Source organism: Eikenella sp. NML120348 (assembly GCF_001648435.1).
In the GTDB taxonomy this organism is placed as follows: Bacteria; Pseudomonadota; Gammaproteobacteria; order Burkholderiales; family Neisseriaceae; genus Eikenella; species Eikenella exigua.
Genome location: NZ_LXSP01000002.1, coordinates 220,872 through 336,214, shown reverse-complemented (window position 1 = coordinate 336,214; position 115,343 = coordinate 220,872). Strand labels below are relative to the sequence as shown.

Here is a 115,343-nt window from a genome sequence, read left to right as displayed (position 1 = left end):
AGGCTACCTGAAAATGGGTTCACACTTTTCAGGTAACCTTATATTCTGAACTTCCGCCTAAAATTCCTGCGTACGCACTTAATGCAAAATATCAGCATAGCTGGCTTCGTTGATGAGAAAGACGGTGTGACAAGTACGTGCATTCGATTTCGTGCATAGTAACATCGTTATCAACAAAGAAGTTGATTTTTCAGATAGCCTGAAACAAAGCTAAAGCTTAGTTACCTAACCTCTCCCACTCCTTCAACAACCTTTTCACCGACACTGGATACGGTGTCTTCAATTCCTGCGCGAACAGCGACACTCTCAATTCTTCAATCATCCATTTAAACATGGCGAGGTCGTCTGAAACGGGTTGTCCTTGTTTTACCAAACCGTCGGTTTTTTCCTGCCACATTTGTTCCAATTCCTGTATGTCGGCTTCGCGGGCTGCGTCGCGGGCGGGGTTGCCGCTGTATTTTTCGAGGCGCAGGGTCATGGCTTTGAGGTAGATAGGGAGGCGCGGCCATTGTGCCCACGGGGTGCGGGTGGCGAAGCCGGCGGCGAGCAGGGTTTGCAGACGTTGGCGCAGAAGGTGGGTGAGCGGGCGTTTGCCGAGTTTGCCGTTTAGTTCGGCGTAGGCGGCGGCGGTTTCCTGCAAGTAGCGGCTGAGGGCTTCTTTGACGGCGGGCAGGCGGCTGCGGGCGCGTTTGATTTGTTCTTTGAAGGCTTTTTCGTTGCGCGGCAGCTCGTCTTCGCCGATAAAGGCGCGGTCGCAGACGGCTTGGGTGAGGTCGTCGCGCAGGGTGTCGGCGTTGATGTGTTTGAGCAGCATGGCGGCTTGGGTGAAGCCTTGGATGCCTTTGTTCAGGTCTTTAACTTGTTCTTTTAGTTGTAGTTTCATGAGTTCGATCACGCCTGATCTGTGGGCTTGTGCGGCGGCGGCAGATGTGTCGAACAGACGCAGGGCGATGCGGCCGTCTTTTTCTTTTTGCAGGCCGAGGTAGCCGGTGAGCTGTTGTTTGCCGCGGGCGAATTTGATGGATTCGGGCAGGGTGCCGATGTCCCATGCGGTAACGTTGTCGCGCTCGAATTCTTGGGTATTGTCGCGGAAGGTGGTGGCGGCGGCTTTGCCAAGTTGTTGTTGGATTTGGATTAAATCGCGCCCCATGGCTAATTCTTGCCCGCCGTCGTCGATGATGCGGAGATTGAAATAGCAGTGTTCGGGCAGTCTGAATGCGGCCCATTCTTCTTGGTTGATTTGCTCCAGTATGCGGATGTCGCCTGCGGTTTTGGCGATGGCTTGGGCGAGTTGGGGCAGGATGGGGGCGTTGCGGTCGGGGTTTTGGCTTAGAAATTGGGTGATGAATTCGGGCACGGGCACGCAGATGCGGCGGATTTGTTTGGGCAGTGCTTTGATTTTCAACTGGATTTTTTCGCGTATCATGCCGGGTACGAGCCATTCGAGGGCGGCGGGGCTGATGCGGTTGAGTACGGTGAGCGGCAGGGTGAGGGTAACGCCGTCGAGCGGGTGGTGCGGCTCGAAGCGGTAGCTGAGTTTGAATTTGCCGTCTGCGGTTTGCCAGTGTTTGGGGAATTGTTCTTCGGTGATGTGCGCGGCGGCGTGCTGCATGAGGTCGTCGCGGCTGAGGAACAGCAGGCGCGGGTTGTCGCGCTCGGCAGTTTTGAGCCAGGCTTGGAAGGTGCGGGTGTCGGCGAGGGGGAGGGGTTTCAGACGGCCTTTTGGGGGTGCAGGCTGCTTTTTGGGTTTGGGGTCGTCTGAAACGTTTTGTAGGGTGTGTGAACTCGGTTCACGCACGCGGTTGTCCGTATCTTTGGAATCCGCGTGCGTGGCTTGCGCCACACACCCTACGTTGTGCAGGCTGCCTGAAACCGTTGAAACTCCGGCACTCTGTTCCCTCTCATGTGGGAGAGGGTTAGGGAGAGGGCTTGCTGCGGTTGCGGAAAACTCGGTTTGAGCGGCAACTGTTTTTCCCTCTCTCCGATCTTCCCTCGCGTAGGAGGGGGCGGTTTGCTGGGGATTTGTAGGATGCAGGCCGTCTGAAACCGCGTCCGCCGTATAAAAATCGGGCAGCCGTTCGTGATAAAACGCGAACAGGGCTTCATCATCGACCAGTACATCCTGCCGACGCGATTTGTGTTCCAACTCACTAATTTCTTTAATCAGCTTTTTGTTGTGGACAAAAAAGTCCGCTTTCAAATCGCATTCCTGCGCCACCAGCGCGCTGCGGATAAAGATTTCGCGCGCTTCTTTGGGGGCAATTTTACCGTAGGACACGGGGCGGCGCGGCAAGACGGTCAGGCCGTAGAGCGTAACCCGTTCGCTGGCGATGACTTCGCCGCGTTTTTGTTCCCAGTGCGGATCGAAATAGTGGTAGCGGACGAGGTGCGGCGCTTCCTGCTCGATCCATTCGGGCTGGATGGCAGCCACGTCGCGGGCATAAAGTTTCGTCGTTTCAACGAGTTCTGCCGCCATCACCCATTTGGGTTTGGCTTTGAACAGGGCGGAGGCGGGGAAAAGGTGGAAGCGGCTGCCGCGCGCGCCGGTGTAGTCGTTGCCGTCGGGCGATTTCATGCCGACGTTGGCGATGAGGCCGGTGAGCAGGGCGCGGTGGATTTGTTCGTAGCCCGCTTCTTTGGCGGCACGGATTTGGGCGCGGTGTTGTTTCTTATCCAGTTGTTTTTGTTTGAGTTTGGCGGATAGGTCTTGGTCGCCCGCATTTTCAGACGACGTCAGTTGCCTGACTTCGGGAGGTCGTCTGAAAGCGGCTTCCTTGGTGGTCAAACCCATTTCAATCGCGGTTTGGGCAAGCTGGTGATGCAGCTCGCGCCATTCGCGCATCCGCAGGTGCGACAGGAAATATTGGCGGCACCACTGCACCAACTGCTTGTTGGACAAGCCTTTATCACGCTCGCGCTGGAAGCTGTCCCAAATGTTCAGATAGGCAAGGAAATCGGACTGCTTGTCGGTAAAACGCTCGTGTGCCTTGGCGGCGGCATCGCGCGCCTCCAGCGGCCGCTCGCGCGGGTCTTGAATCGACAGCGCGGACGCAATCACCAGTATTTCCGCCATGCAGTCGTGCTTCTTCGCCGCCAACAAAATGCGCGCGATTTTCGGGTCGATGGGCAGACGCGCCATTTGTTCGCCGAGTTTGGTCAGTCCGTTGTGTTCATTAACCGCCCCCAATTCCAACAACACCTGAAAACCATCATTGATATACCGCTGGTCCGGTGCTTCGAGGAATGGGAATGCCGATACGTCGCCGAGTTTCAATGCTGCCATGCGCAGGATGACGGCAGCCAGGTTGCTGCGGACGATTTCGGGGTCGGTGAATTCGGTGCGGCTGTTGAAATCTTCTTCTGAAAACAGTCGGATACACACGCCTGCGGAGACGCGTCCGCAACGGCCGGAGCGTTGGCGGGCGGCGGCTTGGGAGATTTTTTCGACATGAAGCTGCTCCACTTTTGCCCGTGCGGAATAGCGTTTGACGCGCGCGAGGCCGGTGTCGATGACGTATTTGATTCCCGGCACGGTGAGCGAGGTTTCGGCGACGTTGGTTGCCAGTACGATGCGGCGTTTCGCGCCGGTGGGGTGGAAGATTTTGTGCTGTTCGGCGTGCGACAGGCGTGCGAACAGGGGCAGGATTTCGTCGTTGCGGCGCAGCGTGGATTTGCGCAGGGCTTCGGCGGCTTCGCGGATTTCGCGTTCGCCCGGCAGGAACACCAAAATATCGCCTTCGCCATATCGCGCCAATTCGTCCGTCGCATCGACAATTGCGTCGGTTAACTCTACTTCCGCGTCATCTTCGTCTTTGCTGGTCAGCGGGCGGTAGAGGATTTCGACGGGATAGGTACGCCCGCTCACTTCCAAAACAGGCGCACCGTTGAAGTGTTGGGAGAAGCGTTCTGCGTCTATCGTTGCCGAGGTGATGATGACTTTTAAATCAGGGCGGCGCGGCAGGAGCTGTTTCAGGTAGCCCAAGAGGAAGTCGATGTTCAGGCTGCGTTCGTGCGCTTCGTCGATGATAATCGTGTCGTAGGTAGTGAGATAACGGTCGGTCTGGGTTTCCGCCAGCAGGATGCCGTCGGTCATCAGCTTGACGCAGGCATCCCGCGAGGTGTGGTCGGTGAAGCGCACTTTATAGCCCACCACGCTGCCGATTTCCGATTTCAGCTCTTCGGCAATCCGCTCTGCTACGGAGCGCGCGGCCAAACGGCGCGGCTGGGTATGCCCGATTAGCCCTGCCACCCCGCGCCCGAGTTCCAGACAAATCTTGGGCAACTGCGTGGTTTTGCCCGAACCGGTTTCGCCGCAAATAATCGTTACCTGATTTTCGGCAATGGCTTTTTTGATTTCCTCGAGCTTTTCGTGAACGGGCAGGGTGTTGTCGAATTCGGGTTTGGGCAGTTTGGACAGGCGTTGCAGATAGAGGCCGTGCGATTTTTGGTATTTTTCTTCAATTTTGGACAAGCCGCCGTATTTGTTGGGATTTTTGAAGGCGGATTGCAGAAAGTGACGGTCTTTGGAGAGGATCTGGGAGAAATCTTGCTGCGGCATTTGGCTGGAGAAAGTTGAAAGAAAACAAAAGAAGTAATTATAGCAAAAAGCGCTTGGCTATTTGGCGGAAGGCTATGGCAAGAAAGGCTACCTGAAATTTTCAGGTAGCCTCTAATCTATTTATTCTAATAGATATTTTCTCAACTAAAGGCGTGATTTACCCCTGAGGCGGCAGCGGGGCACCGGCAGGATGTTTATAGCGGTTGTAGGCGAAGAGATATTGCTCAGGGAAGCGGCGCACCCAGTTTTCCACATTACGGTTGATGATTTCGGCGTCGTGAACTTTGTCGCCGTTGAAGCTGCCGGCCACAGGCTCGATGTGCAGGGCGAAGCCGCGGTTTTCAGGTAGCCTGATACCGGCGAAAAACAGGGGGCGCACGTTTTTTACTTGCGCGAGACGTCCGGCCAGGGTCATGGTGTAGGCGGGGCGGCCGAAGAAAGGCGCCCATACGCCGTCGCCGTGTTCGTCGGGCACGTGGTCGGGCAAAACGATGGTGGCTTCGCCCTGGCGCAGGGCTTGGATGATTTGCTTCACGCCGTGCAGGTTGGTGGGGGCGGTGCGGCCTTTGTCGCGCACGCGGCCGGCCTGCATGATGTCGTCTAAAATTTTGATTTTCGGCGGCTTATACATGGCGGTGAGCGGGAAGGGCAGGCGGTGGCTGATGTAGCGGCCGGCGAGGTCGTAGTTGCCGATGTGGGGGGTGATGAGCAGCAGGCCTTCGCCGGCATCGAGGGCGGCCTGGATGTGTTCCCAGCCGTGGGTTTCCACGAATAGTGCGGCTACCTGCTCGGGGCTACGGAAAAAGGCCAGCGGCAGCTCGAGCGCGCCTTTGACGGTTTCGCGGAACACGATGCGGACGTGCGCGACATCGTTGGGCAGGCCAGCGGTATGCAGGTGGTTGCGGATACGTTCGCGGTCGGCGCGGGCGAAACAATAAAGCAGGCCGCCGGCGCAGTTGGCAATGAAGTGCAGCACGGAAAGCGGCAGTGCGGCCAGGGTGCGGAAGAGGAGGAAGACGAGGGTGCGCATGCAGATGGCTTGAAGATGGGTTAAGTAGTATTGTAATGGAAAAGGAGACGGACAAGCTAATAGCGGGGAGGCTACCTGAAAAATAAAACAGTTTTTCATTGCGTGGAAACTCATGCTTTTAGGTAGTCTTTTTACTCCACTTGCCTGTCGTGCGATGCAGGTTTAAACTCAAGCCGTTTTTCGCGCCGATGCGTTTGCCAAACGGTATCGGCTCTTGCTCCGGCTACATTTTCAGGTAGCCCCATCATTCCCAAAGGAGACCCCATGAATCCGCTTCATTCTTTGCAGCCGCAGGCTGTTTGGCAGTGGTTTGCCGATATTTGCACCATTCCGCACCCCACTTATCAGGAAGCCGCGCTGGCCGAAATGATTGTTGCCCGTGCCAAGGAAAAAGGCTTGGCGGTGCGGCAAGACGAAAAGGGCAATATTTATATCCGCAAACCAGCACACGGCGCGGGCATGGCCGGTAAGCCTGGCGTAATTTTGCAGGGACATATCGATATGGTGGCACAAAAAACCCCCGATTCGCCGCATAATTTCGCCACCGACCCCATCCGGCCGCAAATTATCGACGGCTGGGTGCACGCCACGCAAACCACGCTGGGTGCGGATAACGGCCTCGGTTCGGCCATGGGCTTGGCCGTGGCTTTTGCCGACGATATCGAGCACCCGCCCTTGGAAGTGTTGCTCACGGTGGAAGAAGAAATCGGCATGGACGGTGCACGCCAAATGCGCGGCGACTTGCTGCAAGGCCGCTATTTGATCAACTTAGACACTGAAGAAACCGGTTGTGTGTATGTGGGCTGTGCCGGCGGGCGCGATGCCGATTTAAGCCTGCCTTTCGCCACCGATGCCGCCGAAGGGCAGCATGTGCGCATTACCGTGTCCGGCTTGCCGGGCGGGCATTCCGGCATCGATATTCACCGCGGCCACGGCAACGCCATCAAGGTATTGGCCGATCTTTTAGCGCGCCTGCCGGAAGAAAGCGGCTGGCGGCTGGCCGCCTTCCACAGCGGTGCGTTGCGTAACGTGATTCCTTCCGAGGCAGAAGCCGAAATCGTGCTGCCTCAGGCATTTGCTGGCGCACTGGCCGAACTGGCCGACACCGTGCGTGCCGAAACACAAAACGAATTGGGCAAATTTGCCGACAAACTGGCGATTCAGATAACCCCGCTCGGCCAGAGCGCGCAGGCCGCCAGTCCTGCCGACAGCCGCCGCATCGTTGATTTGCTCGCTGCCGTTCCCAGCGGCGTGCTCAAATGGAGCGAAGAGTTCGACGGCGTGGTGGACACTTCCAACTGCTTAAGCGTGGTGCACACGAAAGACGGTAAATTTACTGCTTCCATGCTGCTGCGTTCACTGCGCGAACGGCCGAAAGACGACTTCTGCCGTCTGCTCGGCTCAATCGCACGCCTCTCCGGTGCCACACTGCACACCGAGCAGGATTACACCGGCTGGGAGCCGCATATGTCGTCTGTATTGCTGCAGAAAACCATCGAATCCTTCGCCGCCATACGCGGGCAGCAGCCGCAAATCGAAGTGGTACATGCCGGCCTGGAATGTGGCCTGATGCAGAAACACCTGCCACACGCTGAAATGATTTCTTTTGGCCCCACCATCAAAGGCGCTCACTCGCCCAAAGAACGGGTGCAGATTGATACCGTGGAAGAGTGCTGGCGCATTTTGCTGGATTTGCTCAAACGGATTGCTTAACGAATTAAGCTAAGCATTGAAAATCCCTGCCGACCAGTGATTCTGGTCGGCATTTTTCATGCGAAATTATATTTTCCAGGGGAAATGCATGCCAAAAACGGGTTGGAAAGGGTTTTTAAACAGCGATAATTTAATATTATCTATAAAAATCAGTTGTATATGTGCTATTGGCTGAGTTATATTCCGACTCGGGCTGCCACAATGCTGCGGCGGCCGATTAAGTTAGAGCGGATTAAGTTCAGACTTCATCCGTGATAGGAAGTACAAAGGAATACCCGTGAGCACCAACCAAGAAACCCCGCATAGCCTGCAACGCAACCTGAAAAACCGCCACCTGCAACTCATCGCCATCGGCGGCGCCATCGGCACCGGCCTGTTTATGGGCTCGGGTAAAACCATCCATTTGGCCGGCCCTTCCGTTATCCTCACTTACATCATCATCGGCACTTTCCTGTTTTTCATCATGCGCGCCATGGGCGAGCTGCTGCTTTCCAACCTCGAATACAAATCCTTCACTGACTTCACCCACGACTTGCTCGGCCCGGCCGCCGGTTTTTTTGTGGGCTGGACCTATTGGTTCTGCTGGGTGGTGATCGGCATGGCCGATATCATCGCCATCACCGGCTACACCCAATTCTGGTGGCCGGATGTGCCGCTGTGGCTGCCCGGGCTTTTGTGTATCATCCTCATGGCTGGCATGAATTTGCTCACCGTAAAACTCTTTGGCGAAATGGAATTTTGGTTTGCCTTGGTAAAAATCGTGGCCATTGTTACCCTGATTGCCGTGGGCTGCTTTTTGGTAGCCAGCGGCTTTGTTGATCCCACTTCCGGCGAAAAAGCTTCGCTCAGCCACTTCTGGAATCATGGCGGTCTCTTCCCCAACGGCATCGGCGGCTTCTTCTCCGCCTTCCAGATTGCCGTGTTCGCCTTTGTGGGCATTGAGTTGGTGGGCACGGCTGCCGCCGAAACCAAAGACCCGGAAATCAACCTGCCCAAAGCCATCAACCGCATCCCCGTGCGCGTGATTATTTTCTACGTGCTGGCCTTGAGCGTGATTATGGTGGTAACGCCCTGGGACGAAATCGACCCCGCTAAGAGCCCGTTCGTGAATATGTTCACCCTTATCGGCATTCCGATTGCCGCCGGGCTGGTCAACCTCGTGGTGCTCACGTCCGCCCTTTCTTCCGCTAACGGCGGCATGTTCTCCACCGGCCGCATGCTCTACGGCCTCTCTGAAGCCGGCGTGGCTCCACGTATGTTCAGCCGCCTCAACCGCAACGGCGTGCCTGCCACCGGCCTGCTTTATTCCTGTCTCTACCTGATTGTGGCCGTATTTCTGCTGTATCAGGAGGGTGACATCATGGCTATGTTCACCGTGGTAACCACCCTCTCCAGCATCGGCTTCATTTTCGTGTGGGCGATTATCCTGCTAGCCTACCTCAAATATCGTAAAACCCGCCCGCATCTGCACGAAAAATCCATCTACAAACTGCCCGGCGGCACCGCCATAGTGTGGGTGTGCCTCGCCTTCCTCGCCTTCGTGCTGGTGCTGTTCTCGCGCGATGCCGACACCCGGCTGGGGCTGATGTGCATGCCCATCTGGTTTGCCGCCTGCACCGTGTTGTATTGGGTACTGTATGCGCGCAAACACAGCCGTGCCCCAACCCCACAGCAGTCGCAGCAATAGCAGTGGAGGAAATCAAGGCTACCTGAAAAGTGATTCATACCTTTCAGGTAGCCTTCCATATTTCAGGTAGCCTCATGTGCCTGCGCCTTATAGCTGGCCGATTTCATTTGAGGCTACCTGAAACCCTATAAACAAGACGCTCATCCCCGACAATCCACTCCCGCCCCGCTTCGTCTATAATCCCACCCCATTCCCATTCCGCAAAGGCTACCTGAAATGACCTTCCCCAAGCCCCTCATCCTCATCATTGCCGCGCTGCTGCTTGCCGCCTGCGGTGCCACTTTCGCGCCGCAGGATTTGCCGCATTTGGCGGCGGGCGAGAGCCGCCGTTTCAAGCTGGAGCGGCTGGATGAAACCGGCGCGGCGGAGCAGGTGTCGCTGTTGGTGGTGCAGGGCGAGGCGGGCGGGCAGTCGCGCTGGATTCAAACCGACGCGTTCGGTGCACCGCTAGCGCGGTTGCTGGCCACGCAGAGCGGCTGGCGGCGCGACGGTTTTGTGCCGCCGAACCATGCCGCGCAGGCGGTGTTCACGGCGATGTTCCCGCTATTGGAAAACGGTTTTTCAGACGGCCGGCCGCGCGAGTTGGAGGGCGGCGGGGCGAAATGGCGGCTGACACCTTTGGGAGAGAGCGATGAATAAGGCACGGGCATACCTCGGCCGGCCGGGTTTGGTGTCGGCTTTGGGCAGCGGTTTGGCGGAGCATTTGGATGGTTTGCTGAGGCCGTCTGAAAACAGCCCGCTCACGTTTTCCACTGAATGGGTGAAGGGCAAAAACCGTGCTTTCGGCGCAGTAAACCGCCCGTTGCGCCCGTTCCCCGACCATCTGCCCGCCGAACACCGCAGCCGCAACAATCAATTGCTGTGGGACGCTTTGGCTCAAATCGAGCCGCAGATTCAGGCAGCCCTAAGCCGCTACGGCGCGGACAGAATCGGCGTGGTCATCGGCACATCGGTGGGCGGTGCGGATGAAAATATCCCGCTGTTCCAACACGTTGCCAACGGCGGCGGCTGGGCGGACATTCCGTTCAAACAGCAGGCGCAACTGCTTTCCTCGCCCGCCGATTTTGCCGCGGCGGCGTACGGCCTGCGGGGCGCGTGTTACGGCGTGTCCACCGCCTGCACGTCCGGCGCGCGGGCGCTCATCAGCGCGGCGCGGTTGTTGCGATTGGGCGTGTGCGATGCCGTGTTGTGCGGCGGCGTGGACACGCTCTCGCCGCTCACCATCAACGGTTTCGCCTCGCTGGAAGTGCTGTCCGACGGCATTGCCAACCCGTTTTCGCGCAACCGCAACGGTATCAATATCGGCGAAGCCGCCGCCGTGTTCGTGATGACCCGCGAAGACGACGGCGACGTCCTGCCGCTCTTGGGCTACGGCGCCAGCAGCGACGCGCACCATATGTCTTCCCCCCGCCCCGACGGCCTCGGCGCGGCGCAGGCTTTTCAGGTAGCCTTAAACCACGCGGGTTTACCGCCCGAAAGCATCGGCTGGATTAATCTGCACGGCACCGGCACGCTGCTCAACGACGGCATGGAAAGCCGCGCCGTAGCCGAAGTGTTCGGCAGCCAAACCGCCGCCACTTCCACCAAACCACTCACCGGCCACACCCTCGGCGCGGCCGGCGCGCTCGAAGCCGCCTTCGTATGGGGCATCGCCAGCCGCCGCGACAACCCGGAAGGCAGCCTGCCGCCCCAACTGTGGGACGGCCAGGCCGACCCCGAACTGCCCTCAATCGCGCTCACCGTTTCAGGCAGCCGGTGGCCGCAAGGGCGGCGCATCGGCGCGAGTTCATCGTTTGCCTTCGGCGGCAACAACAGCGTCCTCATCATCGGAGAAGATCATGCCCCAATGTCCGATTAAACAACCCGCCGCCCTCCTGCCGCACAGCGGCCGCATGGTGCTGCTGGACGAAGTTCTATCCTACGACAACAACAACCTGCACGCCGTCTGCACCATCCGGCCCGACTGCATCCTGCTCCCCGACGGCGCAAACGCCCTGCCCGGCTGGCTCGGCCTCGAAATCATGGCGCAAGGCGTGGGCGCATGGGCAGGCGCGCACGCGCTGGACGCCGGCCGCCCCGTGCAGCTCGGCTTCCTGCTCGGCACCCGCAAACTCCACTTCGCCCGCCCCGAACCCCCCGTCGGCACTGTGCTCGACGTGCAAATCACCCTGTCCTGGCAAGACAACGCCACCAACATGGGCGTGTTCGACTGCGCCCTCTCCTGCCGCACCCCGCCCCCCGGCTGCGACGACCTCACCCCCGGCACGCTGCTCCTCTCCGGCGCGCTCAACGTATTCAGCCCCACCAACCGCGAAGCTTTGGACGCGATTTTGGGCAGATAAGTTTCAGGTAGCCTTGAGGCCGTCTGAAAGGCTACCTGAAAACATGGTTTGCTACGAAGCTGCAACATGAATAAAGCAAAGCGGGCTTGAAGCCCGCTGCTGGCACTGCCGAATCCCGTTTTCAGACGGCCTCAAAACTCTCCCAGGCTACCTGAACCCATACTTGCCAACATGCCTACTCCACCCCCGAATCGGAGCGCGCCCATGGAAACGTATTTCCACAATAAAAACATCAACCTCATCGAAGTTTAGCCCGCATTTATCCGCACCGCCATGCGGCAGGCCAAGCGTTACCGTTGCGGCATTCGGATCTTGAGCCGACCGACGGTTGCCATCAACCCGACACCCGCACCGAAACACGCCGTGGTGGATTTTGCCAATTTGGCCGCCTATCCCGAACTGCCGTATCTCCAAATCGAACACGATCTTGAGTCGCCCGAATTCATCAATACAGATGCCCTATACCGCTTCGAGCAATTGGAAACCCTGGTAATCGGACAGCCAATCGACATCGACCTCTCCCAACTGCCCGCGCTCAAAGATTTAAGGATGGACTACAACAAAAAAATCCGAAATATCGGGCAATGCACCCGCTTGGAGCGTTTATACCTATGGTCTTACAAAGGCAAAGACTTAACTGAATTCCAAAACCTGACACGGCTGAAAGATTTATTGCTGGTTCGCCCCTCCGTGTGCACATTAAACGGCATCGAAAACCTAACCGCCTTGGAAACAATCGACATCAGCTATGCCCGTAGCCTGAACGATGTATCTGCCCTGCATCGGCTGCAAGAAAAATACCAAGTCAAAAATATCGCGCTGCCCGAGAAATTCCATGACGAGGAGTTTTGGCAGCAATAGAAAGTAAAAAACGGCGGTATAGTGGATGTGGATGCCTGGGTTTTAGACGGCCTCAAGCCCGAAAAAGGCCGTCTGAAAGAAAATTCCAACAAAATTAAAATGAAATTTCAGCACAGCCCAATAAGGGCAAAATCTTTATCTATATGGGAACTCAAAAGTCCACACTAGAGACAGTTTGCTTGAATTTCATTGGGATTTTTGGTATACACGAAACGCAGTCCTATCATATTTTTACTGCAGTATCCAACCTTAAGTGAGGTATCCAAAATGCGTGTTTCTCAAAGTGCCCTTGTCGTTTTATCTGCTTTGGCCCTGCTGACTGCCTGCCAGAAAGAACCTGAGCCAACTCCGCCTCCTCAAGCGCAGGAGCAAGCCCCCAACCCTAATCCCGCTCCGCCTGCTCCTACTCCCACACCAGCATCTAACCCCAGCCTGATTCGCGAACCGGCCGCCCCGCAGCAACAGCAGGATCCTGCTGCACAGGCCATCCAGTCCAAACCGTTTGGTGAAGGCACGCTAGCTTTAACCAAAGTTAAAGTGGTCGGCCAGATTCTGAACGTGGAATTTATGTATATCCCGCCTAAAAATGAAAATGGCAGCTATAAATTTACTAATGAGCACTCCGGCAAAATCACCGATTTTGCCTACGTTGATGAATCTACTAGCAAACGCATCAGCCTGCTGCAAGATGAAAGCGGCAAATACATGACTGACCCTGCCACCGGCGTGAGCAATACAATAGGACTCACGGGCAATTCACCCAAAATCGTCGCGCTCAAATTCCCCGCCCCGCCCGAAACATCGCCCACCATCACCATCGATTTCCCGGGGGCCGGTTCGTTTGATTCGGTGCCGGTGAGCCGCTAATTTCCCACTTGGCAAAGTGCAGGCTGCTTTGCGCAGCCTGTACGCTGCCCCAATTAGAGGTGACTTTATGAAAAATTTGCGTTTACTTGCTTGTATTACAGCACTTGCCACCCTGTGTGCTTGTGGACAAGACCCCAAACCTGCTGAGCCACAAGCGCAGGCTTCTGCCGCCAGCACAACTGTCATGCCCCAAACCGCATCTGATGCATCCAATGCCTCGGCACCTGCTGCCGAGCAGGCATCCGCTGTTGCATCAGCATCGTCTACCCTTTCCGCACAGGGCAACAGCCTTTCTTCCCAAGGCAGCAACCTGTCAGCACAAGGCAGCGGTTTGAGCGCTACCGAAACAGGGTTTAATATTGAAATCAATTTGTCATCAGATGTGCTGTTTGATTTCGACAAAGCCGAACTCAAACCTGAAGCCGATGCCGATCTGCAAAAAGCTGCCGACATCATTCGTCAAAAAGGCCAAGGGGTGATTCTGATTACCGGCCATACCGACAGCAAAGGCTCCGATGCTTACAACCAACGCTTGTCTTTAGCTCGTGCACAGGCAGTAAAAAACTGGTTTGAAGCAAAAGGCTTGCAACAGAATTATCAGCTTGAAGGCCTCGGCGCCACACACCCCATTGCGCCCAACACCCATCCAGACGGCAGCGACAACCCGGAAGGCCGTGCCCAAAACCGTCGTGTGGAGATTATTGTGAATAAAACCACGCAATTAGGGAATTAAGTTCCCCCCTGCTTTAAGCAATAAGAGGCCGTCTGAAAACAGCAAAATCTGTTTCAGACGGCCTTTTTGCAGCCTGCATTATTAAGGCTTATATCGGGTGTGGTAGCCTGGGTTTTCTTCGGGGCGCAATTGGTTGGGGAATTGACGGTCTGTGGTGATGTCCACAGCAGTTTGCTGAATTAGCTTATAAACTTCGTAGGGATTTTCCACATAACGCAAGGCATTTCTGGCACCAAAGCGGATGGTGCCCCGTTTGAACATGGCTTCCAACACGCCTACATACACCCGCAAATTCTGCACTTCAGGCAGCTCGGCACTGGCAATATCCAGCCCGATCAGCCCGGAAGTGAAATACAGGCGTTTATCGGTGAGCGCATAATCGATGCGGTACCAATTGAAAAAACGGTAAACCGGCGAAAAAATTGCGTACCACACCGGAGCCAGATGAAAAAGTATAAAAAAATTCACATGCGGGAACAAACCGTGCGATGCGGCATTAAATTTGCCTATAAAAAACAAGTCGAACAAGCCCCAGCACAGGGCGAACGGATAAATCAGCGGATTGCCCAATACGTATAAAAAAACGGTGCGGCTTGCCCTGCCATAAGATGTTTTCGTTCGGGTCGGTGAAGCGTTGAAGCATATTCCCTCCTGACGGGTAATGAAGCATGGGTATTGTATCATTCAATCAATACATTCAATTTCATACTATCTCACATTGCCTCACCAAAACTTCCGCCCGCATACAGAGGCCACCCCTCATTTAATCTCATTAACATCCACTCTTTCAGACGGCCCCAAGCCGCCACAGGCTACCTGAAAACAAAATTTCAATGCCATCCAAATATGAAACGGCAACGAAATGCCAAAACAGCCGCATAGCCATTCCGACAAATCCGGTTCGCAGGTACAATCCATGTGCTGCGCATCCAATCCAAATACATCCCAAACTTCAGCTTTGTGGAAACTTGCCACGCTTTGCTTTCAGGTAGCCTCCTCTCAGCATAGGCCGCCTCCAACCCATATCAAAGGAACCCCATCATGACCCAAACCATCCTCATCACCGGCTCCACCCGCGGCATCGGCCGTGCGGCTGCTTTGGCCTTGGCGCAAGACGGCTTCGGCATTGTGGTGCACGGCCGCAGCCGCATGGCGGATGCCGAGGCGGTGGCGGAACAAATCCGTTCGTTAGGGCGGCAGGCACGGGTGCTGCAGTTTGACGTGGCCGACCGTGCCGAATGCCGCCGCGTGCTGGAAGCGGATATTGAAGAGCATGGCGCGTATTACGGCGTGGTGCTGAATGCAGGGCTGACGCGCGACAATGCCTTCCCCGCGCTGGAAGACGAAGATTGGGACCGCGTATTGCGCACCAATCTGGACGGCTTCTACAACGTGCTGCACCCGCTCATCATGCCGATGATCCGCCGCCGCGCGCCGGGGCGGATTGTGTGCATGGCCTCCGTGTCCGGCCTGATCGGCAACCGCGGGCAGGTGAACTACAGCGCGTCGAAGGCGGGGCTGATTGGCGCGGCCAAGGCTTTGGCGGTGGAGTTGGCCAAACGCAAGATTACGGTCAACTGCGTCGCCCCCGGCCTGATTGATACGGAAATTCTGGACGAAAACGTGCCGGTGGAGGAAATTTTGAAAGCCATTCCGGCGCAGCGCATGGGGCTGCCTGAAGAAGTGGCGCATGCCGTGCGCTTCTTGATGAGCGAACACGCCGCCTACATCACGCGGCAGGTGATTGCGGTAAACGGAGGATTGTGTTGATGGAAACCAAACGGGTGGTGATTACCGGCGTGGGCGCGGTGTGCGCCTTCGGCCGCGAGTGGCACGAAATCGAAGCCGCTTTCCGCGCAGGCAAAAACGCCGTGCGCCGCATGGAGGCGTGGGATGCCTTCCCCGAAATGGCCACCCGCCTCGGTGCACCGCTGCCCGCCTACGCACCGCCTGCACATTGGACGCGCAAACAGTTGCGCAGCATGGGCCCGCTGGCGCAATACTGCACCGACGCCGCCGAACAAGCGCTGAAGCAGGCAGGCTTGCTCGATGATCCCATTATCCGCAACGGCAGCATGGGCGTAGCCGCCGGTTCTTCCAGCGGCAGCACCGCCGACGTGCTCGACATCGGCCTGCTGCTCGCCCACCAGCCCAACAATTTCAACGCCAACACCTATGTGCGCATGATGCCGCACACCACCGCCGCCAACGTGGCCATCTTCTTCGGCCTCACCGGCCGCCTGATTCCCACCTCCAGCGCCTGCACCTCCGGCAGCCAAGGCATAGGCTACGCCTACGAAGCCATCAAATACGGCAAAATCCCCATGATGCTGGTCGGCGGCGCCGACCAGCTCTGCCCCTCCGAAGCCTACGTGTTCGACAGCCTCTACGCCGCCAGCCGCCGCAACCACGAGCCCGAACTTACCCCACGCCCATATGACACCGCGCGCGACGGCCTCGTGCTCGGCGAAGGCGGCTGCATGATGGTGCTGGAAGAATTAGAACACGCCCAAGCACGCGGCGCGCACATCATCGCCGAAATCGTCGGCTACGGCGCCAACTGCGACGGCAGCCACATCACCCGCCCCGAGATGCGCACCATGCAACGCTGCATGGAGCTAGCCCTCGAAGACGCCGCACTGCCGCCCTCTGCCGTCGGCTATGTCAGCGGCCACGGCACGGCCACCGAACAGGGCGACATTGCCGAAACCCAAGCCACTGCCGCCGTGTTCGGCCACGTTCCCATCAGCTCGCAAAAAAGCTACCTCGGCCACACCCTCGGCGCTTGCGGCTCGCTCGAATCCTGGTTTGCCATCGAAATGATGCGCAGCGGCTGGTTCGCCCCCACGCTGAACTTGGACAACATCGACCCCCGCTGCGGCGAAGCCGACTACCTTACCGGCTCCGGCCGCCGCATCGACACCGAATACGTGATGAACAACAACTTCGCCTTCGGCGGCGTGAATACGTCGCTGATCTTTAAGCGGTGGTAGCACGGTATTTGAGTCAAGAGGCTACCTGAAACGATTGTGCCTGAGCAGCTGTTTTCAGGTAGCTTTCCTCGCACAAGCCCTAATTTCCGTAAAACCCTGCCAACAAAGTCCCACCGGGGTAAGGATAGGTTAATCAGATGGCACAAACAGCGACAGTTTCCTAGAATAGCCGCATTTCCCAACAGCTGTCGGAAAGGGCAAGCAGAGCAAAATGAAAAAACCATTGAAATGGACGTTGTGGGCAGTGGCTGCGCTGACCATGGGTGCGGCTGGTTATGCCTTTTTGAATCCAAGCAAGCCGCCAACCACCTATCTCACCGAAGAAGTGAAACGTGCCGACGTGCGCCAAACCGTATCCGCCACCGGCGAAATCTCTGCTGCACAGCTGGTAGACGTGGGCGCCCAGGCTTCCGGCCAAATCAAGCACTTGTATGTGAAGCTCGGACAGCATGTGGAAAAAGGCGACCTCATCGCCGAAATCGACTCCACCACCCAGCTCAACACACTGAACACAAACAAGGCCAAGCTGGAAACCTATCAGGCACAGCTCGTATCTGCACGGGTGGCACTGCAAAACGCCGAGCGCAAATACCGCCGCGAGCAGGCCTTGTGGGCGGAAAATGCCACTTCCAAAGAAGAGCTGGAAAGCGCGCAGGGCTCGTATGCCGCCGCCAAGGCGCAGGTGGGCGAGCTGCAATCTTCTATCCGCCAAACCCGCATTGCCATCAACACGGCCGAAGCTGATTTGGGCTACACCCGCATCACCGCGCCGATTTCCGGCACGATGGTTTCAGTGAAAGTGGAAGAAGGGCAAACCGTGAATGCGGCGCAGAGCACACCCGCCATCGGCCAAGTGGCCGATTTGAGCCGCATGCTGAATAAAATGCAGATTGCCGAGGGCGACGTAACCCGCGTGAAAGCCGGCCAAACCCTGCTGTTCACCACCCTGGCCGACCCCAATAGCGAACGGGAATCCAAGTTGGAGAGCATTGATCCGGGCTTGACTACCATGTCGCAAGGCAGCTACACCACTAGCACCGACACTACCAACACCGCCATCTACTACTACGCCCGCGCCCTCGTACCGAACGAAGACGGCAAGCTTGCCATCGGCATGACCACGCAAAACAACATCGTGATCGGTGAAGCCAAAAACGTGCTCACTGTTCCTGCCACCGCCGTGAAGCAGCGCGGCAGCGAGCGCTATGTGCGCGTGTTGAAAGCGGAAAATCAGGTGGAAGAACGCACCATTACCGTGGGCATCAGCGATGGCACACTCACCGAAGTGAAATCGGGCGTGACAGAGGGTGAGAAAGTGATCGTGTCGGAGAGCGATGGCACGGTGAAAGAGTGGCAGGGTGGTCCGCCGATGTAATAAGAGGTGTCAGACAGCAGATGTGCCTGCAGACTACCCGACACTTTCACCGTACTCCTGTCTTAAGTTAAGGCTACCTGAAACCCTCAACCCAAGCCGTATAGACAATTTAGCTTCGCAGCAACTCCGCGGCGCTCTGTTTCAGCTTCGTTGAAGTTATGCTTTCAGGTGGCTCCTGCCACAACAAAATCCGTACGCATATGAACCTAATCGAATGCCGTAATATCAATCGCTATTTTGGTGAAGGCGCCAACCGCGTTCATGTTTTAAAAGACATCAACCTCACCATCCAAAAAGGCGATTTCATCGCCATCATTGGCCAATCTGGCTCCGGTAAATCCACGCTGATGAACATCCTTGGCTGCCTCGACAGCGCCTCTTCCGGTTCGTATCAAATCAATGGTGTGGAAACCGCACAGATGAGCGGTGACGAGCTGGCCGCACTGCGCCGGCGCAAATTCGGCTTCATCTTCCAGCGCTACAACCTCTTGGGCGCATTGAGCGCGCGCGAAAACGTGGCCCTGCCCTCCGTGTATGCCGGCATGGATCAGAAAAAGCGATACGAGCGCGCCACCCGGCTTCTGGCCGATTTGGGTCTGGAAGGCAAAGAAGCCAACCGCCCCAACCAGCTCTCCGGCGGCCAACAGCAGCGTGTTTCCATTGCCCGCGCGCTGATGAACGGCGGTGAAATCATCCTGGCCGACGAGCCCACTGGTGCGCTCGATTCGCACAGCGGCGAAATGGTGATGGAAATCATCTGCGGGCTGCACGCCAAAGGCCACACCATTATTTTAGTTACGCACGACCCGAAAATCGCCGCCTTCGCCAACCGCGTGATTGAAATCAAAGACGGCGAAATCATCGCCGACACCAGCAAAAACGCCGAAATCCCACCCAGCAGCGTGGAAAGCCGCACCGAAAAGCAATCTTGGCTGTTTTATAAAGACCAGTTTGTGGAAGCCTTCAAAATGTCGGTGCAGGCCATCATGGCGCACAAAATGCGCTCCCTGCTCACCATGCTCGGCATCATTATCGGCATTGCTTCAGTGGTATCCGTGGTGGCGCTGGGGCGCGGCACGCAGGAGAAAATCCTTTCCGACATCAGCGCTATCGGTACCAACACCATCGGCGTGTATCCCGGCAAAGGCTTCGGCGACCGCCACCGAGGCCGCATCCGCACGCTTACCATTGCCGATGCCGAAGCCATCGGCAAGCAAAGCTATGTCGATAGCGTTACTCCGACGACCACTTCCAGCGCCACCACCACCTACCACAACACCAACGTTACCGCCCAGCTCTACGGCGCGGGCGAGCAGTATTTCAACGTACGCGGCATCAAGCTCGATCAAGGCCGGCTGTTTAACCAAGACGACGTGGACACCGCCGCGCAAGTCGTCGTTATCGACCCGAACACCCGCAAACAATTGTTCCCGGAAGGCACCAACCCTATCGGCCAAACCATTTTGTTCGGCAAACGCCCGTTGCGTGTGATCGGCATCAGTGCCGAAGACCAAAGCGGCTTCGGCAGCAACGACAGCCTGCAAATGTGGGCGCCCTACACCACGGTGATGAACCGCATTTCCGGCGAACGCTATATCAGCTCGGTAACCGTAAAAATCCGCGACGATGTGAGCACCTCCGTGGCCGAACAGGGCATCAAAGAGCTGCTGCTGGCGCGGCACGGCAAAGAAGATTTCTTCACCAGCAACAGCGATAGCATCAAGCAGACCATCGAAAAAACCACCGGTGCGATGACTCTGCTGATCTCCTGTATCGCCCTGATTTCATTGGTGGTTGGCGGCATCGGCGTGATGAACATCATGCTGGTGTCGGTAACCGAGCGCACCAAGGAAATCGGCGTACGCATGGCTATCGGCGCGCGGCAGGGCAATATTTTGCAGCAGTTTCTGATTGAAGCCGTGCTCATCTGCCTCATCGGCGGCGCGGCCGGCATTCTGCTTTCCTATTTAATCGGCTTGGGCTTCAACGCTCTGGCCAGCGAGTTTGCCATGTCATTCTCCACCTGGTCGATTGTGAGCGCGGTGTGCTGCTCCACCTTCATCGGCGTGCTGTTCGGCTTCATGCCCGCCAAAAACGCTTCCAAGCTCAACCCGATTACTGCCCTGTCGCGCGATTAGAGACCCCCTGGGAGCGTGAGAAGCCACGAAGCTAAAACGCTGCCTGATATTTTCAGGTAGCCTACAACCGGCAACCAAGGCTACCTGAAACCCACCCGACACCCAACCAAGAAACGAGGGTTTATGAACCACACAACCCACCTGCCCATCCGTGCGGCCGCGCTGGCTCTGCTTTTGCTCGCCGGCTGCGCCATCGACCAAACCCCCAACACCCAAATCGGCCTCGCCCAAGCTCAGCGCGATGGCAGCGTACAAACCGCCGCCAGCGAAAGCGGCCACTGCCCCGATCCCGCCGGCTGCGCCTACCAAACTGAAGGCGATTGGTGGCAAACTTTCGGCGACAGCGGGCTCAATGCCTTGGTGGAACAGGCCTTGGCCAACAATGTGGATTTGAAACAGGCCGCCGTTAGTGTGAACAAAGCTCTGTATCAGGCCAACATTCTCGGCGCCAATCTCGTGCCCGAATTCAACGCTTCGCTCGGTGCCAACGCCAACCGCAACCTCGACACCCGCCAAAACAGCCACAGCTACAGCAGCCAGCTCGGCTTAAGCTACGAGCTCGATTTATGGCGCAAACTCAACGCCACCGCCTCTGCCCAAGCGTGGGAGCAGCGCGCCACCGAGCAAGATTTGGCCGCCACCCGCCTCACCGTAATCAACAATGTGGCCGACGCCTATTTTCAGGTAGCCTATCTCAACGAAGCCATCAAGCTCACCGAAAAAACCATCGAGCAATACAAACAAATCCTGCAAATCGCCCGCAGCAAATACCGCCACGGCCGCGTGGCCTCGATAGAAGTGACCCAGGCCGAGCAATCCCTGCTTGCCGCCGAAAACAGCCTGCTGTCGCTGCAACAGAGCCGCAGCAACACCGAAGCCACCCTGCGCAACCTACTCAACCTGCGCCCCGACCAGGCAATGGCCGTGCAGCCCGAATCCTTCCGACTACCCGAAGGCGGCAAGCTCGATTTGAATGTACCCATCTCCACCCTCGCCGCCCGTCCCGACCTCATCGCCGCCGACTACCGCCTACAGTCCGCCCTCAAAAGCCAGCAGGCGCAATACCGCAGCTGGTATCCCAGCATCACGCTGAATGCCGCGCTAAGCACCTCGTCTGAACACAGCAAGAACCTGTTCAACGTGCCGATATTGGGCGGCAGCGTCAGCCTCAATCTGCCCTTCCTCAACTGGCGCACCATGCACTGGAAAGACCGCAGCGCCGAAGCCAACTTTGAAAACACCAAACTCGCCTTCGAAAAAGCCCTCACCACCGCGCTCAACGAAGTCGATACCAACTACCGTCAATACCGCGCCAGCCGCCAAACCCTGGAAAACCAGCGCCGCCGCCACCGGCTCGATGCCGAAAACAGCCGCTACTACCGTGTGCGCTACCAACACGGCCGCAACGAGCTCAAAGACTGGCTTTCCGCGCTGAACACCGAATATTCCGGTGCACAAAGCCTGCTTGAGGCCCGCTATCAAGCCCTGCGTTACGAAAGCATGGTGTATAAAGCCATGGCCGGGCGCTACCGGAAAGCCCCTGCCCAAACGGCACAGCCCGCACAGTAGGCGGAGTATCAGGATATCGGCTGAACCACAAAAACCGGACAGGCACACAGCTGTCCGGTTTTGCTGTTTTCAGGCAGCCTATTAGGCTTCGGGCAATCGTCAAAGTGGTAGTGGCCAAAGGCTACCTGAAAGCGTCAGCGTGGCCAAACTCCACAAAGCAATCTTTATAATCTTTCTCCCGACCGATTTTTTGTAAAATCTAATAGGTTACTTTAAATCTATATAGCTGTTTATTGATTTAAGTCAAATCATCCTTGTTTAAGTGCATTTTTGTACTGAATTTAGGCTTTTCTGTCTAAACCATGGCAAAAATAGCAGCTGGCTCTTGAAAATTTAACGTAATTATTTCCACAAATATGTTAAGCTTATACTGTTTGGTAGTTTAAGACGTTTGTGCCTTATTAATGGTACAACGTCCGATTACCGGATAGGGGGCTGCCGAAGTTGGGCAGTACGGCCTGGCCGGACAGCCGTTTTATTTTTGTTGAATCGGAGTGTTGTTATCATGAACAAACTCAAAAGCTTCCTGATATGGGGTGCTGTGGTGCTGGCTGGCTTGGCCTCCTTTACCACTTTGGCTATCCATCGCGGTGAACAGGTAAGTGCAGTCTGGATGGTAATTGCTGCCGTCTCCGTATATGCTATTGCCTACCGCTTTTATAGCCTCTATATTGCCAAAAACGTAATGCAGCTCGATCCCAACCGGCTCACGCCGGCCGAGCGCCACAACGATGGCTTGGACTATGTGCCGACGCACAAAGGTGTGCTGTTCGGCCATCATTTTGCCGCCATTGCCGGCGCCGGCCCCTTGGTAGGCCCAGTACTAGCCGCGCAGATGGGTTATCTACCTGGTACGCTGTGGATTATCTTCGGCGTAGTGTTTGCCGGTGCGGTTCAGGACGCGATGGTATTGTTCGTGTCCATGCGCCGCGACGGTAAATCCTTGGGTGATATAGTTAAACAAGAGCTGGGCACCGTGGCTGGCGTGATTGCCTCCATCGGTATTCTGATGATCATGGTGATCATTATGGCCGTGCTGGCGCTGATTGTGGTGAAAGCCTTGATCCACAGCCCGTGGGGTACCTTCACCATCGCCACCACCATCCCGATTGCCCTGTTTATGGGTATCTACACCCGCTACATCCGTCCAGGCAAAATCGGCGAGATTTCCATCGTCGGCTTTATCTTGCTGGTGTTGGCGATTGTGTATGGTAAAAATGTGGCCGAAAGCTCCTTCGGGCATATCTTCGACTTGGAAGGCTTGTCTATCGCTTGGGCGGTAATGATCTATGGTTTTATCGCTTCCGTACTGCCGGTATGGTTGCTGCTCACTCCGCGCGACTACCTTTCCACCTTCCTGAAAATCGGTACCATCATTGCATTGGCCTTGGGCATCATTATTGTTAGCCCGCCGCTGCAAATGCACGCCGTTACCCGCTTTATCGACGGCTCCGGCCCGGTGTTCTCAGGTAGCCTTTTCCCCTTCCTATTCATTACCATCGCCTGCGGTGCGGTATCCGGTTTCCACGCCCTGATTTCTTCCGGCACCACCCCGAAAATGGTGGAAAACGAAGAACACGTGCGTATGATCGGCTACGGCGGCATGATTATGGAAAGCTTTGTGGCTATTATGGCGCTGGCTGCTGCTGCTTCGCTTGATCCTGGTGTGTATTTCGCCATGAACAGCCCGGCTGCCCTCATCGGCACCGATGCTGCCAATGCCGCACACGTGATCACCACCCAGCTGGGCTTCCCGGTAACTGAGGCCACTCTGCTGCATACTGCCAAAGAAGTGGGCGAACTCACCATCCTGTCCCGTGCAGGCGGTGCGCCGACTCTGGCCGTGGGCATGGCGCACATCATGAGCCAGTTGATTCCCGGCGAAGGCATGATGGCGTTCTGGTATCACTTCGCGCTGCTGTTTGAAGCTCTGTTCATTCTAACTGCAGTGGACGCCGGCACCCGTGTGGCCCGCTTCATGATTCAAGACTTGGGCAGTATCTTCTACAAACCGTTCGGCAACACCGACAGCCTGCCTGCCAACCTGATTGCCACCTTCATAGCCGTGGCTCTGTGGGGCTACTTCCTCTACACCGGGGTAACCGACCCGCTGGGGGGTATTAACTCCCTATGGCCACTGTTCGGTATCGCCAACCAGATGCTAGCAGGCGTGGCCTTGATCCTGTGTACTGTGGTTCTAATTAAGATGAAACGCGACCGCTACATTTGGGTTACTTTGGTACCGTCTATCGGCGTATTAGTGGTGACTTGCTATGCCGGTTGGCAGAAAGTGTTCGATTCCAGCCCACGCATCAGCTTTATGGCTCACGCTGCCAAATATAAAGCAGCCTTGGCCAACGGCGAAATCCTGGCTCCGGCCAAAACCGCCGAAGAAATGAGCCGCATCGCGTTCAACGACTATGTGAACTCCGGCCTGACCGTGCTGTTCTTGGCTGTGGTGGTATTTGTGGCTGTTTACGGCTTCCAGGTAGCCATGAAAGCCCGCAAAGTCGGCTGGGCCACCGCCCATGAAATCCCGCCGGTATTCCGTAACGAAACCGCCGACGCAAACACCGAGTCCGTGAATGAAGCATAAACTGAAACAGCACCTACATCAGGCTTGGAAAACAGCCAAGTTGACCGCCAACCTGATGGTGGGCGTACCGGATTACGCCAACTATGTGGTACGCCAAAGGCGCTATAACCCCAACGCACCGGTGATGACCGAACAGCAGTTTGCAGATTATTGCCGCAAACGCCGCTGTGGCGCTAACGGCGGCCGCTGCTGCTGACTCTAGCTTTAGCGAAACCAAACCGCTTGAAAGGGCATGTCCTTTCAGGCGGTTTTTCTGCATGCTGCAATTGGCGTTCTACGGGTTATGGTAATGTGTTGTTATTATTGTTCAAAATATTTTCAAGCCTCTTCGCATTTTGAAAGGGCTGCCTGAAAACACTTTTTGCCTTACTATTGTCCTAGCCTGCAGAGCACATATAGCTGGAGCAACTTGTCACCCATGCAAAAACCACATCAGCCTTGGGCATACCGAATGGATTCAAAAAGGCTACCTGAAAACCTCATTATCTACCCTTAAAACCGCACCTCAGGCGGCACTTGGTGTTTGGCGCGGTCGGGAAACTCCAAAAGCTGTGCCGGCTGCCGGTGCCCGAAATAGGCGGCGATAATGCTGTGCGGAAACAGCTGGCGCAGCGTGTTGTAGCCCATGGCCGCGTCGTTGTAGGCCTGGCGGGCGAAGGCGATACGGTTTTCCGTGCTGGTAATTTCCTCGGCCAGCTGGCGCATATTGGCAGCAGCCTGCAAATCTGGATAGGCCTCAAGCTGCACCATCAAGCTGCGCACAGCTTGGGTGAGCAGGGTTTCGGCAGCAGAAAGCTGCGCCACCGCTTCCGCATTTTCCGGCCGCGCACCACCCAGCACGCCAGCGGCCTGATTGCGCGCCTGCGTAACCTGTGTAAAGGTGTCATTTTCGTGTTTCAGGTAGCCTTTGGCGGCAGCCACCAAATTGGGAATCAGGTCATGCCGACGTTGCAGCTGAACGCCGATTTGGGAGAAGGCGTTGCGGTATTGGTTTTGCGAAATCACTAAACGGTTGTACACCATCACGCCCACCACACTCAACGCGGCCGATAAAAGAAGGACAATCCACAACATGAGGCTCTCCTAAGTGTTAAAATTAACATTTCAATATTATCACAAAATTTCGTACGAACAACGGTTTGAATGGTTTTCAGGTAGCCTGAACCACAAAATCGCCCTACGCAACCACAGGATAACCGACCTTGACTGAAAAACTAAATAATGCAGACTTTAATTACGCTTGCTTGGACAAAATAGAAACGCTATTAAAGAAGCCTTGGAATTGGCTGTCAGCCTAATCAAATTCCTGAATAGATCCCATGATGATGACTATAATCGCTATCGGCGAGGCTCATCCGCATTTAAACGAGCCAGAGCAGACGTTCGAAATGCTCAATAAGGCTCATCAGCCAAGCAAGGCTCACGCATTCAAAGGGCATGATGATGCTTGGGAATTTCATAAACCGTACAACACATAGACCGAATTTCGAGCCTGGAACCCCTGTCAGGCTGCCGGAAAGCTTGATTTTTAGACGGCTTTTGCCTGCCCAACACCACCCGCCGCAAAAATGTACCACGACAAAGAAATCCACAGTCACCACCACAACCCTACCGCACAAACGCTGCAACTGTTTTTAAAACAACGGAGAAACACTGTTATTCCAAAACGTTGCTTATTTTTAGTTTGAAAACATCCGCCTACAAAATGGATTTTGGATTTGGAAAGTATTACCGTACACCAAATTACGGCAAACAATATTGCCAACTTTCCCACATTGGCGTTTTACCAAACTGCCGACACCCCATACATGTATCTTTCATGGGCTCATCCGCAGGGGCTGTAGGTTATATTATCTGTCGCGGCAAGCCATAAGCTATGAGCAAGGTGGACACTTGCTACCCGCACGTTTTGTATTTGGGGCTACCTGAAACCGCATAAGCATAAATGCCCACCCTACAACAATCGGCAATTTGTATCATCTGCCTACACTACACCTGCTTAAACTACAGACATTAAGGAGCCATAATGGAATTATCCGCTGAACAAACTGCCGCCCAACTGCGCTGTCCGCACGATGAAGCGGGAGTGCTTTTCGGGCAGGTGATGAACCTGCGCAACCTGGCCCAAATCATCAGCGCGTTCACCGCCGCCCGCCTGCGAAACAGCGACAAGATCTTAGAAACCGGCTGCGGCAACGGCGGTCTGCTGGGCTACATCCTGTCGCAGGCGAACGACCTGCACTACACCGGCTTGGAAATTTCGCCATTGATGTGTGAGCAAGCGCAGGCATTCAACGCGCCGTTTATTGCCGCAGGGCAGGCAGATTATTTGCTGTATGACGGCGGCGCGCTGCCCTTTACCGATGCCGCGTTCGATAAAACCGTGTCAGTCAACACTGTCTATTTTTGGGACGATGCGCCGCTCATGTTGTCCGAATTCTGTCGCGTGCTGAAACCCGCCGGCCGACTGTGCCTGAATTTTTGTGAAAAAGAATTCATGTCCAAATTGCCGTTTGCAGCTCACGGCTTCACGTTCTACAACGCCACCGACATCCATGCCCTAACTGACAACCTGCCGTTGCGTTGCGTACTTGAACAGCGCAGCCGCGATTGGGCAGTCAGCAAAAGCGGCAAACTGGTACGGCGTGAATTTGTGGATTTGGTATTTGAGCGGATGTAGCAGCGGTAGGTCAGATACTTGTATCCGACCTACCGCCTGCAGGCTGCCTGAAACCCCATCTGGAAACCAAATGCAGGCTGCAACCCTGAAACATCCACCCCAAGGACACCCATGACCATCCTCCAAGCCGAAAACCTATCCTTCGCCTTCGGGCACGTCGCGCTGCTCGACAAAGCGTCTTTCCAACTGGCTGCGGGCGACAAAGTCGGGCTTATCGGGCGCAACGGCGCGGGCAAATCCAGCCTGCTGAAAATCCTCGCCGGCGTGCAGAAGCCCGACGACGGCCGGCTCATCCTGCAAAACGGGCTGAAAACCGTGTATGTGCCGCAGGAGAGCTTTTTCGACGGCGCGGCCGCCGTGTTCGACATTGTGTCCGAAGGGCTGGGCAGCCTGCGCGGCGTGCTGCGGCGTTACCACGAAATCGGCCGCAAACTGGCCAACGGGCAGAACGACAGCCTCATCAAAGAATTGAACGAACTGCAAAACCAAATCGAAGCGCAAAACGGCTGGCAGTTCGATGCGCTGGTGAGCCAAACCATTGGCGAGCTGGGGCTACCTGAAAATGAGAAAATCGCCAATTTGTCCGGCGGGCAGAAAAAGCGTGTCGCGCTGGCGCAGGCATGGGTGCAGAAGCCCGACATCCTGCTGCTGGACGAGCCGACCAACCATTTGGACATCGACGCGATTTTGTGGCTGGAAAACCTGCTGAAAAACTTTTCAGGCAGCCTGATTGTGATTACCCACGACCGCCGTTTTTTGGACAATGTGGCCAACCGCATCGTCGAACTCGACCGAGGCAGCCTGCGCTCTTATCCCGGCTCGTTCGCCAAATACAGCGAGAAAAAAGCGGAAGAACTGGCCGTAGAAGCCGAACACAACCGCCTGTTCGACAAATTCCACGCGCAGGAAGAGGCGTGGATTCGCAAAGGCATCGAAGCGCGGCGCACGCGCAACGAAGGGCGGGTTAAGCGTTTGGAAGAATTGCGGAAACAGCGCGCGGCGCGGCGCGAACGGCAGGGGCAGGTGTCGTTCAAGCTGGACGCGGGCGAGAAAAGCAGCAAAATTATCGCCGAACTGGAACACGCCTCGTTTGCGTACGGCAACAAAATGATTATGAAAGATTTTTCCGCCGTGATTCAGCGCGGCGACAAAATCGGCCTGATTGGCGCGAACGGCATCGGCAAAACCACGTTTTTGAAGCTGATTTTGGGCGAACTCGCGCCCAACGGCGGCAAAATCCGCCTCGGCAGCAAGCAGGAAGTGGCGTATTTCGACCAGTTCCGCAGCGCGCTGAACGAAAACGACACCGTGTTCTACACGCTCGGCCAGGGCAACGATTATGTGGAAATCGGCGGCAAAAAGCGGCATGTGATGGGCTATCTGGAAGACTTCCTGTTCCACCCTGCCCGCGCCCAATCTCCCGTGTCGTCGCTCTCCGGCGGCGAGCGCAACCGCCTGCTGCTGGCCAAACTGTTCACCCGCCCCGCCAATATTCTGGTGCTGGATGAGCCGACCAACGATTTGGACATCGACACGCAAGAACTGCTGGAAGAGCTGCTGCGCGATTACGCCGGCACCGTGTTCCTCGTCAGCCATGACCGTATGTTTTTAGACAACGTGATTACGCAGAGCATTGTATTTGAAGGGGAAGGCCGTCTGAAAGAATACATCGGCGGCTATCAGGACTATGCCGACGCAAAAGCACGCGAAGACAAAGTGCAGGCTGCCACCGCCGCCAAGCCAGAAAAACAGCCGGAAAAAGACAAGCCCAAGCCCAACCGCAGCGTGAAGCTGTCGTACAAAGAACAGCGCGAACTCGACGCCCTGCCCGACGAAATTACCGCGCTGGAAGCCGAACAGGCCGATTTGAACACCCGGCTTTCCGACCCGGAAATCTTCAGAGATTACGAAAAAGCAAGCAGCCTGCAAGCGCGGGCGGAAGAAATTGAAATGCTGCTGCTGGAGAAATTGGAGCGGTGGGAGATGCTGGAAGGGAAGCAGAACGGGGAGAGTTGAGTTTGGCTTCGTTGAAGCTGCGCTTTCAGGTAGCCCTTCCGCCCTTTTGCTACAATCCAGCCTTTCCCACCGCCGCCCAATCATGAAGCTCCTCGCCATCATTCCCCACTACCGCCACCTCAGCACACTGCCGCAGGTGGTTTCCGCCCTGCGCCATTGCGGCCTGCCCGTTTTGGTGGTGGACGACGGCTCGGGCGAAGACTGCCGCGCCGGTTTGGAGGCGTTGCGTGGCGAGGGCGTTCAGGTGGCCTTCCGGCCGGTGAACGGCGGTAAAGGCAGCGCGATGAAATGGGGCTTCAAGCTGGCGGCGGAGCAAGGTTTCAGCCACGTTTTGCAGATTGATGCCGACGCGCAGCACAGCTTCGCCGACATCCCGCGTTTTGTCGAAACCGCGCGTGAAAGGCCGCAGGCCGTAGTGTGCGGGCGGCCGGTATACGACGGAGACGTGCCTAAATCGCGCCTCTACGGCCGCAAAATCACCGATTTTTGGAACGTGCTGCACACTTGGTCGTTCGACATCAAAGACGGCATGTGCGGCTTCCGCGTTTATCCGCTGGAGGCCGTTTTGCCCATCCAATACGGCGGCGGCATCATCGGCGAGCGCATGGATTTCGACAACGAAATCCTCATTCGCCTGCATTGGTCGGGCGCGCCCTTCGTGTGGCTGGACACGCCCGTGCGCTACGAAGCGGGTGGCGTATCGCACTTCAACCTGCGCCGCGACAACCTGCTCATCAGCAAAATGCATGCCCGCCTGTTTTGCGGCATGGTTGCCCGCCACCTCGGCCGCCTTTTCAGACGGCCTCAAGCCGCACAAACCGAACAGGCGCATTGGTCGGCACAGCGCGAACGCGGCCACCGCCTCTTCCTCAAGATTACCGAATGGCTGGTGCGCTACCTGCCCCTGTGGCCGGTGCACGATATCGCCGCCCTCGTTGCCGCCTATTTCTACCTCACTTCCGCCGCCCAACGCCGCAGCGTGCGCCAATATCAAGGCTACCTGAAAACTAGTTTCCCCGCCGCACCGCTGCCCGCGTGTTTCCCCGTATACCGCCAATTCGCCGCCTTCGGCCAAGCCGTGGCTGACCGCTTTGCCGTGTGGCAGCATAAAATTACCGTGCCCGACCTCGTGGTGGAAGACCCCGACAACCTGTATGCCGATATAGACAACCACAACGTACGCGGCCAAATCCTCATCTGCTCGCATCTGGGCAACATCGAAGTGTGCCGCGCCCTCGTCTCCCACCACCAAGGCTTCAAACTCAATGTGCTCGTGCACAACGCCCACGCCGAAGATTTCAACCGCGCCCTCAAAGCCGCCGGTGCCAGCGATTTGCAGCTGATTCAGGTAGCCGAGCTCGACGCCGCCAAAATGTTCCAACTCTCGCAAAAACTCGACGCCGGAGAATGGCTCGCCATCGCCGCCGACCGCACCCCCGTGCGCGGCAACAAAACCGTGCCCGTGCAATTCCTCGGCCACACCGCCCATCTGCCGCAAGGCCCCTGGCTGCTCGCCGGCCTCTTGCGCGCGCCCACCAACACCGTCTTCGTGTTAAAAGAGCAAGGCCGTTATCATTTATGCCTGAAACGTTTTCAGGTAGCCCCAAGCTGGACCGCCGCCACGCGCAAACAAGTGATTGAAAGCATGGCGCAACAGTACGCCGACGTTTTAGCCGCCCACGCCGCCCGCACGCCGCTGCAATGGTTCAACTTCTACGACTTCTGGAGCAACACCCCACATGGCTAAACACATCTACTGCCGCCACCACACCGAGATCGAAGTCCCCTTTTTCGACGTAGACGTGATGCAGATCGTCTGGCACGGCCACTATGTCAAATACCTCGAAATCGCCCGCTGCGCCCTGCTCGACGCCATCGGCTATAACTACACCGTCATGCTCAAACACGGCCACGCCTGGCCCGTGGTGAAGCTCGATCTAAAATATATCCGCCCCGCCCGCTTCGGCCAAAAAATCCGCGTGGAGATGGCCGTAACCGAATACGAAAGCTGCCTGCGCATCGACTACACCCTGCGCGACGCAGAAAGCGGCGCCAAACTCACCCAGGCCCGCACCACCCAAGTCGCCCAGCGCATCGACAACAGCGAAATGCAGTTCCAAACCCCCGCAAGCTGGCAACAGGCCGTGCGACAGTTTGCAGGATTCGTGCCCTTGGCCAAGGATTGAGGCTACCTGAAACCCCGCGCCCCCCTCACACTGCACGCCTTCCCCGCAAATCCACTATACTATGCTTCCCTTCCCACTCCCCGCATAACCCCGGCACCATGAAAAAACTCCTCCTCAGCCTCTTCCTTTCCCTTGCCGTCCTCCCTGCGCTTGCCTTCAGCACCGCCGAGCTCACCACGCAGCTGCAAGCCCCGCAGAGCGTGCAGGGCGGGTTTATCCAGCAGCGTTTTTTGCGCTCGATGGACAAACCCGTGCAAACCGGCGGCCGCTTCGCCCTGTGCCCCGGCCGCGGCCTGTTTTGGCATCTGCAAAAACCGTTTGAAATGAAACTGCGCGTGCGGCGCGACGGCATCAGCCGCCAAGATGCGCAAGGGCAGTGGCGCGCCAACGGCAGCCAAACCGCGCAGGCCGCACAAGTGAAACTCTTCATGGCCGTGCTCGGCGGCGACACGGCCGAGCTGCAACGCCATTTCAACCTCGCCCTTTCCGGCAACGCCCGGCAATGGCAGCTCACCCTCACCCCGAAAACCGCCGTGATGCGCCAGGTGTTCAACAAAATCGTTATCAACGGCGGCCAGCTGGTGCAGGAAGTGGAGCTGGATGAAAAACAGGGCGACCGCATCGTGATGCAGTTTAACCAGCTGCAAACCAACCGGCCCCTCAACCCCGCCGCCCAACAAGCCTTGGGCGAATAAGCCAAGCCAGAAATCACTTTTAACTACGCGGGAGCTGCGTTTTCAGGTAGCCTTCAAGCAGCGGGATAGATGTTTACAATATCTTGTTTTTTGTTACAATCCAATTATCGGCAATACCCTTTTTCCCCTTTCCAAACAGGAGCGGCAAGATGAAGCAAACCATGATGAACACGGCAGCGGGCGCGTTGGCGGCAGTGCTATTGGGCGGCGCGGGCTTGGCATATGCCAACCCCTATCCGGTTGGCTCGCAGCAATGGCACAACTTTAATGGCATCATGCAGTCAGAAGCAGATCGGATACAACGCGAGCGCAATGCCGTACGGCAACAGCCGATCAACCGCGGCCCCACCGCCGCCGAAATACGCGCCTGGCAGCAGCGCGAGGCAAAGGTGCAAGCCGAAATCGCGGAACTGCGCCGCACGCCGTTTTATATGACCATCATCAATGATTTCGGTGTAGATAGTATCTGGTGGACAGGTGGACATTACAATAGGCAGCGTGCTATTGACGAGGCTATGAAGCATTGCCAAACCGATAAATGCCAAGTACTGACCACTTTTAGTAACACTTGCGCTGTCATGACTTTCCCTTCCGGCATCCGACGCAGCTCTGCGGGCGATTTCTTCTTCGGTTATGACCGAGATCACAACAGGGCGGCAGAAAAATCCATTCGTGCCTGCGAAGCCCGCCACGGTAAAGGCAACTGCCTGTATTCATCCGCCGAAACCAAGCACGGCACCGCCTTCTGTACTGGCTACGATTACAGTATCTACGGCCAGCATTAAGCCAGTTACAGCCAAAAGGCTACCTGAAATTTCAGGTAGCCTTTTGCCAAGCGTAGCCTGCACAAGTGACTTGCAGCTTCCGCCGCCCATGTGCCACTTCGTTTTATTTTTCGGCCCGCAGGGACTTCGGCCCACCGTTCCAAGCCTAACAGCGGCTGCCTATACGACACTTTTCAGATAGCCCCTAAAGCTGCCTGAAACACCGCCAATCCCTTATCCAACATCCAACCCGAAACCATGTCCATACTCCCGCTTTTAAACCGTTCCCCCGATTCCCTGTTGGCCGAAGGCTGGACAGCCTCGCAGTTTTCCGCCGCCACGCTCTCGCTGGCCGCGCGTTTGCGTGCACACAAGGTGCAGGCCGCCGCGCTGTGGTTCGACGATGCGGCGCGGCTTGCTTCCGCGCTGCTGGCCGCGTGGCTGGCGGGCGCGGAGGTGTATCTGCCGCCGAATCTGGCGGAGGAAAACCGCCGTTGGGCGGAAGCGGGCGGGGCGGTGTGGTTGAGCGACGTGCCGGAAGTTTCAGACGGCCTCTGGCTGTACGACGGGGCGGCGGAGCAGGCGGCCGCACCGGCGGAAGCGTTGGAATGGCCGCGTGAAAACGTGCTGTATCTGAAAACTTCCGGCTCTTCGGGCGAAGCGAAGGTGGAAACCAAAACCCGCGCACAGATGCTGGCCGAAGCGGCGGCGCTGGCCGACAGGCTACCTGAAAGCTGGCACGGCTTGGCTGCCGTGGGCAGCGTGAGCCCGCAGCATTTATACGGGCTGACTTTCCGCGTGTTCGTGTCGCTGGCGGCGGGCTGGGCAATCGGGCGGCGGCAGTGCGTGTATCCCGAATTGCTGCTGGCCGATTCGCGCCGCGAGTGCGTGTGGATTGCCAGCCCCGCGCTGTTGAACCGTTTGGGCGAAGGGCGAGATTGGGCGCGGCTGCGGCAGCATGTGCGCGGCATCATCAGCGCGGGCGGAATGCTGCCGGCGGCCACCGCCGCGCTGCTGCAAGAGAAGCTGGGCTTTGCGCCGCACGATGTGTACGGCAGCACGGAAACCGGCGTCATCGCGCTGCGGCAGGGCGGCGCTTGGGAACTGCTGCCCGAAGTGGAGGCTTCGGTGAACGAAGAAAACATTTTTCAGGTAGCCTCACCGTGGAGCGGCGGGGTGCGGCAAACCGCCGATGCGGTGCGGCTGGACGGCCGCCGGCTGGAGCTGCTCGGCCGCCAAGACCGCATCATCAAGCTGGAAGACAAGCGCGTGTCGCTGGCGCAGCTGGAGCACGATTTGCTCGCCCACGCCTGGGTGGCCGACGCGCATTGCGCCCGCCATCCGCAGCACGGCCGGATTGCCGCCTGGGCGGCACTTTCCGCCGAGGGCATTGCCGCGCTGCGCGAGCAGGGGCGCGCCGCCGTGGTGCAAACCCTGAAACAGCATCTGGCCAAAACGCAAGACACCGCCGCGCTGCCGCGCTATTGGCGTTTTGCCGCCGCCTTGCCGCGCAACCCGCAGGCGAAAATCCGCGAGCAGGATTTTCAGGTAGCCTTTACTCAGCCACAAACCGCGCCGCAGTGGGCTTTGCTGCACGCAAACGAAGAAACGCGCGAATATGCGTTTGAAGGCACGGTGCCGCTGGATTTGACTTATTTCGGCGGCCATTTCGCCGATTTCCCGCTGGTGCCCGGCGTAATCGAAATGCAGTGGGCGATGGATTTGGCGGCACGCTTCGACTGGGGCAGAAAACCGGTGCAACACATCGAAAACCTGAAATACCAACACTTTGTGCGCCCGCACGACACCGTGCAGCTCACGCTGCGGCACGACGCGGCGAAAAATAAAATCCATTTCGCCATCAGGCAGGGCGACACGCCTTGCGCTTCGGGCAGGGTGGCGCTGCATGACTAGGCTCGCGTGGCTGTATGCCCTGCTGCTGGCCTTCGCCGCCGCGTGGCTGGGCTGGGGCTTGGCGCAGGGAGGCCGTCTGCAAACCGACCTCACCGCACTGTTGCCCGCCGACGCGCAGGTGGACGCAGTGTGGCGCGCGGCAGACGAAGCGGGCGAAAAACAGCTCAACGGCCAAATCCTGCTCTTGGTGGGCAGCGAAAATGCCGACCGCGCCTTCGCCGCCGCCGAACAAGTGGCCGACCGCTGGCAGAAAAGCGGCCTGTTCGCCGCGGTGGACAGCCGCCTAAACCCCGATTTGGCACAACTGCGGCAGGAAATCCGCAGCCTCGGCATGAACGCCCTGCCGCGCGAACAGCAACAGCTGCTCTTGCACGACCCCGCCGCCTATTTCCAACAGCGCGCCGAAGACGCGGCCAATCCGTTTGCCGCGCAAATCGTGCCGCTGGAAGACGACTGGCTCGGCTTCGCCCGCTTCGTGCAGCAAAAACAGCCTTCCAGCCGCCTGCAATGGCACAGCGGCAACGGCATGATGTATAGCGAACAAGACGGCATCACTTGGGTGTGGCTGCGCGCCAGGCTACCTGAAAAAGCCACCGCCGATCAGGCCGAACGCCTGCTGCCACTCTTGGCCGATTCCCGCGCCCAAGCCGAGCGCGGCGGCTACCGCCTGCTGGCCGCCGGCGGCGCATTGTTTGCCGCCGAAGCCAAAACCCAATCCGAACGCGAAAGCGGCCTGATGTCTACCATCGGCCTGTCGCTCACCTTCGCCCTGCTATTGGCCGTATTCCGCAGCCCGCGCGTGTTTGCGCTGATATTGCCGCTGGGCGCGGGCATGCTGCTCGGCGCGGCGGCCGTGGTGGGCGCGTTCGGCCACATCCACATCCTCACCGTCGTGATCGGCACCAGCCTGGTGGGGATGCTGGTGGACTTCCCGCTGCACTGGCTCACACCCTCCGTGTTTTCGCCCAACTGGGCGGCCAAAGAAGCTATGCGCCGCGTCCTGCCCGCCTTCCTCGCCGGGCTGGGCATCACCGCCACCGGCTACCTGCTGCTCGCCTTCACGCCGCTGCCCGTGCTGCGCCAAACCGCCGTGTTTTCCGTGGCCGCGCTCGGTGGCGCGTTTGCCGCCACCGTGCTCCTGCTACCGCCGCTGTTTCATGGCTACCGCCCCCGCGCCGCTTGGTTCGCCGCCGCTATGCACAAGCTCGCCGCCGCCCGCCTGCACTGGCTGCTCCTGCCCATCCTGCCGCTGGCCGCCGCAGGCTACCTGAAAACCGATTGGCGCGACGACATCCGCGACTGGGCGGCCCTGTCGCCCCGGCTCATCGCCGAAATGCGCCAAGTGGCCGACATCAGCGGCAACGACACTGGCGGCCGCAGCATTCTCGTGCAGGCCGACAACGCAGACGAACTCTTGCGCCGCAGCGCACAAGTGGAAGCCGCCCTGCAACCCTTGGTCGGCAAAGGCGAGCTCGGCGGCGTGCAGTCGCTTAACCAATGGCTGCTGCCCGCCGAAGAGCAGCAAGCCCTGCTCGCCCAACTGCGCCGCCTGGCCGAACAGCCCGCCTCCGCCGCCAACCCCATGCTCCAGCTCGGCCTGAAGCCCGACACCATCCAAACCGCCCTGCAGCAAGCCGCCGCGCAGCCCGTCGTCCCTCTTAATCAAGCCTTAAGCGGGCAGACCGCCGAAGCCTGGCGCACCCTCTATCTGGGCAATATCCAAGGCCAAGAAGCCGCCCTCGTGCGCGTGCAAGGCCTGAACGATGCCGCCGCCGTGCAAACTGCGCTGGCCGCACTGCCCTGCAACCAAGCCGGCACCTGCGCCCGGCTGGTGGACAAACGCGCCCATCTGAACGAACTCTTCCGCCACACCCGCAACCACACCGCCTGGCTCAAACTCGCCTCTTTCGCCTTGGCCTGGCTCGTGCTGAGGCGCATCTTCGGCGCACGGCGCGGCAGCCTCATCCTCGCCGTGCCCATGATTTCCGCCGCCGCCACCGTCGGCCTGCTCGGCTGGCTCGGCCTGCCCATCAGCCTGTTCGCCATGTTCGGCCTGCTCTTGGTAGCCGCCGTGGGCGCGGACTACGCCGTCTACGCCCTCACCGCCCGCGAAACCCCCGCCGTCAAACTCGGCGGCATCCTCCTCGCCGCCCTCACCACTGCCATCTCCTTCCTGCTGCTCGCCATCAGCACCACCCCCGCCGTCGCCGCCTTCGGCATCACCGTATCGCTCGGCGTGGGACTGAACGTATTGCTCTCGGCCTGGCTGCTGAAGAAGGAAGGCGCAGGGCGGGAGGCCGTCTGAAAGGCTACCTGAAACCCACACCCCCATCCTTAAGGAGACCAAACATGTCCCAATCCTGCGATATCGCCATCATCGGCGCCGGCCCCTCCGGCGCAGTCGCCGCCGCCCTGCTGCTCAAACACGGCTTTTCCGTGTGCGTGCTCGAAAAACAGCATTTCCCCCGCTTCGTAATCGGCGAAAGCCTGTTGCCGCACTGCATGGAATTCATCGAAGAAGCCGGCTTCCTGCCCGCCGTAGAGGCCGAGCCCAGCTTCCAGTTTAAAAACGGTGCCGCCTTCACTTGGGGCAGCCGCTACACCTATTTCGATTTCACCGACAAATTCAGCCCCGGCCCCGGCACCACCTACCAAGTTCGCCGCGGAATCTTCGATAAAATCCTAATCGACGAAGCCGCCAAACAAGGCGCGGATGTGCGCTTCGGCCACGCCGTTACCGCCTTCGACAACAGCGGCGACACCGCCCGCCTCAGCGTGGAAACCGACAACGGCGAAGCCTACGAACTCACCGCCCGCTTCGTACTCGACGCCAGCGGCTACGGGCGCGTCCTTCCCCGCCTGCTCGACCTCGACACCCCGTCCGACCTGCCCATGCGCGAAGCCCACTTCACCCACATCGACGACAACATCGCCGACCCTGATTTCGACCGCAGCAAAATCCTCATCTCCACCCACTCGGTGCACCGCGACGTATGGCTCTGGCTCATCCCCTTCGGCGACAACCGCTGCTCCATCGGCGTGGTCGGCCTGCCCGAACGCTTCGCCGGCCTGGGCGATTCTGAAGCCATCCTGCGCCGCTACGCCGCCGAAATCCCCATGCTCGCGCGCATTTTGGGCAACGCCCAATGGGAAAACGACTTCCCCTTCCGCCACATCAAAGGCTATTCCGCCAACGTTAAAACCCTGTACGGCCGCCACTTCGCCCTCTTGGGCAACGCCGCCGAATTCCTCGACCCCGTCTTCTCCTCCGGCGTCACCATCGCCATGCACTCGGCCAAACTCGCCGCCGACCTGCTCGCCCGCCAGCTCAAAGGCCAAGAAGCAGACTGGCAGCGCGAATTCGCCGAACCGCTGATGACGGGCGTAAACGCCTTCCGCACCTATGTGAACGGCTGGTATGACGGCAGCTTCCAAGACGCCATCTACACCCCCAACCGCAACCCCGAAATCAGCCGCATGATCAGCGCCATCCTCGCCGGTTACGCCTGGGATGGCAGCAACCCCTACGTGGGAAAATCTGAACGCTGCCTCCAAGCCCTGGCCGCAACCGTGGGCGTGCAGCAGTGCGGATAAGCGGGTGAGCTTTCAGATAGCCTCCAAGCTCGTCTGAAAGGCTACCTGAAAGTCCGCAAACTGGTATTTATGCTCGACAAAACTTAGGCGGTATCACCATACAGCCGTTTTAGGTTCCAGCTCATTTTTCAGGTAGCCTCTTGCCTGCCTCGGCATCATTGGCAAGCATCATTTGAGGCTACCTGAAAGCATTGGCTTCAGCACAAACTAAAACACAAAAGCAGCCTGCACTTGCTACCCAGCAAAGTGCAGGCTGCTTTTTGGTATTTTCAGGTAACCTTTTCCGTTGCCACTAATCTAATCAGAATTTATAGGTGTACTGCAAGCCTAATATATGGGAGTGGCTTCTGAATTTGGCCGAACCGTGGGTGCGGCTGGACACGCAGGCTTGCGAGCCGGGGCCGGAGGCTGTGCCGCCGCACCAGCCGTTTACGCTGGCAGAGGTGTTTTTCACGTGCACATAGCTGTAGGCGAGGTTGAGGCTGTGCTGCTGATTGATGTCGTATTTGCCGCCGAAGGAGAGCCAGAGGCGGTCGGCATCGGGCAGGGTGCTCATGCGGGTGTTGGCGCCGCGTACGGGGGATTGGTCGTAGGCGATGCCGAAGCGCAGTTGCAGGGGGTCGGTGATTTGGTAAGACGCGCCGAGGGAGAGCTTATAGGTGTTGCGCCATTGGGGGGTGAGGATAGTTTGGTTGCTGCGGGCAAGGCCGCCGGTTTGGGGGTTGGCCACGGTTTTGGTGTTGCCGAAATTCAGCTCGGCACGGTTGAAGCGGGAGTGGCGCGTCCAAGTGGCGTCGCTATAGAGCGACCAGCGCGATGTGAGTTTGTACATACCGTGCAGGGAGAAGGATTCGGGGGTAACGATGCGTACGTTGGCTGCTTCGGATTCGGCGTAACCATTGGCGCGGAGGGCGTTGGAAAGTGCGCCGCCCATCGGGGTTTGGAAGGCTGCGCCCACCAGTTTCCATTCGGCATCGCCGCGCAGGTTGTGGCTGACTTTGGAGCGGTAGTTTGCGCCCAAGCGCAGGGAATCATTCACGTCCCACAGCCAGGCTAGGTTGTAGCCGAAGCCCCAATCGCTGCCTTCCACGCTGGCGTAGCCGTCGGCAAAGCCGTTACGGCGCAGCGGAGGGAAAGCGCCGAAGTTGGCATATTGGCGCAGCTTGGCGGTGGTGTGTTGTGCGACGAGGCCGAGGGCGATGGAGTGCTGGTCGTTGATTTTATAGGCAACGGTGGGCTGGATGGCGATGGTTTTCACGCTCAACTCGTTCAGGTTGTAGCGCAAAACAGCATCATGTTGGTATTCGGTGCCGGAGCCGAAGGGAACGTACATGCCCAAGCCGAGGGCAACGTTATCGTTTAGGCGGTGCGACAAATAAAAATGTGGCGCAACCACTATGCTCTTCGGGCGGATGTTGCCGGAAGTGGCGCCTTGCACGGGTTGGTTGGTGCCGGGGTAGTAGGCTTCGGCATCGCTGTATTTCACGCTGGGAGCAACAAGGTTTACGTTGATGCTGACCTGCGTACCTTCGAGTTTGGTGAGGCCGGCCGGGTTGTGGAATAAAGTAGAAGGATCGGCGGCTTCGGCGGAGGAGGAATTGGCCGTGGATTGGCTGCTCACGGACTGGGTACCGAAATGGTAGCCGGAAGCCCAGGCTTGGGTGGAGAAGGCGGCGGCCAGCAACAAGGCGAGGCGGGAGAAATGGCGGGTTATCATGATGTATTCGGTTAAAGAAATAAGATGTTTGTCGATTAACAGGCAAGTTTTCAGGTAGCCTTAATGAAAGAGGCTACCTGAAACGTTACGCCATACAGCTAAACATCTGCATCCGTTGCGGCTTGCTGCCCCGCATACATAATAATGAAGCTGTTTGGCTATTAACGTTGAATAACTATTCTACACGAAACTTCGTGCAGAAATAAAACTCAGCGGCCAAAACAGTACGGGTCTATAATGTTAGAATTGGTAACTTTCCAACAGATTGCCAGAGCTCAACGAAATTTCGCCACATCGTTTTACTTTCTAGGCAGGTGAAGGCATAAAATTGCCGGAATGCAAAAACCTCCCGGCAATTTGCCGGGAGGTTTGAATTTGGTTGCGGGGGCAGGATTTGAACCTACGACCTTCGGGTTATGAGCCCGACGAGCTACCATGCTGCTCCACCCCGCGTTAGGGAAAGTTGACTATACGCGCCTTGGCGGAGCTTGTCAAGTTTGTGCACCACATAAAGGCTATTGGCCTGCATTGTTTGATTAATTTTGTTTGCGCAATTTGGCTGTTCTGCCCAGCAGGCTACCTGAAAGCGATGTCTTGGCGAAGCCAAGGCTGCGCTTCTGCGAAGCTAAAGCGCAAGCTTCAACGAAGCTAAAGTGATGGTTTGACGAAGCTAAAGCTGAGTTTCTGCGGGTGCAAACCTGATTCATTCAAACAGCCGCCCCTGCGCCAAAATTTCCCGCACCGGAGCAAAGCTGCGGCGGTGTTCGGGCAGGGCGCCGTGGCGCTGCAGGGCGGCGAGGTGTTCGGCGGTGCCGTAGCCTTTGTGCCGTTCGAAGCCGTATTGCGGATAATGCTCGGCCAGGGCATACATTTCCGCGTCGCGCGCGGTTTTGGCCAGCACGGAGGCGGCGGAAATCTGGATGATTTTGCTGTCGCCTTTCACCACAGCTTCGGCCTCGCAGCCCAAATCTGTTGGCACGCGGTTGCCGTCTATCCACGCTTTTTCAGGTAGCCTTTCCAGCCCGTGCACGGCGCGGCGCATCGCCAGCATGGTGGCGTGCAGGATGTTGAGCCGGTCGATTTCCTTCACCGAGGCGGCGGCCACGCACCAGGCCAATGCCTGCTGTTTAATCAACACCGCCAATTCGTCGCGGCGGCGTTCGCTCAGTTTTTTCGAGTCGGTAAGCCCCGGCAAATCGTATTCGTCCGGCAGCACCACGGCGGCGGCAAACACGCTGCCGACCAGTGGCCCGCGCCCGGCCTCGTCCACGCCGGCCTGCCAAATCATGGGTTTGCCCCTGCGGCGGCCAGCACTGCCGTTGCAGCTTCGGCGGCAGTGTCTTTGCGTAATAAATGGTGCAGCTCGGTGAAGTCCTGCTGCAGCGCGGCGGTTTTCTCCGGCGAGCGATACCAATCCAGCAGCGCGGCGGCCAGCTTTTCCGGCTCGGCATCGTGCTGCAGCAGCTCTGGCACGGCGGCGTGGCCGAGCAGCACGTTGGGCAGCCCCACATGGGGCACTTTGATTTTGTGCTTCACCAGCGCATAGGTGAGCGGCGAGATTTTGTAGCTGATTACCATCGGCCGCTTGCACAGCGCCACTTCCAGCGTGGCCGTGCCGCTGGTGACTAACACCACATCCGCCGCCGTGCAGGCTTGCGCCGTGCCGCCCGGGAGCAGTTGCAAGGGCAGGCGGCAATACGGCTCGGCGGCGAGCAGACTTTGCAGGCGCGTGCGGGTGGCTTCGGTGGCGTAGGGCAGCAGGAACTGCGCCTCGGGAATTTGTTGCCGCACCAGCTGAGCGGCTTGCAGAAACAGCGGTGCCATATAGTCGATTTCGCTCACTCGGCTGCCGGGCAGCAGGGCGAATACGGGCTGTTTTTCAGGTAGCCCCAACTCGCGGCGTGCGGCGGCGCGGTCGGCTTCCAAAGGCAGGGTTTGCGCCAACGGGTGTCCCACAAATCGCGCCCGCCCGCCGGCTTGCCGGTATAGCTCCGGCTCCATCGGAAACAGGCACAGCACTTCATCTGCCTGCTGCACGATTTTATGCACCCGCTCGCGCCGCCACGCCCACACCGAAGGGCTCACATAATGCAGCGTGGGGATGCCCGCGGCTTTGAGCGCGGCAGCCACGCCCAGGTTGAAATCCGGCGCGTCGATGCCCAGGAACACATCTGGCCGCAGCCGTTTCATTTCGGCAATCAAGCCTTTGCGGATGCGCCAAATCGCCGGCAGATTTTTCAGCACTTCCACATAGCCGCGCACCGCCAGCGTTTCTTGGTCGAACAGGCTCTCCAGCCCAGCCGCCTGCTGCATACGCGGGCCGCCGATGCCGGTAAACCGTGCCTGCGGGCAGCGCGCGCGGATGGCCTCAATCAGGTGTGCGCCGAGCAAGTCGCCCGAAGCTTCGCCGGCACACAGGGCAATAAGGGGGGAAGTGTTCATGGTGGGAACGGCTGGAAAATGAAGATGCGGTATTGTACCGAATAATGCGGCTGCGGGCGGCTGGAACGTTGAAGGCTACCTGAAAATTTTAGCTTCGCAGGAATTTTAATTTGGCTGCGCCAGAGTCTCGTTTTAACTACGTTGAAGCTGGCGCTTTAGCTTCGCCAAGACATCGCTTTCAGGTAGCCTTTATTCTTAATCCGCCACCCCGTAGCGGTCGCGGTAGGCCTGCACTGGCTCGAGGTATTGCCGGAACTGCGCATCGTCTTGCAAGAGTGCGAGCAAATCGGCCAGGCTGGCAATCGGCACCACCGGCAGCCCGTATTGTTGACGTACTTCTTGTACCGCCGACTGACTGCCCGTGCCTTTTTCCATGCGGTCGAGCGCAATTGCCACCCCGGCCGGCGTGGCGCCCGCTTGCTCAATCAGGCGCACCGATTCACGCACCGAAGTGCCGGCGGAAATCACATCGTCAATAATCAACACCCGCCCGGCCAGCGGCGCACCCACCAGCGTGCCGCCTTCGCCGTGGTCTTTGGCTTCCTTGCGGTTGTAGGCAAAAGGCACATTGCGCCCCGCTTCGGCCAGCATCATCGCCGTGGCCGAAGCCAGCACGATGCCTTTATAAGCCGGGCCGAACAGCATATCGAACTCCACCCCGCTCTCGAGAATCGAACGCACATAAAACCGCGCCAGCGCAAGGGTGGAGGCGCCATCGTTAAACAGCCCGGCGTTGAAAAAATAGGGCGACAGCCTCCCGGCCTTGGTAACAAACTCGCCAAAGCGCAATACATCCTGCTCCAGCGCAAAGCGCAGGAAATCCTGCCGAAAATCGCTCATGATGCCTTCCCTGAAATCAAGCATTGGAAACGGTGGCATTATAGCCGATTCTGCGGCACTCTTCTGCTGATATGAAAAGGCTACCTGAAACCGATGGGCAGATTTCAAGTAGCCTTTTGGTAGAGCAGAATCGCGCTATTGATGGTTTACCGGTTGTTGATCAGCTGGTTTATCAGGCATCGGCTGCAATAAGCGGCGGCCGGAAGCGATAAAGCGTTTGCCCATTTGTTCCGAGCCGTATGGGTTGAAATGCTCACTATCAACATAGATGGGCAGGCCATCAACGGTAAAGTCTGAAGGAACCAAATCAGTAAAATCTATCCAGTGTACTTGGGGATATTTGCGGACAATCTCGTAAATGGTTTGGTTGGCTGCTTCCGAGTCTTGACGGATAAATTGCTGCCGTTCGGTTAGCTGCTGGAACAGGCCGATAGATTGCAAATACCTTTTACGGAGAATGCCTGCTCCGGCATTAGGATTGTCTTTCAATACATAAACAGTCTTCTGCCGGTTAAGCAGAAATTGTAGGGTTTTCTCGAAATTTTTCGGAAAATCAGGCTGCTCTAACCGTTGTTGCCAGCGGTTAGACAAAATTACTACTTGATATTTATCTAAATCCTGTTCCACTCGATGGCGCATGGCCAAACACCGCTCGCGCCATTCTGGCCGTTCTAAGTTTTTATGTACTGTAGTGGTGTTGTATAGGAAAGCACAGCTACCAGCAGATACGACATATGCTGCCCAACCTTCATGCCTGCCTACTACTTCATAGAAAGTGTTGTAGTGCGCGGTATGTGAATCGCCAACAGCCAGGACGGTTACCGGTTTGTTGCGGTCGCCTTTAACGCAATCATTATTTTCTCCGTCATTACAGATACCAGTATGCCAACCCAACTCTTGTTTTTCCGGAGTGTGGCGAAGCTGCTTATCGTAAGCTGAACGCCCTGCATTCACCCCAATCCCCAGCGCGAAATAAACCGCCATCACGCTGGCAAACTCCTTGCCAGACAGTTTTTTGCTGTGCCGAATCGGATTCTCAATCAAGCGGTATGATACCCACGAAGCCAATACCACGCCGGCCATTGACACCAATACCACATCCAACGGCAATACGCTGTCCATATATGCATAACGCAGCAGCGCCAACACCGGCCAGTGCCACAGATACAGCGGATAGGAAATCAGGCCGACGGCCACCATCGGCTTCCAAGCAAGCAGTTGGTTGAAACGGCTGCCGTTGCCGGCGGCAATCAGCCAGGCAGCAGCGCTGCATACGGCCAAGCGCTCAACATAGCCTTTGCCAGGCAGGAAGCCGTCGGGCAAACACAAACAAACCAGCATAACAATAGCGGCCAACCACGCAGTTGGGTTTAGGCTTTTGCCCGGGGTTTTACAGCGAGCCGGCACCACGGCAGCCAGCGAACCGATTAGTAATTCGTATGCGCGCACTTGCGGCAGGTAGTAGGCATCTGCCTCATAAGGCACCAAGCCGGAGAGCAGGCTGGCGGCAATCATGGCGATAACAGCGTGCACGGTGTATTTGGGCAGATATTTGTGCACCAGCCACATCAAGAGAGGGAAAACAAAATAGAACTGCTCTTCCAAGGAAAGCGACCAGATGTGCAGCAGCGGTTTTTCGGCGGAAGCAATATCAAAATAGCCTCCGCTTTTGGCAAAAAACAGGTTGGCACCGAAAAACAGCGAGGAGCGCAGCGAACGCAGATAGTTAAAAAAATCGTCCGGCATCAGCAGCCATGCGCCCACGGCCGTGCAGGCGGCGAGCACAAACAAGAAGGCGGGCAAAATGCGTTTGGCACGGCGCTGGTAGAAATTGAGCAGCGAAAAGCGTTGCCCGGTTAGCTCCTTGTGGATGATGGAGGTAATCAAATAGCCGGAGATAACGAAGAATATATCCACGCCGAGAAAGCCACCGGGGAGTAGCTTGGCATGAATATGAAACAGGATAACGGCAATCACGGCCACAGCGCGTAGACCGTCGATATCGGCTCGGTAGGAAAGGCTGCTGTTGGAGGCGGGGAGGCTCATGTTGGTGGATATGGCTGAAAGGTTGGGTTGGAATAAAGGCTACCTGAAAGATGGCGGAGATGTTCAGCTTCGTTTTCAGGTAGCCTGTTACCGGATTTTAAGCGGCCTGAGGCTTTTCAGGTAGCCTTAGTCCAATTTTTTAAAGTGGCGGCGACGTTCCAGTTCGCTCAGGTAGCGTTTGCGCAGGCGGATGGATTTGGGGGTGATTTCCACCAGCTCATCGTCGTCGATAAATTCCACTGCGCTTTCCAGCGTGAGCTTAATCGGCGTGGTGAGGCGCACGGCTTCGTCGGTGCCGCTGGCGCGCACGTTGGTGAGCTTTTTGCCTTTGAGCGGATTCACCACCAAATCGTTGTCGCGGCTGTGGATGCCGATAATCATGCCTTCGTAGATTTTGTCGTTGGGCGACACGAACATGCGGCCGCGTTCTTCCAAGTTCCACAGGGCATAAGCCACGGCTTCTCCTTGCTCTTGGGAAACCAGCACGCCGTTGTGGCGGCCGGGTATATCGGGCTTCACGGGGGCGTAGTCGTCGAACACATGGCTCATCAGGCCGACGCCGCGCGTGAGGGTCATGAATTCGCCTTGGAAGCCGATGAGGCCGCGTGCGGGAATGTGGTATTCGAGGCGGGTGCGGCCATGGCCGTCGCTTTCCATATTGGTGAGCTCGCCGCGGCGGCGGCCGAGTTCTTCCATCACCGCGCCTTGGTTTTCGTCGGGCACGTCCACAGTCAGATTTTCATACGGCTCGCATTTTTGGCCGTTGATGTCGCGGTATACCACGCGCGGTTTGCCCACAGCCAGCTCGTAGCCTTCGCGACGCATGTTTTCCAGCAGGATGGTGAGGTGCAGTTCGCCACGGCCGGACACGCGGAATACGTCGGCATCGGCAGTGTCTTCCACGCGCAGGGCCACGTTGGTGAGCAGTTCGCGTTGCAGGCGGTCGCGGATTTGGCGGCTGGTAACGAATTTGCCCTCAGTGCCGGCCAGCGGGCTGGTGTTTACCATGAAGTCCATGGTGAGGGTAGGCTCGTCCACGCTCAGCATTGGCACGCCGATGGGGTTGTCTTTGTCGCAAATGGTTACGCCGATGCCGATTTCGTCGATGCCGGAAATCAGCACGATGTCGCCTGCTTCGGCTTCCTGCAGCGGCACGCGTTCCAGCCCGCTGAAACCGAGCAGCTGGTTGATGCGGCCTTGGGCGATTTGTTTGTCGTGGTTCATTACGGCCACGGTTTGGCCGGGGCGGATTTTGCCGTTGAGGATGCGGCCGATACCGAGTCGGCCGGTGTAGTTGTCGTAGTCGAGCTGGGAGATTTGCAGCTGCAGCGGCGCAGCGGCGCTACCTGAAGGCGGGGGAGTGTATTTGAGGATGGTGTCGAACAGCGGGCGCATATCGCTGCTCTCGTCTTCTTCGTTCAGCTTGGCGAAGCCGGAGAGGCCGGAAGCATAGACGATAGGGAAATCGAGCTGCTCTTCGCTGGCGCCAAGGTTGTCGAACAAATCAAAGGTTTGGTCGATCACCCAGCTGGCGCGGGCGGTGGGCTTATCGATTTTGTTGATCACCACGATGGGTTTCAAGCCCAGCGCGAGGGCTTTTTTGGTGACGAAGCGGGTTTGCGGCATCGGGCCTTCTTGCGCGTCCACCAACAGCAGCACGCAATCCACCATGCCGAGCACGCGTTCTACTTCGCCGCCGAAGTCGGCGTGTCCGGGGGTATCGACGATGTTGATGTGGTAGCCTTCGTATTCGATGGCGGTGTTTTTGGCGAGGATGGTGATGCCGCGTTCTTTTTCAAGGTCGTTGCTGTCCATCACACGCTCGTCCACATGCTGGTTGGCGCGGAAGGTGCCGGATTGGCGCAGAAGTTGGTCTACGAGTGTGGTTTTGCCATGATCGACGTGGGCGATGATGGCGATGTTGCGGATGTTTTTCATGAGGTTGTCTGCTGCCTTGTAATCGGATCGGAAATAGAAAAAACCGTGCATTATAGCACGGCGGGGCAAGGGACTTCAGGCCGCCTTTGGGTTGGCCGTTTATTGTTTGGCGGCAAGCACATTCATGCAGGAGCGGTATTCTTCTGCGCCGATGCGTTCGGCGATGCGGTTTTTGGTATCGGCATCGAGCGAAGTTTTTGAATCGGCAGGTACACCACGGGCGCGTTGGGCTTTGCTGACGACCATACTGATGGTACCGTGCACCAGCCTGCGGGATTCGTCACTTTGGGCGGCGGGCGCATACTTCTGGCGCAGGCGGGCTTCAGTGTCGGCAGGCTTTTCGCCTTCCAGCCGTGCCAGGACGGCATCGTGGGAGACGGCTGCCGTGAGTTTGCAGTAGCTTTCCACGTTGGTTACTGATTGCAGCTGCGCTTCGCCCGCAGCTTGGGCGGGCGGTTTGGCGCAGGCAGCTGCGGTGAGCAGGGCGGTGAGGCAGAGGGCGGTTTTCCATGTTTGCATGGTATTTTCCTTGATTTCTATGGTTTATGGGATTGCCCTTCTCAGGCTGCCTTTTCGGTTTTCAGGTAGCCTGATTAGGATTTGAATTGCGGGTTAGTCGATAAACTGCCGCAACATGCTCACTGCCAAATGGCTGAACTGGCGGTATTTATCGGTTTTTTCGATTTTGTCTTTATCGAGCCCGATTTCGATAATAACGCCGGCTTTGTTGCCGTAGAGCACGGTGTTTTCAATTTCGTAGGCGCTGTGGGTTTTGCCTTTGCTATCGGGCGTGGGCACGATGAAGGCCTGCAGCATTTCGCCGCTGGCCAGATTTTGCAGGATCAGGCTTTTCTTCACGTTTTCGGCCACATCACCACTAACATATTGGAAGGGGTTGGTGGCCACATCGGTTACGCCGCGATAGGAGTAGATGTAAACCTTGTGTTCGAGTTTGGGGTTGTTGAGCAGATAAAGTTTGAGCAGAAGCTGACGAAGGTCGGCGGCCATGATGTTTCCCTTTGTGTGCCCGCTATAGCTGCGGTTGGTGGGCATTATAGCCAATCTGCGGAGCAAGCTCTACATGGGCAAGTGATAGCCGAAGCATATTTTATAGTGAATTAAAATAAGAACGCTACTGCGTGGCTCGCCTTGTCCTATTCTCATTTTTATCCACTATACATATGGCGGATTAGCTGAATTTTCGCTACGACGTTTCAGGTAGCTTGCAACGATGCAGCTGAGGCTGCTTGAAAATAAAAAACCTTTGCCAATCAAGGCAAAAGTTTCGTTTTCGTACGCCAATCCGGCTAAGCTTGGCGGATAGGGATGATTTTGGCGGCTTGGCTGAGGCGTTTTTTGCCGCCTTCGCCGTAGTTTTCAGCCACGTAGGTTTCCACAATCTGCAAAAACTCAGCAGCCATCTTGTCGCCCTTAAGCGTTACTTTGCGCTCTCCATCCACATACACGGGGGCAACCGGGGTTTCGCCGGTGCCGGGTAGGCTGATGCCGATATCGGCCAGTTTGCTTTCGCCAGGGCCGTTGACCACGCAACCCATCACGGCCACGTTCAGGCTTTCCACGCCGGGATATTTGTGTTTCCACACCGGCATCTGCATCCGCAGGTGCAGCTGGATATCGCGCGCCAGCTCTTGGAATACGGTGCTGGTGGTGCGGCCGCAGCCCGGGCAAGCGGTTACCATCGGTGTGAAAGAGCGCAATCCCATAGTTTGTAGGATTTCTTGCGCCACAATCACTTCCTGCGTGCGCGAACTGCCTGGCTCGGGGGTGAGCGAGATGCGGATGGTGTCGCCGATGCCTTCTTGCAGCAATACAGACAGCGCGGCAGTAGAAGCCACGATGCCTTTGCTGCCCATGCCGGCTTCGGTAAGCCCCAGATGCAGCGGATAGGCGCAGCGGCTGCCCAAATCGCGATACACCTGAATCAGATCCTGCACGGCACTGACTTTGCACGACAGGATGATTTTGTTTTCAGGTAGCCCCAAATCCACGGCTTTTTGTGCGGATTCCAGCGCAGAAAGCACCAGTACTTCTTTCATCACGGCTTCGGGCGGCTGCGGCTCGGGGCGGCTGCGGTTGGCATCCATCAGGCGTTTGGCTAGGCTTTGGTCGAGGCTGCCCCAGTTCACGCCGATGCGTACAGCTTTGCCGTTTTCGGCAGCAGTGCGGATGAGGAAGGCGAATTTCTCATCGCCTTTCGTGCCTTTGCCCACGTTGCCAGGATTGATGCGGTATTTGGCCAAGGCCTTGCCGCATTCGGGAAATTCGGCCAAGAGGCGTTCGCCATTGAAGTGGAAATCACCGATGAGCGGGGTGGGGCAGCCCATGTCGTCGAGCCGGCTGCGGATTTCGGCCACTTTGGCAGCGGCCTGCGGGTTGTTTACCGTAATCCGCACCATTTCCGAGCCGGCTTCGCTGAGTTCTTTTACCTGTAAGGCGGTGGCTTCGGCGTCGGCGGTGTCGGTGTTGGTCATTGACTGCACCACCACCGGCGAGCCGGAACCGACGGTGATGTGTTCAATTTCTACCTGATGCGTGCGCCGGCGGGAAGGAAGGGTTGTGTTCATAAACAGGTATGGTTATTGGGCGGCATCATCTTGGCCGCCGGCAGTGAAGGCGGCGGTTTTTTGGTCGACCATGTGCTCGGCCACATTGATGTCGCGACCGCTGTAGCTGGCTAAGCTGTTTTTGGCAAAGCCGATGCGTACGCGGTAGGGGCCGTTACCGGAGAAGCGGTGTTCGCTGCCGGCAGGCACGATTTTGCTTACCAGCATTTGGCCGTCTTTATCGGTTACGGTGAGGAAAGAGCGGAAGCGCAGTTTGAGCACCAATTCGCCCTGAGCCGATTGGATGCCTGCAGCAGCGGCCGGTGCAGAAGCAGGGTTTTCTACCGGCTGCGGCTGGCTACCTGAAACCGCCGGCAGGGAGGCAGCAGGCGTGGAGGCTTCTTGCAGCGGCAACACCTGCACATTGCTGCTGTCTAAGTTGGGCGGCAGGATTTGGTTTTCCGGAATGCTGGTTTGGGCATTCTGTTTTTGGTGTTCGGTATTGGACTTCATCTGCCACAACACTACCACGCCCACAATCGCGGCAGTGGCGGCCACGCCGAAAATCCAGCGCGGAAATGGCTTTTTAATCAGAGCGTTGTGGTAGGTCATCTTCACGTTGCCGTCTTCTTTGGCAGCAGGGCTTTGGAATTGGCTGGGGGTAATTATCTGCTCCAGATAGTTGTTTAATACGGTTTCATCCAAATTCAGGTAGCGTCCGTAGCTGCGCAGAAAGCCGCGCACAAACACGGGCTCAGGCAATTTGCTGAAATCGGCGTTTTCCAACGCCTCCACCTGGCGGGCGGGCAGTTTCAGGTGTTCCGACACATCGCCAAGCGACAGCTGTTGCTGTTCGCGGTTGTGGCGCAACAATTTGCCCAGTTCTTCAGCAGCGGCCAGCTGGGGGGTTGAGATCTCGGTCATTGGGGTCTTCCTGTGGTAATTTCTTGAAGTTCTGGCGAATACGGATAGTTGGTGCGCAGCTGCGCTTCGTATTCGTAGGCAGCCTGGGTTTGGCCGCGGGCGCGGGCAATCTTCCAGCCCAGCAGCAGATCGTCGGCACCTAGCCGGTCTACCTTACTTTGATATTGGCGGAACTGGCGGTCGGCCTCGCCCAAATTGCCTTCGAGCATGCGCACGCGTGCCATTTCTTTTTGCGCGGGGGCGAAACTCGGGTCGGCGGCTTGGGAGCGTTCCAGATAGGCCATGGCCAGGTTGTATTGCCCCAGGCGGGCGCTACAGATGCCTTTGTTCATGTAGGCTACCTGCGGGCTGGGATAAGTAGGGTCGGCCAGGGCGCGGTCGAAATAAGCCAAGGCCTGGTTTGCACGGCTGCCGGAGTTGCACAAAAACCAACCGTAGTTGTTGTTGATTTCCGCACTGTCGGGCTTGATAGACAGGGCGCGTTGGAAACTTTCTTCCGCTTTCTCCGGCACTTTCAGATATTGATAAATTTCAGCACGCACCAGCCAGGCGTTTTCGTTGCGTGGCTGAGCCTGTAGGGCTTCTTCAATCGCAGACACGGCGGCACGGTAGTCGCGCGAATTCATATATTCGATGGCAAGCTGGGTTTTGATGGCGGCAATTTCCTCTGGCCGGTTGCGCACTTCTTTGTTGCCGGTGTGGATAGTGATGCCGCCGCAGCCGGCGAGCAAAGCGAATGCCGTCAGGGAGGCAACTAAATTTTTTCTCATGATAATCAACCTTTTGCAACTTGTAATTGCAGCCATTTTTGTTGGCGGCGAGTTTTGTCCTGCACCTGTCCGGCCAGTTGGCCGCAGGCCGCATCGATGTCGTCGCCACGCGTTTTGCGCACGGTAACCACTAAACCGGCCTGATACAGGATGTCACGGAATACGCGGATATTTTCATCGCTGGAGCGGTTGTAGCCGGAATTGGGGAAGGGGTTAAACGGAATTAGATTGAATTTGCAGGGAACGTCTTTAACCAATTCCAACAGCTCGCGGGCGTGTTCGGGTTTGTCGTTTACGCCGTCGAGCATAACATATTCGAAGGTAACGAAGTCGCGCGGGGCTTTAACCAGATAGCGCTGGCAGGCAACCATCAACTCTTTGAGCGGATATTTTTTGTTTAGCGGCACGATTTTGTTGCGGATGGCGTCGTTTGGGGCGTGCAGAGATACAGCCAGCGCCACTGGCATGTCTTCTTTGAGCCTGTCCATTTGCGGCACCATGCCGGAGGTGGACACGGTAACGCGGCGGCGACTTAGAGCGTAGCCGTGATCATCCAGCATGATGGAGAGCGCGGTAACCACATTATCGTAGTTGGCCAGCGGCTCACCCATGCCCATCATCACCACGTTGGAAATCACTCGTTCGTCTTTGGGGGTGGCGCCCAGTGCTTTGTTTGCCCACCATAATTGGCCGATGATTTCGGCAGTGGAGAGGTTGCGGTTGAAGCCTTGGCGGCCGGTGGAGCAGAAAGTGCATTCCAGTGCACAGCCTACCTGCGAAGAAACGCACAACGTGCCACGGTCGGTTTCGGGGATGAACACGGTTTCCACGCCGTTACCGGTGCCCACATCCAACAGCCATTTACGCGTGCCGTCGCAGCTTTCCTGCGCGGCCATCAGCGCGGGCACGCCCACTTGCGCACTCTCGTTGAGCTTGGCGCGCAGCGATTTGGCCAGGTCGGTCATTTCATCGAAATCGCCGGCTGCGCCTTGGTGCATCCAGCGCATCACTTGGCGGGCGCGGAAGGGTTTTTCCCCCATTTGGGCGAAATGGGCGGTGAGGCCGGCGATGTCGTAGTTGAGCAGGTTGGTTTTCATATGAGCGCCGCAAATCGGCTGGTTGTGTTCTTGGGTTTTATGATTTATATATAAAGGCTTAAAGGCTACCTGAAAACTGCGTTTCAACACGTTTGAAACTTTCAGGTAGCCTGCAGCTTGGCCGGTTTAACGCGGGCAGATTTCCTGCTCGCTGAAAAAATAGGCCACTTCGATGGCGGCATTGGCCAAGCTGTCGGAACCGTGCACGGCGTTTGCATCGATAGAGGAAGCGAAATCGGCACGGATGGTGCCGGGAGCGGCTTCTTTCGGATTGGTAGCGCCCATCAACTCGCGGTTTTTGGCCACTGCGTTTTCGCCCTCCAATACCTGTACCACCACCGGGCCGCTAGTCATGAATTTCACCAAATCGGCAAAAAACAGGCGCTCTTTGTGTATGGCATAGAAGCCCTCGGCTTCCTCGCGGGTGAGGTGCTTCATTTTGGCGGCTACAATTTTCAGGCCGTTGCTTTCAAAGCGGCTGTAGATTTTGCCAATGACGTTTTTGGCCACGGCATCGGGTTTGATAATGGAAAGGGTGCGTTCAGTGGCCATTTGGTTCTCCAATCTAATTCGCTATCAACATATCGGCCGCATTGGATTTTTCATCCTACCCAAAGGCGTGCGGCTGGCGGATGGCATTTTAGCAAGTTTTCCGCGCGATTGCTTGTTTGGATACGGATTTTTGCATTTGTCGGCTTTGGTCTCGCATGCGCGGCTTGAAGGCTACCTGAAAGCGTAAGCTTCAGCGAAGTTAAAAACATACCGGCAGATTCTGTAGGGGTGAAAACATTTGGCCCTACGCCCCATGCAACAACTTCCACAGCATCTGGCTACCAATCACTACCATCAGCGCCCCAAATACCCGCTTCAAGCCGGCAGGCGGCAGGCGGTGTGCCGCTCTCACGCCCAAGGGTGCAAACAGCACCGTGCACACCCCCAACACCACGATGCACGGCACATACCAAAAACCCACTGCACCCGCAGGCAGCCCCGGTACATTCCAGCCAGAAAGCAGATAGCCTAGCGCCCCCGCTACCGCAATCGGCCAAGCCAGCACGCTGGAAGTGGCCACTGCCTGATGCACCGGCATGCGGCAATACATCATAAACGGCACCGACAACGACCCGCCGCCGATACCAACCCAGCTGGAAAGCAGCCCAAACAACCCGCCAATCCCCGCCTGCATCCGACTGCTTGGCAGCTTGGCCGCCGGTTTCGGATTGAGCTGAAATAGGTTTTTTGCCGCCATCGAATAGCAAAACACGATGAACAACACCTGCAGGCCGAAGGTGGGAATCCGGTTCGACACCAGCGAGCCCAGCAGGCTGCCCGCCGCCAGCCCGGGCGCCATACGCCGCACAAATTCCCAGCGCACCGCCCCCTGTTTCTGCTGCGCCAGTGCGCTGGAAAAGGTGGTAAACACAATCACTGCCATCGACGTACCCACCGCCAAATGCTGGCCGTGCTCGCCTGTAATGCCCTGCCTGCCCAGCACCCACAGCACAATCGGCACGATAATCATCCCTCCACCAATGCCCAGCAACCCGGCCAAAAACCCCGCCGCCGCGCCCACTGCCGCCAGCGGCAGCAACACTTCCATGCTCCACATTGTCTTGTCTCCACTATAAAAACCGCTGCCGGAAAGCAAATCGGCAGCGGCATTTCATATTTGAATTTTCAGGTAGCCTTTAGCCGTCCAGACCAATCTGGTTTGGCACTGGCCTATCCCTAAATTCAGGCTGTTGCCACTTTTCAGGTAGCCTCTGGTTCTTTTTCCGCTTCCTGTTGCTCTTTCTGCTTGCGGCTGCGCTGCCAAAACCACATCACATAGCCCGATAGGCTGTAGGCCAAAAACAGCAGAAACAGCACCAACGAAGGCTCCCAAGTAATTACCAAAAAGCCGATCACTGCCAAGAGCAGCCCGAAAAACGGCACCTTGCGCCGCACATTGATTTCCTTAAAGCTCCAAAACCGTACCTGCGCCACCATCGAAAGCCCGGCAAACAGTGTGATGATCAAGCACCACCAACGCGCCAGCGGTAGGCTGCCCAGGCTATGATCCATCCACACCAGCCCAATCACCAAGGCTGCTGCCGTCGGGCTTGGAATGCCGATAAACCAGCGTTTGTCCACCTTACCGATTAAAGTGTTGAACAAGGCCAGGCGCAAGGCCGCACAGGCGCAATAGACGAAGGCCACCGAATAGCCGATGCGTCCGAACTCGAAAAGCTGCCACTTATAGGCAATCAGCGCGGGCGCCACGCCGAAGCTCACCATATCGGCCAGGCTGTCGAGCTGTTCGCCGAACGCGCTCTGGCTGTTGGTCCAGCGCGCCACACGGCCATCCATGCCGTCGAGCAGCATCGACACAAACACCGCCACCGCCGCTGTGTCGTAGTGGCCGTGCATGGATTGGGTGATGGCGAAAAACGCGCAAAATAAGGCCGCCAGTGTAAACGAATTGGGCAGTAGGTAGATGCTGTTTTGGCGGAAGGCTTCGCGGCGGCTGGCGGGCTGTTCGGGGGAGCGTGGCTGGGTCATTTGAGGCTACCTGAAAACTTGATAATTAGGAACCTATTATATACCTATCCCGACATCGCTGCGCCTGCAGCAGAAAAACCTGCACCGATAAAGCTGCGGGGAAGACAGCGAAGTGCGTTATAATTCACTCTGTTGAACAATTAATCGGACAATACCGAAAACTTGGCAACATTGCGGGTTTCCATTTTTCAGGTAGCCCTTTGTGAATTAATCCAACACTCAAAATGAGGCGCAACACAATGAGCTTGATCGAATTGAAAGTACCCGACATCGGCGGGCACGAAAATGTAGACATCATCGCCGTAGAAATCAAAGCAGGCGACACCATCGCTATAGACGACACCTTGATTACGCTGGAAACCGACAAAGCCACCATGGACGTGCCGGCCGAAGCCGCAGGCGTGGTGAAAGAAGTGAAAGTGAAAGTGGGCGACAAAATCTCCGAAGGCGGTGTAATTGCCGTGATCGAAGCCGCCGGTGCGGCTGCTGCCGCCGAAGCACCGAAAGCTGCCGCCGCTCCGGCGCCGGAAGCTCCCAAAGCCGCTGCGCCCGCACCGCAAGCGGCACAGTTTGCCGGTTCTGCCGATGCCGAATACGACGTGGTGGTATTGGGCGGCGGCCCGGGCGGCTATTCCGCTGCCTTTGCCGCAGCCGACGAAGGCCTGAAAACCGCCATCATCGAGCAATACAGCACCTTGGGCGGCGTGTGCCTGAACGTGGGCTGTATCCCGTCTAAAGCACTGCTGCACAACGCAGCCGTGATTGACGAAGTGAAACACTTGGTGAAAAACGGCATCAAATTCGGCGAACCCGAAATCAATGTAGACGAACTGCGCGGCTACAAAGAAAAAGTGATCGCCAAACTCACCGGCGGCTTGGCAGGCATGGCCAAAGCCCGCAAAGTGGACGTTATCCAAGGTAACGGCCAATTCGTGGGCGCGAACCACATTGAAGTGTCGCTCACCGAATCCACCCAATACGAACAAGCCACCACAACCGGCGCGAAAAAAACCGTTGCCTTCAAAAACTGCATTATCGCCGTGGGCAGCCGTGTGGTGAAACTGCCCTTCATCCCTGAAGATCCGCGCATTGTGGACAGCACCGGCGCGCTGGAACTGCGCCAAAACGGCGGCAAACTGCCTGAAAAAATGCTGGTCATCGGCGGTGGCATCATCGGCTTGGAAATGGGCACTGTGTACAGCACACTGGGCGCACGCCTGGATGTAGTTGAAATGATGGACGGCCTGATGCAGGGCGCCGACCGCGACTTGGTAAAAGTGTGGGAGAAAATAAACGCCCACCACTTCGACAACATCATGACCAACACCAAAACTGTGGCCGTGGAAGCCAAACCCGACGGCATCTACGTAACCTTTGAAGGCGAAAAAGCGCCGAAAGAGCCGCAACGCTATGATTTGGTATTGGTGGCTGCCGGCCGTGCGCCGAACGGCAAACTTTGCTCTGCCGAAAAAGCCGGCGTGGCCGTTACCGAACGCGGCTTCATCGAAGTGGACAAACAAATGCGCACCAACGCGCCGCACATCTACGCCATTGGCGACGTGATCGGCCAGCCCATGTTGGCACACAAAGCCGTGCACGAAGGCCACGTGGCAGCGGAAAACTGCGCCGGCCACAAAGCCTACTTCGACGCACGCGTGATTCCGGGCGTGGCCTACACCGACCCCGAAGTGGCTTGGGTGGGCGTTACCGAAGAAATCGCCAAACGCGACGGCATCAAAATCACCAAAGCTGTATTCCCGTGGGCTGCCAGCGGCCGCGCCATCGCCAATGGCCGTGACAAAGGCTTCACCAAGCTGATTTTCGATGCCGAAAGCGGCCTGATTATCGGCGGCAGCATCGTCGGCACCCACGCCGGCGACATGATCGGCGAAATCTGCTTGGCCATCGAAATGGGCTGCGATGCAACCGACATCGGCAAAACCATCCACCCGCACCCGACCTTGGGCGAAAGCATCGGTATGGCAGCGGAAGTAGCCAACGGCACTTGCACCGACTTGCCGCCGCAACGTAAAAAGAAATAAGTGTTTGACAGCTTAAACGCTGAATAGAAAAGGCTACCTGAAACTGTATTTAGCAGTTTTCAGGTAGCCTTTTAGTATGGCAGAGGCTAACTGAAAGCACCGTTTCAATGGAGAGGGTTTATTGCTTGGCAGAACCAAAGCTACACAGAAACTTCGCTTTAGCTATGCCAAGACATGGTTTTCAGGTGGCCTTCCCCGCATCCTATCCTTTCTCTCTACAAATAGCCCGATGTTTGACCTAACACAGCACCCGTTGCCACAGCAGCCCGTATAGTTATCGTAAACAGTTCATCCGCCAGCATTGATTGACATCTTGCGGACGGCATAGGTCGTCTGAAATCCATCACTTACGGGAGCAACATCATGGCTACACAAAACCGCCTGCTTGAACAACTGCATAACGAACCCTTCGCCCTCTGCTTTTCCGGGCAGGGTTTTGATTGGATTAGCACTTTGCGCGAGGCTTTGGCTGACGGGGCGCGGGACAAGGCAAACGAAGTGGCCGCCGCTGCCGCCCAAATCTTGAAGCCTGTGGCCGGGCAGATTGCCGCCGCCCGCCCGCAGGGTTTCGAGCCAATAAAATGGGCGGAAAACGGCGCGGACGGCATCGATTTGGTGCGTGCCGCCGTGAGCGCGCCCGGCATTTTCCTGTCGCAAATCGCCAATCTGCACACGCTGGAAACGCGCGGCTTGGACAGCGGCAAGGCGGCGGGCGTTATCGGGCATTCGCAGGGCATACTCGGGCGTTCTCTGATACGCGAGCCGCAGCATGCCGCCAAACTGCTGGCTTTGGCCGAATTGATTGGCGCGGCAGCCACGCTGCAAGGGCGCGCAACGGGTATGTATCTGCACGACGACTTGCATCCGATGGTGATGGTGCAGGGCGTGAGCCGCGGGCAGCTTGCCGCCGTGATTGACAAACTGTTCCCCGCAGATTCGGCCGACTGCCCGTGTATCGGCCTGCAGAACAGCGCGGACGGTTTTGTCGTCAGCGGCAAACCCGAATCGGTGGCGCGCGTGTGCGGCGTGTTGTCGGACACGGTTAAAGACGAAAACGGCCAAACGCCCGAAAACCTGCTGTGGCGGCTGGACGTGGAAGTCGGCTTCCACCACCCCGCCATGCTGCCCGCCGTGGCGCAAGTGGCCGAATGGGCGGCCGCCTGCGGTTTGGACGTGGAGCAGGCGCGCGGCATCGCGCACAATATCCTGATGGATCCGGTGGACTGGGTGGCCGAATGCCGCAGCATGGCCGCGCTGGGCGTGCGGCGGATTTTGGAAATTGGCCCCTCCGGCGGCGTGGCCATGCTGACACAGGCGGTGCTGGACGGGAAAGAGATTGAAGTGCTGGATGTTTCCGGCGCGGAAGGTAAGGCGGCGTTGTTTGGCGGATAACGGCGGTCTCTGATTTTTGAAACTGCGGCTGCCGTGAAGTTAAGAAAAGGCTACCTGAAAACGAACGAAGTGAGTTTTAACTTCGTTGAAGCTCACGCTTTCAGGTAGCCTTTATTGATAGGGCGTTTGAATGGCAGCTTGCCGAAAACGAAGCTTCAACGAAGTTGAAAAGCAGCCTGCACATTGGTTTGTTTTAGGTGGGCGGATGGTTTAGGGATTGATGGGTAGGCCGTATTGGTATTTGAGGCCGTCTGAAAAGTGGCAGCTTCAAAAGTAAATTTGAAAACGGCAAACCGTCAATCAACCCACCGCGTGCGTGTGTGCCGCAAACACCCTACACGTTGGCTTTGAAGTTTCGCGTGATTCCCAGGTAGGGTGTGTGGCACAGCCACGCACGCGGTTGCTTGGGTATGCAGGCTACGGCTTGCTAAATTATTTCTTTGATTTTTTACTTAATCCGTAAAAAACAAACCAAAATTTCTTTCCAATATCAAATAGTAAAAACAGAGATATAGCAAGAATAATTAAACTAATTTTTAGAATAAAAATACTTTCCTGTATCTCAAGAAATGGGTTGATGAATGTTAGACATATCAAACCAAAGAAACTAAAAGTATTCCAGAATATTGATTTAATTAAAGTATAAAATTGTCCAGTTTTTTGCATTTTAGTAAGGAAATCATGATTCACTAATGAAGCAAACAATGCAAGAACAGCTAGCAATAAGCTAAATAAAGATACGGATAAATTATGTATCGAACCATATAAATCAGAAATTGATTTATTATCTAGCTTCATAATAACATTACTTCTAGAGAGAAATGCCCATAATCCTATTGATATGATGAAAATAGCAAGTAGAATTGTTTTATTTTTCATTATTATATCTCTATTGCTTCTTTAATCTGATCATACATTTTCTTTTTCCCTGTAGAAATTGATTGTAACATTTGACTTGTTTCTGGACGACGCGTTTTTTTCTTTTTTATTTCAACAGAGATTTTAGTTTTTATCTGATCTTTTAAAATATCAATAGGCATCTCTATCTCATTTAACTCTACTTTTAATCTTTTAGTTGTTTCTGATTGTTTAATTAATGTACTTATCTTTTCCTTTATCCATTTAGATAATCCCTTTTTTCGAGCATGTATTGATATTTTCCCATCAAATTTAGTTGCATTGCTATCATTCATCAGTTCCAATGCTGATTTGGTAAAATCATCTTCTGCGATATAGTCTTCTGTACGTGGCTTCGCAATAGTGTATTCCAAATAACGAACTTCCCCATTCATTACCCTATGCATAGCATCTTGGCGAATAATTTCTAAAATTTCTACTTCATCTGCATGAGTGATTAGTTTTTGTAATAATTTACCAAGAGTGTTAACTGTCCCAGCTTCTATTGCATATTGAAATGAGATAAGTTCTCGCCCACTAATTTCTTTACTAATAATAAAATGACTTTTTTCTAAAAATCCCTCGTTCGTTTTTAATTCAATATCTCGTTCAGTGTTTTGTTCTGCTGAACCAACAGGTGGGACATCTTCTCTTAACCGTGTTAAAGATCCCCCAATTTCGTTATCAGATAAACTACAAATATTTCTTAACTGGAAACGATTTTATCCTAATTCAATTGGTTTAGATAATTCAATATTTTTTTGGATAAATTCTTCCTGAAAAAAATCAAATGTACTGATTATTTTATCTTGTACTGAATTTTTTGCTTGTAATGTAAAAAAATATACAGTGTATTTTTTCATATTTAGTTTTGACATTTTAAATTCTCCTAGAAATAATTACTTGTTGTGGCAGATTACAAAACCACCTTCAAATACTTCCCAGTATAACTCCCCTTAACCTTAGCCACCTGCTCGGGGCTACCAGAAGCAATAATCCGTCCCCCACCGTCGCCGCCTTCCGGCCCTAAGTCCACAATCCAATCCGCGGTTTTAATCACATCCAGATTATGCTCGATAATCACAATCGAGTTGCCTTTGCCTTTCAGACGGCCTATTACTTCCAGCAGCAAGGCGATGTCGGCGAAATGCAGGCCGGTAGTCGGTTCGTCGAGGATATAAAGTGTTCTGCCGGTGTCGCGTTTGGATAGCTCCAAGGCGAGTTTGACGCGCTGGGCTTCGCCGCCGGAGAGGGTGGTGGCAGACTGGCCGAGGCGGATGTAGCCTAGGCCTACGTCCATCAGGGTCTGCAGTTTGCGCGATACGGTGGGGACGGCGTCGAAAAATTCGCGGGCTTCTTCGACGGTCATGTCGAGGACTTGGCTGATGTTTTTGCCTTTGTATTGGATTTCTAGCGTTTCGCGGTTGTAGCGTTTGCCGTGGCAGACTTCGCAGGGGACGTATACGTCGGGCAGGAAGTGCATTTCGACTTTAATCACGCCGTCACCTTGGCAGGCTTCGCAGCGGCCGCCTTTGACGTTGAAGGAGAATCTGCCGACGTTGTAGCCGCGTTCGCGCGAGAGGGGTACGCCGGCGAAGAGTTCGCGGATGGGGGTGAACAGGCCGGTGTAGGTGGCGGGGTTGGAGCGCGGGGTGCGGCCGATGGGGGATTGGTCGACGTTGATGACTTTGTCGAGGTGTTCGAGGCCGCGGATGTCGTCGTATGGGGCGGGCTCTTCTTGGGCGCGGTTGAGTTCGCGGGCGGTGATTTTGGCGAGGGTGTCGTTAATCAGGGTGGACTTGCCGCTGCCGGATACGCCGGTGATGCAGGTAATCAAACCGAGCGGCAGTTCGAGGGTGACGTTTTTAAGGTTGTTGCCGCGCGCGCCTTTGAGGACGAGCTTCCGCTCGGGATTGACGGGCGTGCGTTCAGACGGCACGGCAATGGATTTTTTGCCGCTGAGATATTGTCCGGTAACGGATTTTTCGCATTGGGCGACGTTTTCTGGCGTGTCGGCAATCAGTACGTTGCCGCCGTGTTCGCCCGCGCCAGGGCCCATATCGACGACGAAATCGGCTTCGCGGATGGCGTCTTCGTCGTGTTCGACCACAATTACGCTATTGCCCAAATCGCGCAGGCGTTTGAGGGTGGCGAGCAGGCGGTCGTTGTCGCGTTGGTGCAGGCCGATGGAGGGTTCGTCCAAAACGTACATCACGCCGGTCAGGCCGCTGCCGATTTGGCTGGCGAGACGGATGCGCTGGGCTTCGCCGCCGGAAAGCGTTTCGGCGGAGCGGGAGAGATTGAGGTAATCCAGCCCAACGTTAATCAGGAAGCCGAGCCGCTCGGTGATTTCTTTGAGGATTTTTTCGGCGATTTGTTTTTTGTTGCCGTCCAAATCCAGCGTTTCAAAGAATTGGTGGGTTTTGGTGAGCGGCCAGGCGGAGACTTCGTGTAAAGGTTCGCCGCTGACGTAAACGTAGCGCGCTTCTTTACGCAAACGTGCGCCGCCGCAGCTCGGGCAGGCGCGGTGGTTTTGGTATTCGCGCAGTTTTTCGCGCACGGTTTCGCTGTCGGTTTCGCGGTAGCGGCGTTCGAGATTGGGGATGATGCCTTCGAAGGCGTGGCTGCGGTTGAACGTAGTACCGCGTTCGGATAGGTAAGTGAAATCAATGACTTCTTTGCCCGAACCGTGCAGCACGACTTTTTTCACTTTTTCAGGTAGCGTTTCCCAAGCAGCCTGCACATCGAAACCGTAATGCCGCGCCAATGATTGAATCATTTGGAAATAAAACTGGTTGCGCTTGTCCCAGCCGTCAATCGCGCCCGTTGCCAATGATAATTCAGGATGGGCGACCACTTTTTCGGGGTCGAAGAAATTGGTGTTGCCCAAGCCGTCGCAAGTTGGGCAGGAACCCATCGGGTTGTTGAACGAAAAGAGGCGCGGCTCTAATTCGGGCAGGCTGTACGAACACACGGGGCAGGCGAAACGAGCGGAAAACCAATGCTCTTCGCCGCTGTCCATTTCCATCGCCAGCGCGCGTTCGTTGCCGTGGCGCAGCGCGGTTTCAAAACTTTCCGCCAGCCGCTGCTTGATGTCCGCCTTCACTTTCACGCGGTCGATGACCACGTCGATGTTGTGCTTGATGTTTTTTTCCAGCTTCGGCACTTCGTCCAACTGATAGACCTCGCCATCCACGCGCACCCGCGCAAAACCCTGCGCCTGCAAGTCGGCAAAGAAATCGACAAATTCGCCCTTACGCTCGCGCACCGCCGGCGCCAGAATCATCACGCGCGTGTCTTCCGGCAGCTTCAACACGGCATCGACCATCTGCGACACGGTTTGGCTCGACAACGGCAGATTGTGTTCGGGGCAATACGGCGTGCCGACGCGGGCGTACAAAAGGCGCAGGTAATCATGGATTTCCGTTACCGTGCCGACGGTGGAACGAGGGTTGTGGCTGGTGGATTTCTGTTCGATGGAAATCGCGGGCGACAGGCCTTCGATCAAATCGACGTCGGGTTTGTCCATCATCTGCAAAAACTGCCGCGCATAGGCGGAAAGGCTCTCGACATAACGCCGCTGCCCTTCGGCATACAGCGTGTCAAACGCCAGCGACGACTTGCCGCTGCCCGACAGCCCCGTGACTACCACCAGCTTGTGGCGCGGAATGTCCAAATCGACGTTTTTCAAATTATGCGTGCGCGCGCCGCGGATGCGGATGGTGTCGTTGTCGCGGGTGTGGTGTGGGTGGTTGTGATTGCACATGATGAAGCCGGAAAACTCGAATAAAAAGAAACCGTGTATTGTAACACTTTCAGCCCGCCTCTTGCCCTACGCCGCAAACCGGAAAGGCTACCTGAAAGCCGTTTTTCAAGCGCACAACTTTTTCAGGCAGCCTCTATCCCGGCACAGGCTACCTGAAAATGATTAAAGCGAATTTCGCCAAAACGAGATTTCCGGAGGAAGCCGAGTTTCTGCCAAGCTCAAAACCCATTTCCGTTTTTCAGGTAGCCTCATCCGGCAGCAAAACCGCGTATAATCGCTTGATTTTTTACTACCCACACAATCATGCCCACCATCCTCTACCCCAAAACCTACGACGTCATCGTCGTCGGCGGCGGCCACGCAGGCACGGAAGCCGCGCTCGCCGCCGCCCGCATGGGCGCGCAGACGCTTTTGCTCACACACAACATCGAAACGCTCGGACAAATGTCGTGCAACCCCTCCATCGGCGGCATCGGCAAAGGACATCTAGTACGCGAACTCGACGCGCTCGGCGGTGCGATGGCGTTGGTAACAGACAAATCCGGCATCCAGTTCCGCCGCTTGAACGCCAGCAAAGGCGCGGCGGTGCGTGCCACGCGCGCGCAGGCGGATCGTATTTTGTACAAAGCTGCCATCCGCGAAATGCTGGAAAACCAAGGAAATCTGGAGCTTTTCCAGCAGTCGGTTGACGACGTAACGCTGGACGGCGACCGCATTTCAGGCGTAATCACCGCGATGGGCGTGGAATTTAAAGCCCGCGCCGTCGTGCTGACCGCAGGCACGTTTTTGTCCGGCAAAATCCACATCGGTTTGGAAAACTACGAAGGCGGCCGCGCCGGCGACCCCGCCGCCAAATCGCTGGGCGGACGTTTGCGCGAATTGAACCTGCCGCAAGGTCGTCTGAAAACCGGCACGCCACCGCGCATTGACGGCCGCACGATTGATTTCTCCCAGCTCACCGAACAGCCCGGCGACACGCCCGTGCCTGTCTTTTCCGTGCGCGGCAACGCCGATATGCACCCGCGCCAAGTGTCCTGCTGGATTACGCATACCAATTTGAAAACACACGAAATTATCCGTTCAGGCTTCGACCGCAGCCCCATGTTCACCGGCAAAATCGAAGGCGTCGGCCCGCGCTACTGCCCGTCCATCGAAGACAAAATCAACCGCTTCGCCGACAAAGACAGCCACCAGATTTTCCTCGAACCCGAAGGCCTGACCACTAACGAATACTACCCCAACGGTATTTCCACCAGCCTGCCGTTCGACATCCAAATCGCGCTCGTGCGCAGCATGAAGGGTCTGGAAAACGCCCATATCCTGCGCCCCGGCTACTCCATCGAATACGACTACTTCGATCCGCGCAACCTCAAAGCCAGCCTTGAAACCAAAACCATCCAAGGCCTCTTCTTCGCCGGACAAATCAACGGCACGACCGGTTACGAAGAAGCCGCCGCGCAAGGCCTGCTCGCAGGCGCGAACGCCGTGCAATACGTCCGCGAACAAAACCCGCTCCTGCTGCGCCGCGAACAAGCCTACCTCGGCGTATTGGTGGACGACCTCATCACCAAAGGCGTGAACGAACCCTACCGCATGTTCACCAGCCGCGCCGAATACCGCCTGCAACTCAGGGAAGACAACGCCGACATGCGCCTGACTGAAGACGGCCACAAAATCGGCTTGGTGGGTGAAGAACAATGGCGCATGTTCAACGAAAAACGCGAAGCCATCGAACGCGAAATCCAACGTTTGAAAACAACGTGGTACACACCGCAGAAACTCGCCGAAGACGAACAAATCCGCGTGTTCGGACAAAAACTCAGCCGCGAAGCCAACCTGCACGACCTCCTGCGCCGTCCAAACCTCGACTACGCCGCACTGATGACGCTCGAAGGCGCAGAACCCGAGTGCAGGCTACCTGAAAACGTAATTGAACAAGTGGAAATCCAAGTCAAATACCAAGGCTATATCGACCGCCAAAACGAAGAAATCGACAGCCGCCGAGATTTGGAAACATTGAGGCTACCTGAAAATATTGATTACAGCAAAGTCAAAGGCTTATCCGCCGAAGTGCAGCAAAAGCTCAACCAACACAAACCCGAAACCGTGGGGCAGGCAAGCCGAATTTCCGGCGTAACGCCTGCAGCAGTGGCGTTGTTGATGGTGCATTTGAAGCGCGGGTTTAAAGGGGCGAAGTAGGCTACCTGAAAGCGTAGCTTTAATAAAGACTGCCTGAAACTGTGTAAGTATGAATAACCAACATTCCGCATATTGCCCACGCAATGCACACCATGCTTTGCAAGCTGCTTGTATTGTTCGAATAAACCACATAAGGAGGTAAAAAATGAATACTGCCCATTTCCCCAAATTCCTATCGGCTCTGCTGCTTGGCTTTGTTATGCCTGCTCAAGCATATGTAGAGTCAATAACTTGTGGTGGTATCGGCGGTCGTTGCAACATCATACATATAGAAGATTGCATCATGTTGCAGGCAAACGGTAGCCACCATACCGAACGCTGTTCGGTTCACTCCTTTGTAAGTGGATTTTTAGAGCCGAAGCCAACTAGACAAGTTGTCCATGCTGTCCACATGATTAGCTTCGGCAAAAATCCGGCCACCATTACTTAATGATGTCCGAAACAGCGCCAAATATTATGTGGACAACGCATTGCAATGCAGTGAAAAAACGGATGACAGCTATCTCTGCTTCCCCGACACCCGCCCCGATACCGCAATATGTATTAGTTCCGCTATAGTCAATAAAATGCCTTTTGAACATTGATTTTTAATGCTCTTAAGAAAACATTGCATTGACTTTATGTAAAATTCAGTGGTTGTAAATGAAAAATCAATGCTTGTTCCACTATTTAGATGTGCGGATTGAAGTGTGCGAAGAAGTGCGTGCAGCTTCTGCTTCTGGTATCCGCTTCTCCTTTTCAGGTAGCCTGAAAGAAAGGCTCAAAAGAAATTCTTGTTTTAGCAGAGTTGCCAAGCCTAACCCTCCACCCACCGCGCTATAATCCGCCGTTTAAAGGCTACCTGAAATCCAATCCCCGCTTTTCAGGTAGCCCCACCCTTTACACACCACCACATCATGCACACCGAAACCACCAAATTCCGCACCGCTTCCTATATCCTGATGGCCGCCGCGCTGCTGGTTATTCTGTATTTCCGCTTCCTGCCGCTGCTGCTCTCCATCATCCTTACCTACATTTTCATCAACCGCACCAACGGCCTGATTCTGTGGATGCGCCACCGCCTGCTGCCGCACAACACCTTCCTGCATCGCTCGCTCAATGTGCGCAACATCAACCTCGTTTCCGCCACGTTCACCATCAGCCTGGTGCTCTTAGCCATCACCTTGATGGCGCTGGGCGTGTACCGCCTGATTCACAGCGGGCACATTACGGTGATGCTGGCCAAGCTCGCCACCATTCTGGCCAACACCAAAAATAACGGCGAGCTGCCGCCGGCCATTTTGAATATGCTGCCCGAAAATCTGGCCGAAATTAAAGCCGCCGCTGCCGAACTGCTCACCGAATACGGCGCCACGCTCACCCGCATCAGCAAAAACAGCTTTACTTCCTTTGTGTATGTGCTCATCGGCGTGATTATCGGCGCGCTGCTCAGCTTCCACCGCCTCAATACCCGCCGCAGCCGTCATCAGATGCCGCCGTTTAAAGCCCAATTGGTGCGGCGCATTACCAACTTCCAAACCAGCTTCGAGCGCGTGTTTATCGCCCAGGTAAAAATCTCTTTAATCGATACCGCTGTTACCGCCGTGTATCTTTATCTGATCCTGCCCGCCTTCGGCGTGGAGCTGCCTTTCCGGCTCACCGTGTTGGTGATTGCATTTATGGTGGGGCTGGTGCCGGTAGCCGGCAATCTGGTGTCCAACACAGTCATCATCATCCTCAGCCTGGGCGCGTCGCTCTATGTGGCCGCGGCTTCGCTGGTGTTTTTGGTGGTGGTACACAAGCTGGAATATTTCCTCAACGCCAAAATCATCGGCTCGCAAATCGAATCGAGCGCATGGGAATTATTGCTGGTGATGGTGGTGTTCGAACGCATTTTCGGCATCGGCGGCATCATCATTTCGCCGGTGTATTATGCTTATTTGAAGAACGAGCTGAAGCAGGCAGGGCTGATTTAGCCGGATGGGGCTACCTGAAATTCGGCAAGCCGCAGCTATTTAGAGTAAAGAGTAAGGAGGCTGCTTGAAAGTTTCAGGTAGCCTCTGCGCTATAATATCCATCCCTCCCCCACGCGAGCCGAATCGTGAGCTTCTTTGAGCGTTTTATTCATGCCTTGCTGTTTGAAACCGGCGCGGTGCTGATTTCCGCCGTGGCCGTGCTACTGTTTGGGCTTTCCCATGCCTGCACGGCGTTTGGCATGAGCGTGGCGGTGTCGGTAACGGCGATGGTGTGGAATTTCCTGTTCAACTGGGGGCTCGATAAAATCTTCACCGGCCGGCGCGAGCGGCGCGGCTGGGGCGTGCGGATGTTGCAAACCGGCGCGTTTGAAGGTGGGCTGCTGTTTTTCACCACGCCGCTGATTGCCTGGTTTCTGCAAATTACGCTGTGGCAGGCGCTGCTTACCGACATCAGCCTCACCCTCTTGATTGTGCTCTATTCTTTGGTTTACAACTGGACGTTCGACCACATCCGCGCCTATTGGCTGGCCAGTCGGCACAAGGTTTCCTAGCTGCCAGATTTTATTCTTTGTATAGATGGAGTAAAATCCGCCCAACATTCCAACAGGCTACCTGAAACAGCCGAAGCCTTTTCAGGTAGCCCTAATCTTTATCCAAAATTCAAACACACAATTATGGACAACAAACAACAACTGCAAGAAGGCCTAGCCGCCCTCGGCCTCAACCTTTCCACCGCCCAGCAACTTTTGCTGCTCGAACACGCCTCGCTGCTGCAAAAGTGGAACCGCACTTACAACCTCACCGCCCTGCGCCGCAACGACCAAATCATCAGCCGCCACATTCTCGACAGCCTCACCCTGCTGCCCTATGTGAAAGAAGCGAAAACCCTGATGGACGTAGGCTCTGGCGGCGGCATGCCCGGCATTCCCACTGCCATCTGCCGCCCCGACCTGCAAATCACCCTGCTCGATGCCAACACTAAAAAAACCGCATTCCTGCAGCAAACCGTGATCGAGCTTGGCTTGAGCAACGTTACCGTGGCCGCCGGCCGTGTGGAAACCATCTACGATAAAAAAGTGGACGTGGTAACCAGCCGTGCCTTTGCCGAGTTGGCCGATTTTGCCGCGCTCACCAAACACCTGCTCAATGAAAACGGCTACTGGGCCGCCATGAAAGGCGTGTATCCTTATGAAGAAATCGAGCAGCTGCCCGCGAATATCGAAGTGGTGTCTGCCGATAAGCTCGACGTGCCCATGCTGGAAGCCGAGCGGCATATGGTGATCATGCGTCCCAAGCGTGCATGAAACCGAAATTAGCCTGAATTTTCAGTTTCCCCCAACCCCTTCCCATAGAAAGGCCAGATGATGAGCGCTACCGTTATCGCCATAGCCAACCAAAAAGGCGGCGTGGGCAAAACCACCACCGCCGTCAATCTGGCCGCTTCCCTGGCCGAACGCAAACAGCGCGTGCTGGTGGTGGATCTCGATCCGCAGGGCAACGCCACCACCGGCAGCGGCATCGACAAAAGCAGCCTGAGCAGCGGCACCTATCAAGTGCTGCTCGAGCAGGCCGCAGCCGCCGACTCCCGCCTCAAAAGCCCGCACGGCCGCTACCACATCCTCGGCGCCAACCGCTCCCTGGCCGGCGCCGAAGTGGAGCTGATTCAGGAAATCGCCCGCGAGATGCGCCTCAAAACCGCCATCAAGCCGCTTTTGCCCGAATACGACTACATCCTCATCGACTGCCCGCCCACCCTCACCCTGCTCACCCTCAACGGCCTCGTGGCCGCCGACCGCCTCATCGTGCCCATGGTGTGCGAATACTACGCTCTCGAAGGCATTTCCGACCTCATCGCCACCGTGCGCAAAATCCGCAAAGCCATCAATCCTAAGCTCGACATCCTCGGCATCGTGCGCACCATGTACAACCCGCAAAGCCGCCTGTCGCTGGAAGTGGGCGAGCAGCTGGAAAAACACTTCTCCCGCCTCGTGTTCAACACCATCATCCCGCGCAACGTGCGCCTGGCCGAAGCCCCCAGCCACGGCATGCCCGCCCTGGCCTACGACCCCAAAGCCAAAGGCAGCATCGCCTATCTGGAACTGGCCGACGAAGTCATCGCCCGCTGCAAAGCGGCCTAAAGCCAGTGGGAAAGGCTATCTGAAACCCCGTTGGCCGAGTTTGCCACCCCCGACTCTCCCAACAAACCGCTACGCCCGCCACGCCGCTGCGCTGGCCGGCCGCCCATTCCGCCTCACTGCCCGCACCGAACAGCCCTACTACTGCACCATCCTCCTGCTCGACGCTGTGCACACCCAAGCGCCCGCCTTCAATCAGCCCTGGCAAAATATCGACCTGGCCGTATTTCGCGGCGAATACCTCTTCCCCGAAGCCTTCGCCCAAAGAAATATCGAGTGGCTCGCCGTCATCCCCGCCCAAGCCGCCACCAATGCCCGCTAAGGCAGTAAACCCAACCGCTAAATGTTTTCAGGTAGCCTCATCCCGCTTTTAGGCTACCTGAAAAATTGAAATCCGCGCCGCTGCCCTAATCTGCCGCCTATTCCCAACTGTTTTAAAAAGGAAGCGCCATGCAGCAATTCGACGGCACCACCATCGTTTCCGTGCGCCGGGGCCGCCAAGTCGCCATCGGCGGCGACGGCCAGGTCAGCCTGGGCAACACCATCATCAAAGCCACCGCGCGCAAAGTGCGCAAACTGTATAACAACACCGTTTTGGCCGGGTTTGCTGGCGGCACGGCCGATGCGTTTACCCTGATTGAGCTTTTTGAAGCCAAATTGCAGAAACACCAAGGCCGGCTCACCGTATCCGCCATCGAGCTGGCCAAAGAATGGCGCACCGACCGCGCCCTGCGCCGCCTCGAAGCCATGCTGATTGTGGCCGACAAAGATAACACCCTCATCATCACCGGCAACGGCGACGTGCTCGAACCGGAAGGCGGCATCGCCGCCATCGGCAGCGGCGGCTCCTATGCCCAGGCCGCCGCCCGCGCACTGGTGGAAAACACCGAGCTGCCGCCCGAAACCGTGGTGAAAAAAGCATTGGAAATCGCCGGCAGCATCTGCATCTACACCAACGACCAGCACACGATGGAAACGCTCTAAGCACCGGCCGAATGTAAGAAAGGCTACCTGAAAACGGTTCAAACCGGTTTTCAGGTAGCCTTTGCCGTCAGATCCAATATTTATTTTCCCTTTTTTCCTTTCTCTGGCTCGCTGCTCCACCAGCGCCACAGCATGCGGCCAAATTTGGGCAGCAATTGGCGTTGTTTGGGAGCGGGTAAGACGGCGGCCTGCCACAGCAGCATGGCTAAGGGCAGGCTGTTGGCCAGTTTGAGCCAGTCGATGGGCTTGCCGGCGCGGTTTCGGCCTTGTTTGCGCAGCTGTTCGCTGCGAATTTTCAGGCGGGCGAGTTCGGCCTGCAAGGCGAGCAGTTCGCGCTGCTGTGCCTTGCTGAGCGGCTGCTGGGGCTGAGGCTGGGAGTTCATTCGGGCTGCTCCGGCGTGATGTTGGCAGGTTGGGTGTTTGTGCCGGCGGTATGGCCGCGCAGGATGTCGAGGTCGCGGCGCATGTCGGCGAGAGTGGAGGCTACCTGAACACCAGCCTGCCGCCAGCCGGCTAGGGTGCGGGAGAGTAAGAACCAAGCGATAAGCAGGAGCAATACGGGCAGACTGAAAAATACCCAGATTTTGACGTGTACAGGCAGGACGGCATCGAGGCCGAAGAAGAGGCTGACTAGGGCGGCGAGCAGTAACACGCTGCCGGCGAGCAGGGTGGCAGTGATTTTGATGAAGCCTGTGGCTTGGCCGGAAAGGTCGATGCCGAGGATTTGCAGGCGCAGCAGCAAGAGATCCGCGCCTTGGTTGATGAGGAAGCAGATGTGGTTGATATTGTGTTTGAGGCTCATGCGGCGCTCCCGTTGGATGGGGATAGTGGTGCCAAATAGGCGGGCAATGCTATGCCTATTTGGAGCAACGATAAAACGCCCGCCTGCACAGGGCGGGGCGGGCGGCTGGGTGACAAGTATCAACGGCGGTTAAGCAGCACGCCCACTACCAAGCCGGCGAGGGCAGCGAAGCCCATGGCATAGTAAGGTTTGTCTTGCACCAGTTGGTCGGCCTGGCGGGCGGTCTGTTTCACGCGCTCGGCAGCCACTTCTTCAAAGTCGCCCAATTTGCGTTGGGCAGCCTGCAATTTACGCTGCAGCTTGCCGCGCAGCTGCTCGGCTTCTTTGCTGCCTTCTTCAACGCCGCTTTGGTACAGCTCTTCCACGTCATCGAGCACGGCGCGCACTTCTTGCAAGAGTTCTTCTTTCTGCTGGTCAAAATCTTTACTCATGTTTTAATCTCCTGATTGGGTTGGGGGAGAGCGGCATTTTGTCTGCCGCTTGGATTTATATAAGGCGGAAGGTCGGCTTATCAAGGCTGAAACCTTTACAAAATTCCATCTTCAGTACATTTCTTCGCGCCTCGCTTCTCGAATGCCTGAAAATATTCCAATCTTATCTGCGTATTCTGCAATGCTACCGCTTTGAACTGCACTCAAATCCGGGGTTTTGCAAAGGTCTCAGGCTACCTAAAATTCTGCACCGTACTCCGTAAGCCAATAGAGTGGATTGATTTCAATTTTGCCACAACGTTGGGCTGCAGTTCGCCGATTGGTATCGATAGGGTAGTTAATTCATTATATAATCACACTTTTCTGTATTCACTCCCCGGGTGTTTGTATCTGACTTGAGCAAAGGCGTGGTGTTGTGCCTGCTGTCGCAGCTGCTGTTTAGCGTGCTGTATCTCTGTTTAGCCATTGGATGCAGCCGATTAGCGGCACGGATGTGTCTGCGCTGCGCATGGTGATGACAGCGGCAGGGTTGTGGCTGATGATGACGTGGACGCTCGGTCTGGCAGCAATGCCGCGTTTTGTGCAACAGTTTCTCACCAGCCCGCGCCGTTGGCTGCTGTTGCCGCTGTTGGGCGGATTGAGCGCGGTGTCGATGTCGCTGAACATGAAATCGGGGCTGCTGCTGCCGGTCAACCTGTTCGGCATGCTCAGCTATGTGGAGCCGGCTTTGCTGTTTCTGCTGGCGGTGTTGGTGTTGAAAACACCTGTGCAGCCCTCGGCCTACATCACCTACGGCCTGATTTGGGCGGGGCTGCTGCTGGTGGCCAACGGCTGGCGGGGCATGCAGAAATCGCATCATAAACAAGTTTAATTAAGCCATGCTGCGTTAATAGCATAAAATAATCTTTTTATTCTCACACACCAAGGAACATCATGACCGAATCTCACACCCGCCAGCTTCCCTCACACGAACTGGTGATGTCTGAATTGATGATGCCCAACGCTGCCAATTTCAGCGGCAATGTGCACGGCGGCGAGCTTTTGCGCCTGCTCGACCAAGTGGCGTATTCCTGCGCCAGCCGATACAGTGGGCACTACTGCGTTACCCTTTCCGTGGACAAGGTATTGTTTAAAGAGCCGATTCACGTGGGCGAGCTGGTTACGTTCTATGCCAGCGTCAACTACACCGGCCGCACTTCTATGGAAATCGGCATCCGTGTGGAAGCGCAAAACATCCGCACCGGTCAGGTGCGCCACACCAACAGCTGCTATTTCACCATGGTGGCCATGGAAAACGGCAAGCCCGTGCCCGTGCCGCCGCTGCAAATCACCGGCGAACGCCAGCGCTGCCGCCACGAAAAAGCGCTGCAACGCAAACAGCTCAGCCTGCAAGCTTCTGCCTCCCTGCCCTGCGGCTGCGGAGCAGAATAAGGCTGCCTGAAACTTGCAGGCCGGGCAGAAATGCCCGGCAAACCGGCACGGTCGGAAAGAGGCTACCTGAAAATAACCGGCAGCCTTCAGCCCGCGCACCGCTTGCGATAAAATACCGCTTTTTTCCAGGATTCCCGATATGTTCCGAACTTTGCTGGGCGGCAAAATCCACCGCGCCACCGTTACCCGCGCCGATTTAAACTATGTAGGCAGCATCACTGTGGATTTGGATCTGCTTGATGCGGCTGGCATCTGCGTGAACGAGAAAGTGCAGATTGTGAATAACAACAACGGCGAGCGGCTGGAAACCTACACCATCGCCGGCGAGCGCGGCAGCGGCGAAATTTGCCTCAACGGCGCGGCGGCACGGCTGGTGCAGCCGGGCGACGTAGTGATCATCATGTCGTATGTTTTGCTCTCCGAGCCGGAAATTGCCGCACACCGGCCGAAAGTGGTGCTGGTGGATGCGCAAAACAAAATCCGCGACGTAATCGACTACGAGCCGGCCAATACCGTTTTGTAAACACCAAAGGCTACCTGAAAGCAAGGCCTTGGCAATGCCGGGCTTGGATTTTGTGTAGCCAAAGCGGCCGCTTTAACAGCGCCAAAAGGCCAAACCCAATTTCAGGTAGCCTGCTGCCCCGTTGGCAGGCTACCTGAAACCCCCAAACCACCCGTTCTTAGGCAGCCCCAAGCCAACCATGAATATCCTCATCAGCAACGACGACGGCTACCAAGCTGAAGGCCTCGCCATCCTCGCCCGGGTGGCCGCCGAATTTGCCAACGTGCGCGTGGTCGCCCCCGAGCGCAACCGCAGCGGCGCCAGCAATTCGCTCACGCTCGACCGCCCGCTGCGCATCCAAGAAGCCGCCAACGGCTTCTATTTTGTCGACGGCACGCCCACCGACTGCATCCACCTCGCCCTGCACAGCCTGCCCGATTTCCAGCCCGACTGGGTGTTTTCCGGCATCAACCACGGCGCGAATATGGGCGACGACACCCTCTATTCCGGCACCGTGGCCGCCGCCACTGAAGCCTATCTGCTCGGCATCCCTGCGATTGCTTTTTCGCTCAACGACAAAAGCGGCCGCTATTGGCACACCGCCGAACAGGCCGTGTGGCGGCTGCTCACCCATCTGTTTGCCGCGCCCAAGCCCGCCGCGCCCGTGCTGTGGAACGTCAACATCCCGGCGGTGCCGGAAAACCAAATCCAAGGCATCGCCACCGTGCGCCTGGGGCGGCGGCATCATCAGCAAAGCGTGGTGGCCGCCCGCAGCCCGCGCGGCGAGAATGTGTATTGGATTGGCGCGGCCGGCGAAGTGCTCGGCCGCGAAGAAGACACCGATTTCGCGCAAAACGAAGCCGGCATGATTACGGTTACCCCGCTTTCCGTGGATCTAACCGACCATGCCGGTTTAGACAGCGTGGCGCAATTTTGGCAGGATACCGAACTATGAACGCAGCACACACCAGCGGCAGCTTCGATTGGCGGCGGCGCAATATGGTGCAGCGGCTGGCCAAAATGGGCATCAGCCGCGCCGACGTGCTCGCCGCCATGGGCAGCGTGCCGCGCCATGTGTTTGTGGAGGAAGCCCTGCGCTCGCGCGCCTATGACGATATGTCGCTGCCCTTGGGGCTGGGGCAAACCATCTCCCAGCCCTACACCGTGGCCGTGATGACCCAGCTCATGCTTGGCAACGAAACAACAGAAAATTTCGGCCCGGTGCTGGAAATCGGTACCGGCTGCGGCTACCAAACTGCCGTGCTGCAAGCTGTGGGGCTCAAGCAGATTTATTCGGTGGAGCGGCTGCAGGCGCTGCACGAAAAAGCCAAACACAACCTGCGCACCGCCCGTTTGCTCGGCGGCACGCGGCTGGTGTGCGGCGATGGCTACCTCGGCCTGCCCGAAGTCGCCCCGTTCAACGGCATCCTCGTCACCGCCGCGCCTGCCGAAGTGCCGCTGCCCCTGCTGCAACAGCTCGCCGTGGGCGGCCGCATGGTGATCCCGCTGGACGAAGGCGGGCAGCAATACCTGTGGCTCATCGAAAAAACCGCCCACGGCTTCCATGAAACCTGCGTGCACGAAGCCCGCTTTGTACCGCTGATTAACGGAACTTAACCGCGATAAACGCCGCCCAACCTTGCATGAAACCGCACGGATTGCTTATGATTGCGCTGTTCCCGTGCACAGAAAGCCCGCATCCCCATGAATCAATTGTTTACCTTCCGCACTCTTCCCCTCGCCCTCACCGTTTTCCTCGGCGCCTGCGCCCTCACCCAGCCGCCCGCCCCGGTGGTGTCTGGCAACGGTGCCGGCTACGGCAACAACTACGGCGGCAACACCGCCACGGCCGACAGCAACCCCTACGGCGCACAGCCTTACAGCCCGCCTGCCGCTACCCAAGCCGCTAATACCACCCCCTACACCCCGCCGGCTGCTGTGCCCGCTCCCTATACCCCGCCCGCAGCCAGCGCCGCTCCTGTCGGCGGCAGCGGCTACACCCCGTCTTACGCTCCGGTGGACGTAAACGCCGCCCAGCACACCGTGGTGCGCGGCGATACTGTGTATAACATCGCCCTGCGCTACCGCATCAGCCAAGACAATCTGCGCGCTTGGAACAATCTGTCCGACAACAACATCAGCGTCGGCCAAGTATTGCGCGTGAAACCCGCCGGCTACACCCCGCCCGCCACCGCGCAAACCCCGCCGCCCGCTACTCCGCCGCGCACCACCCCTGCGCCGGCGCCCACTCCCGCCCCGTCGGCTAACACCGCTGCCACTCCAGCCGCCACGCCTTCCGTATCCGGCAGCACCCGCAGCGCCGCCGGCATCACCTGGCAGCGTCCCACCGCCGGCAACATCCTCACCCGCTTCGGCGGCAGTGAAAAAGGCATCAACATCGGCGGCACCGCCGGCCAACCCGTAGTGGCCGCTGCCGACGGCAAAGTGGTGTACAGCGGTTCCGGCCTGCGCGGCTACGGCAACCTCATCATCGTGCAGCACAACCAAACCTACCTCACCGCCTACGGCCACAACCAGCGCCTGCTCGTGCGCGAAGGCCAAACCGTGCGCCGCGGCCAAAGCATCGCCACCATGGGCAACAGCGACAGCCAGCGCGTGCAGCTGCACTTCGAGCTGCGCAAAAACGGCCAGCCGGTAGACCCGCTGCAATATATTCCGAACTAATCTATCGGGCGAAACAAAGGCTACCTGAAAACCGGTTTGCGGTTTTCAGGTAGCCTTTTGAGTGCACCGACAAAATAAAGCCAGTTATTTCCGTGTATAGCGGAACACTGCCCATACCAAGGGCAAGCCAAGGCCGTCAAAGCGTGTTGGCTATACCGCCTTCCGCCCGATGCCCACCCTATCCAGCCCGGCCAAGTCGCGTAGGGTTTCCACCTGCTGCCAGCCGTGTTCAGCCAACATGCCGCGCACGGCCTCGCCTTGGTTCCAGCCATGTTCCAGCAGCAGCCAGCCGCCGGGTTTCAGGTAGCCTTGGGCTTGGACGGCGAGGGTGCGGATATAGCTGAGGCCGTCGGCAAAATCGGTGAGCGCAGCAGCGGGCTCGAAGCGCAGGTCACCTTGCTGCAAATGCTCGTCTCCGGCTTCGATGTAGGGCGGATTGCTGGCGATGACGTCGAACAGGCCTTCTGCCGCGGGCAGAGCCGCAAACCATGAGCCTTGCGCCCATTCGATGCTTACGCCCAACGCGGCGGCATTGGCTTGCGCCACGGCCAGCGCATCGGGGCTGATGTCGGAAGCGCGCACGGCGGCATCGGGACGCTCCAGTGCCACGGTAAGGCCGATGATGCCGCTGCCACAGCCCAAATCCCACAGCCGCCCGCCCGGGGGCAGGCGCGCAAGTGCCGCTTCCACCAAAAGCTCGGTTTCGGGGCGCGGAATCAGCACGGCGGGCGACACGCGGAAACTTCTGCCGTAAAACTCGCAGCTGCCGAGCAAATAAGCCATCGGCTCGCCACGGCGGCGGCGAGCCGCCAGCATGTCGAGTACGGCACGTTGCGGCTGCGGCAATTCGTCGCCGCTGCGGCTGATGAGCCGCACATGATTGATGCGGCACACGGCTTCCACCAGCAGCCGCGCTTCCAGGCGGGGCAGTCGGCAGGTATCCAGCCATTGTTGGAAAGTCATGATTGCTTCTTTAAACCAATAAAACGGCGGCTATGGTAGCCGAAACGGCGGCGCGGCAAAAGGCTACCTGAAAGCGTCGGCCTGGATGCAGTTTCTAACCAAGCTAAAAATGATGATTACCATTGAGGCGGCATTTTCAGGTAGCCTCCAGTTCCCGCAAGCTTGGAAACGCTTTTCCCTGCCCAACAGGCCATTTTTGCCGTCGTCATTGAGTGGTGCAGCAATGCGTAAGGCTACCTGAAACTTGGTCGGCTGCTCTTGCGGGAACAGCATCGCCTCCGAGCTGTCCGCCCATCTGCCGCAGGCAATAATCTGCCAAAAAAACGCGGCTATCGCAGCTTTATCCCTTACCCACAAAAGCTGTGGAAAACTTTGTGGAAAACCCTGTGGGAAGCGTAAGATTTCCTGATAAATCAGGCCTTGGCTTAGGTTGCGTAAAAAATGGCCAATTTTTTAAAAGTATATAAATATCAATATGTTAAATGAAATCGGATCTTGTCAAGTGGCAGATTTGAGCCTTTATGCCAATCCGAAAGCGGCTTCTTTAGCCCCTTGTGGGAAAACCAAAAAAATTTCCGCCAAAACGCTTGACAGAGCGCGTAGCTAACGTAAATTCCCGTCCTGTCTGAGAATTTGCCCAGCGAAAGATTTATCGTGCCATCAAACCCGTTTTTTCCATCCAAACATACCGACACTCAGCCTGCCGCCTGGTTGTTTTGCCGCGTGATCGACAACTACGGCGACATCGGCGTTTCCCTGCGGCTGGCACGCCGGCTGAACGAAGCCGGCTTTCAGGTAGCCCTTTGGCACGACCATCCCGCCGCGCTGGCCAAACTGCTCGGCGATGCCCCGTTGCCTGCAGCGATTCGGGCGCACCATTGGCAGGGCGACGCGGCCGAAAGCATCGCGGCCGAATTGGCTGTGGCTGCGCCCGCCTTGGTGATTGAAACCTTCGGCTGTGATTTGCCTCCCGCTGCGCTGGCCGCCGTCCGCACACACCGCCCGCTGTGGCTAAATTGGGAATACCTCAGCGCCGAACCTTGGGCGGAAGCCATGCACGGCAAGCTTTCGCTGCAAGCCGACGGCGCAGAAAAATATTTTTGGCTGATGGGTTTTAGCGAAATCAGCGGCGGCCTCCTGCGCGAAGCAGGCTACCTGAAAAAACAGCAGGCCTTTCTTGCTAACCCCGCTGCCCAAGCCGCCTTGCGCCGCCGCTTGGGGCTACCTGAGACTCCGCGCCGCGCCGTGCAATGTTTCTGCTTCGGCTATGCCGGCGCACAATGGGCCGATTGGCTCGCCGCCTGGCAGACAGCGGGCGAAGCCTTAGACGTATGGCTGGCCGACCGGCAAATTATCCACAGCCTGCGCCAAACCGGCGCGATTCCCGAGCATGCCCTGCACGAGCCTGGCAGCGTGTGGCAGGCCGGCGCGGTGCGGCTTATCCGCATTGGTTTTGTGCCGCAGGCCGAATTTGATGCCGTGTTATGGCTGGCCGATATGGCCATCGTACGCGGCGAAGACAGCTTTGTGCGCGCCCAGCTTGCCGGTAAGCCCCTGCTGTGGCACATCTATCCACAGGCCGAGCAGGCACACCTGCCCAAGCTGCACGCCTTCTGGCATAAAGCCGCCGCGTTTGCCCCGCTTCCCGCCGCCCACCAAGCCCTTTCCGACGACTTGAACCACGCCGCCGCGCTCACTCCCGCCGCCCGTGCCGAGAGCTGGCGGCAGCTGCTGCAACAGCTGCCGCAATGGCGGCAGGCCGCCGGGCAATGGCAGGGTGAATTGCTGCGCCAATCCGATGCTGTAGAGCGCGTATTGGCACGCTGGCCGGGGCTGTTGGGCTGAAAAACACATTGCTGCTGCCCAAACAGTTTCAGGTAGCCTTTACAAAGGCTACCTGAAAGCCAATCCGGACGATAAATGACATTTACACGCCACAAAAGCCCGCCTGCGCAGATTTCGGTATAATGCGCCCCTGTTTTTAACCATTTAATGAGAACAAACAAATGAAGCACACCCTCTCCGCCATCTTGCTGGCCGCACTGCTGCCCCTAGCTGCCTGCAATGCCCAGCCCGCCGTGCAGCAAAACGCCTCCGGTACTGCCGCTTCGGCTGCAGCCGCGCCTGCCGGTAGCCCCGAAGCCGTTATCCGCAGCAAGCTCACCCAAACCTACGGCAACCAAGGCCTGGAAGTGCTGAGCGTTACCCCCGCTCCCGTAGACAACCTATATGAAGTGTTCCTTTCTGGCAATCAGCTGGTGTACATGACTGGCGACGGCAACTATATGTTTACCGGCGATTTGATCGATGTGAACAAACGCAGCAACCTTTCCGAAACCCGCCGCGAAGAGCTCAACCGCATCGACTTCGCCGCCCTGCCGCTTGATTCCGCCATTAAAGAAGTGCGCGGCAACGGCAGGCTGAAAGTGGCCGTGTTCTCCGACCCCGACTGCCCCTTCTGCCGCCGTTTGGAAAAAGAATTCGAGCAGATGACCGACATCACCATCTACAATTTCATGATGCCCATCCCCGATTTGCACCCCGCTGCAGAAGCCAAAGCTGTGCGCATCTGGTGCAGCCCCGACCGCACCGCCGCCTGGATCAATTGGATGCGCAAAGGTACCGTGCCGCCCGAATCCGCCGGCTGCGAAAACCCGGTAAAAGAAACCATGGCGCTGGGCAACCGCTACGGCTTCAACGGCACCCCCACCATGGTGTTCCCCAATGGCAAAGTAGTGCCCGGCTATATGCCGAAAGATGCTTTGCAGCAAGCGCTGGAAGCCAACCAGAAATAAGGCATCTGCCCAAACAAAGGCTACCTGAAATTTCAGGTAGCCTTTGTTTATTCATCGGTTGCTGTCGGGTCGAAGTGGAAGCGGTTTTGCGGATCGAGCTCGTGGGTAGCGGCGCGCAGCCAGGCCCAGGATAGGTCGTATTGCTGCTGGAAGGCGTTCCACAGGGCGTCTTCGCTCATGATGCTGTATTCGCCTTCGGTGGCCAGGGAAACGGGCAGGCCGTTTTCGATGGCTTGGTGCAGCGGCATGTATTCGCGGTCGTAAAAATCGGACATTTCGCGCATCAGCCGCATGGCGTGCTGCCATTGCTCCTGGGCAGCCTCCAGCTCGGGCAGTAGGTGCTTCCATTCGCGGTAGAGGGCTTGGATGCGGTCGATGCGCGCTTGGGCGGCTTCGGGGGTGATGGGGTGCGACATATGGCCTCCGGTGGGGATGGTTGGATGGAGTACGGTGTGTTGCCGATACGGTCGGTTAGCGGGCAGAAGCGTTAAGGCTACCTGAAAGCGTGAGCTTCAACGCAGTTAAAATAAGCGAAGCCAATTTCTGCGCAGCTAAAACGTGAGCTGTAACGAAGCAGCCCTACAGCCCGAATTCTTGCAGGAAGCGGGCATCATCTGCCCAGCCGGATTTCACTTTCACCCAAACTTTGAGGAATACTTTGGTTTCAAACAGTTTTTCCATATCTAGCCGGGCTTCGGTGGAGATTTTTTTCAGTTTTTCGCCGCCTTTGCCGATGATGATGGCTTTTTGGCCGTCTTTATCCACCAACACGGCGATGTAGATGCGGTATAGCCCGTCTTCTTCTTCAAACTGTTCCACTACCACGTTGGCGGCATAGGGCAGCTCTTCGCCGAGGTGGCGGAACAGTTTTTCGCGCACGATTTCGGCGGCGAGGAAACGGGCGGAGCGGTCGGTGACCGCGTCTTCGGGGTAGAGCGGCACGCTCTCGGGCAGGTGGGGGCGCAGGATGGCAAGCAGCTCGCCTATGCGCAGCCCATGTTTGGCACTCACGGCCTCTACGCCGGCAAAATTAAATTCTTGCTGCAGCTGTTGGATAAAGTCGTCGAGCTCGGCCTTGCTTTTGGCGCGGTCGATTTTGTTCACCACCAAAATTACGGGCAGGTGTTTGGGCAGTAGGCGGATCACGGCGCGGTCGGCTTCGCTGAAACGCATGGCTTCCACCACGAAAGCCACCACGTCTACGCCGCCGATGGCTTCGGTAACGTTTTGGTTGAGCCGGTCGTTGAGCGCGTTGCGGTGGCGGGTTTGGAAGCCGGGGGTGTCCACGAAGATGAACTGGCTGCGCTCATCGGTATAAACGCCGGTGATTTTGTGGCGGGTGGTTTGGGCCTTCTTGCTGGTGATGCTGATTTTTTGGCCGATGAGGTGGTTCATCAGCGTGGATTTGCCCACGTTCGGCCGGCCAACGATAGCCACGAAGCCGCAGCGGAAGGCGGTTGGATGTTTGGTGTTGGAATAATTCATGTTGTTCATATGGATATATTTTCAGGTAGCCTGTGCGGAATGCTCAATAGGCTACCTGAAAACGTGGGCTTCAACAAAGCTAAAATATAGCGGCTTAGTTTTTAATGTGAACTTTGTCTTCTGGGTTGCCGAACACGATTTCGGGCAGATTCCACTGTGCCATGAGCTTGTTCAATGCTTTGATTTTCACCATGCGCACGGGTTTGCCGGCCAGAATGGGGGCGTTGATGGCGAAGCGGTTGATGCCGAGCAGGAAGTTAATGCACTCCTGAACCAACATATCGTTGCCTTCAAAGCGGATTTCGGTGGCGCTGGTGAGCATACCGGTGCCTTTGGCCCACACGCCTTTGTCGTTCAGTTTATAGCCGTTTTCCTGCGCCCACTCCTGCCATTCTGGCGAGCTTTCCGCTCCTTCAGGCACATGGATGCGCAGTTCAGGATGGTCTTTTACCGCGTTTTTGGAAGAAAACCATAAGAAGAAGATGCCGATAAATGCGCCGAATAAGACGCTGAATACAAAAACCATGATTGATTCCTTTATTAAGTTGAAAATGAGTAGCTATATATAATACGCCGTTTTCTATCAGTAAATCCTGCCAGTAAGGCTTGTTTGCATTAGCTCAAACATTATTGGCCTGAATGATGGCGGCATCAGCAGCGATTCAGGCACGGGATTTGCGGTGTTTTTTGTTTTTGCCGGGCAGCGGATGCTGCTCTTGCAGCCAATCCAGCGCCTCTTTGGCCGCAGCTTGTTCGGCGGCGCGGCGGCTGGCGGCTTGGGCACGGGTGATGTGGGCGAGTTCGCCCAGGTCACAGGCGATGTCGAAACGGGCGTCGCAGCCCTCGCCGGATTGGTGTTCGATGCGGTATTTGGGCAGGGGCAGGCGGCGGGCTTGCAGGGCTTCTTGGAGCAGGGTTTTCGGGTCTTTGCCCTGGTTGCTCAAGTCGATGTTGGCAATGCGCTGGGCAAACAGGCGGCGCACGGTTTGCTCGGCGGCGGCAAAATCGGCATCGAAGCTGATGGCGGCCAGCAGGGCTTCCACGGCATCGGCCAGGATGGAGGGGCGGTCGAAGCCGCCGCTTTTGAGTTCGCCCACGCCCAAATACAGCGCATCGCCCACGCCCATGCTGCGGGCGATTTCGGCGAGTACGTCTTGGTTGACCAAATTGGCGCGCAGGCGGGAGAGTTCGCCTTCGCTGTAGCCGGGAAAGGCGTCGAACAGCATTTTGGCCACACTGTAATCGAGGATGGCGTCGCCGACAAACTCGAAGCGTTCGTTGTTTTGGGCGCTGTAGCTGCGGTGGGTGAGCGCCTGCTCGAAGAGGCGGGGATTCTGGAAGCTGTGGCCGAGGTGGCGTTGCAGCTCTTCGCCGGCTCGGGCGTGACGCGGATCGGGCTTCGGGAGCTTGCGGGGTTTGGCGGTGGGTTTGCTCATGATGGCGGGATTATATCGGGTTTGGAGGGAGAGTCGCAGGATAACTAAAGCACTTCTTTCTTCCTATTGCGTTGGCTCACCTTAGATTCAACAAAATTAAAACAATGTCTTGGCGCAACCAAGGTTAAGTTTCTGTGAAGAAAAAAATGGCTAACACGATTTGCGAATATTTGGCGGCGGTATCGCGGGAGTGCAGATGGTGATTGAACATCATGGCGATGTTGCAGATGAGGAAATGGTCTTTTGGGGTAACGCTCAGGCTGGTTTCATTTAGCTCAACCAAGCCTTCGGCGGCAAAGTACTGGGACAGAGGGCTGTCGACATTCGGCGGAGCAGCAAGTCATTTTCGTTGAGCAAGTAGCCTCGGAAGAAGGAGCATGCAACCTTCACGCAAGATTATAGAGGGTTCGTCTTTAGGTTTGGCAAAGTGGTGTGTCCACACCGATAAAAATGTAGTTTTCACTGGCCAGTGCTGCACAATTTGCTGGAACATGTCTAGCTTGGTGTTGCTATCGGGCACGATGTTGGTGTCAATGCGGCATTGGAGGCAGATGGTGTCGCAGAAGGGAATGTGGATTAATAGAGCGAGAGGAGGCCAGGGGAGACTTTGCACGGCTCGGATGTAGTATTGGCAGTGAAGCTGTTGTAGAAGTGGTCAGCGGTGGAGATAGGGATGTAGTATGAATCATTGGCGGGTAGGGGGGCGATAAGCTAGCGGCCGAAGATAATTTCTTGAGTGTGGTCGGTAAGTATGGTTGTATTTATGTTGCTGTTACTATTTGATAAATATGCAGTATAGGTTTTGTTTGTGAAATCGGGTAAAATGCCAGTGTTCGGCAATTTGCCCCAAATATTGCAAGGTGGCAAGTATAAACGATAATTGCCGCCGCTTTATAGGCTCTTCTTGCTTAGAAAGTTAGCACACACATGAAAGCCATGCCCCACTCCACAACTTGCTCGCGGTGCGTTTTTAAAGAACTATGCCAGCCCAATGCCGCGATTGCGGTGGCGGTAGAGCGCGTTGATGCGGTTATCAAACGCAGCCGTCGCCTGAAAAAAGGTGATTTCCTGTTCCGTAATGGTGACGGGTTCGATTCGCTGTTTGTGGTACGCACCGGTTTCCTGAAAACGGTTATAGCCAACCAAGACGGGCGGGATCAAGTTACTGGTTTTTTTATGTCGGGCGAACTGGTGGGCATGGACGGCATCTGTAACCAAATACACTACTGCGATACGGTGGCGCTGGAAGATACGGAAGTGTGCGAGTTGCCCTATGCTAATATGGAAGAGCTGTGCGCGGCGGTACCCGAATTGCAGCTACATTTCTACCGCCTGTTCAGCCAAGAAATCGTACGTGACCAAAATGTGATGCTGCTTTTGGGCAATATGCGTGCCGAAGAGCGGCTGGCGGCATTTTTGCTGAATTTGTCACAACGATTGAAAAAACGTGGCCTATCGGCCAACGATTTTATTTTACGTATGTCGCGCGAGGAAATCGGCAGCTATTTGGGGCTGAAGCTGGAAACAGTGAGCCGAACACTCTCCAAATTCAGCCAAGAAGGGCTGATTGAAGTGGAATACAAACACATCCGCTTGCTCAAACCTGAGCAGCTCAAGCAACTAGTTTCCGGCATTCAGCCCGCTATGGTTTAAAGCGGCCTCTCGCATTTACCTTTATTTCCTAACCCTTTGGCAGGCTATCTGAAACTTTGGCCGCCAAGTCTAATCTTCCAATATGAAAATCCTCATCTTAGGTAGCGGCCAAGTAGGCACTGCCGTAGCACAGAATCTGGTGGAAATCCCCAACCACGACGTTACCATCATCGACAACGATCCCGAAGCCCTGCACAACATCGGCAGTAAGCTCGATGTGCAAACCCTGCTGGGCAACGGCTCCTCACCAGCCATGATGGCCGAAGGCGGCGCCTACGACACTGATCTGTTGCTTGCCCTCACCCGCCACGATGAAACCAATCTAGCCGCCTGCAAACTGGCTTCCAGCCTGTTCAACATTCCTAACCGCATCGCCCGCGTGCGCCTTTCCGATTATTTGGAATTCACCGGCTGCGATGTCGAAGAAGATAACGCTGGCCGCAGCACGCTCGATTTATTCGGTGTGAGCGAATCCATCTGCCCCGAACAGCTGGTTACCGAGCGGCTGGCCGATTTGCTCTGCCACCCCAGCGCCCTGCAGGTGCTCACCTTTGCCGAAGACAAAGTGCGCATGCTCGTGGTACGCGCACAAAGCGGCGGGCGGCTTTTGGGGCAGCCCATCCACACCATCCACGAACACCTGCCCGAAGACACCGACTGCCAAATCTGCGCCATCTACCGCAACAACAAGCTGATTATGCCCACGCCGCAAACCGTAATTCAGCCGGGCGACGAAGTATTCGTGGCCGCCGCCACTTCTCAAGTGACCGAAGTATTGCGCGAATTACGCCCGCAGCAGCAGCCCACGCGGCGTGTGATGATCGCCGGCGGCGGCCAAATCGGCTTCCGCCTCAGCCGCCAGCTGGAAGACTGCTTCGATGTGAAAATCATCGAAATCAACGAAAAACGTGCCGAATGGCTTTCTGAAAACCTCAACAGCACTCTCGTGCTGCACGGTTCTGCCGCAGACGAAAGCCTGCTTGAAGGCGAATACATCGACGAAATCGATGTGTTCTGCGCACTCACCAACGATGACGAAAACAACATCATGGCCGGTATGCTGGCCAAAAGCCTCGGTGCCAAACGCGTTATCGCCATCGTAAACCGCTCCAGCTACGTGGATTTGCTGCAAGGTAACACCATCGACATCGCCGTGTCGCCCCACTTGGTGACCATCGGTTCAATTTTGGCGCATATCCGGCGCGGCGACGTGGAAGCTGTACACCCCCTGCGCGGCGGCAATTCCGAAGCCATCGAAATCGTGGCACACGGCGACAAAGATACCTCCAAGCTGGTCGGCCGCCGCGTGAGCGCCGTGCGCTGGCCCAACGGTTGCCACGTTGCCGCCGTGGTGCGCGGTGAAGAAGTATTTATGGGACATCAAGACGTGCAACTGGCCGACGGCGACCACATCATCCTGTTTGTGGCTCGCCGCCGCGTGGTGAGCGAATTGGAGAAACTGATTCAAGTGCGCATGGGTTTCTTTGGCTAGCGACAACGGCCTGGATTTACAAAAAGGCTACCTGAAAAATTTAGCTTCGCAGAAGCTTTGCTGTGCTGCGTTTTAACTGCATTGAAGCTTCGCTTTCAGGTAGCCTTTTCATCATTCGCTAAAGCGGACAATACTTATTTGTCATCTTTCACTTCTTCAAACTCGGCATCTACCACATCATCGCCTTTTTTCGGCTGCTCGCTGTCGGCAGACTGGCCGGCTTGGGTTTCCTGAGCCTGCTTCTGGGCATCGGCGTACAGCATTTCGCCCAGTTTCTGGCTGGCTTTGCCCAGCTCTTCGGCTTTGGCATCGATAGCGGCTTTGTCGTCGCCTTTCACGGCTTCTTCGGCTTCTTTCAGCGCGGCTTCGATTTTTTCTTTCTCGGCTGCGTCGAGTTTGTCGCCGTAGTCGGCCAGTGATTTTTTCACGGAGTGAATCAAGGCTTCGGCCTGGTTGCGGCTCTGCACCAGTTCGTGCAGTTTTTTATCCTCTTCGGCATTGGCTTCGGCGTCTTTCACCATGCGTTCGATTTCTTCCTCGCTCAAGCCGGAAGAACCTTGGATGGTGATGTTGGCAGCTTTGCCGGTGCCTTTGTCTTTGGCAGACACGTGCAGGATGCCGTTGGCGTCGATATCGAAGGCAACTTCAATCTGCGGCATGCCACGCGGAGCGGGGGCAATATCGCCGAGGTTGAATTGGCCGAGTGATTTGTTGGCAGAAGCGCGTTCGCGTTCGCCCTGCAACACATGGATGGTTACGGCGCTCTGGTTGTCTTCGGCGGTGGAGAACACTTGCGAAGCCTTGGTGGGGATAGTGGTGTTTTTGTTGATGAGTTTGGTCATCACACCGCCCATGGTTTCGATGCCCAAAGACAGCGGGGTAACGTCGAGCAGCAATACGTCGCTGCGGCCGCCGCCCAACACTTCGCCCTGAATGGCGGCACCCAAAGCCACGGCTTCATCGGGGTTCACGTCTTTGCGCGGCTCTTTGCCAAAGAATTCTTTCACGGTTTCCTGAACTTTAGGCATACGGCTCTGGCCGCCCACCAAAATTACGTCGTCGATGTCGTTCACGCTCAGGCCGGCATCTTTGATAGCGGTGCGGCAGGGCACGATAGAACGCTCGATCAGGTCTTCCACCAGGCTTTCAAACTTGGCGCGGGTAATCTTCATGGCCAAGTGTTTGGGACCGGTGGCGTCCATGGTGATGTAGGGTAGGTTCACTTCGGTCTGCTGGCCGCTGGAAAGCTCGATTTTGGCTTTTTCGGCGGCTTCTTTCAGGCGCTGTAAGGCCATCACATCGGTTTTCAGGTCGATGCCTTGGTCTTTCTTGAACTCGGAAATGATGTAGTCGATCAGGCGTTGATCGAAGTCTTCACCACCAAGGAAGGTGTCTCCATTGGTGGAGAGTACCTCAAACTGTTTTTCGCCGTCCAAATCGGCAATTTCGATGATGGAAATATCGAAGGTGCCGCCGCCCAAGTCGTATACGGCGATTTTGCGGTCGCCTTTGGCGCCTTTGTCCATACCGAAAGCCAGTGCAGCTGCGGTGGGCTCGTTGATGATGCGTTTCACATCCAAACCGGCGATGCGGCCTGCGTCTTTAGTGGCTTGGCGTTGGCTGTCGTTGAAATAAGCCGGCACGGTAATCACTGCTTCGGTTACTTTTTCGCCCAAATAGGCTTCGGCGGCTTCTTTCATTTTACGCAGCACTTCGGCGGAAATTTGCGGCGGAGAAAGCTCTTTGCCTTGTGCTTCCACCCAAGCGTCGCCGTTTTTGGCTTTCACGATTTTGAAAGGCATCAGGTCGATGTCTTTCTGCACTTCTTTATCTTCAAATTTGTGGCCGATCAGGCGTTTTACCGCGTAGATGGTATTTTTTGCGTTGGTAACGGCCTGGCGTTTGGCCGGCGCGCCCACGAGGATTTCGCCGCCGTCCAGATAGGCGATAACGGAGGGAGTGGTGCGTGCGCCTTCGGCGTTTTCGATTACTTTAGTCTGGCCGTTTTCAGAAATGGCCAGGCAGGAATTGGTGGTACCCAAATCGATACCGATAACTTTTGCCATAATGGATTGCTCCTTAGAGATTAGTAGAATTCAGACAGCGCCTTGCTGGCGCTTTAACTTGCCCAGTAAATGGGTTTGGCCGTTTTTTTTTCAAGGGAAAAGGCTATTTTCATTTTAATATATTGATTTTTATTAGATAAAATAGTTTCAGGTAGCCTTGGGCAACAAATTTCTGCCTAGCCTATTGAATTTCTGCCGCCAGCCCTAATAAAAACAAATGTTGTTTCCCGTATATACGCACCGACAAGGTGCACGCGAGCTATTTATAGATCAAAGCAATTCATATTATTTGAACTATAAATTATACAAATCGCCTGGCGGCGGCTAGAATGCCGCCCTGTCGATACACCGTATCTCGCAAATTCATCCGCATTATTTCTGACACCCTGATATAAGGAGCTCTATATGTCTATCAACATCAAATCCCGCGACCAATTGGTTGGTCAGCAAGTTCCGAACGTAACCTTCCACACCCGCGTGGCTGATTCTTGGAAAGATGTCACCACCGACGAATTGTTCAAAGGCAAAAAAGTAGTGGTATTCGCCCTGCCCGGCGCGTTCACCCCCACCTGCTCTTCCAGCCACCTGCCGCGCTACAACGAGCTGGCTCCTGCATTTAAAGAAAACGGTATCGACGACATCCTGTGCGTATCCGTAAACGACACCTTCGTAATGAACGCTTGGGCTGCCGACGAAGAAGCCCACAACATCACCATGATCCCGGACGGCAACGGCGAATTCACCCGCGGCATGGGCATGGAAGTGAGCGATGAAGACATCGGTTTCGGCAAACGCTCTTGGCGCTACTCCATGCTGGTGGACGACGGCAAAATCGTGGAAGCCTTCATCGAGCCGATCAAAGAAGGCGACCCCTTTGAAGTTTCCGATGCCGACACCATGCTGAAATTCGTGGCTCCGAACTGGAAACCGCAAGAATCCATCGCCATCTTCACCAAACCCGGCTGTCCCTTCTGCGCCAAAGCCAAAGCCGCTTTGAAAGAAAAAGGCCTGGCTTACGAAGAAATCGTGTTGGGCAAAGACGCCAGCATCGTTTCCGTACGTGCCATTACCGGCAAAGTAACCGCCCCGCAAGTGTTCATCGGCGGCAAATACATCGGCGGCAGCGAAGACTTGGACGCATACTTGGCCAAACGCGCCTAATTTTCCAGCTATCCAGTTGCCAATACAGTAGATAGCTTTGCGAGCCGCCCGAACAGGGCGGCTCTTTTCCCAAGACCTTTCAGGTAGCCTGTTACCCCGCAGCAGCCGATATTTTCAGGTAGCCTTTTGTCAGCCATACAGGCTACCTGAAAGGTCTTCCCACATAAGGAAAGCAGACATGAAACACCTTACTGCAGACGTCGTCGTTATCGGCGGCGGCACCGCCGGCATGGGCGCCTTCCGCAATGCCCGCCTCTACACCGGAAACGTTTATCTCATCGAAAGCCACGTTTTCGGCACCACCTGCGCCCGCGTCGGCTGCATGCCCTCCAAGCTCTTGATTGCCGCCGCAGAAGCCCGCCACCACGCCCTGCACACCGATCCCTTCGGCGTGCATCTGGATAAATCCAGCATCAGCGTAAACGGCGAAGAAGTGATGAGCCGCGTCAAATCCGAGCGCGACCGCTTCGTCGGCTTCGTGCTGGAAGACGTAGAAGCCTGGTCTGCCGAGCGCCGCATCATAGGGCAGGCTAAATTCATCGACGACCACACCGTGCAAATCGACGACCACACCCAAATTCGCGCCGAACGCATCGTAATCGCCACTGGCTCCCGCCCCATCGTACTGCCGCAATGGCAGGCACTGGGCGACCGTCTCGTCATCAATGATGACGTATTCTCATGGGATACCCTGCCCGAGAGCGTGGCCGTATTCGGTACCGGCGTGATCGGCCTCGAGCTTGGCCAAGCCTTGAGCCGCCTCGGCGTACGCGTGGAAATGTTCGGCTTGGGCGGCCTCATCGGCGGTATTTCCGACCCTGTGGTGCTGGAAGATGCCAGAGCCATCTTCGGCCAGGAAATTCCGCTCCACCTCAACGCCCAAACCGAAACCCGGCTCAACGATAAAGGCCAAGTAGAAGTGGCATGGACGCAAGACGGCGAAAGCGGCGTATTCACCGCCGACTGCTTGCTCGCCGCCATCGGTCGCCGCCCCAATGTGGACAACATCGGGCTGGAAAACCTCAATATCAAGAAAGACGCACGCGGCGTGCCCGTGGCCAACCCGCGCACCATGCAAACCAGCATCCCGCACATTTTTATTGCCGGCGACGCTTCCAACCAACTGCCCCTGCTACACGAAGCTTCCGACCAAGGCAAAATCGCCGGTGAAAACGCCGGCCGCTATCCCGATGTGCGGGACGGCCTGCGCCGCAGCATGATCGGCGTGGTGTTCTCCAACCCGCAGATCATCAGCGTAGGCGCGCGCTTTGCCCAGCTGGAAAAAGAATACGGCAGCAAACTGGTGGCCGGCCAAGTATCCTTCCGCAACCAAGGCCGCAGCCGCGTGATGCTGGTAAACCAAGGCAGCCTGCGTGTGTATGCCGACCGCGAAACCGGCCGCTTCCTCGGCGCCGAAGGCATCGGCCCCGCGCTAGAACACATCGCCCACCTCCTCGCCTGGGCGCATCAGCAGCACATGACCGTGCCGCAAATGCTCGACATGCCCTTCTACCACCCTGTAATCGAAGAAGGCCTGCGCACCGCCCTGCGCGACGTAGCCGCCAAACTGGCCTAAAGGCTACAGAAAAACATTTTCAGGTAGCCTACCTAGTAACGTGAGGCTACCTGAAAAGGGAATTTGAATCATTTGGGTGTTGGATAATTCATATAGGTTAAGTTAGATTGAAATTCATAACCCAATCTTACGCTAAATAACTTAATCTTATACAACGCTATTCAATTCTCTTAAATCTTTCGCCTGTATCACGAAGAATCATTTCTCCAGTAGTTTGGTCAATAGCAAATTCAGTATTTCATTTACTATCAGTGTGTTATTCAGCAATTTGCCCTCTAGTGTATGAGCATCTAAAGGATTATTCCCCTATGATTTAACAACTAAAGGCATCTTCATTTTGTTTAATTTCATATTGATAGTTATTTAATTGGGATCTGCTACTTTCCCACAAACTCTGCCCCCGGCTTGTTACCACAACCGGCCAGCAGTAAGGTCAGTTCCAATACCAATACGGAAAACAGTTTTTCATCGCTTACTCCCCTCATCCAAAAACTATCGGTCAAATTGAGCTGCCCGCCTCGTTCACCACTCGCGCCGCTGTGCAGCATATGCGAGCAAGAGAAGACGGTAGCACACATATGGCAAGGTAAAGGCTACCTGAAACCGTTTGTCTTCAGTTTCAGGTAGCCTTTACCTTGCTTCAACAGTGATTTGGTTTATTCGATGCTGGCTAGATGGGCGGTATCTTGGGCAATCATCAACTCTTCATTGGTGGGGATAACCATGACTAGCGAGGTGCTGCCGGCTTGACTAATGATACCATCTTCGCCGAACCGGGCGGCAAGATTTGCTTTCTCATCTATGGTGAGTCCAAGGAAGCCCAGGTAGCCGATGGTTTTACTGCGGATGGTGCTGGAATTTTCGCCGATACCACCAGTGAAAACGAGTGCGTCCAGGCCGCCTGCAGCTACACTCATGGAGGCAACGTATTTAGCCAAACGGTAGGAAAATACTTCCAACGCGAGCTTGGCGCCTTCGTGGCCTTTGCTGGCAGCTTCTTCTATTTCGCGACAGTCGTTGGAAAGCTCAGAAATGCCAAGCAGGCCGCTTTGTTTATGCAGCAAGTCGGTGATCTGCTCAATATTCAGGCCGACGTTGTTGTGTAGAAATGGGAACACGTTGGCATCGATATCACCGCTGCGGGTGCCCATCACTAGGCCTTCAAGCGGGGTGAGTCCCATGCTGGTATCGCAGCATTTACCGCTATTGGAAGCAGCAATAGAAGCACCGTTACCAAGGTGGGCAATCACGAGGCGCAGGCCTTCTTCGCTACGGCCTAGCAAGCGGGCAGCTTCGATGGCCACGAAGCGATAGCTGGTACCGTGGGCTCCGTAGCGGCGCAAGCCGTATTGGCGATAAAGCTCGCGCGGCACGGCATAAGTGTAGGCGTACTCGGGCATAGATTGGTGGAAGGCAGTATCAAACACAACAGCATGCGGCACGTGACTGAAAATACTCATGGCAGCACGGATACCGAGCAGGTTGGCAGGATTGTGTAGCGGAGCAAGCATGATGCACTCTTCAATGCCTTTAATTACTTCATTGTTAATCAGGCAAGATTCTTTGAAGCGTTCACCACCGTGTACCACGCGGTGACCGACTGCGCCAATGCGTTTGTCAAGCTTACGTGCTTCCAATTCACTCATCAAGGCCTCAACAGCGCCGGTGTGATCGGGCTTCCCAGCGAGGCTTACGGTACGTTTTTCACCGTTTGCTTTAAAAATAATGCGCGCGTCGGACAGGTGGAGTTTTTCGGCCAGGCAGCTCAGCAGAACTTCGCCGTTGGTGCTGTCTAATACGGCACCTTTAACAGAGGAGCTGCCACAGTTTAATACCAGAATCAGTTTATCAGACATGATGTCCCTTTATATGTAAATTACACAAAAACGGCGGCTGCCCCGCCGGCTGCTTGTTTTTTCTTGCGAATACAATGAAATTGCTAAGAAAACCAGCGGCTATTATAACAAAACTACTCTATCTTCTCCATGCCTGCAGCCAATCTTGTACGGGCAGGGTATAAACTATGCCTTCAGGTAGCCTTCAGATATTGGCAGGCTACCTGAAACTCGCCGCGCACAGCTTAATTCACCTATCTAACAAAAACGTGATTCCAGTTGGAACCACGTTTTTGTTTAAATATTTAGTCGTTTCAAATAGGCATGAAACAAGGCGACGAGCCGTAGACAGTACAAATAGTACAGCAAGGCGAAACAACAACAGCTGTATCATGCCTTGGGGCGATTATATCTCAGCGCAAAGCCTTATCGGCAATATCATGGCGATACTGCATGCCGGGAAAATTAATCTCGGACACGGCTTGGTAGGCCTGCTGCTTGGCGGCCGCCAAATTATCGCCCAAGCCTACCACACACAAGACACGACCGCCGTTGGTAACGGTGTAGCCAGCCTCTGTGGCTGTACCGGCATGGAAAACTTTGCTAATGCGGTTAGCCGCTTCGATGCCTTCAATGATGCCACCTTTGCTGGAGCGTTCGGGATAGCCTGCGGAAGCCAGCACCACGCCCACGGCGCTTTGCGCTTTCCATTCGGCTTTAACCGTATCCAGTTTCCGATCCAACGCAGCTTGGATCAAATCCACCAAATCACTGTCCAAACGGCTCATAATCGGCTGGGTTTCCGGGTCGCCGAAACGGCAGTTGAATTCCACGGTATAAGGCGCACCATCGGCGTCAATCATCAGGCCGGCATAGAGAAATCCCGTGAATTCACGTCCTTCCTCGCACATACCGCGCACGGTGGGCAGGATGATTCCTTCCATGGCACGCTGATACACCTCGGGCGTAACGATGGGCGCGGGGCTGTATGCACCCATGCCACCGGTATTCAGGCCAAGGTCGCCGTTGAGCAGGCGTTTATGGTCTTGGCTGGTGGCCATCGGCAGCACGTTTTCGCCATCTACCATCACGATAAAGCTGGCTTCTTCACCCTGTAAAAAATCTTCAATCACCACGCGTGCACCGGCATCGCCCATTTTATTGTCGAGCAGCATTTGGTCGATGGCTTGATGTGCCTGTTCTTCGGTTTGCGCCACCACCACGCCTTTGCCGGCGGCCAAGCCGTCTGCCTTAATCACAATCGGCGCGCCTTTGGCAGCCACATAATCATGGGCGGCAGCCGCATCGGCAAAGGTTTGATATTGCGCGGTGGGGATGCCGTGCCGCGCCATAAAGGCCTTGGCGAAATCTTTGGAGCTTTCCAGCTGGGCGGCGGCGCGGGTGGGACCGAACGCTGGCAGACCGGCGGCGCGGAAATCATCCACTATGCCGGCTGCTAGCGGCGCTTCGGGGCCGACTACAGTGAAGGCAATCTGCTCACGGCGGCAGAAATCAATCAGTTCCTGATGCGTTTTCAAAGGCAAGTTTTGCAGCTTGGGTTCTTGCGCGGTACCGGCATTGCCGGGTGCGACAAACACAGTTTGCACTTTGGGCGACTGCGCCAGCTTCCACGCCAGCGCGTGTTCACGCCCGCCGCTGCCGATAACGAGTAATTTCATGAAGTTATCCTTTTCAAATAAGATTTCGTTGGCTATAAAGGCTACCTGAAAATTAGAAACAGATTTTCAGGTAGCCTCTCCGTTTTCTTGTGCGTCTTCCAAAATTTCCACTGCCCGCATTTTCTGCCAGGCATCCAGGCAGGCGGCATAATTAGCTAGCGGCACGGCGCAATGCAGGCGGCAATCCAGTTGCAAATCCTGCTGCAACACTTCCACGCCGTGCTGTTTGGCCAGCCGCAAAACCTCGCTCAAATGCGGGTAATCGCAGCGCAGGGTTACCCGTTTTTCAATATTTTTTTCCACCTGCGCGGTTTGCTGCAAGGCTATTTGGGTGGCGGTTTTGTAGGCATGAATCAGGCCGGGCACGCCCAGCAGCGTGCCGCCGAAATAACGCACCACCACTACCAAAACATCGGTCAGCCCGGCCGAATCAATCTGGCCCAAAATCGGCCGGCCGGCGCTGCCGGAAGGCTCGCCATCGTCGTTGGCGCGAAACCGCAGGCCGTCTGTGCCTAAACGATAGGCATAGCACCAATGCCGCGCCTTGTGGTGTTCCTGCCGTAATGCGTCCACATGGTTTTTCACTTCTGCCGCCGTGCGCACGGGATAGGCAAAGGCGATAAAGCGGCTGCCTTTGTCTTTAAACTCGGCCTGGCCGGGTTCGGCCAAGGTGCGGTAGGTGCAGTGAATATCAGAAGTTGACATAGCAATGGTGGTATCAGGAAATAAGCTGATTATATAAGAAACAGGCTACCTGAAAACAATCTGCTTTCAGGTAGCCTGCTGTGTTTCACGTGAAACACGAACGCATGAAACGCTTAATTACTCAATGCCGCAGTCAGCTCCGGCACGGCTTCAAACAGGTCGGCCACCAAGCCGTAGTCGGCAATATTGAAAATAGCCGCTTCCGGATCTTTGTTGATGGCCACAATCACCTTGCTGTCCTGCATACCGGCGGTGTGCTGGATGGCACCAGAAATACCGATAGCAATATACAGCTCTGGTGCCACCACTTTGCCGGTTTGGCCTACTTGGTAATCATTGGGCGCATAATCCGCGTCTACCGCTGCTCGTGAAGCGCCGATGGCAGCACCAAGTTTATCAGCCAGAGGCAGCAACAACTCATTAAACTGTTCCACACTACCCAAGGCGCGCCCACCGGAAACCACCACTCTGGCCTGCGTAAGCTCCGGGCGGTCGGATTTCACCAATTCGCGACTAATGAAACGGCTCAAACCCTGAGCCGGAGCGGCCTCTACCTGCACCACTTCGGCCTGACCGCCGCTGGCGGCAGCTTCGGCAAAGGCAGTGGTTCGGAAGGTAAGCACCAAAGTTTCCGCATCACTGGAAACGGTGGCGAAGGCGTTACCAGCATAAATCGGGCGCACAAAAGTTTTGCCGTCTACGATTTCGGTTAAATCGGAAACCTGTGGGCAATCCAAGAGGGCGGCCATGCGCGGCAGCAAGTTTTTGCCAAAGGTGCTGGCAGCAGCGGTAATGTAGCGGTAGCCCGCTGCCAATTTCACTACTAAAGGTGCAAGCTCTTCAGCCAAGCCACCTGCATAATGTTCGGCATCAGCCAGTAATACTTTGGCCACTCCGGCCACTTGTTTAGCCTGCTCGGCCACCGCTGCCGCGCCGCTACCGGCCACCAATACATGCACTTCACCCAGCTTGCTGCCGGCAGTAACGGCATGCCGCGTGGCGGCGGCCAAATGTTGGTTGTCGTGTTCGGCAATAATCAATACAGTCATGGCATTATCCTCAAATTACTTTGGCTTCGTTTTTCAATTTGGCCACCAGTTCGGCCACGCTTTGCACCTTCACACCGCCGCTGCGCGGTTTGGGCTCGGCCACTTTCTGCTGCTGCAATTTAGGCGCAATGTCCACGCCCAATTCTTCCACCGCAAGCTTTTCCAGCGGTTTTTTCTTGGCCTGCATGATATTGGGCAGTTTCACATAGCGCGGTTCGTTCAAACGCAAATCGGCGCTAACCACTGCCGGCAGCTTCAGGGCCACGGTTTCCAAACCGCCATCCACTTCGCGCACCACGGTTACTTCGTTTTCGCCCAGTTCCACCTTGCTGGCAAACGTGCCCTGTGGCGCATTAAGCAAGGCAGCCAGCATTTGCGCGGTTTGGTTGGCATCATCATCAATCGCCTGTTTACCCAGCAAAATCAGCTGCGGCTGCTCGCGCTCGGCGATTTTGCGCAACAGCTTGGCTACAGCCAAAGGCTCCAAATAATCATCGGTTTGCACATGAATCGCGCAATCACCGCCCATAGCCAGCGCGGTACGCAGCGTTTCTTCGCACTGCTTCACACCCAGCGATACGACTACGATTTCGCTAATCTTCCCGGCCTCTTTCAGGCGCACCGCCTCTTCCATGGCAATTTCGTCAAACGGGTTCATCGACATTTTCACATTGCCGATGTCCACATCCGAACCGTCGGCCTTCACCCGCACTTTCACGTTATAATCCACCACCCGCTTTACGGCAACCAGTGCTTTCATGAAATTTCCTTTTCCTTCTCTCTATTTAGTGATTCACTTATCCGGCAAAACGGGCTGATTGTGCCGATTTGGCGGGAATAATGCAAGTATGGCTAAAACCCAGCCATAAACTTCTGAGGCTACCTGAAAATCTTCCGGCTGTCTTGATAAACCTGCTCAAGCAGAAGCAAACGTTCCAACACTTCCTCCGGCCGTGGCAGGCAACCTATGCCACCCATATTCTCTGCCCAAGCTGAGGGCTGCACGCCGGTTTTTGCCGGATCGCTGTCGGTATAAATGCCGATCAGCGGCTTATCCAGCGCATTGGCCAAATGCAGCAGGCCGGTATCCACGCCGATAACGCTGCGCGCGCCGCGCAACACATAGGCCGCCTGCAGCAGGTCAAGCTTTTCTTCCGGCACCTGCGCCGCCTCTATCTGATCCGCCAACGTCAATGCGCGCTGCCGTTCCGCATCGCTGCCCCACGGCAGCCACACCACTGCACCATCTACTGCATGCAGCCGATTCAACAATTCCACCCAATATTCGTCCGGCCACAATTTGCTCTCACGGCTGGTGGCGTGCAAAGCCACACGGTAGTTTTCAGGTAGCCCCTGCACCGCCGCATCTTCCGGCACACGCACGCCGAAATCCGCCGTGCCGTCAAACCGATAACCGAACACTTGGGCAAACAGCTCGCGGTTGCGCCACACTGCATCACGCCCTTTGGCTACCTGAAAACCTTGCGCATAAAACGCCGCCGACCAGCCCTCGCGCGCGCTGTGTTTGTCCAAACCTTTCACCGGCACACCCGCTTGGCGGGCAAACCATGCGCTTTTTATCAAGCCTTGGCTGTCGAGCACGAAATCATAGCCGCCATCAACCAACTCCTGCTTCAGTGCACGCATCTGCTGCCACGTATCCGCTGCAAACAGCCGTTTGCGCCACTGCCGCCAACGCATCGGAATCACCTTGGCCACAAACGGATGCAATCGCGCAATATCAGCAAATCCGACTTCAGCCAGCCAATGCAGCTCCACCTGCGGGCAACGCCGGGCCAAATCCTGCACTGCCGGCAGGGTGTGGATAAGATCGCCCATGCTGGAGAGGCGCACCAGTAAAATCTTCATCGGAGGGAAAGCCTGTGGTTGAAACGGGTGGAATTATAGTGGATTAAAATAAAAATGATACCAGGCGGCGAGCCACAGACAGTACAGGGAATACGTCAAGGCGAGCCAACGCCGTAGCATTGTGATTTTAAGCCACTATACAAGATGAAGCTTGGCAAGTAGGCTGTATTCCGTTTTCAGGTAGCCTTTTCCCTTGGAGCTACCTGAAAATAAACCATAGCCAAATTTAATCAGAAAGACAGGCAAACATATTTCCCGTATGATGGCAGCTGCTTTATGCAGATTTTTCGGAGTTTTTATGAAACAACGCACCCTAGCCCAATCCGTTCAAGCCACTGGCGTTGGCCTGCATTCCGGTGAGCGGGTTTTGCTCACCCTGCATCCGGCTGCCGAAAACAGCGGCATCGTATTCCGCCGCACCGATTTGGCCGGCGAACAGAGTCGCCCGATTAAGCTCGTGCCCGAACTGATCAACGACACCCGCCTCTCCTCCACCATTGTTACTGAAGACGGCGTACGGGTGGGCACGATTGAGCATTTAATGTCGGCACTGGCCGCCTACGGCATCGATAATGTGTTGATTGAATTGAATGCGCCGGAAATCCCGATTATGGACGGCTCCAGCCTGCCTTTTTTGTATCTGCTGCAAGATGCGGGCATTGTGGATCAAAAAGCCGAAAAACGCTTCCTACGTATTTTGAAGCCGGTAGAAGTACAAGAGCCGGGCAAATGGGTGCACTTCACCCCGTATGACGGCTTTAAAGTCAGCCTCACCATCAATTTTGACCACCCCGTTTTCAACCGCAGCAACCCCACCTTTGAAATCGATTTTGCCGGTGCGTCGTATGTGGAAGAAATTGCCCGCGCCCGCACCTTCGGCTTCATGCAGGAAGTGGAAATGATGCGCGCACACGGCCTGGGTTTGGGCGGTAATCTAAGTAATGCCGTGGTAATCGATGACAACGACGTGCTCAATCCCGAAGGCCTGCGCTACCCCGACGAATTCGTGCGCCACAAAATCCTCGATGCCGTGGGCGATTTATATGTCATCGGCGCGCCAATAATCGGCGCATTCAAAGGCCACAAATCCGGCCACGCCATCAATAACGCCCTCTTACGCGCCATTCTCGCCGACCCGGAAAGCTACGAATGGGCCACTTTCCCGCACAACCAAAACCTGCCCGCCGCTTTCCATGCCCTGCCGGCTGCGGCGTAAACCGGCAAGCAGATATAGTGAATTAACAAAAATCAGGACAAGGCGACGAGCCGCAGACAGTACAAATAGTACGGCAAGGCGAGCCAACGCTGTACTGGTTTTTGTTAATTCACTATAAAAGGCTACCTGAAAACCAGCAAACAGTTTTCAGGTAGCCTTTAATTTTGGAGTGCCGCTAAGCTACACCAGCTTTCAGGTAGCCTCAAACATTGTAGGCGGTGGAAGCCGTGTCGCCGCCGGTGCCTGTCCAGTTGGTGTGGAAAAACTCGCCTTCCGGCCGATCGATGCGCTCATAGGTGTGGGCGCCGAAGTAGTCACGCTGTGCCTGCAACAGGTTGGCGGGCAAGCGGCCGCAGGTGTAGCTGTCGAGGAAGGAGAGGGCGGATACGGTGCAGGGCATCGGCAAACCGTGCTGCATCGCGGCCGCAGTCACTTTGCGCCAGCCCGGCAAGGCTTGCTGCAACAGGTTTTTGAAATAGGCATCACTGCCAAGGAACACCAAATCCGGATTGGCGGCGTAGGCATCGCAGATGTTGCCTAAAAACGCGCTGCGGATGATGCAGCCTTCTCGCCACAACAAAGCGGTATTCCCGTAATCCAAATTCCAGCCGTAATGCTCGCTGGCCTGACGCATCAGCATAAAGCCTTGGGCATAAGAAATAACTTTGGAAGCCAGCAATGCTTGGCGTAAAGCAGCCAGCCATTCTTCCCGCTTGCCGGCCACCGGCTCGATTTTATGCCCGAAAGCCGTTTCGGCTTGTACCCGTTGGGTTTTTAGAGCGGAAATACAGCGGGCAAATACTGCTTCGGTAATCAGCGTGAGCGGCGTGCCCAAATCCAAAGCATTGATACCGGTCCATTTTCCGGTGCCTTTCTGGCCGGCGCGGTCAAGGATTTTTTCTACCAGCGGCGTGCCGTCTGCATCGTTTGTGCCCAAAATATCGGCAGTGATTTGAACCAGATAGCTGTTGAGCTCGGTCTTGTTCCATTCTGCAAAAACAGCCTGCATTTCGGCATGGCTCATACCCAGGCCGTCTTTCATAAACTGGTAGGTTTCACAAATAAGCTGCATATCGCCGTATTCGATGCCGTTGTGCACCATTTTCACAAAATGGCCGGCACCGTTTTTACCCACCCAGTGGCAACATACCTCGCCACCGGCCGTTTTGGCGGCTACTGCCTGCAGAATCGGCTTTACTGCCGACCAGGCTTCCGGATTGCCGCCAGGCATGATAGACGACCCATGGCGCGCGCCTTCTTCACCGCCGGAAATGCCGGTGCCGATAAATAAAATACCTTGTGCGGCCAACTCGGCGGTACGCCGTTCGGTATCGGGATAATGGGCATTGCCGCCATCGATGATGATGTCACCCTTATCCAAGAGCGGAACCAGCTGCGCAATCAACTCGTCTACCGCCCGCCCGGCCTGCACCATCAGCATCACCTTACGCGGCCGCTTTAATTGGCCGATTAATTCTTCCAAGCTGTAGGCGCCGATAATTTTTGTGCCTTTGGCCGGGCCGTTAAGGAATTGCTCGGTTTTGGCTGCCGTGCGGTTGTAAGCGCTCACCTGGAAGCCGTGACCGTTCATGTTCAGAGTCAGATTTTGCCCCATAACGGCCAGGCCGATAACGGCAATATCGCTTTTATTGTGAAGAGAGTTTTGCATGATATTTTTGGATTATGAAGTTTGAGATTTAGTACGGGGTTAGGTTGAACTGAGTTGGTTTTCTTTAATCTAATTTTTCTAATTTTTGTTGTTTATATTGAAGCAGCATAAGAATAGTGGATTATCCAGAAAATTCATTAAAACCATTTAAATAGGCTAATTAAACCCTGTTGCTTGCTTGTAGTTCAACTGTGGATTGTTGTGGAATAGTGGCTGGGTTAATCGCCTGTTTGTGGATAAATCGATTATTTGCCTGCTTTATCCGCAGAGAATAGTGGAAATAAGCCCTTGTTGTGTTGAACCAGTACCTTATCATTGTTATTTAGGTAGCTGGTTCAGGCGGCAATACATTCAAATATTTCAAAGACAATAGCTGCTGCTCGGCATCCAACTGAGTAATGGTTAGTTTCATGCGGGTTTTAGGCTGAATATCAATCGGTATACCGTGCACACGGTTGACCAGTGGCAAACCATCAATACGCACCAGATCTTCTTTCAGCAATACGGCGGTCAGCTCGCGGCATTGTTCTTGTTCCAGATATATTAAGCTCCAGTAAGCCTCCATTTGGCGTTGGAAGTCGGCATAGGCAGTATAGGTTGCGTCGAAGTCGCGTAGGGCGGCAAACAGGTTGCTGTCGTTTTTTTGGAAACGCGGTGATAGTTTGGAATCGATCAAACTAAGCAGCTGAAGCTGGTTAATGCAGTCGGCAGCGCGGCGTAATGGGGAGGTAAACCAGCCGTAATGCGCCACACCCATGCCGATGTGTGGTTCGGATTGGGTGCTCATGCGTACTTTGCCGCTGATTTGTACGCGGAATAAACCGGGTAGGTCGTTTTCATCCAGCATTTGTGCCCAGGTGCTGTTGGCTAGAATCATCATTTCAGATACTAGCGTATCGATGGGTGAACCGCGCTCGCGGCGGCTGATGCGCACGCTGCCGTCGGGATTGAATTCGATGCCGTAATCGTATTGCGGAGCGCGGTTTTCTTCGTAGCGGTCACGCTGTTTTTGGCGTTCGACGGCGAAGCGGTACAGCCAGCGCAGCTGCGGTTGGCAGGGGAATTGTATGGGCTCGTTCTCGGAGAGGCCGGTGTCGGCATTGAAGTGTGGCTCGATGTCTTGAATGCGCAGGTTATGCTTGATGGTTAGATTTTCGAGGCGGGTTTGCGGTGTGGAGGCTACCTGAAAATCGGCATCTACTTCTACATACAGGCTCAATACCGGCCGTTTGCCTTCGTCTAGGCTGAAGGTTTTAATCCAGTTATCCGGCAACATGGTGATTTTGCCGTCTGGATAATAAGCGGTGCTTTGCCTTTGTTTAATAAGGGTTTCAATCGGGCTGTTTTCGGCAATGGCCAGCGTGGGTACGGCGATGTGAATACCGACACGTTTGCTGCCGTTGGGCAAATCCTGCACCGATAAGGCATCGTCGATTTCGCTGGTTTCGGCATCATCAATGGAGAATGCGGGCAAATCGGCGGTATCTGGCAATTCAAGGATAGCAGGCACGGCGATTTCCGGTGCTGCAGTGCCTTGCGGGAAGTGTTTGCAGCAGAAGCCATCAAGCAGGTATTGCGGCAATGAGTTGACACCGCCGGTTTGCCGAGCCAGCTGATAGGCGGAAATTTTCAGTTCGGCAGCGGCTTTGGTGAAAGCTTTGTAGGTGAGTGATTGTTTGTCTGGGTTGTGCAGGATGGTGCGTAAATTGGCGGCGATTTCGGCAGGTAGGCGGCCTTGTGCTAATTCTTCCGCCCAAGCGGCTATTTGTGCGTCTTGCTGTTTTTTGCGCTCGATGGCGGCCAGTGCCTGCTTCAGGGTGTCTTCCGGTGCCGCTTTAAATACGCCTTTGCCTTTTTTATAGAAATACATTGGTGCGGCATAGAGAGCAATCAGGGTAGCGGCCAGTTCGTGCTGGCTTGGGGTATGGCCGAAGTAGTCGGCGGCGATGTTTTGGGCGGTGAATTCGTCTTCGCCGCAAAATTTCCACAACAAGTCGGTATCAATTTGTGCGGCTTCGGCCTGGGCGCGTTCGAGGAAAGCGTCCATCGGCTCGGTGAATTCCACGAAAACGTTGTTGGCTTTGATTTTGGCGCGTTTGCCATGCTGGGTGGTGGCCTGATAGGTGCTATCGTTTTTCTGCACCACGGCGGCTACTTTGAATTGGCCGCTTTCTTCGTAGAATATATTCATTTAAAAGGGGAAACCGCTTTGTCGGGTTGAAATATTGAGGGGGCGGATTTTAGCATAGAAACAGGCAGTTTCTCAGGAAGGCTACCTGAAGGCGAAGTGTGAACGTAGTTAAGTTTCCGCAAAGCCAACACTTTTCAGGTAGCCTTTTCTATTCAGCCAAACAACATGCCGATGGCGGCATATACGCTCAACACGGCTATCAGCGAATCCACACGGTCAAACACGCCACCGTGGCCGGGAAGCAGGTTGCTGCTGTCTTTCACGCCGGCAGCACGTTTAAACCAGCTCTCCAGAAGGTCGCCGCCGATGCCTACGAAGGTAAGTACAGTGGCAGTGAGCATGATGCCGAGCCAGGATATATTGAAGCCAAACCAGCCGGCAGCGCGCGCCAATGAGGTGTACACCAGCATGCATAACAGCCCGCCAAACACGCCTTCCCAACTTTTGCCGGGGCTGATGGTGGGTGCTAGTTTGTGTTTGCCCCATAGCCGACCGAATACATAGGCAAACACATCGGCAATCCACACTAGCATCATCACGGCCAAGAGATGGAGCGCGGATTGGCTGTTGGGGCGCAGTTCCAACAGGGCAAACCAGAAAGGCAGCATCAGCAGCCAGCCGGCGGCCATGCCTTTCCAATCGGCCTGCAAACGCCATTTGAAACGCAGCCAAGCAGGCATGCCGAGCAACCAGAAGGCGAGTACGATTGCCCACGCCGCTGCAGGCAGCTGCCAACCGCCGCTCCATGCCAGCGTCATAAACAGCGCGGTGCCGGCCAAATAGGGCCGCTGCACTTGTTCCGGCATACTGCACAGCTGGCTGTATTCCCACAGAGCGAGCAGAGCAATCAAGCCGGAAAACAGTGCCCACAGCCCGCTGTTGGCGATAAATAGCATACCGAGCATCATTGGTAGTAAAACCAAGGCGGTGAGGATTCGTTGTTTGAGCATGGTTGGGTTCTTTCAGGTAGCCTTTGGCATATTTGTTTTGCTGCAGGATTATAAGCGAAACTGCTGTACATATAGCTAAGAAGTAAGCCAACGTAGTAGGAAGTGAAGGGCTTTAGTCATAGAAAAGGCTACCTGAAAAACCGGATAAAGGTTTCAGGTAGCCTTTACGTAATGCGGCAAGGCCTTACATCCGTGCCATAGTGGCTACATGGATAGCAGCTATTTGGTTTAGCAATTCGTGCAACTGTTCCAGGTTTTCTTTGGAAAGCTGGGTTTCGATGTCGTCGTAGCAGGCATCGATTTTACCGACGAAGTTGTTGAAGGTACGCTCGCCTTCTTCGGTGAGTTTGAGGTAAACACGGCGGTGGTCATTGGCCGGGCGCAGACGCACCACCAGTTTCATTTTTTCCAGGCGGGTGAGAATGCCGGTGAGGCTGGGGCGCAGGATGCAGGCGCTGCGGGCTAAGTCTTGGAAATCCATCGTACCGTTTTCAGCCAAGAGGCGCAGGATACGCCATTGCTGGTCGGTGAGGCCGATTTCGTTGAGTAGTGGGCGAAAATGTGTCATCAATGCTTCGCGTGCCTGTATCAGCGCAATATTTAGCGAAGAATATTTGGAATGTTTGATCATTGTGGTCTCCCTTGGTTTAAATGAAGTAATGAAATAGTCGGAAACTTTTTCGTGTGGTTTTTATAATTAATTCTCTATTAACAATCAGAGTATTGTTTTAGTTTATTATATAACTCAATCCAATAGTTATAGTGTGCGGATAATTGATTTTCTTGATTAAAGTCAAAATATTGGATACAACCAGTCAAGTTATCTGTTCAATAAGGCGCGTATTGCCTACAAAATTAAAATAAATACATCATCATGGTGTATTTTAAAGAGCTATCGTTACTAAGATAATAGTGGGCTGGGTAATTATCAAGGCTATCTGAAAAAAATTGGCAGAAACTTTACAAACGATGTTGTATGTTTTGCCTCATTATTAGGTGAACAGAATCAGATGAACAGATATTGTATGCTGAAGTTGCCGTTTTTTATGCCAGAAAAACCCATATAAAAACAGCCGAACCAGTTTAGGGTTCGGCTGTTTTTAAGTAGGCCTCTACATGCAGCTGAAAATCAGGGTGGCATTAGTGCCGCCGAAGCCGAAGCTATTCGACATTACGGCGTTAAGCTTTTTGCCGATGTTTTCGCGTACAATCGGCAAATTGGCGGCTTTTTCGTCCAAATTTAGAACATTGGCACTGGCGCATACGAAATCGTTAAGCATCATCAGGATAGAGTAAATTGCCTCATTGGAGCCGGCAGCGCCCAACGCATGGCCGGAAAGGGATTTGGTGGAGCTGATGAGCGGCACTTTTTTGCCTTCAAAGGTTTCGCGGATGGCGCCGAGTTCTTTGGTGTCGCCCACCGGGGTGGACGTGCCGTGGGCATTGATGTAGTCCACGCTGCCGCCGTGCTGGGCGAGTGCCATCTGCATGCAGCGCACCGCGCCTTCACCGGACGGCTGCACCATGTCGTGGCCGTCGGAAGTGGCACCATAGCCGGTGAGTTCACACAAAATATTGGCACCGCGCGCTTTGGCGTGCTCGTATTCTTCCATCACCAAAATGCTGCCGCCGCCGGAAATCACGAAGCCGTCGCGGTCGGCATCGTAGGCACGGCTGGCTTGTTCGGGCGTATCGTTGTATTTGCTCGATAATGCGCCCATGGCGTCAAACAGGGAACTCATCTGCCACGATACTTCTTCGCCGCCGCCAGCAAACACGATGTCTTGTTTGCCAAGCTGAATCAGTTCGGCGGCGTGGCCGATACAGTGGGCGGAAGTGGAGCAGGCAGAACTGATGGAATAGTTCACACCTTTGATTTTAAACGGGGTAGCCAAGCAGGCGGCCACAGTGGAGGCCATGGTTTTGGTTACGCCGTAGGGGCCGATGCGCTTCACGCCGCTTTCGCGCAAGGTATCGGCTGCTTCCACTTGCGAGGCGGAAGAGGCACCGCCGCTGCCGGCCACGATGCCGGTGCGTACGTTTGATACCTGTTCTTCAGTGAGCCCGGCGTGGGCGATGGCTTCTTTCATGGCGATATAGGCATAGGCGGCAGCGTTGCCCATAAAGCGCAGGATTTTGCGGTCGATGTGCTCTTTGGTATCGATATTGATGTTGCCGGCTACGTGTGAGCGCAAGCCCATTTCGCGGTAGCTTTCATCAAAAGCGATACCGGATTTGAGCTGGCGCAGCGATTCGAGCACTTCGCGGCAGTTGTTGCCCAAGCTGGACACGATGCCGATACCGGTTACGACTACTCGTTTCATAATAATGAACTCCGTTAGGAAAGTAGGCTACCTGAAAAGTAAACGCAGAAGCTTTTGTTGAATTAAAGCCGGCGTTTTCAGGTAGCCCGTTGGCTAGAAATCGTCTGTGCTGGTAAACAAACCTACGCGCAGGCCGTTTCCTTCGTAAATCTTATGGCCGTCCACGCTCATTTCCGCATCGGCAATGCCCAACACCAGCTTGCTGTTCATCACACGTTTCATGTGGATGTGGTAAGTGATTTTCTTGTGCTTGGGCAATACTTGGCCGGTGAATTTCACTTCGGCGCAGCCCAAGGCGCGGCCGCGGCCAGGCGCACCCGTCCAGCCCAGGAAGAAGCCCACTAATTGCCACATGGCGTCCAAACCCAAGCAGCCGGGCATTACCGGATCGCCGATGAAGTGGCAGCCGAAGAACCACAAATCGGGGTGGATATCCAATTCGGCGATGATTTCGCCCTTGCCGTATTTGCCGCCGGTGCTGTTGATTTCAACAATGCGGTCGATCATCAACATATTGGGCACCGGCAGCTGCGCGTTGCCCGCACCGAAAAGTTCGCCGCGGCCGCAGGCCAAGAGTTCTTCTTTGGAGTAGCTGTTTTGTGGAACGAAATTGCTCATGGTGATCCTTAATGCTGCCAAAGGCAGCTTGATATAGTGGGAGAAGAACCAGAATTGTTGGTTAGCGAAGCGCTTACGGCACAATTTAGGTTTTAGCTCTAGATTAAGCATTCTATTTGATTATGCCGTGCCGCGCAATCTGGCCGATAGCTTTGCCAGCGGCATTTTAATCCTATCGAAGCGGCTTGTATAACAGAAGGCTACCTGAAACGGTTTTTCAGGTAGCCTTCTTCAAGCACAGGAGAAGTTTACTCTTTCAACTTCGCCAAAGCGTTTTGCAGCTTGGCCATCTTCTCTTCCAACTCCGCTAAATCGGCTTTGTCTTTTTCCACCAGATGCGCGGGGGCTTTTTCGGTGTAGCCGGGTTTGGAGAGTTTGGCGTTGAGTTTGTCCAAGGCTTTTTGCAGCTTCTCGGCCTCTTTGCCCAAACGGGCGGTTTCGGCGGCTTTGTCGATTTCGACTTTCAGCATCAGGCGCGCGCCGTTGCAGACGGCGACGGGCGCGTCTTCGCTTTCGGGCAGGGCGGCGACTTGCTGTGCTTCGGTCAGGCGGGTCATCATCGGCAGGTATTTGAGGTAGTCCGCCAAGTCGTCCGCGCTTTCGACAAACAGCGGGGCTTTTACGTTGGGCTGGATGCCCATTTCGCCGCGCAGGTTGCGGACGGCGCCAATCAAATCCTGCAACACGGTCATTTGCTCGAAGGTCGTCTGAACGATTTGTTCGCGGTCGGCTTCGGGGAAACGGGCGAGCATGATGCTGTCGGCGGTTTTCGCGTCGCACATGGGGGCGACGGTTTGCCAGAGTTCTTCAGTGATGAACGGGATAATCGGATGCAGCAGGCGCAGGGCGGCTTCGAGTACGCGCAATAAGGTATGGCGTGTGGCGCGCTGGCGGCTGGCGCAGCCGGTTTGGAGCTGCACTTTGGCGAGTTCCAAATACCAGTCGCAATAGTCGTTCCACACGAAGCTGTACAAGGTTTCCGCTGCCAAATCAAAGCGGTAGGTTTCGTAGGCTTGCGTAACCTGCTCGATGGTCTGATTCAGACGACCTATGATCCACATATCGGGGAAGGAGTAGCCGCGCGGTTCGGTGGCGGTTGCGCCGTAGCCGCAGTCTTGGTTTTCAGTGTTCATCAAGACGAAGTTGGTGGCGTTCCAGATTTTGTTGCAGAAATTGCGGTAGCCTTCGGCGCGTTTGAAGTCGAAGTTCACGCTGCGACCGAGGCTGGCGTAGCTCGCCATGGTAAAGCGCAAGGCGTCCGCGCCCATGCTGGGGATACCTTCGGGGAAGAGTTTTTTCGTGGCTTCTTCCACTTTCGGCGCGGTTTCGGGTTTGCGCAGACCAGTCGTGCGTTTCACCAACAGTTTTTCCAAGTCGATGCCGTCAATCAAATCCACGGGGTCGATGACGTTGCCCTCGGATTTGGACATTTTTTTGCCTTCGTGGTCGCGCACGATGCCGTGGATGTACACGTCTTTAAACGGTACTTTGCCGGTGAAGTGGGTGGTCATCATAATCATGCGCGCCACCCAGAAGAAGATGATTTCGTAGCCGGTAACCAAGACATTGGACGGCAGGAAGGCTTTGAGTTCGTCGGTTTCAGACGGCCAGCCTAGCGTGGAGAACGGCACGAGCGCGGAGGAGAACCATGTATCCAATACGTCTTCTTCGCGGGTCAAGCCTGTTTTGCCGGCTTGTTTTTCGGCTTCTTCCTGATTGCGGGCGACGTAAACATTGCCTGCTTCGTCGTACCACGCGGGGATTTGATGCCCCCACCACAGTTGGCGCGAGATGCACCAGTCTTGGATGTTGTTCATCCATTGGTTGTAAGTGTTGACCCAGTTTTCGGGGATAAAGCGTACCGCGCCGCTGTCGACGGCTTTTTTGGCTTTGTCGGCGAGGCTCAAGCCTTTGAATTCGCTGTCAGGTTCGCCGCCGTTTGGCTTGGCGGACATCGTCACAAACCATTGGCTGGTCAGCATCGGTTCAATCACTGAGCCGGTTCGGTCGCCTTTCGGCGTCATCAGCGTGTGCGCTTTGATTTCGACCAACAAGCCTTGTTCCTGCAAATCGGCAACCATTTGTTTGCGCGCGGCAAAGCGGTCTAAGCCTGCGTATTTTTCAGGCAGGGCAAAGCCTTGTTGCGCTTCGCCTTTGAAGTTGAACACTTCGGCGTTTGCCAGCACTTTGGCTTCCAAATCGAACACGTTAACCAGACGCGTGTCGTGGCGTTTGCCGACTTCGTAGTCGTTGAAGTCGTGCGCAGGCGTGATTTTCACGCAGCCTGTGCCGAAGTCTTTTTCGACGTATTCATCGGCAATCACGGGGATGGTGCGGCCGGTCAGCGGCAGGATTAATTCCTTGCCGATTAAATGAGTATAACGTTCGTCTTCGGGATTGACGGCAACGGCCACGTCGCCCAGCAGCGTTTCGGGACGGGTGGTCGCCACGATAACGGCTTCGGCAGGATTGTCCGCCAGCGGATAGCGGATGTGCCACATAGAGCCTTGTTCTTCCACGCTTTCCACTTCCAAATCCGACACCGCCGTGCCAAGCACGGGATCCCAGTTCACCAAGCGTTTGCCGCGGTAAATCAAGCCTTGCTCATACAGGCGCACGAACACTTCGGTCACGGTTTCGGCGCGCACGTCGTCCATCGTGAAATACTCGCGCGTCCAGTCGGCAGAACAACCCACGCGGCGCATCTGCTGCGTAATCGTACCGCCGGAAACTTCTTTCCATTCCCACACTTTTTCCAAGAATTTCTCGCGGCCCAAGTCATGACGGGACACGTTTTGCGCGGCAAGCTGACGCTCGACCACGATTTGCGTGGCGATGCCGGCGTGGTCGGTGCCGGGAATCCAGGCGGTGTTGCAGCCTTTCATGCGGTAGTAGCGGGTCAGGCCGTCCATAATGGTTTGGTTGAAGGCATGGCCCATGTGCAGCGTGCCGGTTACGTTGGGCGGCGGCAGTTGGATGGAAAACGACGGTTTGGTCAAATCCATATCGGGCTGGAAATAACCTTGATTTTCCCAGTTTTGATAGTGTTTGGATTCGATTTCGGCGGGATTGTATTTGTCGAGCATCGGAGGCTACCTGAAAATTATTGGCGTAAAAAGCGAATTATAGTGGAAGCAGGTAGCTTTCAGGTAGCCCGATGCGGGGATGAAGGCTGCCTGAAAACATAAACACTAAAGAGGCTGAAGCCATCTATTTTGACTTCCACCCAGCGCCGCCGCTATCCTTTGTTTTTTCCCACACCTTTATTCAGGAGACCACCATGCCCCACACCAAACAAACCGTCCTCAAAGCCTTTCACCGCCGCTATGCCTGCAAAAAATATGACCCGGCTAAAAAAATCAGCCGAAAAGATTTTGAATTTATTTTGGAAACCGGCCGCCTTTCGCCTAGTTCCTTCGGGCTGGAGCCGTGGCGTTTTCTCGTGATCCAAAACCTTGCGCTGCGTGCCGAGCTCAAACCGCTGGCTTGGGGTGCGGCGGATAAAATCATGGATTGCAGTCACTTTGTTGTGATCCTTGCCCGCACCCAGGCCGCGATGCAGTCGGATTACCGGCACAAAATGTGGAGCGGGGTGCACCACATCCCGCCGCATATCGTGGAAATACGCGAAGGTTTCTTCAAGCAGTTTGCCGAACACAACTTCTGCATCACCGAAAGCCCGCACGCCTTCCACGATTGGGCCAGCAAACAAAGCTATATCGCCCTGGCCAATATGATGACCGCCGCCGCCTTTATCGGCATTGACTCCACCCCGATCGAGGGCTTCCGGCAGGAAGAAGTTAACGCCTTCTTGGCCGCAAAAGGCTTGTTCAATCCCACCGAATACCACGTCAGCATCATGGCCGCCTTCGGCTACCGCAACGAAGAGCCGCGCGCCAAAACCCGCCTGCCGATGGAAGAGATTGTGCAGTGGGTGGAATAAACCTTTAGTTATAAAATTTCAGGTAGCTTGCATCCCGCACAGAGGCTACCTGAAAACCTGCTCCAACGCCGTTAAACCAAACCTTCCCTATGTATATCGGACGCTTCGCCCCCAGCCCTACCGGCCTGCTGCATATCGGCTCGTTGCTGACCGCCCTAGCTTCCTATGCCGATGCCCGTGCGCAGGGCGGCCGCTGGCTGGTGCGGATGGAAGACCTCGATCCGCCGCGCGAAATGCCCGGCGCCGCCGCCCATATCCTGCGCACCCTCGAAGCATTCGGCTTCGAATGGGACGGCGAAGTGGCCTACCAAAGCCGCCGCCACCATCTCTACCGCGCCGCCCTGCAAAGCCTGCAGCAAAGCGGCCTCGCCTATCCCTGCTATTGCAGCCGCAAACAATGGCACGCCCAAGCGCGGCAGGGCGCGGACGGCTTCGTTTACAACGGTGCCTGCGCACAGCTTGCCGCCCCACCGCCCGAAGCCGCCGGCAGAGTGCCCGCCTGGCGGCTGCGCGTGCCGGATGAAACCATCGCCTTCACCGACGGCATCGTCGGCCATTATGCGCAAAACCTTGCCCGCGACATCGGCGACTTCGTCCTCCTGCGCGCCGACGGCCTGTGGGCCTACCAGCTTGCCGTAGTGGCCGACGACGCCGAACAGGGCATCACCCATATCGTGCGCGGGCAGGATTTGCTCGTGTCTACCCCGCGCCAAATCTGGCTGCAACGCTGCCTCAGCTTTCCCACCCCGCACTACGCCCACCTGCTCCTGCTCACCAATGCCGAAGGGCAGAAATGGTCGAAACAAACTCTCGCTCCCGCGCTGGATTTACACCACAAAGAAGCCTTGCTGCGCCAAGTGATGGGCTACCTGAAACTGCCGCCCGCGCCCGCAGTGGATAAACCGCAAGAGCTGCTTGGTTGGGCAGTACAGCACTGGCAGCTGCAAGCCGTACCCACCCGGCCGATAGTGGCTGAGGCTACCTGAAAATCGGATTGGGCGGAGAAACCAAGGTTTTCAGGTAGCCTTCCCGCTTATCCCATCTGTCCCGCCGAACCCCCGTTGCTCCCGCTGCTCGGTGCGGAGTAAACTGCCGCCTTTTTCGCCTGCCGCGCTTCGGCTAAGGAAACACCGTGCTTTACCAAATCATCGCGCTCATTTTGTGGAGCAGCGCCTTCATTGCGGCCAAATACACCTACACCATGACCGATCCGCTCCTGATGCTGCTGTGCCGCCTGTTGCTGGCCTCGTTGTTGGTGCTGCCCGTGGCATTGCGCTTCGGGCGCAGTTTGGAAAAACGGCATTGGCGGCCGCTGCTGTGGCTGACGTTTTTAAACTATGTGGTGGTGCTCGCCATGCAATTTGTAGGGCTGAAATATACCTCTGCCACCAGCGCTTCCACCATCGTCGGGCTTGAGCCGCTGTTGATGGTGTTTATCGGCCACTTCTTTTTCCGCGACTTTGCCCGCTGGTATCACTGGTTGTGCGGGCTGGTGGCCTTTGCCGGGGTGGCGCTCCTGATTGCCGGCAGCGGCGGGGAAGGCGATATTAGCCTGTTCGGCTGCCTGATGGTGTTCGGCGGCGGCGCAGTGTTTTGCACCACCATGCGCCCCACGCAGCGGATGATTGCCGAAATTGGTGCGCCTGCATTCACCTCGCTTTCCATGGCCGTAGCGCCGCTGTTATGCCTGCCGGTTAGCCTAGCCTTCGCCGACAGCTTCCGCATTGAATGGAACTGGCCCGGCGCGCTGGGGCTGCTTTATTTGGGCGTGTGTTGCAGCTGGCTTTCCTATACGCTGTGGAACAAAGGTATGACCAGCGTGTCGGCCAACTTCTCCGGCATGCTTACCTCCTTCGAGCCGGTGTTCGGCACGTTGATGGCGGTGCTGGTGTTGGGCGAACAGGTTTCCGTGTTGTCGTGGCTGGGCATTTTGCTGGTGATTGCCGCCACGGCGGCTTCGGTGGCAATGCCGAAGCTGCTGGCACGCCGGCATATGACGTGAAGCTGGCTGCGGGCAGCGTTGCTGTTGGCATGGTTGATTTACGCTAAAGGCTACCTGAAAGTGCTTCAAAACACTTTCAGGTAGCCTTTTCCTAGGCATTCAAACCGGCATCAACCCGCTGCACGTTTTTCCAGCACGGCCACGCCGGGTAGTTGTTTGCCTTCTAGGAACTCCAAGAACGCGCCGCCGCCGGTGGAGATGTAGCTGATTTTGTCGGCAATGCCGAATTTGGCGATAGCGGCCAAGGTGTCGCCGCCGCCGGCGATTGAGAAGGCGCGGCTCTCGGCGATGGCTTCGGCCATCACGCGTGTGCCTTCAGCGAAACGGTCAAACTCAAACACGCCCACCGGACCGTTCCACACAATCGTACCGGCTTCGCGCAGCAGCGCGGCAAGCGAGGCGGCGGATTGCGGGCCGATGTCGAGAATCATATCGTCTGCGGCCACCTCGGCCACGGCTTTGGTTTCGGCGGCAGCATCGGCGGCAAAGGCTTTGGCGCACACCACGTCTTGCGGCAGCGGCACGGCGCCGCCTTTGGCTGCCATTTTTTCAGCCACGGCGCGGGCTTCGGCAGCCAAATCGGCTTCGGCCAAGGAGTTGCCGATTGGCTGCCCGGCGGCGAGCAGGAAGGTGTTGGCGATGCCGCCGCCCACGATCAGCTGGTCCACTTTATCGGCCAGGCTGTTGAGAATGGTGAGCTTGGTGGACACTTTGCTGCCGGCCACAATCGCCACCAGCGGGCGGGCGGGGTTTTTCAGTGTCTTGCCCAGCGCGTCCAATTCGGCAGCCAGCAAAATGCCGGCACAGGCAACAGGTGCGGCTTCGGCCACGGCCACCAGCGAGGCTTCGGCGCGGTGCGCGGTGCCGAAGGCATCGTTCACATAAATATCACACAACGCGGCGTAGGCCTGACCTAGCTCAGCATTGTTTTTCTTCTCGCCTTTGTTCACGCGCACGTTTTGCAGCATCACCACTTCGCCTAGCTGCGGGCGCGGCGGGTTTTGCTGCCAATCGCTGCTCACGGGCACGGTAAGGCCGAGCAGGCTGCCCAAATGCGCGGCCACGGGCGCGAGGTCGTCTTCGGGCTTGAACTCGCCTTCGGTGGGGCGGCCGAGGTGGCTCATCAGGATAACGGCCGCGCCGTTTTCCAGGCAGTAACGTACGGAGGCGAGCGAAGCGCGGATGCGGGTGTCGTCGCCGATTTTGCCGTCTTTAATCGGCACGTTCAGGTCGGCACGGATCAGCACGGTTTTGTCGCGCACGTTTTGTTCGGTGAGCTTGAGGAAAGACATAGTTATCTCTTTTAGTTTCAGTTATTTGGTTGGAAAAATCGAGCGACTGCGCCAGCCGCGTAAAACGCAGCCATTATCTTATAAACGGTTGGGCGGTGCAAACGGGAAAAATGGTTTGGGCCGCGCTAAAGTTTGCGTTTTCAGGTAGCCTTTCACAAATTCTCTCTTGTAAAAAAGCAGGCTGAAAAGCCTGCTTTATCTATACCCAATCGGGCGATTCAACGTTTATTCAACACTCAGCTTACCGCTGGGTTCAACGCGGTGCTGCTGTTTTTTCTCTTTGTGTTTGAGTACGGCGCGGTCGAGTTTGTCTACCAAGAGGTCGATGGCGGCATACATGTCTTTGTCGGTTTGATCGAGGTGCAGATCTTTGCCGGCCATATGCCAATCCACTTCTGCTTTCTGCACCAGTTTGTCCACCGACAGGGTAACGGTGGCGGAAATCACGTTGTCGCTGTGGCGGACGATGCGCTCGAGTTTACCGTTGATATAGCCTCTCAGAGCATCGGTCACTTCGATGTTGATTCCGTTGATTTTCAGGTTCATAGCTCACTCCTTTACAGGTGGGTTGGCTGCGCGCAGCAGCAAGCTAGGTTTTCTGCTTGCGTTGGTGCGCAGGCGGGAAATTGAGTTCTTCGCGATATTTGGCTACGGTGCGCCTGGCGAGCACGATGCCTTGCAGGGCGAGCCTCTCGGACATGGCTTGGTCGGAGAGCGGCTTGCATTTGTCTTCGGCGGCAATCAGGCTTTCGATAAGGGCTTTTACTGCGTTGGCGCTGATGCCGTCGCTGTCTTCTTCGCTGCTGTAGGCGGCTGCCTGGCTGAAAAAATAGCGTAGCGGAAATACGCCTTGCGGGCAAGCCAAATATTTTTGGTTTACGGCGCGGGACACAGTGCTTTCGGCTAGGCCGAGGTTGGCGGCGGTTTCTTTAATGGTGAGTGGCACGAGACCGATGGCGCCGA

100 protein-coding genes, 1 tRNA gene and 2 pseudogenes (1 of these 103 only partly in view) are annotated in these 115,343 nt (G+C 56.1%); 52 read left to right on the top strand and 51 right to left on the bottom strand.

Annotated elements, in window-relative coordinates; translation table 11 throughout:
- Positions 1-217: 217 nt before the first annotated feature.
- Together hrpA and A7P99_RS04860 are read right to left on the bottom strand one after the other, a co-directional pair.
- The gene (gene hrpA / locus A7P99_RS04865) at positions 218-4,558 is read right to left on the bottom strand and encodes an ATP-dependent RNA helicase HrpA (RefSeq protein WP_082881527.1); all 4,341 of its coding nucleotides are present in this window, start codon (positions 4,556-4,558) and stop codon (positions 218-220) included.
- Positions 4,559-4,715: 157 nt separating this feature from the next.
- On the bottom strand, positions 4,716-5,588 hold the full coding sequence (locus A7P99_RS04860; protein WP_067448691.1) for a lysophospholipid acyltransferase family protein: 873 nt from the start codon (positions 5,586-5,588) through the stop codon (positions 4,716-4,718).
- Between the two features lie 264 nt (positions 5,589-5,852).
- Between A7P99_RS04860 and A7P99_RS04855 the strand changes: the two genes are divergently transcribed.
- The 8 genes from A7P99_RS04855 to A7P99_RS04820 all read left to right on the top strand — a co-directional run bounded on the left by A7P99_RS04855 (position 5,853) and on the right by A7P99_RS04820 (position 13,791).
- Complete coding sequence (locus A7P99_RS04855) at positions 5,853-7,301, top strand: aminoacyl-histidine dipeptidase (RefSeq protein WP_067686688.1); 1,449 nt, start codon at positions 5,853-5,855, stop codon at positions 7,299-7,301.
- Positions 7,302-7,578: 277 nt separating this feature from the next.
- Complete coding sequence (locus A7P99_RS04850) at positions 7,579-8,988, top strand: amino acid permease (protein ID WP_067527458.1); 1,410 nt, start codon at positions 7,579-7,581, stop codon at positions 8,986-8,988.
- A gap of 216 nt (positions 8,989-9,204) precedes the next feature.
- Positions 9,205-9,627: a hypothetical protein gene (locus A7P99_RS04845; RefSeq protein WP_067448694.1), complete on the top strand. Its 423-nt coding sequence runs from the start codon at positions 9,205-9,207 to the stop codon at positions 9,625-9,627.
- Positions 9,620-10,846, top strand: a complete 1,227-nt coding sequence (locus A7P99_RS04840) for a beta-ketoacyl-ACP synthase (RefSeq protein ID WP_067686684.1) — start codon at positions 9,620-9,622, stop codon at positions 10,844-10,846. Before A7P99_RS04845 ends, A7P99_RS04840 begins: the two co-directional genes overlap by 8 nt.
- Entirely contained in the window at positions 10,827-11,330 is a 504-nt protein-coding gene (locus tag A7P99_RS04835; RefSeq protein WP_067686682.1) for a thioester dehydrase, read from the top strand. The genes A7P99_RS04840 and A7P99_RS04835 overlap by 20 nt, the downstream gene beginning before the upstream one ends.
- A 312-nt stretch (positions 11,331-11,642) precedes the next feature.
- Positions 11,643-12,191 (top strand): hypothetical protein, encoded by a 549-nt coding sequence (locus tag A7P99_RS04830; protein ID WP_153705539.1) that lies wholly within the window; start codon positions 11,643-11,645, stop codon positions 12,189-12,191.
- Between the two features lie 267 nt (positions 12,192-12,458).
- The gene (locus A7P99_RS04825) at positions 12,459-13,058 is read left to right on the top strand and encodes a phosphoribosylglycinamide synthetase (RefSeq protein WP_067448698.1); all 600 of its coding nucleotides are present in this window, start codon (positions 12,459-12,461) and stop codon (positions 13,056-13,058) included.
- Between the two features lie 184 nt (positions 13,059-13,242).
- Entirely contained in the window at positions 13,243-13,791 is a 549-nt protein-coding gene (locus A7P99_RS04820; RefSeq protein ID WP_067527452.1) for an OmpA family protein, read from the top strand.
- Positions 13,792-13,872: 81 nt separating this feature from the next.
- On the opposite strand, the gene A7P99_RS04815 is transcribed toward A7P99_RS04820, so the two are convergent.
- Entirely contained in the window at positions 13,873-14,475 is a 603-nt protein-coding gene (locus A7P99_RS04815; protein WP_231866515.1) for a PH domain-containing protein, read from the bottom strand.
- 357 nt (positions 14,476-14,832) lie between these two features.
- Between A7P99_RS04815 and fabG the strand changes: the two genes are divergently transcribed.
- From fabG to A7P99_RS04780, 7 genes are all read left to right on the top strand, one after another.
- Positions 14,833-15,561 (top strand): 3-oxoacyl-ACP reductase FabG, encoded by a 729-nt coding sequence (fabG, locus tag A7P99_RS04810; protein WP_067448700.1) that lies wholly within the window; start codon positions 14,833-14,835, stop codon positions 15,559-15,561.
- The gene (locus A7P99_RS04805; protein WP_067527450.1) at positions 15,561-16,784 is read left to right on the top strand and encodes a beta-ketoacyl-ACP synthase; all 1,224 of its coding nucleotides are present in this window, start codon (positions 15,561-15,563) and stop codon (positions 16,782-16,784) included. The genes fabG and A7P99_RS04805 overlap by 1 nt, the downstream gene beginning before the upstream one ends.
- Before the next feature lie 211 nt (positions 16,785-16,995).
- On the top strand, positions 16,996-18,159 hold the full coding sequence (locus tag A7P99_RS04800; RefSeq protein WP_067440163.1) for an efflux RND transporter periplasmic adaptor subunit: 1,164 nt from the start codon (positions 16,996-16,998) through the stop codon (positions 18,157-18,159).
- Between the two features lie 200 nt (positions 18,160-18,359).
- Complete coding sequence (locus tag A7P99_RS04795; protein WP_067448949.1) at positions 18,360-20,297, top strand: MacB family efflux pump subunit; 1,938 nt, start codon at positions 18,360-18,362, stop codon at positions 20,295-20,297.
- Positions 20,298-20,420: 123 nt separating this feature from the next.
- Complete coding sequence (locus A7P99_RS04790) at positions 20,421-21,866, top strand: TolC family protein (protein WP_067686679.1); 1,446 nt, start codon at positions 20,421-20,423, stop codon at positions 21,864-21,866.
- Between the two features lie 505 nt (positions 21,867-22,371).
- On the top strand, positions 22,372-24,462 hold the full coding sequence (locus tag A7P99_RS04785) for a carbon starvation CstA family protein (RefSeq protein ID WP_067686675.1): 2,091 nt from the start codon (positions 22,372-22,374) through the stop codon (positions 24,460-24,462).
- Positions 24,452-24,658, top strand: a complete 207-nt coding sequence (locus tag A7P99_RS04780) for a YbdD/YjiX family protein (RefSeq protein ID WP_067448708.1) — start codon at positions 24,452-24,454, stop codon at positions 24,656-24,658. The genes A7P99_RS04785 and A7P99_RS04780 overlap by 11 nt, the downstream gene beginning before the upstream one ends.
- A gap of 296 nt (positions 24,659-24,954) precedes the next feature.
- On the opposite strand, the gene A7P99_RS04775 is transcribed toward A7P99_RS04780, so the two are convergent.
- Positions 24,955-25,536: a LemA family protein gene (locus A7P99_RS04775; RefSeq protein WP_067448709.1), complete on the bottom strand. Its 582-nt coding sequence runs from the start codon at positions 25,534-25,536 to the stop codon at positions 24,955-24,957.
- A gap of 952 nt (positions 25,537-26,488) precedes the next feature.
- Between A7P99_RS04775 and A7P99_RS04770 the strand changes: the two genes are divergently transcribed.
- From A7P99_RS04770 to A7P99_RS04730, 10 genes and pseudogenes are all read left to right on the top strand, one after another.
- Complete coding sequence (locus tag A7P99_RS04770; protein ID WP_067448710.1) at positions 26,489-27,142, top strand: class I SAM-dependent methyltransferase; 654 nt, start codon at positions 26,489-26,491, stop codon at positions 27,140-27,142.
- A 111-nt stretch (positions 27,143-27,253) separates the two neighbouring features.
- Positions 27,254-29,158: an ATP-binding cassette domain-containing protein gene (locus A7P99_RS04765; RefSeq protein WP_067448712.1), complete on the top strand. Its 1,905-nt coding sequence runs from the start codon at positions 27,254-27,256 to the stop codon at positions 29,156-29,158.
- 82 nt (positions 29,159-29,240) lie between these two features.
- Positions 29,241-29,687 (top strand): annotated as a pseudogene (locus tag A7P99_RS10430) (glycosyltransferase family 2 protein); the annotation flags it as partial.
- Between the two features lie 75 nt (positions 29,688-29,762).
- Positions 29,763-30,905, top strand: coding sequence for a glycosyl transferase family 2 (locus A7P99_RS04760; RefSeq protein WP_067686712.1), 1,143 nt, complete (start codon positions 29,763-29,765; stop codon positions 30,903-30,905).
- Positions 30,898-31,344, top strand: coding sequence for a thioesterase family protein (locus A7P99_RS04755; RefSeq protein WP_067686672.1), 447 nt, complete (start codon positions 30,898-30,900; stop codon positions 31,342-31,344). Before A7P99_RS04760 ends, A7P99_RS04755 begins: the two co-directional genes overlap by 8 nt.
- 98 nt (positions 31,345-31,442) lie before the next feature.
- On the top strand, positions 31,443-32,039 hold the full coding sequence (locus A7P99_RS04750) for an outer membrane lipoprotein carrier protein LolA (RefSeq protein WP_067686669.1): 597 nt from the start codon (positions 31,443-31,445) through the stop codon (positions 32,037-32,039).
- Positions 32,040-32,188: 149 nt separating this feature from the next.
- Positions 32,189-32,824: a DUF4189 domain-containing protein gene (locus tag A7P99_RS04745; protein WP_067686661.1), complete on the top strand. Its 636-nt coding sequence runs from the start codon at positions 32,189-32,191 to the stop codon at positions 32,822-32,824.
- Between the two features lie 237 nt (positions 32,825-33,061).
- Entirely contained in the window at positions 33,062-34,717 is a 1,656-nt protein-coding gene (locus A7P99_RS04740; RefSeq protein ID WP_067527442.1) for an AMP-binding protein, read from the top strand.
- A complete protein-coding gene (locus A7P99_RS04735; protein WP_067448721.1) occupies positions 34,710-37,022 on the top strand; it encodes an MMPL family transporter in 2,313 nt (770 codons plus the stop codon). Before A7P99_RS04740 ends, A7P99_RS04735 begins: the two co-directional genes overlap by 8 nt.
- A 44-nt stretch (positions 37,023-37,066) precedes the next feature.
- On the top strand, positions 37,067-38,311 hold the full coding sequence (locus A7P99_RS04730; protein ID WP_067527440.1) for an NAD(P)/FAD-dependent oxidoreductase: 1,245 nt from the start codon (positions 37,067-37,069) through the stop codon (positions 38,309-38,311).
- Between the two features lie 301 nt (positions 38,312-38,612).
- Here A7P99_RS04730 and A7P99_RS04725 read toward each other — a convergent pair whose 3' ends face one another.
- From A7P99_RS04725 to ndk, 14 genes are all read right to left on the bottom strand, one after another.
- On the bottom strand, positions 38,613-40,028 hold the full coding sequence (locus A7P99_RS04725) for an OmpP1/FadL family transporter (protein WP_067686659.1): 1,416 nt from the start codon (positions 40,026-40,028) through the stop codon (positions 38,613-38,615).
- 376 nt (positions 40,029-40,404) lie between these two features.
- Positions 40,405-40,481 (bottom strand) — tRNA-Met (locus A7P99_RS04720).
- 250 nt (positions 40,482-40,731) lie between these two features.
- On the bottom strand, positions 40,732-41,316 hold the full coding sequence (rnhB, locus tag A7P99_RS04715) for a ribonuclease HII (RefSeq protein ID WP_067527438.1): 585 nt from the start codon (positions 41,314-41,316) through the stop codon (positions 40,732-40,734).
- A complete protein-coding gene (lpxB, locus tag A7P99_RS04710) occupies positions 41,313-42,470 on the bottom strand; it encodes a lipid-A-disaccharide synthase (RefSeq protein ID WP_067686657.1) in 1,158 nt (385 codons plus the stop codon). The genes rnhB and lpxB overlap by 4 nt, the downstream gene beginning before the upstream one ends.
- Positions 42,471-42,665: 195 nt before the next feature.
- A complete protein-coding gene (pyrE, locus tag A7P99_RS04705) occupies positions 42,666-43,310 on the bottom strand; it encodes an orotate phosphoribosyltransferase (protein WP_067527434.1) in 645 nt (214 codons plus the stop codon).
- Between the two features lie 135 nt (positions 43,311-43,445).
- Entirely contained in the window at positions 43,446-45,356 is a 1,911-nt protein-coding gene (locus tag A7P99_RS04700) for an acyltransferase family protein (RefSeq protein WP_067448733.1), read from the bottom strand.
- A gap of 126 nt (positions 45,357-45,482) precedes the next feature.
- Positions 45,483-47,294 (bottom strand): translational GTPase TypA, encoded by a 1,812-nt coding sequence (gene typA / locus A7P99_RS04695; protein ID WP_067448953.1) that lies wholly within the window; start codon positions 47,292-47,294, stop codon positions 45,483-45,485.
- A 99-nt stretch (positions 47,295-47,393) separates the two neighbouring features.
- Positions 47,394-47,813: a hypothetical protein gene (locus A7P99_RS04690; protein ID WP_067448735.1), complete on the bottom strand. Its 420-nt coding sequence runs from the start codon at positions 47,811-47,813 to the stop codon at positions 47,394-47,396.
- Between the two features lie 93 nt (positions 47,814-47,906).
- A complete protein-coding gene (locus A7P99_RS04685; protein ID WP_067440095.1) occupies positions 47,907-48,302 on the bottom strand; it encodes a hypothetical protein in 396 nt (131 codons plus the stop codon).
- A 299-nt stretch (positions 48,303-48,601) separates the two neighbouring features.
- The gene (gene ispG / locus A7P99_RS04680) at positions 48,602-49,879 is read right to left on the bottom strand and encodes a flavodoxin-dependent (E)-4-hydroxy-3-methylbut-2-enyl-diphosphate synthase (protein WP_067440094.1); all 1,278 of its coding nucleotides are present in this window, start codon (positions 49,877-49,879) and stop codon (positions 48,602-48,604) included.
- Positions 49,880-49,891: 12 nt separating this feature from the next.
- Positions 49,892-50,782, bottom strand: coding sequence for a RodZ domain-containing protein (locus A7P99_RS04675; protein ID WP_067448737.1), 891 nt, complete (start codon positions 50,780-50,782; stop codon positions 49,892-49,894).
- Complete coding sequence (gene pilW, locus A7P99_RS04670; protein ID WP_082880724.1) at positions 50,779-51,552, bottom strand: type IV pilus biogenesis/stability protein PilW; 774 nt, start codon at positions 51,550-51,552, stop codon at positions 50,779-50,781. The genes A7P99_RS04675 and pilW overlap by 4 nt, the downstream gene beginning before the upstream one ends.
- Before the next feature lie 5 nt (positions 51,553-51,557).
- Positions 51,558-52,649 (bottom strand): 23S rRNA (adenine(2503)-C(2))-methyltransferase RlmN, encoded by a 1,092-nt coding sequence (gene rlmN / locus A7P99_RS04665; RefSeq protein ID WP_067686654.1) that lies wholly within the window; start codon positions 52,647-52,649, stop codon positions 51,558-51,560.
- Positions 52,650-52,775: 126 nt separating this feature from the next.
- Positions 52,776-53,201, bottom strand: coding sequence for a nucleoside-diphosphate kinase (ndk, locus tag A7P99_RS04660; protein ID WP_067448739.1), 426 nt, complete (start codon positions 53,199-53,201; stop codon positions 52,776-52,778).
- Between ndk and A7P99_RS10010 the strand changes: the two genes are divergently transcribed.
- Positions 53,194-53,388, top strand: a complete 195-nt coding sequence (locus tag A7P99_RS10010; RefSeq protein WP_151086444.1) for a hypothetical protein — start codon at positions 53,194-53,196, stop codon at positions 53,386-53,388. The genes ndk and A7P99_RS10010 overlap by 8 nt on opposite strands.
- 57 nt (positions 53,389-53,445) lie before the next feature.
- Here the strand turns inward: A7P99_RS10010 and A7P99_RS04655 are convergent, their stop codons facing one another.
- Together A7P99_RS04655 and pssA are read right to left on the bottom strand one after the other, a co-directional pair.
- A complete protein-coding gene (locus tag A7P99_RS04655; RefSeq protein ID WP_067448741.1) occupies positions 53,446-54,258 on the bottom strand; it encodes a sulfite exporter TauE/SafE family protein in 813 nt (270 codons plus the stop codon).
- Positions 54,259-54,401: 143 nt separating this feature from the next.
- Positions 54,402-55,190 carry a CDP-diacylglycerol--serine O-phosphatidyltransferase gene (gene pssA / locus A7P99_RS04650; RefSeq protein ID WP_067448743.1) on the bottom strand — a complete coding sequence of 263 codons (789 nt, stop codon included), beginning with the start codon at positions 55,188-55,190 and terminating at the stop codon, positions 54,402-54,404.
- A 239-nt stretch (positions 55,191-55,429) separates the two neighbouring features.
- On the opposite strand from pssA, the gene lpdA reads away from it, so the two are divergent.
- Positions 55,430-57,232: a dihydrolipoyl dehydrogenase gene (gene lpdA / locus A7P99_RS04645; protein WP_067686651.1), complete on the top strand. Its 1,803-nt coding sequence runs from the start codon at positions 55,430-55,432 to the stop codon at positions 57,230-57,232.
- Positions 57,233-57,595: 363 nt separating this feature from the next.
- Entirely contained in the window at positions 57,596-58,624 is a 1,029-nt protein-coding gene (locus A7P99_RS04640) for an ACP S-malonyltransferase (RefSeq protein ID WP_067448747.1), read from the top strand.
- 432 nt (positions 58,625-59,056) lie between these two features.
- On the opposite strand, the gene A7P99_RS04635 is transcribed toward A7P99_RS04640, so the two are convergent.
- From A7P99_RS04635 to uvrA, 4 genes are all read right to left on the bottom strand, one after another.
- Entirely contained in the window at positions 59,057-59,503 is a 447-nt protein-coding gene (locus tag A7P99_RS04635; protein ID WP_067527430.1) for a hypothetical protein, read from the bottom strand.
- A 2-nt stretch (positions 59,504-59,505) separates the two neighbouring features.
- Entirely contained in the window at positions 59,506-59,916 is a 411-nt protein-coding gene (locus A7P99_RS04630) for a hypothetical protein (RefSeq protein WP_156499691.1), read from the bottom strand.
- Between the two features lie 327 nt (positions 59,917-60,243).
- The gene (locus A7P99_RS10005; RefSeq protein WP_153705531.1) at positions 60,244-60,399 is read right to left on the bottom strand and encodes a hypothetical protein; all 156 of its coding nucleotides are present in this window, start codon (positions 60,397-60,399) and stop codon (positions 60,244-60,246) included.
- Positions 60,400-60,437: 38 nt separating this feature from the next.
- Positions 60,438-63,287, bottom strand: coding sequence for an excinuclease ABC subunit UvrA (gene uvrA, locus A7P99_RS04625; protein ID WP_067448753.1), 2,850 nt, complete (start codon positions 63,285-63,287; stop codon positions 60,438-60,440).
- Between the two features lie 303 nt (positions 63,288-63,590).
- On the opposite strand from uvrA, the gene mnmG reads away from it, so the two are divergent.
- From mnmG to hslV, 8 genes are all read left to right on the top strand, one after another.
- Positions 63,591-65,486 (top strand): tRNA uridine-5-carboxymethylaminomethyl(34) synthesis enzyme MnmG, encoded by a 1,896-nt coding sequence (mnmG, locus tag A7P99_RS04620; protein ID WP_067686647.1) that lies wholly within the window; start codon positions 63,591-63,593, stop codon positions 65,484-65,486.
- A 145-nt stretch (positions 65,487-65,631) separates the two neighbouring features.
- Positions 65,632-65,916: a hypothetical protein gene (locus A7P99_RS10000; RefSeq protein ID WP_153705530.1), complete on the top strand. Its 285-nt coding sequence runs from the start codon at positions 65,632-65,634 to the stop codon at positions 65,914-65,916.
- Positions 65,917-66,382: 466 nt separating this feature from the next.
- Entirely contained in the window at positions 66,383-67,441 is a 1,059-nt protein-coding gene (locus A7P99_RS04615) for an AI-2E family transporter (protein ID WP_067686645.1), read from the top strand.
- 125 nt (positions 67,442-67,566) lie between these two features.
- Positions 67,567-67,992 carry a PACE efflux transporter gene (locus A7P99_RS04610; RefSeq protein ID WP_067527422.1) on the top strand — a complete coding sequence of 142 codons (426 nt, stop codon included), beginning with the start codon at positions 67,567-67,569 and terminating at the stop codon, positions 67,990-67,992.
- 123 nt (positions 67,993-68,115) lie between these two features.
- On the top strand, positions 68,116-68,745 hold the full coding sequence (rsmG, locus tag A7P99_RS04605) for a 16S rRNA (guanine(527)-N(7))-methyltransferase RsmG (protein ID WP_003824470.1): 630 nt from the start codon (positions 68,116-68,118) through the stop codon (positions 68,743-68,745).
- Between the two features lie 60 nt (positions 68,746-68,805).
- Positions 68,806-69,579 (top strand): ParA family protein, encoded by a 774-nt coding sequence (locus A7P99_RS04600; protein WP_067448955.1) that lies wholly within the window; start codon positions 68,806-68,808, stop codon positions 69,577-69,579.
- Positions 69,580-69,619: 40 nt separating this feature from the next.
- Entirely contained in the window at positions 69,620-69,898 is a 279-nt protein-coding gene (locus A7P99_RS04595) for a hypothetical protein (RefSeq protein WP_193563041.1), read from the top strand.
- Positions 69,899-70,026: 128 nt separating this feature from the next.
- On the top strand, positions 70,027-70,560 hold the full coding sequence (hslV, locus tag A7P99_RS04590) for an ATP-dependent protease subunit HslV (RefSeq protein ID WP_067448760.1): 534 nt from the start codon (positions 70,027-70,029) through the stop codon (positions 70,558-70,560).
- An 80-nt stretch (positions 70,561-70,640) separates the two neighbouring features.
- On the opposite strand, the gene A7P99_RS04585 is transcribed toward hslV, so the two are convergent.
- From A7P99_RS04585 to A7P99_RS04575, 3 genes are all read right to left on the bottom strand, one after another.
- Positions 70,641-70,943 carry a hypothetical protein gene (locus A7P99_RS04585; RefSeq protein WP_067448762.1) on the bottom strand — a complete coding sequence of 101 codons (303 nt, stop codon included), beginning with the start codon at positions 70,941-70,943 and terminating at the stop codon, positions 70,641-70,643.
- Positions 70,940-71,362: a phage holin family protein gene (locus A7P99_RS04580; protein WP_067448764.1), complete on the bottom strand. Its 423-nt coding sequence runs from the start codon at positions 71,360-71,362 to the stop codon at positions 70,940-70,942. The genes A7P99_RS04585 and A7P99_RS04580 overlap by 4 nt, the downstream gene beginning before the upstream one ends.
- 119 nt (positions 71,363-71,481) lie before the next feature.
- Entirely contained in the window at positions 71,482-71,793 is a 312-nt protein-coding gene (locus A7P99_RS04575; RefSeq protein ID WP_067527420.1) for a YqjD family protein, read from the bottom strand.
- A gap of 469 nt (positions 71,794-72,262) precedes the next feature.
- Between A7P99_RS04575 and A7P99_RS04570 the strand changes: the two genes are divergently transcribed.
- From A7P99_RS04570 to A7P99_RS04545, 6 genes are all read left to right on the top strand, one after another.
- Positions 72,263-72,664 (top strand): hypothetical protein, encoded by a 402-nt coding sequence (locus A7P99_RS04570; RefSeq protein ID WP_067686643.1) that lies wholly within the window; start codon positions 72,263-72,265, stop codon positions 72,662-72,664.
- Positions 72,665-72,726: 62 nt separating this feature from the next.
- Positions 72,727-73,224 carry an acyl-CoA thioesterase gene (locus A7P99_RS04565; protein WP_067686640.1) on the top strand — a complete coding sequence of 166 codons (498 nt, stop codon included), beginning with the start codon at positions 72,727-72,729 and terminating at the stop codon, positions 73,222-73,224.
- A 139-nt stretch (positions 73,225-73,363) separates the two neighbouring features.
- Positions 73,364-73,747, top strand: coding sequence for an aspartate 1-decarboxylase (gene panD / locus A7P99_RS04560; RefSeq protein ID WP_003824535.1), 384 nt, complete (start codon positions 73,364-73,366; stop codon positions 73,745-73,747).
- Between the two features lie 178 nt (positions 73,748-73,925).
- Entirely contained in the window at positions 73,926-74,681 is a 756-nt protein-coding gene (gene surE / locus A7P99_RS04555; protein WP_067448770.1) for a 5'/3'-nucleotidase SurE, read from the top strand.
- The gene (locus A7P99_RS04550) at positions 74,678-75,343 is read left to right on the top strand and encodes a protein-L-isoaspartate(D-aspartate) O-methyltransferase (protein WP_067527416.1); all 666 of its coding nucleotides are present in this window, start codon (positions 74,678-74,680) and stop codon (positions 75,341-75,343) included. The genes surE and A7P99_RS04550 overlap by 4 nt, the downstream gene beginning before the upstream one ends.
- Before the next feature lie 87 nt (positions 75,344-75,430).
- The gene (locus tag A7P99_RS04545; RefSeq protein ID WP_067448774.1) at positions 75,431-76,411 is read left to right on the top strand and encodes a peptidoglycan DD-metalloendopeptidase family protein; all 981 of its coding nucleotides are present in this window, start codon (positions 75,431-75,433) and stop codon (positions 76,409-76,411) included.
- Between the two features lie 150 nt (positions 76,412-76,561).
- Here A7P99_RS04545 and prmC read toward each other — a convergent pair.
- Positions 76,562-77,380, bottom strand: a pseudogene (prmC, locus tag A7P99_RS04540) (peptide chain release factor N(5)-glutamine methyltransferase); the annotation flags it as partial.
- Positions 77,381-77,437: 57 nt separating this feature from the next.
- Positions 77,438-77,647, bottom strand: a complete 210-nt coding sequence (locus tag A7P99_RS04535) for a hypothetical protein (RefSeq protein WP_153705529.1) — start codon at positions 77,645-77,647, stop codon at positions 77,438-77,440.
- 381 nt (positions 77,648-78,028) lie between these two features.
- Here A7P99_RS04535 and earP point away from each other — a divergent pair, with 381 nt between their 5' ends.
- Together earP and A7P99_RS04525 are read left to right on the top strand one after the other, a co-directional pair.
- Positions 78,029-79,219 (top strand): elongation factor P maturation arginine rhamnosyltransferase EarP, encoded by a 1,191-nt coding sequence (earP, locus tag A7P99_RS04530; RefSeq protein ID WP_067448957.1) that lies wholly within the window; start codon positions 78,029-78,031, stop codon positions 79,217-79,219.
- A 161-nt stretch (positions 79,220-79,380) separates the two neighbouring features.
- Positions 79,381-80,169, top strand: coding sequence for a DsbC family protein (locus A7P99_RS04525; protein ID WP_067448780.1), 789 nt, complete (start codon positions 79,381-79,383; stop codon positions 80,167-80,169).
- A gap of 47 nt (positions 80,170-80,216) precedes the next feature.
- Here A7P99_RS04525 and A7P99_RS04520 read toward each other — a convergent pair whose 3' ends face one another.
- The 5 genes from A7P99_RS04520 to A7P99_RS09995 form a co-directional block, all read right to left on the bottom strand.
- On the bottom strand, positions 80,217-80,585 hold the full coding sequence (locus A7P99_RS04520; RefSeq protein WP_067448782.1) for a DUF4298 domain-containing protein: 369 nt from the start codon (positions 80,583-80,585) through the stop codon (positions 80,217-80,219).
- Positions 80,586-80,748: 163 nt separating this feature from the next.
- Positions 80,749-81,663: a GTPase Era gene (gene era, locus A7P99_RS04515; protein WP_067448784.1), complete on the bottom strand. Its 915-nt coding sequence runs from the start codon at positions 81,661-81,663 to the stop codon at positions 80,749-80,751.
- A gap of 85 nt (positions 81,664-81,748) precedes the next feature.
- Positions 81,749-82,180, bottom strand: coding sequence for a hypothetical protein (locus A7P99_RS04510; protein WP_067448786.1), 432 nt, complete (start codon positions 82,178-82,180; stop codon positions 81,749-81,751).
- Positions 82,181-82,316: 136 nt separating this feature from the next.
- Positions 82,317-83,090 (bottom strand): ribonuclease III, encoded by a 774-nt coding sequence (gene rnc, locus A7P99_RS04505; RefSeq protein ID WP_231863679.1) that lies wholly within the window; start codon positions 83,088-83,090, stop codon positions 82,317-82,319.
- A 124-nt stretch (positions 83,091-83,214) separates the two neighbouring features.
- A complete protein-coding gene (locus A7P99_RS09995) occupies positions 83,215-83,373 on the bottom strand; it encodes a hypothetical protein (protein WP_153705527.1) in 159 nt (52 codons plus the stop codon).
- 644 nt (positions 83,374-84,017) lie between these two features.
- On the opposite strand from A7P99_RS09995, the gene A7P99_RS04500 reads away from it, so the two are divergent.
- Entirely contained in the window at positions 84,018-84,743 is a 726-nt protein-coding gene (locus A7P99_RS04500) for a helix-turn-helix domain-containing protein (protein WP_082880726.1), read from the top strand.
- An 82-nt stretch (positions 84,744-84,825) separates the two neighbouring features.
- Positions 84,826-86,235 carry a Trk system potassium transporter TrkA gene (trkA, locus tag A7P99_RS04495; RefSeq protein WP_067448788.1) on the top strand — a complete coding sequence of 470 codons (1,410 nt, stop codon included), beginning with the start codon at positions 84,826-84,828 and terminating at the stop codon, positions 86,233-86,235.
- Between the two features lie 134 nt (positions 86,236-86,369).
- Here trkA and dnaK read toward each other — a convergent pair whose 3' ends face one another.
- Complete coding sequence (gene dnaK / locus A7P99_RS04490; RefSeq protein WP_067448790.1) at positions 86,370-88,301, bottom strand: molecular chaperone DnaK; 1,932 nt, start codon at positions 88,299-88,301, stop codon at positions 86,370-86,372.
- Positions 88,302-88,706: 405 nt separating this feature from the next.
- Between dnaK and A7P99_RS04485 the strand changes: the two genes are divergently transcribed.
- Positions 88,707-89,462, top strand: a complete 756-nt coding sequence (locus A7P99_RS04485) for a glutathione peroxidase (protein WP_067448792.1) — start codon at positions 88,707-88,709, stop codon at positions 89,460-89,462.
- Between the two features lie 178 nt (positions 89,463-89,640).
- A complete protein-coding gene (locus A7P99_RS04480) occupies positions 89,641-91,038 on the top strand; it encodes a dihydrolipoyl dehydrogenase (protein WP_067448794.1) in 1,398 nt (465 codons plus the stop codon).
- Positions 91,039-91,694: 656 nt separating this feature from the next.
- Here the strand turns inward: A7P99_RS04480 and A7P99_RS04475 are convergent.
- The 6 genes from A7P99_RS04475 to waaC all read right to left on the bottom strand — a co-directional run bounded on the left by A7P99_RS04475 (position 91,695) and on the right by waaC (position 98,175).
- Complete coding sequence (locus A7P99_RS04475; protein ID WP_067686638.1) at positions 91,695-92,894, bottom strand: acetate kinase; 1,200 nt, start codon at positions 92,892-92,894, stop codon at positions 91,695-91,697.
- Positions 92,895-93,286: 392 nt separating this feature from the next.
- Positions 93,287-94,552 (bottom strand): phosphoribosylamine--glycine ligase, encoded by a 1,266-nt coding sequence (gene purD / locus A7P99_RS04470; protein WP_067448798.1) that lies wholly within the window; start codon positions 94,550-94,552, stop codon positions 93,287-93,289.
- A gap of 66 nt (positions 94,553-94,618) precedes the next feature.
- Positions 94,619-95,257, bottom strand: a complete 639-nt coding sequence (locus A7P99_RS04465) for a YigZ family protein (protein WP_067448800.1) — start codon at positions 95,255-95,257, stop codon at positions 94,619-94,621.
- Positions 95,258-95,370: 113 nt separating this feature from the next.
- Positions 95,371-96,306, bottom strand: a complete 936-nt coding sequence (locus A7P99_RS04460) for an electron transfer flavoprotein subunit alpha/FixB family protein (RefSeq protein ID WP_067439984.1) — start codon at positions 96,304-96,306, stop codon at positions 95,371-95,373.
- Between the two features lie 10 nt (positions 96,307-96,316).
- On the bottom strand, positions 96,317-97,066 hold the full coding sequence (locus A7P99_RS04455) for an electron transfer flavoprotein subunit beta/FixA family protein (protein ID WP_067448802.1): 750 nt from the start codon (positions 97,064-97,066) through the stop codon (positions 96,317-96,319).
- Positions 97,067-97,185: 119 nt separating this feature from the next.
- On the bottom strand, positions 97,186-98,175 hold the full coding sequence (gene waaC, locus A7P99_RS04450; RefSeq protein ID WP_067448804.1) for a lipopolysaccharide heptosyltransferase I: 990 nt from the start codon (positions 98,173-98,175) through the stop codon (positions 97,186-97,188).
- A gap of 298 nt (positions 98,176-98,473) precedes the next feature.
- Here waaC and lpxC point away from each other — a divergent pair, with 298 nt between their 5' ends.
- A complete protein-coding gene (gene lpxC, locus A7P99_RS04445; protein ID WP_067686636.1) occupies positions 98,474-99,391 on the top strand; it encodes a UDP-3-O-acyl-N-acetylglucosamine deacetylase in 918 nt (305 codons plus the stop codon).
- Positions 99,392-99,593: 202 nt separating this feature from the next.
- Here the strand turns inward: lpxC and gnd are convergent, their stop codons facing one another.
- From gnd to A7P99_RS04410, 7 genes are all read right to left on the bottom strand, one after another.
- Positions 99,594-101,060: a decarboxylating NADP(+)-dependent phosphogluconate dehydrogenase gene (gnd, locus tag A7P99_RS04440; protein WP_067686633.1), complete on the bottom strand. Its 1,467-nt coding sequence runs from the start codon at positions 101,058-101,060 to the stop codon at positions 99,594-99,596.
- 322 nt (positions 101,061-101,382) lie between these two features.
- A complete protein-coding gene (locus A7P99_RS04435; protein WP_067686632.1) occupies positions 101,383-103,251 on the bottom strand; it encodes a ribonuclease catalytic domain-containing protein in 1,869 nt (622 codons plus the stop codon).
- A 152-nt stretch (positions 103,252-103,403) separates the two neighbouring features.
- A complete protein-coding gene (locus tag A7P99_RS04430; protein WP_067448810.1) occupies positions 103,404-104,201 on the bottom strand; it encodes a phosphatidate cytidylyltransferase in 798 nt (265 codons plus the stop codon).
- 184 nt (positions 104,202-104,385) lie between these two features.
- Positions 104,386-104,832, bottom strand: a complete 447-nt coding sequence (gene hpaR / locus A7P99_RS04425) for a homoprotocatechuate degradation operon regulator HpaR (protein ID WP_067439963.1) — start codon at positions 104,830-104,832, stop codon at positions 104,386-104,388.
- Between the two features lie 481 nt (positions 104,833-105,313).
- A complete protein-coding gene (fabB, locus tag A7P99_RS04420; protein WP_067448812.1) occupies positions 105,314-106,525 on the bottom strand; it encodes a beta-ketoacyl-ACP synthase I in 1,212 nt (403 codons plus the stop codon).
- A gap of 93 nt (positions 106,526-106,618) precedes the next feature.
- Positions 106,619-107,143: a 3-hydroxyacyl-[acyl-carrier-protein] dehydratase FabA gene (fabA, locus tag A7P99_RS04415; protein WP_067439957.1), complete on the bottom strand. Its 525-nt coding sequence runs from the start codon at positions 107,141-107,143 to the stop codon at positions 106,619-106,621.
- Positions 107,144-107,391: 248 nt separating this feature from the next.
- Positions 107,392-110,229, bottom strand: a complete 2,838-nt coding sequence (locus A7P99_RS04410) for a valine--tRNA ligase (RefSeq protein ID WP_067686630.1) — start codon at positions 110,227-110,229, stop codon at positions 107,392-107,394.
- A 194-nt stretch (positions 110,230-110,423) separates the two neighbouring features.
- On the opposite strand from A7P99_RS04410, the gene A7P99_RS04405 reads away from it, so the two are divergent.
- The 3 genes from A7P99_RS04405 to A7P99_RS04395 all read left to right on the top strand — a co-directional run bounded on the left by A7P99_RS04405 (position 110,424) and on the right by A7P99_RS04395 (position 113,088).
- Positions 110,424-111,086, top strand: coding sequence for an NAD(P)H-dependent oxidoreductase (locus A7P99_RS04405; protein ID WP_067686628.1), 663 nt, complete (start codon positions 110,424-110,426; stop codon positions 111,084-111,086).
- Between the two features lie 89 nt (positions 111,087-111,175).
- Entirely contained in the window at positions 111,176-112,072 is an 897-nt protein-coding gene (gene gluQRS / locus A7P99_RS04400; RefSeq protein WP_067448818.1) for a tRNA glutamyl-Q(34) synthetase GluQRS, read from the top strand.
- 146 nt (positions 112,073-112,218) lie between these two features.
- Positions 112,219-113,088 carry a DMT family transporter gene (locus tag A7P99_RS04395; protein WP_067448820.1) on the top strand — a complete coding sequence of 290 codons (870 nt, stop codon included), beginning with the start codon at positions 112,219-112,221 and terminating at the stop codon, positions 113,086-113,088.
- A 110-nt stretch (positions 113,089-113,198) separates the two neighbouring features.
- On the opposite strand, the gene A7P99_RS04390 is transcribed toward A7P99_RS04395, so the two are convergent.
- The 3 genes from A7P99_RS04390 to rpoN all read right to left on the bottom strand — a co-directional run.
- Entirely contained in the window at positions 113,199-114,380 is a 1,182-nt protein-coding gene (locus A7P99_RS04390; RefSeq protein ID WP_067686626.1) for a phosphoglycerate kinase, read from the bottom strand.
- Positions 114,381-114,605: 225 nt separating this feature from the next.
- Positions 114,606-114,926, bottom strand: coding sequence for a ribosome hibernation-promoting factor, HPF/YfiA family (gene hpf / locus A7P99_RS04385; RefSeq protein ID WP_067448823.1), 321 nt, complete (start codon positions 114,924-114,926; stop codon positions 114,606-114,608).
- 43 nt (positions 114,927-114,969) lie between these two features.
- Positions 114,970-115,343: the 3' portion of an RNA polymerase factor sigma-54 gene (gene rpoN, locus A7P99_RS04380; RefSeq protein WP_067686624.1), read on the bottom strand. It continues 997 nt past the right edge of the window; the window shows 374 of its 1,371 coding nt (coding positions 998-1,371); its start codon lies off the right edge, out of view; its stop codon occupies positions 114,970-114,972.

What these genes read in the sequence shown, in the direction of transcription:
- hrpA (WP_082881527.1), bottom strand. Translation starts at nt 4,558, where the DNA reads ATGCCGCAGCAAGATTTCTCCCAGATCCTCTCCAAAGACCGTCACTTT.
- A7P99_RS04860 (WP_067448691.1), bottom strand. Translation starts at nt 5,588, where the DNA reads ATGCGCACCCTCGTCTTCCTCCTCTTCCGCACCCTGGCCGCACTGCCG.
- A7P99_RS04855 (WP_067686688.1), top strand. Translation starts at nt 5,853, where the DNA reads ATGAATCCGCTTCATTCTTTGCAGCCGCAGGCTGTTTGGCAGTGGTTT.
- A7P99_RS04845 (WP_067448694.1), top strand. Translation starts at nt 9,205, where the DNA reads ATGACCTTCCCCAAGCCCCTCATCCTCATCATTGCCGCGCTGCTGCTT.
- A7P99_RS04840 (WP_067686684.1), top strand. Translation starts at nt 9,620, where the DNA reads ATGAATAAGGCACGGGCATACCTCGGCCGGCCGGGTTTGGTGTCGGCT.
- A7P99_RS04835 (WP_067686682.1), top strand. Translation starts at nt 10,827, where the DNA reads ATGCCCCAATGTCCGATTAAACAACCCGCCGCCCTCCTGCCGCACAGC.
- A7P99_RS04825 (WP_067448698.1), top strand. Translation starts at nt 12,459, where the DNA reads ATGCGTGTTTCTCAAAGTGCCCTTGTCGTTTTATCTGCTTTGGCCCTG.
- A7P99_RS04820 (WP_067527452.1), top strand. Translation starts at nt 13,243, where the DNA reads ATGCCCCAAACCGCATCTGATGCATCCAATGCCTCGGCACCTGCTGCC.
- A7P99_RS04815 (WP_231866515.1), bottom strand. Translation starts at nt 14,475, where the DNA reads ATGATACAATACCCATGCTTCATTACCCGTCAGGAGGGAATATGCTTC.
- fabG (WP_067448700.1), top strand. Translation starts at nt 14,833, where the DNA reads ATGACCCAAACCATCCTCATCACCGGCTCCACCCGCGGCATCGGCCGT.
- A7P99_RS04805 (WP_067527450.1), top strand. Translation starts at nt 15,561, where the DNA reads ATGGAAACCAAACGGGTGGTGATTACCGGCGTGGGCGCGGTGTGCGCC.
- A7P99_RS04800 (WP_067440163.1), top strand. Translation starts at nt 16,996, where the DNA reads ATGAAAAAACCATTGAAATGGACGTTGTGGGCAGTGGCTGCGCTGACC.
- A7P99_RS04795 (WP_067448949.1), top strand. Translation starts at nt 18,360, where the DNA reads ATGAACCTAATCGAATGCCGTAATATCAATCGCTATTTTGGTGAAGGC.
- A7P99_RS04790 (WP_067686679.1), top strand. Translation starts at nt 20,421, where the DNA reads ATGAACCACACAACCCACCTGCCCATCCGTGCGGCCGCGCTGGCTCTG.
- A7P99_RS04785 (WP_067686675.1), top strand. Translation starts at nt 22,372, where the DNA reads ATGAACAAACTCAAAAGCTTCCTGATATGGGGTGCTGTGGTGCTGGCT.
- A7P99_RS04780 (WP_067448708.1), top strand. Translation starts at nt 24,452, where the DNA reads ATGAAGCATAAACTGAAACAGCACCTACATCAGGCTTGGAAAACAGCC.
- A7P99_RS04775 (WP_067448709.1), bottom strand. Translation starts at nt 25,536, where the DNA reads ATGTTGTGGATTGTCCTTCTTTTATCGGCCGCGTTGAGTGTGGTGGGC.
- A7P99_RS04770 (WP_067448710.1), top strand. Translation starts at nt 26,489, where the DNA reads ATGGAATTATCCGCTGAACAAACTGCCGCCCAACTGCGCTGTCCGCAC.
- A7P99_RS04765 (WP_067448712.1), top strand. Translation starts at nt 27,254, where the DNA reads ATGACCATCCTCCAAGCCGAAAACCTATCCTTCGCCTTCGGGCACGTC.
- A7P99_RS04760 (WP_067686712.1), top strand. Translation starts at nt 29,763, where the DNA reads ATGGATTTCGACAACGAAATCCTCATTCGCCTGCATTGGTCGGGCGCG.
- A7P99_RS04755 (WP_067686672.1), top strand. Translation starts at nt 30,898, where the DNA reads ATGGCTAAACACATCTACTGCCGCCACCACACCGAGATCGAAGTCCCC.
- A7P99_RS04750 (WP_067686669.1), top strand. Translation starts at nt 31,443, where the DNA reads ATGAAAAAACTCCTCCTCAGCCTCTTCCTTTCCCTTGCCGTCCTCCCT.
- A7P99_RS04745 (WP_067686661.1), top strand. Translation starts at nt 32,189, where the DNA reads ATGAAGCAAACCATGATGAACACGGCAGCGGGCGCGTTGGCGGCAGTG.
- A7P99_RS04740 (WP_067527442.1), top strand. Translation starts at nt 33,062, where the DNA reads ATGTCCATACTCCCGCTTTTAAACCGTTCCCCCGATTCCCTGTTGGCC.
- A7P99_RS04735 (WP_067448721.1), top strand. Translation starts at nt 34,710, where the DNA reads ATGACTAGGCTCGCGTGGCTGTATGCCCTGCTGCTGGCCTTCGCCGCC.
- A7P99_RS04730 (WP_067527440.1), top strand. Translation starts at nt 37,067, where the DNA reads ATGTCCCAATCCTGCGATATCGCCATCATCGGCGCCGGCCCCTCCGGC.
- A7P99_RS04725 (WP_067686659.1), bottom strand. Translation starts at nt 40,028, where the DNA reads ATGATAACCCGCCATTTCTCCCGCCTCGCCTTGTTGCTGGCCGCCGCC.
- rnhB (WP_067527438.1), bottom strand. Translation starts at nt 41,316, where the DNA reads ATGATTTGGCAGGCCGGCGTGGACGAGGCCGGGCGCGGGCCACTGGTC.
- lpxB (WP_067686657.1), bottom strand. Translation starts at nt 42,470, where the DNA reads ATGAACACTTCCCCCCTTATTGCCCTGTGTGCCGGCGAAGCTTCGGGC.
- pyrE (WP_067527434.1), bottom strand. Translation starts at nt 43,310, where the DNA reads ATGAGCGATTTTCGGCAGGATTTCCTGCGCTTTGCGCTGGAGCAGGAT.
- A7P99_RS04700 (WP_067448733.1), bottom strand. Translation starts at nt 45,356, where the DNA reads ATGAGCCTCCCCGCCTCCAACAGCAGCCTTTCCTACCGAGCCGATATC.
- typA (WP_067448953.1), bottom strand. Translation starts at nt 47,294, where the DNA reads ATGAAAAACATCCGCAACATCGCCATCATCGCCCACGTCGATCATGGC.
- A7P99_RS04690 (WP_067448735.1), bottom strand. Translation starts at nt 47,813, where the DNA reads ATGCAAACATGGAAAACCGCCCTCTGCCTCACCGCCCTGCTCACCGCA.
- A7P99_RS04685 (WP_067440095.1), bottom strand. Translation starts at nt 48,302, where the DNA reads ATGGCCGCCGACCTTCGTCAGCTTCTGCTCAAACTTTATCTGCTCAAC.
- ispG (WP_067440094.1), bottom strand. Translation starts at nt 49,879, where the DNA reads ATGAACACAACCCTTCCTTCCCGCCGGCGCACGCATCAGGTAGAAATT.
- A7P99_RS04675 (WP_067448737.1), bottom strand. Translation starts at nt 50,782, where the DNA reads ATGACCGAGATCTCAACCCCCCAGCTGGCCGCTGCTGAAGAACTGGGC.
- pilW (WP_082880724.1), bottom strand. Translation starts at nt 51,552, where the DNA reads ATGAGAAAAAATTTAGTTGCCTCCCTGACGGCATTCGCTTTGCTCGCC.
- rlmN (WP_067686654.1), bottom strand. Translation starts at nt 52,649, where the DNA reads ATGAAAACCAACCTGCTCAACTACGACATCGCCGGCCTCACCGCCCAT.
- ndk (WP_067448739.1), bottom strand. Translation starts at nt 53,201, where the DNA reads ATGGCCACTGAACGCACCCTTTCCATTATCAAACCCGATGCCGTGGCC.
- A7P99_RS04655 (WP_067448741.1), bottom strand. Translation starts at nt 54,258, where the DNA reads ATGTGGAGCATGGAAGTGTTGCTGCCGCTGGCGGCAGTGGGCGCGGCG.
- pssA (WP_067448743.1), bottom strand. Translation starts at nt 55,190, where the DNA reads ATGACCCAGCCACGCTCCCCCGAACAGCCCGCCAGCCGCCGCGAAGCC.
- lpdA (WP_067686651.1), top strand. Translation starts at nt 55,430, where the DNA reads ATGAGCTTGATCGAATTGAAAGTACCCGACATCGGCGGGCACGAAAAT.
- A7P99_RS04640 (WP_067448747.1), top strand. Translation starts at nt 57,596, where the DNA reads ATGGCTACACAAAACCGCCTGCTTGAACAACTGCATAACGAACCCTTC.
- A7P99_RS04635 (WP_067527430.1), bottom strand. Translation starts at nt 59,503, where the DNA reads ATGAAAAATAAAACAATTCTACTTGCTATTTTCATCATATCAATAGGA.
- A7P99_RS04630 (WP_156499691.1), bottom strand. Translation starts at nt 59,916, where the DNA reads ATGAATGGGGAAGTTCGTTATTTGGAATACACTATTGCGAAGCCACGT.
- A7P99_RS10005 (WP_153705531.1), bottom strand. Translation starts at nt 60,399, where the DNA reads ATGTCAAAACTAAATATGAAAAAATACACTGTATATTTTTTTACATTA.
- uvrA (WP_067448753.1), bottom strand. Translation starts at nt 63,287, where the DNA reads ATGTGCAATCACAACCACCCACACCACACCCGCGACAACGACACCATC.
- mnmG (WP_067686647.1), top strand. Translation starts at nt 63,591, where the DNA reads ATGCCCACCATCCTCTACCCCAAAACCTACGACGTCATCGTCGTCGGC.
- A7P99_RS10000 (WP_153705530.1), top strand. Translation starts at nt 65,632, where the DNA reads ATGAATACTGCCCATTTCCCCAAATTCCTATCGGCTCTGCTGCTTGGC.
- A7P99_RS04615 (WP_067686645.1), top strand. Translation starts at nt 66,383, where the DNA reads ATGCACACCGAAACCACCAAATTCCGCACCGCTTCCTATATCCTGATG.
- rsmG (WP_003824470.1), top strand. Translation starts at nt 68,116, where the DNA reads ATGGACAACAAACAACAACTGCAAGAAGGCCTAGCCGCCCTCGGCCTC.
- A7P99_RS04600 (WP_067448955.1), top strand. Translation starts at nt 68,806, where the DNA reads ATGAGCGCTACCGTTATCGCCATAGCCAACCAAAAAGGCGGCGTGGGC.
- hslV (WP_067448760.1), top strand. Translation starts at nt 70,027, where the DNA reads ATGCAGCAATTCGACGGCACCACCATCGTTTCCGTGCGCCGGGGCCGC.
- A7P99_RS04585 (WP_067448762.1), bottom strand. Translation starts at nt 70,943, where the DNA reads ATGAACTCCCAGCCTCAGCCCCAGCAGCCGCTCAGCAAGGCACAGCAG.
- A7P99_RS04580 (WP_067448764.1), bottom strand. Translation starts at nt 71,362, where the DNA reads ATGAGCCTCAAACACAATATCAACCACATCTGCTTCCTCATCAACCAA.
- A7P99_RS04575 (WP_067527420.1), bottom strand. Translation starts at nt 71,793, where the DNA reads ATGAGTAAAGATTTTGACCAGCAGAAAGAAGAACTCTTGCAAGAAGTG.
- A7P99_RS04570 (WP_067686643.1), top strand. Translation starts at nt 72,263, where the DNA reads ATGCAGCCGATTAGCGGCACGGATGTGTCTGCGCTGCGCATGGTGATG.
- A7P99_RS04565 (WP_067686640.1), top strand. Translation starts at nt 72,727, where the DNA reads ATGACCGAATCTCACACCCGCCAGCTTCCCTCACACGAACTGGTGATG.
- panD (WP_003824535.1), top strand. Translation starts at nt 73,364, where the DNA reads ATGTTCCGAACTTTGCTGGGCGGCAAAATCCACCGCGCCACCGTTACC.
- surE (WP_067448770.1), top strand. Translation starts at nt 73,926, where the DNA reads ATGAATATCCTCATCAGCAACGACGACGGCTACCAAGCTGAAGGCCTC.
- A7P99_RS04550 (WP_067527416.1), top strand. Translation starts at nt 74,678, where the DNA reads ATGAACGCAGCACACACCAGCGGCAGCTTCGATTGGCGGCGGCGCAAT.
- A7P99_RS04545 (WP_067448774.1), top strand. Translation starts at nt 75,431, where the DNA reads ATGAATCAATTGTTTACCTTCCGCACTCTTCCCCTCGCCCTCACCGTT.
- A7P99_RS04535 (WP_153705529.1), bottom strand. Translation starts at nt 77,647, where the DNA reads ATGCTGTTCCCGCAAGAGCAGCCGACCAAGTTTCAGGTAGCCTTACGC.
- A7P99_RS04525 (WP_067448780.1), top strand. Translation starts at nt 79,381, where the DNA reads ATGAAGCACACCCTCTCCGCCATCTTGCTGGCCGCACTGCTGCCCCTA.
- A7P99_RS04520 (WP_067448782.1), bottom strand. Translation starts at nt 80,585, where the DNA reads ATGTCGCACCCCATCACCCCCGAAGCCGCCCAAGCGCGCATCGACCGC.
- era (WP_067448784.1), bottom strand. Translation starts at nt 81,663, where the DNA reads ATGAACAACATGAATTATTCCAACACCAAACATCCAACCGCCTTCCGC.
- A7P99_RS04510 (WP_067448786.1), bottom strand. Translation starts at nt 82,180, where the DNA reads ATGGTTTTTGTATTCAGCGTCTTATTCGGCGCATTTATCGGCATCTTC.
- rnc (WP_231863679.1), bottom strand. Translation starts at nt 83,090, where the DNA reads ATGAGCAAACCCACCGCCAAACCCCGCAAGCTCCCGAAGCCCGATCCG.
- A7P99_RS04500 (WP_082880726.1), top strand. Translation starts at nt 84,018, where the DNA reads ATGAAAGCCATGCCCCACTCCACAACTTGCTCGCGGTGCGTTTTTAAA.
- trkA (WP_067448788.1), top strand. Translation starts at nt 84,826, where the DNA reads ATGAAAATCCTCATCTTAGGTAGCGGCCAAGTAGGCACTGCCGTAGCA.
- dnaK (WP_067448790.1), bottom strand. Translation starts at nt 88,301, where the DNA reads ATGGCAAAAGTTATCGGTATCGATTTGGGTACCACCAATTCCTGCCTG.
- A7P99_RS04485 (WP_067448792.1), top strand. Translation starts at nt 88,707, where the DNA reads ATGTCTATCAACATCAAATCCCGCGACCAATTGGTTGGTCAGCAAGTT.
- A7P99_RS04480 (WP_067448794.1), top strand. Translation starts at nt 89,641, where the DNA reads ATGAAACACCTTACTGCAGACGTCGTCGTTATCGGCGGCGGCACCGCC.
- A7P99_RS04475 (WP_067686638.1), bottom strand. Translation starts at nt 92,894, where the DNA reads ATGTCTGATAAACTGATTCTGGTATTAAACTGTGGCAGCTCCTCTGTT.
- purD (WP_067448798.1), bottom strand. Translation starts at nt 94,552, where the DNA reads ATGAAATTACTCGTTATCGGCAGCGGCGGGCGTGAACACGCGCTGGCG.
- A7P99_RS04465 (WP_067448800.1), bottom strand. Translation starts at nt 95,257, where the DNA reads ATGTCAACTTCTGATATTCACTGCACCTACCGCACCTTGGCCGAACCC.
- A7P99_RS04460 (WP_067439984.1), bottom strand. Translation starts at nt 96,306, where the DNA reads ATGACTGTATTGATTATTGCCGAACACGACAACCAACATTTGGCCGCC.
- A7P99_RS04455 (WP_067448802.1), bottom strand. Translation starts at nt 97,066, where the DNA reads ATGAAAGCACTGGTTGCCGTAAAGCGGGTGGTGGATTATAACGTGAAA.
- waaC (WP_067448804.1), bottom strand. Translation starts at nt 98,175, where the DNA reads ATGAAGATTTTACTGGTGCGCCTCTCCAGCATGGGCGATCTTATCCAC.
- lpxC (WP_067686636.1), top strand. Translation starts at nt 98,474, where the DNA reads ATGAAACAACGCACCCTAGCCCAATCCGTTCAAGCCACTGGCGTTGGC.
- gnd (WP_067686633.1), bottom strand. Translation starts at nt 101,060, where the DNA reads ATGCAAAACTCTCTTCACAATAAAAGCGATATTGCCGTTATCGGCCTG.
- A7P99_RS04435 (WP_067686632.1), bottom strand. Translation starts at nt 103,251, where the DNA reads ATGAATATATTCTACGAAGAAAGCGGCCAATTCAAAGTAGCCGCCGTG.
- A7P99_RS04430 (WP_067448810.1), bottom strand. Translation starts at nt 104,201, where the DNA reads ATGCTCAAACAACGAATCCTCACCGCCTTGGTTTTACTACCAATGATG.
- hpaR (WP_067439963.1), bottom strand. Translation starts at nt 104,832, where the DNA reads ATGATCAAACATTCCAAATATTCTTCGCTAAATATTGCGCTGATACAG.
- fabB (WP_067448812.1), bottom strand. Translation starts at nt 106,525, where the DNA reads ATGAAACGAGTAGTCGTAACCGGTATCGGCATCGTGTCCAGCTTGGGC.
- fabA (WP_067439957.1), bottom strand. Translation starts at nt 107,143, where the DNA reads ATGAGCAATTTCGTTCCACAAAACAGCTACTCCAAAGAAGAACTCTTG.
- A7P99_RS04410 (WP_067686630.1), bottom strand. Translation starts at nt 110,229, where the DNA reads ATGCTCGACAAATACAATCCCGCCGAAATCGAATCCAAACACTATCAA.
- A7P99_RS04405 (WP_067686628.1), top strand. Translation starts at nt 110,424, where the DNA reads ATGCCCCACACCAAACAAACCGTCCTCAAAGCCTTTCACCGCCGCTAT.
- gluQRS (WP_067448818.1), top strand. Translation starts at nt 111,176, where the DNA reads ATGTATATCGGACGCTTCGCCCCCAGCCCTACCGGCCTGCTGCATATC.
- A7P99_RS04390 (WP_067686626.1), bottom strand. Translation starts at nt 114,380, where the DNA reads ATGTCTTTCCTCAAGCTCACCGAACAAAACGTGCGCGACAAAACCGTG.
- hpf (WP_067448823.1), bottom strand. Translation starts at nt 114,926, where the DNA reads ATGAACCTGAAAATCAACGGAATCAACATCGAAGTGACCGATGCTCTG.